Source organism: Saccharopolyspora sp. ASAGF58, from assembly GCF_012277335.1.
GTDB lineage: Bacteria > Actinomycetota > Actinomycetes > Mycobacteriales > Pseudonocardiaceae > Saccharopolyspora > Saccharopolyspora hattusasensis.
Genome location: NZ_CP040605.1, coordinates 3,606,632 through 3,719,770, shown reverse-complemented (window position 1 = coordinate 3,719,770; position 113,139 = coordinate 3,606,632). Strand labels below are relative to the sequence as shown.

Sequence of the window (113,139 nt, the reverse complement as noted above, 5' to 3'; positions counted from 1 at the left end):
CGGGCCGGCCTGGGCCGGATGGGCACCCGCGTCCAGCGGCATCACCTGCAGCGTTACGTGCGGCATTTCCACCAGCTTGAGCACGTGCTCTAGCTGCCGGCGCAGCACCCCGTTGCCCCCGACGCAGCGCCGCAAGGCCGATTCCCCCACGACCGCCCACAACTCTACTAGCGGGTTCGGGCCGACGACCCGCTGCTGGCGCTGAATCCGCAGATCGACCCTCCGGGTAATTTCGGAATCGTCCGCTCGAATGAGCGTCGCTTTGGTCAACGCATGCGCATATTCACGTGTTTGGAGCAATCCCGGGATGGCCTCGGACTCGTACGTATGAATTGAAGACGCTTCGGCTTCCAACCCGACGTAGGTTTCGTACCACTCCGGCAGGACGTCGCTGTAGGAATGCCACCAGCCCCGCTTCCGGGCGTCCCGCACCAGGTTGATCAGCTGGTCCCGCTCGGCACCGTCCACCCCGTAGAAATCCAGCAAAGCGGATACGTCGCCGACCGATGGGGACCGCTTCGCGGTTTCGAACCGTCCGATTTTCGCTTGCGTGCAGCCGAGGTGGGTGGCGGCCTGCTGCTGGGTGACCTCGGCCTGCGCCCGCAGGCGGCGCAACTCGGCGGCAAGGCGACGACGACGCACCGTGGGACTGACTGTCATGATCTACATCCTCCACGGCTCTCCACGTTGCGTCACCACCCCATCACCCGTACAGAAATCGACCACCCGACTATTCCGGTGAATAGGGCGAATGGCTGAATGCACTCCGCAGAACGCGGCTCACCGGCGGAACGGGTCGCCGCGGGCTCGTTCCGCGCCGCATTGGACGGTGCCCGCGTTGTGCTGGCGGGCAAGCGAAACCGACGCGCGACGCCGCCGGTTCATGGGCGGCGACCAGCCGGCGCCCCAGGTTGAGGCGCCGCCCCGGCCGCGAACGCCGGCTTACGGCCGCGAACGTCGGCTTACGGCCGCGGCACGTTGCGCAGGTTGCTGCGCGCGAGCTGCACCATCTTGCCCACGCCGCCGGAGAGGACCGTGCGGCTGACCGCGAGCGCGAAGCCCTTCACCTGGTCACCGGTGATCCGCGGCGGGATCGACAGCGCATTGGGGTCGGTCACCACGTCCACAAGCGCCGGCCCCGGGCTGCGCAACGCGTCGGCCAGGGCATCGCGCACCTCGCCGGGCTTCTCCACCCGCACCGAGTGCATCCCGGCGGCGGCCGCAAGCGCGGCGAAGTCGACGTGGTCGTAGTCGGTGCCGAAGTCGGGCAGCCCGTCGACCAGCATCTCCAGCTTCACCATGCCCAGCGATGAGTTGTTGAACACCACGACCTTCACCGGCAGCCGATGGGTGCGCAGCGTCAGCAGGTCGCCGAGCAGCATCGACAGCCCGCCGTCCCCGGACATCGAGATCACCTGACGTCCCGGCTCGGCGATCTGCGCCCCGATGGCCTGCGGCAACGCGTTGGCCATCGAACCGTGCACGAAGGAGCCGAGCACCCGCCGCCGCCCGTTCGGCGTGATGTAGCGGGCCGCCCACACGTTGCACATCCCGGTGTCCACTGTGAACACCGCGTCGTCTGCGGCGAGGTCGTCGAGCACGTCCGCGACGTACTCCGGATGGATCGGCACCTGCGTCTCGACGTTGCGCGTGTAGGCGTCCACGACGCGCTCCAACTGGCCGGCGTGCTCGCGCAGCATCCGGTCCAGGAAGGACCGGTCCGACTTCTGCGGAACGCGCGGCAGGACGGCGCGGATGGTCTCCCCGACATCACCGTGCACGGCCAGGTCCAGCACCGTGCGCCGCCCGAGGTGGGCGGGCTCGATGTCGACCTGCACGGTGTTGGCCTGCGGCAGGAAGTTGTCGTAGGGGAAGTCGGTGCCCAGCAGCACGACCAGGTCCGCGCGGTGCATCGCGTCGTAGCAGGCGCCGTAGCCGAGCAGGCCGCTCATCCCGACGTCGAAGGGGTTGTCGTACTGGATCCACTCCTTGCCGCGCAGCGCATGCCCGACCGGAGCGTTCAACCGCCCGGCGAGTTCCATGACTTCCCGGTGCGCGCCGCGGGTTCCCGCGCCGCAGAAGAACATCGGCCGCTCCGCCCCGTTCAGCTTGCCGGCGAACGCGGCCACCTGGTCCTCGGACGGCACCACCACCGGTGGTTCGCACTCGACGATCCCGTGGCCGGTGGGACGGACCGCGGACTTCTGCGCGACGTCACCGGGCAGCACCAGCACGGAAACGCCGCGCCGACCGGCAGCGGTCTGGATCGCGGTGCGCAGCAGGCGCGGCATCTGCTCGGGCTGCGACAGCAGCTCGCAGAAGTGGCTGCACTCGTCGAACAGTTCCTCGGGGTGGGTTTCCTGGAAGAACCCGGTCCCGATCTGCTCGGACGGGATGTGCGACGCGAGCGCCAGCACCGGAGCCCCGCTGCGGTGCGCGTCGAACAAGCCGTTGATCAGGTGCAGGTTGCCCGGTCCGCAACTGCCCGCGCACACCGCGAGCCGCCCGGTCAGCTGCGCTTCCGCCCCGGCGGCGAAGGCCGCTGCCTCCTCGTGGCGCACGTGGACCCACTCGATGCCCTCGGTGCGGCGGACCGCATCGACCACCGGGTTGAGGCTGTCCCCGACTATGCCGTAGATCCGCCGGACCCCGGCTTGCACGAGCACTTCGATGAACTGGTCGGCGACGGTGGGCATGGTGATCCTCCGGCAGTCGGTGGGGGGCACGGCCACTCCCGTCTACGCGGGGTGCTCACGGCCCGCAACTCGAAATCCGTGATCACCCTTTCGAGGGACGCCGGTAACGAACCGGGCGAAAAAGTCGATCAGGTCCACGCCGGCTTCGATCGCCGGAATCCCAGCCACCCGAAGGGAATCGCGGTGTCCATCCGCCTATACACCACCTGCGCGCTGGCAGTGACCGCCTCGGCGGTCGCCGGACTGCTCGTCGGCGGATTCATCGCGACAGCGGACCGAGCCCCCGCCCAACCGCGGATCACCCAGGTCTCCCAGCTGATCCCCGCCAGCGGCGAGCTCCGGTCGGAGTGATCGTCGCTTTACCGCCCACGAACGGGTCGGGAGCATCGGCTAGCGTCGGGAGCATGAGCGAACAGAACCGACTCTCGACAGGCGACAAGGCACCCGAGTTCTCCCTGCAGGACGCCGACGGCAACACCGTGTCGCTAAGCGACTACCGGGGCCGGTCCGTGGTGGTCTACTTCTACCCGGCGGCGAGCACGCCCGGCTGCACCAAACAGGCCTGCGACTTCCGCGACAGCCTGGCGGTGCTGGGCGACGCGGGCTTCGACGTCCTCGGCATCTCCCCGGACAAGCCGGCCAAGCTGGCGAGCTTCCGCGACGCCGAGGGCCTGACGTTCCCGCTGCTGGCCGACGAGGACAGGTCCGTCATGACGGCGTGGGGTGCGTTCGGCGAGAAGCAGAACTACGGCAAGACCGTGCAGGGCGTGATCCGGTCGACCTTCGTGGTGGACCCGGAGGGCAAAATCGCCAAGGCGCTGTACAACGTCAAGGCCACCGGCCATGTGGACCGGCTCCGCAAGGATCTCGGAGTCTGACCGAACGGGCACCGACTCGGCCGGTGCCCCTCCCAACCGGACCTCCGCTGCGCTAGTCAAGCGCCATGTAGATCGCCACCCCGGCGGCGATCACGACGACCAGGTAGCGCAGCAGGTTCGACGGCAACTTCTGGGCGAGCTTGCCGCCGACGAAACCACCCAGCACCGTGGTCGGCACCAGCATCAGCACGGCGATCCAGTCGACCGGCGCGATCAGCGCATAGACGATCAGCGTGACCGCGCTGCCGATCATGCCCAGCCAGCTCTTCAGCGCGTTCAACCGGCGCATGCTGTCGGTGGCGGCGAGCACCAGGATCGCGATCAGGATGACGCTGCGCGCGCCGCCGAAGTAGCCGCCGTAGATCGAGGCGAGGAAGATCCCGACGGTCAGCAGCACGGTGCGGTCCGGAGCGTCCTCGCCGGGCGTCCCCAGCCACTTGCGGATGGTGTTCTGGAACGCCATCAGCACGGCGGACAGCCCCACCAGCACGGGCACGACGGCGTCGAAGACCTTGCCCGGCAGGACCATCAGCAGCACGCAGCCCAGCGCCGATCCGACGGCCGCGGCCACCGTGGTCAGCCACACCCGCCGCGGCGTTCCGGTGAGGTCCTTGCGTTGGCTGATCGCGGCCCCGACGAATCCGGGGCCCTGCGCCACCGAGTTGGTCACGTTGGCCACCAGCGGCGACATTCCGGTCGCCAGCAGAGCCGGGAAGACCAGCAGCGAGCCGCCCCCGGCCACGGCGTTGATCGCGCCGGACAGGAAGCCGACGACGACGAGCAGCGCCAGTTCGAGCCAATCTGTTAACACGACCTCTGAAGTTAGCTTCTGGAACTACTCAGGTTCACTCCGGGGCGAGGGGCATCACACCGCGCCGGTGCGGCGACCAGATCCGAGAGGACCATTGCCCCGGTCGGTAACGCCGTTATCGGTTCATAGCGCCGTTATCGAACCTCGCATGCCGACCACCTGGAGGCTCCAGGATTCGCTAGTGGAGGGCGCTACCGGCCTTCCACTTGTCCCAGGACAGCGACCAGTCGCCGTAGGTGTCCCACACCGGCAACGCCGGACCACCGGAGTTGGTGACCTCGACGACGTCGCCGAGCCCGAAGTGGTCGAAGAACCACTGCGCGTTGGCCTGGTCAAGGTTGATGCAACCGTGCGAGACGTTGGAACTGCCCTGCTGGGCAACGCTGGCCGGGTTCTCGTGGACGAACTCGCCGTCGTTGGAGATGCGTTCGGCGAAGAACTCGTCGGACCGGTACGCGTTCGGATCGGGCGGGCACACCCCGTAGGAGCAAGAGTCCATCGTGTACTTCTGCTGCTTGTCCGAGATCACGTGCGCACCGAGGTGCGTCGGGGTGACGTCCTTGCCCATGCTGATGGGCATCGTGTTGACGAGCTGACCGTTGTGGAAGATCTGCATCTGCTCGGTGTTGCCGTCCGCCTTCGCGATCCAGGAGTCGTGCACCGCGAAGTCGATGCTACGGTCGGTCTGCCCGTACACCCCGCCGCCCAGGTCGACGCCGTAGAGGTTGATCTTCAGCGAGACCTTCGTGCCCGGCTGCCAGTAGTTCTGCGGCCGGTAGTGCACTTCCTTGTCGGAAAGCCAGTACCAGCCCCCGGGCTGGTTGGGGGTGCTGCTGATCTGCAGCGCCTTCTCCGCGGCGGCGCGATCCTTGATGGAGTGGTCGAACCGGACGACGATGGGTTGACCGACACCCACGTCGTGGGTCGACGGCGCCGGGACGACGCTCGGGTACGCCTGCGCCGCGGGAGCGAGCGTGTGGATCGCCTTGTGCTGCGTGCTGGTCTTCCCGTCGCCGTCGACGACCGTCGCGGTCACGTCGTAGACCTTGGCGTAGGCGAGCACCTCGGTGGTGCGCCAGCTCGCCTGACCGTCCGCCATCTGCCCGGCGACCTGCTTGCCGTCGGGATTGGTCACGGTGACGGCCGTGAGCTTGCCGTTGTGGACCGACACGTCGATCGGCGTAGTCGGGTTCACCTGGTCGCCCCCGGCGGCCGTGATGTCGACGACCGGCGCGGGCTTGGGAGGCGCCTCGGCGCCCTGCCCGCCGCCTCCGGCCGGAGAGCACGCGGCCACCCCGATCAACGTCCCGAGAACAACACCTGCAACACACACCCGAAAGCGGACGAATTGCCTCATATTGCCTTGTCTCATTTGCTCACCCCACCTACAAGCGTAGTTTCACCTGCCACGAACGGATTACGGGGTGCGACAAGACAAGAGCGGCGGGATATCGCATGGGGGCAATAAATCCGAATTGAATGGAATTGCCCCGTATTGAATTACCGAGAGTTTTTCGATCACGACCTTTCGTCACGCCCCGCGCCCACCGCGACGACTCGCTGGACCGTGGGAGCCGCCCCGCCCGTCTGGGCCGACCGATCTGTCGCCGACCACCCGGGCACTGCTTTCTTGCCGGGACAACTACCCATCGTAGTTGACCAGCACATTTGTCCGGAATCGGCGATCCCGAGAAGATCGGCAGCGGAGTCTACCTGAGGGGGTCTCGTGTCCGGACTCGAAACAGCCTTCCTGCGTGTCGGCGGCGCGGTCGTCAAGCAAGTCGCCACGACCTGGCTGAGCAGGAAGAAGACGGAGAACCGCAGGATGCGGAGCTCACCGACGTGCGCTGCATCGGTTGGCGGCTCACGTGGCGGACGCCCGCCCCGCAGTCCAAAGAGAGCTTTGCTCCGCTTGGGATCTCTTCGACCCCGAAGTGTACGCCCGCACCGTTCTCAAGGACGCTGCCTTGGACAACGGTCACGTCGTGGCACGCAGCGTCGACCAAGTCGCGAACACCGAACACTTGCGATGCTTGCGCAACCTCGAAGTCGATATCACCAAGGACCGAGTAGCAGACCTGAAATTCCTTGAATCCGTCAGGGATCTCACCCGTCTCGCACTCTTCCCCAATGGAACGGTCTCCGCCGCTCCGCTGGCCGAACACCTGCAACTGCAAGAGCTCTACCTCCGTCGCGGCGGCAGGTGGACCGAACTGAAGGTGATTCGACGCCTGAGCAAGCTGCGAATTCTGGGCATTTACCAGCAACCGCACATGCGCAGCTTGACCTTCCTCGCGGACCTTCGATCGCTGGAGGGCATCGGGCTGTTCGGCATGGATCGGATCACTGACTACCAGCCGATCACGACGATGAGTTCACTGCGCTCGTTGACCATTACCGGTTTTCGCCGAGCCGACGCTCTTGCGCCGATCGCCGAACTGAGCGAGCTGCGAGGGCTGGCGCTGCACAACAGTAATGCAGCCGACTTTGAGCACGTACTTCCACGATTCAACAACGTGCAGAGGTGCAGAGGTTGGAAATCCGGAACTGCGCGATTTCGAGTCTGCAGGCTTTGTGCGATTTGTCTGCCCTCCGACATCTGTTGCTGTCGGCTTGCCCAGCGATCGCGGACTTGCGGCCTGTGCGGGAAATGGCGAGCCTGCACACCCTTGCGCTGCGGAACTTCGACAACATCGACCTCACGCCGCTGGCCGACCTGCAGCTGCAACTGTTCCTCAGCCGGGCAAGCACCTTCCGAGGTGTAGATCGCCTCGGCCCAGGCGTGCGGGTCAAGTGGTTCTGAACGCTCAGCCCGCCAGTTCGCGCAGCGCTGGGAGCAGCAGCCGGAGCGCTCGGCCCCGGTGGGAGTCGGCGTCCTTCTCCTCCGGGGAGAGCTCTGCGCTGGTTCGGGTTTCGCCTGCCGGGACGAAGACCGGGTCGTAGCCGAAGCCGTTGGCTCCGCGCTCCTCCCGGATCACCGTTCCTCGCCATTCGCCACGCACCACGGTTTCCGTGCCGTTCGGCAGCACCAGCGCCGACGCCGAGACGAATGCCGCGCCGCGGCGCTCGTCGGGGACGTCCGCGAGCTGGCCCAGCAGGAGGTCCAGGTTCGCCTGGTCATCGCCGTGCTTGCCGGACCAGCGGGCCGACAGGACGCCCGGCATGCCGTTGAGCGCGTCGACCGCGATGCCCGAGTCGTCGGCGACCGCGGGCAGGCCGGTGGCCTTCGCCGCGTCGGCGGCCTTCGCCACCGCGTTCTCCTCGAACGTCGCGCCCGTTTCCGGGGCTTCCGGGAAGTCCGGGACGTCGGCCAGCCCGACGACCTCCACGCCCGTCACGCCCTCGGCTTCCAGGATTCGGCGCAGTTCCACCAGCTTCTTTTGGTTGCGGGTGGCCAGCAGGACGCGGGTCATGCGGCGCTCCCCGGCAGCTCGCCCGGGTAGGGCTCGGCAAGCGCCGCGGCCTGCAGCTGGGCGAGCTTGGCGCAGCCGTCCAGCGCGAAGTCGATCATCTTGTCCATCGTGGACCGCGTGTAGGTGGCGCCCTCGCCGGTGCCCTGCACCTCCACCAGGGTGCCGTGGTCGGTGGCCACCACGTTCATGTCGACCTCGGCGCGGGAGTCTTCCTCGTAGGGCAGGTCCAGCCGCACCCGGCCATCCACCACGCCGACGCTGACCGCGGCGACCGAGCAGGACAGCGGCTTCGGGTCGGACAGCCGACCGGCCGCGCCCAGCCACGTCACCGCGTCCGCCAGCGCCACGTAGGCACCGGTGATCGCGGCGGTGCGGGTGCCGCCGTCGGCCTGGATCACGTCGCAGTCCAGCGTGATGGTGTTCTCGCCCAGCGCCGCCATGTCGATGCAGGCCCGCAGCGAGCGGCCGATCAGCCGGCTGATCTCGTGGGTGCGACCGCCGATGCGGCCCTTCACCGACTCGCGGGCGCTGCGGGTGTTCGTCGAGGACGGCAGCATCGCGTACTCGGCGGTCACCCAACCCAGCCCGGAACCGGTCCGCCAGCGCGGCACGCCATCCTGGACGCTGGCCGCGCACAACACCCGGGTCTTGCCGAATTCCACCAGCACCGACCCGGCCGGCCAGTCCTGGTATCCGCGGGTGATCCGCACCTCTCGGAGCGCGTCGTCGCTCCGCCCATCAGCTCGTGCCACGCCCCAACCCTAAGCCCGCCCTGTCCCCGCCCCGCCGACCACCCCTGGCACCCGGCCGGACGAACCGGGCACGCCGCGTCGGCGCGGGACGCCGCACGCAGGACGCCGCACGCGGGACGCCGCACGCAGGACGCCGCACGCAGGACGCCGCACGCAGGACGCCGCACGCAGGACGCCGCACGCAGGACGCCGCACGCAGGACGCCGCACGCAGGACGCCGCACGCGGGATGGCGATTTCGCGCGAAATCGCCGCCTGGCACGCGTGGCGAGCGGCGATTTCGCGCGAAATCGCCGCTCCCAGGTGGGGGCGCCATTCCGCGCGCCAGCTCTACGGTCGCCAGGCGTACCGGATGTCCGGTTCTCGTTCCTCGTTTCGCCGCCCGTCGGTCCGTTCGACCTCGACGAAGCCATGCCGCTCGTAGAACCGCTGCGCCGGGGCGTTGACCTGGAACGTCCACAGGTCCGGTCCGCCGGGTCGGCGCCGCTTGGCCAGGTCCACGAACCTGCCACCCAGGCCACGGCCGCGCCACAACGGTTCGAGGTAGAGCTGGTCCAGCTCCGCGCCGTCGAGCACCAGGAGCCCAACAACCGAGCCCGCGTCGACGGCCACCCAGCATTCGCGTTGCGGCACGACGACACGCGAGAACCAGCGCCGCACCACGTCATCGCCGTGCGCCCGGCGCACGGCCAGCAGCGCTGCGGCAACGGAACGCGGCCACCCGTCGGCCATGTCGAGCGCATCGGCGTCACCGGCACGCCGGAGCACGAGGTGATCGTCCACGACGGCCGAGTCGTCGCAGCGGAGGCGTCGCGACGCAGCCGAATATCCCTCAGATGTCGTACATTCGGTCGGCGACGACGAGCTCGGCGGGGCCGTCGAAGGCGGCCTTCGCCTCGGCGAGGATCGCGTCGCGATCCGCCCACGGCACGATGTGCGTGAGCAGCAGACGGCGGGCCCGGGCCGTCTTCGCCACCTCCGCCGCTTGGCGCCCGGACAGGTGTACGCCGTCCGGCGCGTCCGGGAAGTCCGCCCAGGACGCCTCCGACAGCAGCACGTCGGCGTCCGCGGCGAGTTGGGTCAGCTGCGGGCACGGCCCGGTATCGCCGGTGTAGGCCAGCACCTTGCCCTCGGCCGCCACGCGGAAACCCCACGCCGGGCACAGGTGCGCCATCGGCACCGCCTGCACCTCGAACGGCCCGATGCGCACCGGCTCCGCGGAAATCGGGACGAACTCGAACACATCCGACAGATCGGTCCGGGCGAGCTCGGCGGCGTTCGGCGCGTAGAGGGCGGCGAGCCGCTCCGGCGCGTTCTCGGGAGCGATCACCGGCAACGGGCGCTCGGTCCCGTCGTACGGGGGCTTCGGGTGGTAGCGGCGCAGCACCGCCAGCGCACCGAAATCCGCGCAGTGGTCGGGGTGCAGGTGGCTGAGGAACACCGCGTCGAGCTGGAACGGGTCGATGAACCGCTGCATCGCGCCGAGCGTGCCGTTGCCGAGGTCGAGCGCGATTCGCGTGCCGCCGGACTCCAGCAGGTACCCGGACGACGGCGAATCAGGGCCGGGAAAGCTGCCGGAACAACCGAGGATCGTCAGCTTCATGCGATCGAGCTTGACACGGTCAGCGGCCGAACGGCATCGGCCACGAGTGCCGGGCCGAGGAACCGGGCCGCCATCCGGGCAAACCGGTCCGGTGCGCCGGTGGCGCGGAACTCGTGCTCGGGCACCGCTTCCGGGGCTGCGAGCAGGTCGTTCTCGGTGAGCACCCGCAGCACGTCCTTGGCCGTCTCCTCCGCGCTGGAGACAAGCGTCACCTGATCACCCATCGCGAGCTGCAGCACCCCGGTGAGCATCGGGTAGTGCGTGCAGCCGAGCACCAGGGTGTCGACGTCGGCCTGCTGCAGCGGGTCCAGGTAGCTCTGCGCCAGGCCCAGGATCTGGCGGCCGCTGGTGATGCCGCGCTCGACGAAGTCCACGAAGCGCGGGCATGCCACCGTGGTGACCGTGATGCCCGGGGCGACGTTGAAAGCGTCGTCGTAGGCGCGGGACGTGATGGTGGCCTTGGTGCCGATCACGCCGATCCGCCCATTGCGGGTGGTCGCCACCGCTCGCCGCGCCGCGGGCAGGACCACTTCGACCACCGGGATCTGGTAGCGCTCCCGGGCGTCGCGCAGGCACGCCGCCGACGCGGAGTTGCAGGCGAGCACCAGCATCTTCACGCCCTCGTCCACCAGCGAGTCGGTGATCGCGAGGGTTCGCGCGCGGATCTCCGCCAGCGGCATCGGACCGTACGGCGCGTTGGCCGTGTCGCCGACGTAATGCAGCCTTTCGGCAGGCAGTTGGTCCATGATCGCGCGGGTCACGGTCAGCCCGCCGACGCCGGAGTCGAAGATCCCGATCGGTGCGTCAGTCACCCGGCCAGTTTGCCAGTCTCGGATCCCGCGGCCTGCCCGCGCGTGCTGCGCGCCACCAGCCAGGCCGCGAGCACCCCGCCCAGCGCGCCGAACAGGTGCCCCTCCCAGGAGATCCCGACCTGGCCGGGCAGCACCCCCCACAACATGCCGCCCCAGTAGAAGAACAGCACGACAGCGACCAGGATCTGCGCGAAGCTGCGCTGGAAGAAGCCGCGCAGCAGCAGGAACACCATCCAGCCGAAGATCACCCCGGACGCGCCTATGTGCACGCCGGGCGCCCCGATCAGCCAGGTGCCGACGCCGCCGACGATCCAGACCGTCGCGGTCACCGCGACGAACTGCCGCAGCCCACCGGCCAGCACCAACCAGCCGAGCACCAGCAGCGGCAGCGTGTTGGCCCATAGGTGCCCCCAGCCGGCGTGCAGCAGCGGCGCCCACAGGATGCCGTCCAGGCCGCTGACGTCGCGCGGCGCGATGCCGTTGGCCTCGAGATCCGCCGCGGGGTCGGCGACGTCGAAGAGCTCGATGCCGTAGAGCACCGCGACGGCGACCAGCATGCCCACCGCGGCGCCTAGCGGATTCTGGGGCATCACTCGCGCCCGGCGGCGTTCAGGCAGTCGGTTCACACCAATGAGGCTACGCGGCGGAGACCCCGCTGGTCTCCGGGATGACCCTGAGTTTCGCCTCCGCCAGCACTTCATTCGGGGCGAACCATGATCAACATCGGCTTCCCCGGTAAGGTTCCCGATCGTTGTGCTTCTTACCCGGAAAGGTGACCTGTGAAGGTCGACATCGCGGTACCGGCGGAGGCTCGGTCCGGACAGGCACCAACCTGGGACGTCGGAACCGACACGCTGCTCTGGACCGATGCGCCCGCCCACACCGCGCACCGCTACGTCCCCGGGCACACCGATCACGTGATGGGGCTGCCGCAGCAGGTCGGCGCCGCGAAACCGCGCAGCCGCGGCGGGCTGCTGCTGCACCTGGCCGAAGGCATCGCCCTGTTCGACGCCGGCGGTGCGCAGCGCACGTGGCTGGTCTACTGGGCCCGCGACGACATCCGGGCCGGAGCGACCATGATCGACCGCAAGGGCCGGTTGTGGGCGACGACGGTGGGCGAAGGCGGCTGGCTGGCCCGCGTGACCGCGGACGGCGCGGCGAACATCGCGGTGCCGGGCCTGGTCGCCGGATACGGCATCGGTTGGAGCCCGGACGACACCCGGATGTACCTGTCGGACGGCGCGGCGCGGCGCATCGACGTGCTGGACTTCGACCTCGTCGCCGGTGCGGCCGGCAACCGCCGGGCGCTCGTCGACGTCGACGGCGAACCGGGCGGGCTGTGCATCGACGACGCGGGCCGGGTCTGGGTCGCGGTGCGCGACCGGGGCGAAATCCGCTGCTACACCCCGGAAGGCGAGCTGGAGCAGACGATCCCGCTGCCGGCCCGATGCCCGACGGACTGCTGCTTCGGCGGCCCGGACCTGACGGACCTGTACGTCACCACGGCCCGCGACGGCCTACTGGACCCGACCGAAGCGGACGGAGCCCTGCTGGTCCTCCCCAACATCGGCACCGGAAACCGCCCTTACTCCTTCACCGGCTGACGCCCCCGCCCGACTTCGTGCACCGCAATTTCCATTGAAATGGAAGGACCGATTTCCATTATTGAAATTGCGGAATTTCCACAGGGTCCGGTGTGTCGTGACCCGACATGCCGGTGGATGTGGACAACTTCTTCAATTTCAATGAGGTGATCTCAGTAAGAAGTCTCTGGAGGGCGGCCTGCCGGAATGGGTGTGTGATCGGGTAGGGCTGGCCCGGGGAGAGTGGGACGTGGGGTCCCTGGTAGAAGAAGTTCGACCAAGAAAGGATCTTCGACCAGGGAGGGCCCCACGTGGTCACGTATTCTGCCAAACTCGATGTTCCCCGTGAACTGGTGGTCTTCCTCAGCCGGCTGTTGGCCGGTGAACGCCGCCGGAAAGGGACCCGCAAGGGGCGCCGGGCGTTGACCACGTTCTGGCAGGCTGTGCTGGTCCTGCGGTGGTTCCGGGACGATACCGACATCACCAAACTGGCTCGCGATCACGGTGTCGCCCGTGCCACCGGCTACCGGTATGTCGACGAGGGCATCAAGGCACTGGCCGCGCAGGCCCCGGATCTGCACGACGCCCTGCAACGGGCCAAAGACAACGGCGACGCCTATCTGATCCTGGACGGCAAAAACTTCTCCTCCGACCGTCTCGGCGAAAAGACCACCAGCGCCAAAGGCGCCGAGATCGACCTGTGGTACTCCGGGAAAACCCGCGAACAAGCCGGCAACATCCAAGCACTGACAGACCCGGACGGGTTCCCGCTGTGGGCCTCCGACGTCGAGCCCGGGTCCATCCACGACATCACCGCCGCTGAAAACCACGTCCTCGGCGCCCTGTACTGGGCTTACTCCCAGCTCAACCTACCCACCCTGGCCGACGGCGGCTACCAGGGTGCCGGAGCCGGGGTCCTCACCCCGATCAAACGCCCCAAAACCAGCAAAGGCCGCCCACTCGACGTCGACAACCAGACCTACAACAAACTGCTGCGCGGCCTGCGCGCCCTCGGCGAACGTGGATTCGCCCTGCTCACCGGCCGTTGGCGCGTCCTACGACACTTCACCACCAGCCCCCGCAAAATCGGCCTCATCGTCAAAGCCGCACTCGTACTCACCCAATTCGAACACGGCCGACTCGCATAACCCCCTACTGAGATCAATTCAATGGAAATCAGAGGTCTGATTTCCATTGAAATTGCGGACCGGGAGGTGCCCTTCAGGCGTCAGCGCTCGGTGTCGCCGGGGCCGGGTCACGCCCAGAGTTGGCCTTCGAGGCGTTGGGCCGCTTCGTCGATGGTGCCGCTGTAGGCACCCGTCGACAGGTACTTCCAGCCCGCGTCCGCCACGATGAACGCGATGTCGGCCGACTCACCGTCCGCCGCCGCCTTCTCCGCGATGGTCAGCGCCGCGTGCAGCACGCCGCCGGTGGAGATGCCTGCGAAGATGCCTTCGCTCTCCAGCAGCTGGCGGGTCCGGCGCAACGCGTCGTAGGAACCGACGGAGAACCGGCGGGTCAGCACGTCCGGGTCGTAAAGCTCCGGCACGAACCCCTCGTCGAGGTTGCGCAGGCCGTAGACCAGCTCGCCGTAGCGCGGTTCGGCCGCCACCACCTGCACGCCCGGCTTCTGCTGGCGCAGGTAGCGGCCCACCCCGACCAGGGTGCCGGTGGTGCCCAGCCCGGCCACGAAGTGCGTGACGGTCGGCAGGTCCCGCAGGATCTCCGGGCCGGTCGTGCGGAAGTGCGCGTCGGCGTTGGCCGGGTTGCCGTACTGGTAGAGCATCACCCAGTCCGGGTTCTGCTGGGCCAGTTCCTTGGCCACCGCGACCGCCTGGTTCGACCCACCAGCCGCGGGCGAGGAGATGATCCGCGCCCCGTAGGCCTGCAGCAGCTGCCGGCGCTCCTCCGAGGTGTTCTCCGGCATCACGCAGACCAGGCCGTAGCCCTTGAGCTTGGCGGCCATGGCCAGCGAGATCCCGGTGTTGCCGGAGGTCGGCTCCAGGATCGTGCAGCCGTGGGTGAGCCGGCCTTCCTTCTCGGCCGCCTCGATCATGGCCAGCGCCGCCCGGTCCTTGATCGAACCGGTCGGGTTGCGGTCCTCCAGCTTGGCCCACAGCCGGACGTCCGGTGCCGGCGACAGGTGCGGCAACCCCACCAGCGGGGTGTCACCGAGCGCGTCCAGCAACGAGTCGTAACGAGCCACGGTGCGCCTCCTCCTTGCCCTCTACCTGCAGAGGATGTCTTCTGTTTTTCAAGCGGCTGTTTCCAAGCGGCGCAGTTTTCCAAGCGGCGCTTGGCCCACCTCGCGATCGGCACCGCCACGTATCCGGCATGCCGCCCGGAATCGAGAAGGCGTCTGAGGTTCCGCCACCGGCCCCGCTTCGCGAAGCGGGGGCGCGGAGGGCGCTTAGCGCATGCCGCCGGCGACGGCGGGCAGGATCGTGACGCTGTCGCCGTCGGCGACCTTGGCTTCCAGACCGCCGGCGAAGCGGACGTCCTCGTCGTTGACGTAGACGTTGACGAAGCGGTGCAGATTGCCTTCCTTGACCAGTCGGTCCTTCAAGCCGTTGAAGTTGGTGTCGAGGTCGTTGATCACCTCGGCCACGGTGTTGCCCGAGGCCTCGACGGACTTCTGGCCACCGGTGTGGGTGCGCAGGATGGTCGGGATCGAAACGTTGATTGCCATGGGGAACCTCCTGTCCACGAAGGACTTTCGTTGGGAACGGGACGCGAACACGGGTGGGCGAGCCGCGGCTCAGTCGAGGTCTGGAACCTCGTCGGCACCGGTGTGGGCGAACATGTACGACTCCACGACCTCCACCGGCTCTTCGGTCACCTGACCGTCGAGGATCCGGTAGGAACGCAGCTCATGGGTCTTCGGGTCCCGGGTAGACACGAGCACGTAGTGCGCGTTGGGCTCCGAGGCGTAGGAGACGTCGGTGCGCGATGGGTAGGCCTCGGTCGAGGTGTGCGAGTGGTAGATGACCACCGGTTCCTCGCCGCCTGCGTCCATCTCGCGCCACACCTTCAGCTGTTCACCGGAGTCGAACCGGTAGAAGGTGGGCGAGCGCTCGGCGTTGATCATCTCGATCAGGCGCGTCGGGCGGTCCGACCCTTCCGGGCCGGCAATCACGCCGCACGCCTCGTCCGGGTGGTCCCGTCGGGCATGCGCGACCATCGCATCGACCAGGTCGCGTCGGATCACCAGCACAGCAACCATCCTAGTAGGTGAGGCACCGGTCTCCCACGATGTGGAAAATTCTTGCACCGGTGCGGCTTCGTCGGCCGAAACGCAGGTACACGATGATTCATTCCCGCGCCGAGGGGTAGAGCCGCGTGTAGGAAGTCACCTCATCGACCGGATCCGCGGCCAGCACGCCGCGCACGATCGCCCGCGCCACGACATCCGCGGCGACCGCGCACACCGCGTCCAGTCGCGCCGCCCAGTCCTGCTCCCCCGGCGCGGGCAGGGCGGCTCCGGTGCCGGTGGCCAGCGCGAACATCGTGTCGCCGTCGACCAGCAGGTGCGCGGGCCGGACCGCGCGGGCCAGCCCGTCCTGCGCGGCGACCGCCAGCCGCCGGCACTCGGCCTTGGACAGCTCCAGGTCGGTGGCGACCACGCCGATCGTGGTGTTGAGCGGCCGGTCGGTCGGGCCGTGCCGGCCCGGGCGCTTGCCGAACAGCCGCCGACCCGCCTCGACCTCGGCGGGGTCGGGCGCGCGGAGCCCGGGCGTCGGGATCCACGGCAGCCCGGTGTCCGGATCGATCGCCGACCCCGCGGCGTTGACCGCCACCAGGGCGCCGACGGTGGTGCCGTCGTCCAGCACGGCGCTGGCCGTGCCGATGCCGCCCTTGACGGTCCCGACCACGGCGCCGGTGCCCGCGCCGACGTTGCCCTCCCGGGTCTCGGTGCGGCTCGCGTTCTCGCAGGCCCGGTGGCCGAAGCCGGCGTCGGGCCGGTTGCCCCAGTCGCCCATCGGGACGTCGAAGATCACCGCGCCCGGCACCACCGGGACCACGTGCTTCGGGTCGGGACCGACCCGCACGCCGTGCCCCCGATCGCCGAGCCAGCGCATCACCCCGTCGGCCGCCGCGAGGCCGTAGGCGCTGCCGCCGCTGAGGACGATGCCGTGCACCTTCTGCACCAGGTGGCTCGGTTCGAGCACGTCCGTTTCCCTGGTTCCCGGGCCGCCGCCGCGGACGTCCACCGCCGCCGTCGCCCCGTCCGGCACCAGGACCACGCTGGTGCCGGTCGCCCAGTGCTCGTCGAGCCGCTGCTCGTGCCCGACCCGCACACCGTCGACGTCGACGATCGCATCGAGCGCTCCCGACCGGGTCATCCGGCAGGCTCCTCTCCTTCGGGGTCGTGGGTGTTTCGGGCAGCCGTGACAGCCCAAAAGTACTCACGAGGCACGTACCAACCGCACATCGTCGTCATTCACGCTGGCATCACGTTAACCAGACGTAAAGGAAGCGCCGCCGTTCTTGTTGTCGCCCCGCCGCGTCCGCACTGTGAGTCCGTTCACTATGAGGAGGATGGATGTCAACTGAGGTGCACAGCCGCGACGATGCGGCTCGCTCCGGCGGCGAGCGCAGGGTGGTCGCCAACGTCATTCGCGGCTCGATCGGCAACTTGATCGAGTGGTACGACTGGTACGCCTACACCGCGTTCAGCGTGTACTTCGCGGCGGCGTTCTTCCCGAAGGGCGACCTGACCGCCCAACTGCTCAACACTGCGGCCGTGTTCGCCGTCGGCTTCCTGATGCGCCCCCTCGGCGGCTGGCTGCTCGGCCGCTACGCGGACCGCTTCGGCCGCCGTGCCGCGCTGACCTTCTCGGTAACGCTGATGGCCTGCGGCTCGCTGCTGATCGCGCTGACCCCGGGCTACAACACCATCGGCCTCGCCGCCCCGCTGATGCTGGTGCTCGCCCGGTTGGTGCAGGGACTCTCCGTCGGCGGCGAGTACGCGACGTCGGCGACGTACCTGTCCGAGGTCGCCTCCGCGGGCAAGCGCGGCTTCTACTCCAGCTTCCAGTATGTGACGCTCGTCGCCGGACAGCTCACCGCGCTGGGCGTGCAGATCGTGCTGCTCCAGGTGCTCAGCAATGACCAGATGGAGTCGTGGGGCTGGCGGATCCCGTTCGTGATCGGCGCGGTCGGCGCGTTGATCGTGATGTGGCTGCGCCGGGGCATGGACGAAACCGATAGCTACAAGGCCGCCGCAGGGGGCACCGAGTCGCGCGGCACCTTGAAGGCGCTGCTGCAGTACCCCAAGGAGTGCCTGCTCGTCGTCGGGCTGACCCTCGGCGGCACCGTGGCGTTCTACACCTACACGACGTACCTGCAGAAGTACATGGTGGCCACCTCGGGCATCGAGAAGGGCACCGTCGCCTGGATCAACTTCCTGGCGCTGCTGGTGTTCCTGTGCCTGCAGCCGCTGGCGGGCGCGCTGTCGGACCGCATCGGCCGCCGCTCGCTGCTGCTGGCCTTCGGGGTCGGTGGCACCGTGCTGACCGTGCCGATCATGACGCTGCTCGGCTCGACCAAGAACCCGGTGGCTGCGTTCGGGCTGATGTTGGCCGGTCTGGTGATCGTCACCGGCTACACCTCGATCAACGCGATCGTGAAGGCAGAACTGTTCCCGGCCAACATCCGCGCGCTCGGCGTCGGCCTGCCGTACGCGCTGACGGTGGCGATCTTCGGCGGCTGGTCGGAGCCCCTCGCGCTGTGGCTGAAGCAGGCTGGCGTGGAGCAGGCGTACTTCTGGTACGTCTCGGGCTGCGTGCTGATCTCGCTTCTGGTGTACCTGCGGATGCGCGAGACCTCGAAGGACTCCCACCTCGACCGGTGACCCGGCGCATGGCCGTACTCTGAGCGGGGTTTCGGAGGTGGCCGGTGCGCGTGCTTCTCGTCGAGGACGACGACGGCGTCGCGAACGCGCTCGTCGAAGTCCTCGCCGCGCACGGCCACCGGCCCACCCGGGTGTCCCGCGGCGCCGACGCGCTGACCCGCCACCGGGAGCACGACCTGGTGCTGCTCGACCTGGGCCTGCCGGACGCCGACGGCCTCGACGTGCTGCGGAAGCTCCGCCGGATCGGGCCGATCCCGGTGGTGGTGCTGACCGCTCGCGGCGAGGAGCGCATGATCGTCCGCGGCCTGCGCTCCGGCGCGGACGACTACCTGGTCAAGCCGGTGCGGATGGCGGAGCTGCTGGCCCGGATCGAGGCGGTGGCCCGGCGCGCTCGCCTGCCGGGCGCGGCCGCCGACGAGGTCCAGGTCGGCGACGTTTACGTCGAACTGCGGACCCGCCGGGTGCGGGTCGACGGCCGCGATGTGGAGCTGACGCCGAAGGAGTTCGACGTGCTCGCGGTGCTGGCGGGCGAGGCGGGCAGCGCGGTCAGCAGGCAACGCCTGATGGACGAGGTCTGGGGCGACGCCTACCTGGCGGTTTCCCGATCCCTGGACGTGCACATCGCGCAGCTGCGCGCCAAACTCGCCCGCCCCGAACTGCTGGTGACGATCCGCGGATTCGGCTACCGCTTCGGGGACTGAAACCGCTGCTCACAAGGGCCGTGAGACTTTTGGGCAGCGATGGCGACCCAACAGACTCACGGCCCGGACCTGCGGAAATCGCGGCTCGGTCCAGTCGGCACGGAAAGTACGGTTGACCAAGTGGAATCTCCTGGACGGCGTGGGGGCTGATGCGCAAGCGACTGTTGTTGGTGCTGCTCACCTTCTCGGTCCTCGCGGTCGCCGGGTTCGCCGCTCCGCTGCTGCGCGCCACCGCCGCGGAGCGGACGCAGCAGCTGGTGCTGGCCCGCACCGCCGACCTGGACCGGTTCGCCGCGCTCGCCGACCACGCCTTCAGCGCCGGCGACACCACCCAGCTGATCGCCGAGGCCGGCCGCTACACCGAGCTCTACGGCGAGCCGCTCGTGGTGGTCGACGCGAACCGCGCGCCGGTGGTGGAAACCGGCGGGATGCGCGCCGCCGAGGTGGCCGATTCGATCGACAAGGCGCTGCGTAACGAGCTGGCGGGGCCGGTGCCGTGGCTCCGGCCGTGGTCCGGGGGGGAGCTGGTGCGGTACCGGCCGGTCGGCGACGGCATGCGAGTGACCGGTGCGATCGTCCTGCGCGCCTCGGTGCAGCACGCGACGCAGGACATCGCCGGGCGGTGGGCGCTGATCGCGGCGGGCGCGCTGAGCGCGCTGGCGGTGTGCGGGGTGCTGGCGCTGGTGCTGGGCCGGTGGATCCTGCGGCCGCTGGCGGAGCTGCGGGCCGGGGTGCGCGCGGTGGGCGCCGGTTCGCGCCGCTCGCGGGTGCCGGAGGACGCCGGCCCGCCGGAGCTGCGGGGACTGGCGGTGTCGTTCAACCGGATGTCGGAGGCGGTCGCGGACGCCGAGGAGCAGCAGCGGCGGCTCGTCGCGGACGCGTCGCACCAGCTGCGCAACCCGATGGCCGCGCTGCGCCTGCGGGTCGACGCGCTGGAACGGCGGATCATGCCGGAAGGTACCCAGACCTACCGGTCGACGCTGGACGAGGTGGACCGCTTGGAGTCGCTGTTGGACCGGCTGCTGGACCTGGCCACCGCCGACCGCGAACCCGCGGAGTCCGCAGTGGAACCCTGCGAGGCGGACATCGTGGTGGCCGACCGGATCGAGGCGTGGCGATCCGCCGCCGAGGCGGCCGGGATCCGGTTAGCAGAGGCCCGGCTGGACCCAACCGAGGCGGACCTCCCGGCGGACGACCTCGCCCAAGTCCTCGACATCCTGCTGGACAACGCCATCAAGTACGCCGGACAGGGGGCGACCGTGTCGGTGACCTGCGAGGCCGGCCCCGGCAGCTGCGCGCTCACCGTCAGCGACACCGGCCCGGGGCTGTCCGGCAAGGAGATATCCCTCGCCGCGCGGCGCTTCTGGCGCGCCGGACGGCATCGCGGCAGTCGCGGTTCCGGGCTCGGGCTGGCGATCGCCGACCGCCTGGTGACGGCTCGCGGTGGCTCGCTGCGCATCGAACCCGCCCAGCCGCACGGCCTGTCGGTTCGACTGGAACTGCCGTCTCGGGAGGACGCGTGATGCGCCGCCGAACCCTGCTCGCGCTCGCCGGCACCGGGCTGCTCAGCGCCTGCACCGGGCAGACGCCCGAGCGAACGCTCCGCATCGCCGCCGGCGAGCCCGGCGGGTTCTACACCGCCTTCGCCAGGCAGCTGGCCGCCGAGGTGCCGGCAACCGTGCCGGGCCTGCGGATGACGGTGTCGAGCAGCCAGGGCAGCGTCGCGAACGTCGAATTGTTGCGCGACGGGCAGGCCGATCTCGGCATGGTGCTCTCCCACACCGCCGCGGCGGCGCAGAACGGAGACCTCGGCCCGCGGATTCCGCTGCGCGCCTTGGGCCGGGTTTACGAGAACTACACGCAGCTGGTCGTGCTGGCCGACAGCCCCGTGCACAGCATCGATGAGCTGGCCGGACGCAGGGTTTCGATCGGTGCCCCGAAGTCCGGTACCGCGATGCTCGGGGCCCACCTGCTCGCGAAGCACCGCGGGGTGCACAGCGAAGCGCTGCCGCTCGAAGACGCGATCGCGGCGTTGGAGCGCAGGCGGATCGACGCGATGCTGTGGTCCGGCGGCCTGCCGACGCCGGTGCTCAAGACGCTCGACGACCGGGTCGGTATCCGCCTGCTGCCGCTGGACACGACGGCGGCCGGCTGCGGTCCGATGTGCGAGCCGGTCGTGGTGCCGCCCCGCGCTTACCGGCACACCGCCGGAGTCCCCACGGTCGGGGTGCCCAACATCCTGGCTTGCACCCCGGAACTTCCCGTGGACCTGGCCGAAGCGGTGGTCCGGATCCTGGTGCTCCGCGCGCCGTTCCTGGTCCCGCAGGAAACGGTGGGCACCCAGTTCCTGGACGTCCGCAACCTGATCGGTACCGGCGCGGTACCGCTGCACCCCGGCGCCGAACGCGCCTACCGCGACCTCCACGGCTGAATGCTGGTGTTCCAAACTCGTTTTCCGTGGCGGCGCGGGTAGCGCCCACGTCGAGCGGAAGGAGCGAACGGACCGTTCGTGCCGTCTCTATCGGCGTGAACAGTCCGTTCGCTCCGCCCCGCAATTTGAGAGCCTGTCGGCGAATGCCGTCCGCGCCTTTGGAAGCGGCGCAGCCGCTTGCATTCACCTTGCCAAGACGACCATCGGCGGGTTCTGAGAGGTTTTCTGGCGATTGGACATACATCAGGAGGGGCACCCGCAGTCCAGGGAACCTCTCAGGTTCCGCTAAGCGACCACCCACCCAGACCATCCACCAACAGGCTCTAAGTCTGGATTACCTTTTCAGGCCACCAAAGCGCCGACGAGGCTGTCTTGGACCCAGGTGAGCCACTGGTACACGCCCAGGTGCTCGCGGCGCATGTCGTCGTCGGGCGGCTCGTCCGGCATGTCCTCCGCCACGTCCAGCGCCGTGCCCAGCGCCAGCCGGACGTCATTGAGCGCCGCCAGCCAGCCATCGGCCTGCTCGCCGGTCAGCTTGATCCGGCCGCCCTGAGGTGGGCAGGTCTCCAGCACCAGCGCGGCCACCCCGGTCTTGGCCTCCAGCAGCCCCGGCTCGTGCAGCGACCGCATCGCCCCGGCCGCGTCCGACTCTTCCTCGTCGGTCTCGCCGGTGATCGGGTCGCGCCGGTAGAAGTCCGGTAGGAGCCGCGCCAGCACGCGGTCCTCGGGCGGCGTCGTCGGCCCGGTGCGGATGCCGGTCAGCTCTGCCAGCTCGTCCTTCGGCGCCTCGTCGGACCGGGCGGCGAGCATGTCCTTGATCTGCCCCACCAGACCCCGGATGACCGCGGCTTCCTGCTGCGACAGCTCGGCCTGCACGTGACCGTTCTTGCGGGTCCAGCCTTCCACTCAGGAATCCTTCTGCATCGTCGCCCACAGGCCGGCGGCGTGCAGCTTCGCCACGTCGCCCTCGACCTTCTCCTTGGAGCCCGAGGACACCACCGCCTTGCCCTTGTGGTGCACGTCCAGCATCAACTTCGTCGCGTGATCCCGGGTGTAGCCGAAGATCTTCTGGAGCACATAGGTCACGTAGGACATCAGGTTGACCGGGTCGTTCCACACCACGGTCACCCACGGCTTGTCCTCGGTACCGAATGCGTCCGGTTCGAGTTGCGCGCGCTCGATTTCAGCGGGCGAGGTCATGCCTCCATCGTCGCACGCTGCCGTCACAGCAGTGTCGACCGCACGGGCAAACCCGACACACGCACTGGATTTGCGCCACTTCCGCCACCCGGCACCCGTGCGTCCGGCGAGCGGCATTCGACCACGCGCGACTCCGGGAACCCCGAATCCGGTGTTCCTCCAGGTGACCACCCAAGCGCACCCCGGCCGGCACTATTTAGTCTCAGCGGCATGAGCTCTCCGACGGGCAGCACCGCGCTGCTGACGGACCAGTACGAGCTGACGATGCTCGCCAGTGCGCTGCGGGACGGCACCGCGCTCCGCCCGTGCACCTTCGAGGTGTTCACCCGGCGCCTGCCGGACGGCCGGCGCTACGGGGTCACCGGCGGCACCGGCCGGATGCTGGACGCGATCGAGAACTTCCGCTTCGGCGAGCCGGAACTCGAACAGCTTGCCGCCACCCGCGTCGTGGACGACGCGACCCTGGAGTGGCTGCGCGGCTACCAGTTCCAGGGGCAGGTCGACGGCTACCCCGAGGGCGAGCTGTTCTTCCCCGGCTCGCCGCTGCTGACCGTGCGCGGCACGTTCGCCGAGGCCGTGGTGCTGGAGACGCTGATCCTGTCGATCCTCAACCACGACAGCGCGATCGCGGCCGCGGCGGCGCGGATGGTGTCGGCGGCCAACGGTCGCCGGATGATCGAGATGGGCTCGCGGCGCACCCACGAGGAGTCGGCCGTGGCGGCGGCGCGGATCGCCTACCTCGCCGGTTTCACCGCCACCTCGAACCTGGAGGCGGGCCGCCGCTTCGGCATCCCGACCGCGGGCACCGTGGCGCACGCGTTCACCCTGCTGCACGACTCCGAGCGGGCCGCCTTCGAATCCCAGATCGCCTCGCTCGGCACCGACACGACGCTGCTGGTCGACACCTACGACATCACCCGCGGCATCGAGCTGGCGGTGGAGGTCGCCGGGACCGGCCTTGGCGCGGTCCGGATCGACTCCGGCGACGTCGGCGTGCTCGCCCGGCAGGCCCGCGACCAGCTCGACCGGCTCGGCGCGACGGGTACCCGGATCGTCGTCTCCGGCGACCTCGACGAGTACGCCATCGCCTCGCTGCGCGCCGAACCGGTCGACGGCTACGGGGTGGGCACCGCGCTGGTCACCGGCTCCGGCGCGCCAACCGCCGAGATGGTCTACAAGCTGGTGGAGGTCGAGGGCCGCCCGGTCGCGAAGCGGAGCTCACACAAGACGTCGCGCGGCGGCCGCAAGGCGGCGGTGCGGCGGCACAAGGAAACCGGTACGGCAGTGGAGGAGGTCATCTTCCAGATCGCACCGGGCGCCGCCGAGCCGGTGCTCGGGCCGCACGACCGCTTCCTGCAGATCCCGCTGATCCGCGACGGGAAGCGGGTCGACGACGTGCCGACGCTGGAGGACGACCGGCAGCGGCTGCGGCACGCGCTGGTGACCCTGCCGTGGGAGGGGCTCAAGCTCTCGCACGGCGAACCGGCCATTCCGACGGTCTTCCACGAGGCCTGAGCCCGGCGCTTCCCGCGGGGCCCGGTGGCGCTTCAGAATTGCGGTAACGGCGGCGAGGGGGTCGTGATGACCAAGGCTTTGATCATCGTGGACGTGCAGAACGACTTCTGCGAGGGCGGATCGCTCGCGGTGGCCGGCGGCGCGGGCGTGGCGACGGAGATCTCGCGGTACCTCGCGGGGTTCGACCACGACCATGTGGTGGCAACCCGCGACTACCACATCGATCCCGGTGCCCACTTCAGCGACGAGCCGGACTTCGTCCGCTCCTGGCCGCGGCACTGCGTGGCGGGCACCCCCGGCGCGGCGTTCCACCCCGAGCTGGACGTGGGCCCGGTGGAGGCGGTGTTCTCGAAGGGCCAGTACAGCGACGGCTATTCCGGTTTCGAGGGCATCGACTTCCGGGACCGGCCGCTGCGCGACTGGCTCGCCGACCACGGCGTCCGCCGGGTCGACGTCGTGGGCATCGCCACCGACCACTGCGTCCGCGCCACGGCGCTCGACGCGGTCCGATCCGGCCTGGAGACCACGGTGCTGCTGGAGCTGACGGCAGGTGTGTCCCGCGAAACGGTCGACGCGGCGCTGTCGGAGCTGGACTCCGAGGGCGTGAACCTCATCGGCGAACCGGTGGTCCGGTAGCCGCGTTTCCGCTGGCCAGGGACCAGGCGTCGCCATCGGGGAGACCGAGCGAGGGCATGGCCTGGCCGAGCACGCGCTACCTCGGCGTGCGGGGTCACCGGCAGTCGAGGTGCTTGAGGACGAGGCGGGGCAGTTGGTACAGGGCCTGCGGCGAAATCCCGAGGGTCTTCGAAAAAGTCGCGCGACGCTACGAACTTCGCGGAATTGCCTCACCACGATGCTGCAGTCTTTCCCAGACCACGACTGCCCGCCGCGCCCAGGGCGAACCGCGCATGCAGCAGCGCGCGGTTCGCCGGGGCATCGGTGCTCGTGGACAGGGGTGCGCGGTAGTTTCTTCTCGTGCCCACCTCTGTCCCGCGATGGTCCGACCCGGTTGCGTTCGAGCCCGACGAAGCCGACGAGCTGCCACCGGAGATCGCCGCCGACCTCGCCAAGGTGGGCAAGCGGGACGCGCCGGAACTCCCGCTGACCGCCAAGCCCAAAGAGGACATCCCGGACCTCGCGACCCTGATGGAGATCGCGATCGGGGCGGTCGGCGGCGTGCCTCGCGAGGGCCAGGCCCGGATGGCCCAAGCCGTCGAGCACTCCATCGGCTCCGGCGAACACCTGGCCGTGCAGGCCGGCACCGGCACCGGGAAATCGCTGGCGTACCTGGTACCGGCGATCCGGCACGCCGTCGCCGAAGGCGCCTCCGTCGTCGTCTCGACCGCGACCATCGCCCTGCAGCGCCAGCTCGTCGACCGGGATCTCCCCCGGCTGTCCGCCGCGCTCGCCGACGCGATCGGCCGGCCGCCGACGTTCGCGATCCTCAAGGGCCGCCGCAACTACCTGTGCCTGAACCGCGTGCACGGCAACGCTCCCGAAGAGCCCGACGACGGCGCGCTGTTCGACGCCTTCGCCGCGTCCGCGCTGGAGCGGCAGGTCAAGCGGATCCGGGAGTGGGCCACCGAAACCGAGACCGGCGACCGCGACGAGCTCGTGCCCGGCGTCACCGACCAGGCGTGGCGGCAGATGTCGGTCACGGCCAAGGAATGCCTCGGCGTGCACCGCTGCCCAGTGGGCATCGACTGCTTCGCCGAACGCGCCAGGGCCGAGGCCGGGCGCGCGGACATCGTCGTGACGAACCACGCGCTGCTGGCCATCGACGCCCTGGACGACCGGCCGGTGCTTCCCGAGCACGACGTCGTCCTGGTCGACGAGGCGCACGACCTGGTGGACCGGGTTACCTCGGCGGCCACCAGCGAGCTGACGGCGGGCGCGGTGCGGATCGCCGCGCGACGCTGCGGGCGGGCCATCGACGAAGAGGTCGCCGACCGGCTCAACGAGGCCGCCGAGGGGCTCGATCTGGTGCTGCAGTCGGCGAATCCCGGTCGGCTGGAAGAACTCCCGCAGGACCTCGGCGGCGCCCTGACGGTGACCCGCGACGCCGCGTGGGCCTGCATCAACGCCCTCGGCCCGGAACGAAAGGAAGACGCCGAGGGCATTACGGCGCGCAAGCTCGCGCACGCGGTCACCGAAGAGGTCCACGACACCGCGGTCCGGCTGCTGGAGTCCTTCGACGACGAGAAGCAGTTCGACGTCGTGTGGGTGTCGGCTGAGCCGAACCGCCCACCGACCGTGCGGGTCGCGCCGCTGGGGGTCGGCGCGCTGCTGCGAGAACGGCTCTTCGGGCAGCGCACCACGGTCCTGACGTCGGCGACGCTCGCGCTCGGCGGCTCGTTCGACACGCTGGCCCGGCAGTGGGGCCTGCCGCCACAGCAGCAGTCCCAGCCTGTCTCCGGGATGGCCACCGCGAAGGAGGTGCCCTCCGACACCAGCGATCCCAAGTGGACCGGGCTGGACGTGGGTTCTCCGTTCGAACACCAGCGCAGCGGCATCCTCTACATCGCCAAGCACCTGCCGCCGCCGGGCCGCGACGGGCTGCCATCGCAGTACCTGGACGAGCTGACCGAGCTGGTGCAGGCAGCCGGCGGGCGCACGCTCGGGCTGTTCTCGTCGATGCGCGCGGCCAAGCAGGCGTCGGAAGAGCTGCGCGAGCGGCTCAGCACTCCGGTGCTGTGCCAGGGGGACGATTCGACCGCGCTCTTGGTCCGCAGGTTCGCCGAAGACCCGGAGACCTCGCTGTTCGGCACCCTGTCGCTGTGGCAGGGCGTGGACGTGCCCGGCGACTCGCTGCAGCTGGTCGTGATGGACCGGATCCCGTTCCCGCGCCCTGACGATCCGCTCGCCTCGGCCCGGCAGAAAGCGGTGTCCGAACGCGGCGGGAACGGGTTCATCACGGTTGCGGGCACGCACGCCGCCCTGCTGCTGGCGCAGGGCGCCGGCCGGCTGCTGCGCGCGCCGAACGATCGCGGCGTGATCGCGGTGCTGGACCCCAGGCTGGCCACCGCCCGCTACGGCGGTTTCCTGCGCGCCTCGCTGCCGCCGTTCTGGACCACCCACGACCCGGAGGTCGTCCGCGGGGCCCTGCGGCGGCTGTCCTCCGACGCCGCGGAGGTCTAGCGGCGGTCTAGCGGCGCCGCAATTTCCATGGAAATCGGAGGTCGGGAATCGCCGGCCGTCGCTGTCGACATGGTGCGCGACGTGCTGCGCTGGCGCCGCGACGAGGTCATCGCATCGGACTGGACGCCGCGGAGCCCAGCAGACCAGCGGACTCCCACCCCGGCGAAACGCCGAGCCGCCCTGGGCAGCCGGGATCGAGGTGGCTGGTTTGTAGGTGATCGACAACTTGGCGCTGGGCTTTATGTTTCGGCGGGGTTGGCGGGTAGGTTGAGCTCGCCGCGCCGATCGGGTCGCGCCGAGGGCGCCCGATTCGACGAGAACCGCTGGTCGCGGAGGCTTTCCGACAGGCCAGAAGCGGTCTCGTCGGGCGCGGCACGGGTCGCCGGTCCGGCAATGCCACCGACCGACCACGTTGTCGATCTACCGCTAGGGAGACGCTGTGTCCGCACCACGCCAAGCTGCGCCGGCCGCGAACCTGGCCAGGACTGTGGTCTTCGCCGCATTCATCGCCGTACTCGGGATCTTCCCCGGCCTCTACCTCGGGGGCGCGGCGGTACCGGTTGTGCTGCAGAACGCCGGACCGCTGCTGGCCGGCAGCATCCTGGGCGCCCGCCGAGGCGGTGCGGCCACGCTCCTGTTCGTCGCCCTGGTCGCGATCGGCCTGCCCCTGCTCTCCGGTGGCCGCGGCGGCATTGCGCCGTTCATCGGGCCCAGCGGTGGGTTCGTGGTGGGTTGGGTGGCGGCGGCTGTCGTCGTCGGCCTGATCGTGCAGCGCAGCCTGCCCAAGCCGGGACTGTTCGTGCTGCTCGCGGCCAACGTCGCCGGTGTCGCCGTGGACTACCTGATCGGCATCCCGTACTGGGGCCTGGTCATCGGTGACCTGCGCGCTGCCGCGGTGCAGTCGCTGGTGTTCCTCCCCGGCGACGCCGTGAAGCTTGTCGCCGTCTCGCTCGTCGCCGTCGCGGTGCACCGCGCCGTCCCGGCAACCCTGACCGGCTCGGCGCGCCGCGCCACCGCCGAGGGCTGAGCGTGCTACCGATCCTCGGCCGCTCCCCCGCTTCGCGCGTCTTGCACGCCGGAACCGCGGTGGATCCCCAGGAGCTGCTCGCGCGGGCCACCCACGCTGCGCAACTCCTACCGCCCGGCTCCCGGGTCGCCTTCGAGGGCGGCAACGCGCTTACGCGCTTGATCCACTTCCTGGGTGCTGATCTCGCGGGCTGCGCGACCCTGCTCCTCGAACCCGCCTGGACCGACGGCGACCGCGCGGCGGTCCTCGCCGACGCCCGCCCAGACCTGGTGCTGAGACTGGACGAGTGGCCCGGACACGCCGCCGACGAGGGCGAACGGACCATTCGCGCCACCTATCGAGACGAACAGGCCGTTCACCCCATCCCCGATCTCCGCACTACGGAACAACGCGATCAGGCCCCTCACCGCAGTGAACGGACCGTTCGCGCCGCATGCTCAATGCCCGTCGGCAGCGAGCTCACGCACTTCTACCTGCCCACCACCTCCGGGACCAGCGGCGCTCCGAAGGTGCTGATCCGGTCGCGACGGTCGTGGCTTCGCAGCTTCGCCGCGCTCGACCTGCCGTTGGCCGCTCGGGATCGCGTGTTGGTGCCCGGGCCGCTGGGTTCGTCGTTGTTCCTCTTCGGCGCGCTGCACGCGCTGCATTCGGGTGCCGAGGTGGAGCTGTTGGACAAGTGGTCTGCGGCCGACGCCGCCGACGCTTCGCGGCGGGCCACCGCCGTCCACCTCGTGCCGGCGATGCTGTCGGCGCTTCTGTCCACTTTGGAACACGATCCGGTCTTGCGGGCCGAATGTGGTTTGCGAACAGTGGTTTGCGGTGGGGCGAAGGTCGACGAAGCGTTGGAGGAACGGCTCGACAAGGTGCTTCCCGGGTGCGAGCTCGTCGAGTACTACGGGTCGGCAGAGCACTCGCTGATCGCGGTTCGGCGGGGTGGTCCGCTACGGCCTGTGGTCGACGTGGAAGTGCGCGATCCCGTTGACGGCGTCGGGGAACTGTGGGTGCGCTCCGAGCTAATCTTCGACGGCTACCTCCGCGGCGGCGAGATCGTGCCAGCGGCGACGGAGGACGGCTGGTCGACGGTCGGCGACCGCGCGGCACTGCACTCCGACGGTTCGCTGGACGTTCTCGGTCGCGCCGGATCGGCGATCAACACCGGTGCCCGGATCGTCGGCGCGGAGGAGGTCGAGTCGGTGCTGCGCGGTGCCGAAGGCGTGTTTGACGTGCTGGTTTGCGCAACCCCGCATCCGAGGTTCGGCGAGCTCGTCACGGCGGTCGTCGAGATCGACCCGGTCGCCCCGCCGTCTCTGCGCGAGCTGCGGGCGAGGGTCCGAGGAGCGCTGGACCCGGCGAAGCGCCCCCGGCGCTGGCTGGCAGTGCGCGACCTGCCCCGAACGGCGTCCGGCAAACCGGCGCGCGCCGTGATCGCGGAGCGCCTGCGCGCGGGAACCCTTCGCACGGAGTCGTTGTGAACCGCACTCCTGTCGTGATCGCGGCGCGTCGCACTCCGATCGGCGAGGCTGGTGGGCTGCTGCGCCACGTGCCCGTCGACCGGCTCGCCGCGCCCGTGTTGCGCGCTGTCCTCGACGATGCCGGTGTGGACACAGTGGACGATGTGCTGCTCGGCAACGTCCTCGGCCCCGGTGGGAATCCTGCTCGGGTGGCGGCGTTGCGCGCCGGGTTGGGCGAGGTCACACCGGGCATGACGATCGATCGGCAGTGCGCGAGCGGGCTGACCGCGATCACCACCGCTGCGGCGATGATCCGCGGCGGAGCCGGGGACTGGTTCATCGCCGGTGGTGTCGAGAGCCCGTCGACCGCGCCGTGGCGGGCATGGCGACCGCGCTCGGCGACCGAACCGCCCCGCTTCTACAGCCGTGCGCCGTTCGCACCGGCCGAGATCGGCGACCCGGACATGGGCTCGGCGGCGGACCTCGTGGCGTCCGAAGCCGGGATTTCGCGGCAACGCCAAGACGTTTTCGCCGCCCGCAGCCACGACCGCGCCATCGCCGCGCAACGGGCGGGGCGCTTCGACGCTGAGCTGGCGCAGATCGGGAGCGCCGCAGCGGATGAGCGGCCGCGCGAGGGTTTCACGGCCGAACGCCTGGCCCGTTTCCGGCCCGCGTTCACCCCGGACGGGACCACGACCGCAGCGAACTCGTGCGGGATCAACGACGCGGCGGCCGCCGTGCTGATCACCACCGAGGAGCAGCGCCGCCGACTCGGCGTTCCGGGGCTGCGGCTGCTGGACTGGCGCACCTCGGGAGTCGATCCGAACCGCCTCGGCCTGGGCGCGGTGCCCGCCATGCAGGAGCTGCTCAAGCGGCACACCCCGGGAGTCGTCGAGTTCAACGAGGCCTTCGCCGGGCAGACCCTTGCCTGCCTGGACGCCGCGGGCATCGACGAGCAGCTGGTCAGCCCCGACGGCGGCGCCATTGCGCTCGGCCACCCCTGGGGTGCCTCCGGCGCGGTGCTGGTGGTGCGGTTGTTCAGCCGGATGGTGCGGGCGGACGGGCCGCGCATCGGCCTGGCGGCGCTGTCCTCGGGCGGCGGGCTGGGCGTGGCCACGATGTGGGAGCGAGTGGGTTGATCGAGTTCGAGGAAGTCGGGCACAGCTACGACGAACGCACCGTGCTGGACGGGGTGGACCTGCGGCTGGTCGAGCGGCGCGTCGCGTTCGTCGGGGCGAACGGCTCGGGCAAGTCCACCCTGGCCCGGATGATCAACGGTCTGGTGCACCCCAGCCGCGGCCGGGTGCTGGTCGACGGGGTGGATCCGGTGCGCGACGGCCGGGCGGTGCGACGACGCGTGGGGTTCATCTTCACCAACCCGGACAGCCAGATCGTGATGCCCACCGCGGGCGAAGACGTCGCGTTTTCGCTGCGCAGGCAAGGTCTTTCCAAGGCGGAGCGGCAGCGCCGGGCCGCGGAGGTGCTGGCGCAGCACGGGCTGGAGGGCTACGCCGACCACCCGGCGCACCAGCTTTCGGGCGGACAGAAGCAACTGCTGGCGCTGTGCTCGATGCTGGTGCTGGAGCCGGACGTGCTGGTCTGCGACGAGCCGACGACGCTGCTCGACCTGCGCAACAAGCGGCACTTCGTCGACGTCCTCGGCGGGCTGCGGCAGCAGGTCGTGCTGGTCACCCACGACCTGGACCTGCTGGACGACTTCGACCGGGTGGTGGTGCTCGACGCGGGCAAGGTCGTCGCCGACGACGAACCGGCCGCGGCCATCCCGTACTACCGGGAGCTGATCAAGTGAGCCCGCTCGGCCTGTACGAACCTGGGAGCAGTCCCCTGCACCGGCTCGGGGCCGGCTGGAAGTTCTTGGCACTGTTGGTTTTCGCAGTGACGACGTTCGTGCTGCACTCGCCGCTCGCGCTGGCCGGGTGCGTGCTCGGCGTAGCGGTCGCGTACCTGGTCGGCCGGATCCCACCGCGCCGCTGCTGGCATGGGGTGCGGTTGCTGGTCCCGCTGCTGCTGGTGGTTTTCCTGCTGCAATGGTGGATGCTCGGCCTCGACAGCGCCGCGGTGGTGTGCCTACGGCTGCTCGGCGCGCTCGCCGCCGCGAACCTCTTCACCCTGACCACCAGGGTCGACGACCTGGTCACGGCCGTCGAGCGCGGGCTGGGCCCGCTGCGGCGCTTCGGCGTCCGGCCGGAACGGATCGGTCTGCTGGTGGGCCTGACGCTCCAAGCGGTGGCGGCGCTCTCGACGATCGCGACGCAGGTGCGCGACGCGCAACGAGCCCGAAACGCGGAGCGCTCCTTCCCGGCCTTCGCGGTGCCGTTCCTGGTCCGCACCCTGCGCCACTCCGACGAACTCGGCGAAGCCCTCGCGGCCCGCGGCGTCGGCGACGACTGACTTCGTTCGGCTACCCGTGACGACACAGGACCCGTGAGTACTTTTGGGCGCTATGGCACCCAGAAACGCTCACGGGTCCTGTGCTGCCCTGCTGGATCCCTGCCCAGCGGACGCCTGCGGGACGCGACGAAACCGGGACTTTAGGCCCTGGTATCGATCCCGCCGCAGTGGCCAAATTGATGGTTACCGGGGAAACCCGGCGACCGGCCCGAGGATGCAGTGGCCTTGACGACCAATCAGGCCGCCAGAGACCTAGCAATCGAAAGATTGCAAAACATTCTCGGGCCCGGCCTATGTCTGGGCCCGTTCTCGGCCCTGCTCCCAGTTCCCGCTGCTCTGCGGTCGTGAGCATTTTGCACGACGAGGTCGGAAACAGCCGCTACAGCGACCCGAAGCAACTCCCGACCAGCTAGCTGCCTGCGGCCACGGTCAGGGTCAGGGTCAGGGTCACGGTCAAGGTCAAGGTCAGGGCCACTGCGCCAGGACCGTGACGGTGCCCGGGTCGACCTCGGTGAAACCGGCGTCGCGGACCATCGCCACCCGTGCCTGCCGCCAAGCCGTTTCCGGGTCGTCGCGCGGGTGCAAGCGCGCCCAGGTCGCCGCGCCTGCCTGCCGCACCGAGCAGCGGAACCCGTCGGCCGCCCAACCCTCCAGTTCGGCGTCCAGGCCCGCCCCGTGCAGCTGCGCCGCCAGGATCATCGTCGCGTGCCCGACCTGCGCCGCGGACTTCCCAGCGCTCATCGGCACATCGGGGTTCAGCCACAGCGTCGGGGCATCCGGTGCCGGCGCGCCCGGCTCGTCGGCGGCCAACTCGCTGCCGGAGATCTGCAACCGGGTGAGCTCCTTGGGCATGTCCGCCACGCGCATCGGCAGGAACGCCCGCACCTCGGCGTTGCCCACCCGAACGGTGTGCCCGGGCAACGACTGGACCGCTTCCCAGTGCGCGCCGCGCGCCCGCCGCGCCACCTTGCGGATGCGCCCGGAGATCCAGTTGTGCATCGCCTCGTGCCACTCACCGCCCGGCTTGCAGCGCTCGTCGAGGCACACCGCGATCGCCGCCGCCGCGGCCGCCTCCAGCAGCGCCGTGCGGTCCGGCGGCTCGCGGCGCTCGATCCTCAGCACCATCGGCATCAGGACCACGTTCTCCGGGTCCTCGTCCGAGGTGTCCGCAGTGGCCTCCCGCGGCAGCGCCAGCCACGAGGCGTACCGGGCGATCAGCGGGTCGAGGACGGAGAGGGCAGCGGAATCAGGCACACCACGATTATCCGATCCCTGGCCACCGATATTCCGCCCCACCGCTATTCCGCCCCACCGCGGACGTCACACGTCCAGCGGCACTCGCCGCAGCACACCGTCCTCGGCGTCCGCCGTCTCGATCTCGGCACGCGTCACGCCGAGCACGAACAGCACGGTGTCCAGGAACGGGTACGACAGCGCGGTGTCGGCGACCTCCCGCAGCGCGGGCTTGGCGTTGAACGCCACCCCGAGCCCGGCGGCCGTGAGCATGTCGATGTCGTTGGCCCCGTCGCCGACCGCGACGCACTGCGCCGCCGGCACCCCGAACAGCTCGGCGAACCGCCGCAGCGCCTTGGCCTTGCCGGGGCGGTCCACGATCTCCCCGACGACCCGGCCGGTCAGCTTGCCGTCCACGATCTCCAGCTCGTTCGCGGCGCTGAAGTCCAGCCCGAGCTCGTCCACCAGCTGGTCGATGATCTGGGTGAACCCGCCGGAGACGACGCCCGTGTGGAAGCCCAGGCGGCGCAGCGTGCGGATGGTGGTCCGGGCGCCGGGGGTGAGTTCGAGCTCCGAGGCGACGTCGTCGAGCACCGAGGCGGGTAGGCCCTCCAGCACGGCGACCCGCCGCCGCAGCGACTCGGCGAAGTCCAGCTCGCCGCGCATGGCCCGCTCGGTGACCTCGCGGACCTCCTGTTCGCAGCCGGCCCGCGCGGCCAGCATCTCGATGACCTCGCCCTGGATGAGCGTGGAGTCCACGTCGAAGACCACCAGCCGCTTGGCGCGGCGGGCCAGCCCGGTGCGCTCGACGGCCAGGTCCACGCCGATGCGCGCGGCCAGGTCGGCCATCGCCGAGGTCAGCGCATCGTCCGAGCCCTCCCCGTCGTCCGGGACGCTGACCTGCAGTTCCAGCCCGGTCACCGGGTAGTCGGCGACGCGGCGGATGGAGTCGATGTTCACGCCGATCTCGGCCAGGCCGCGGGCGACCTCGCTGAAGCTGCGGGCGGTGACCGGCTGCCCGAGCACCACGACGACGTGCGTCGAGCCGAGCTTGGCCGCGCCGCCGTCCTCGGTGCCGATCGCCACGTCGACGGTCATGCCGACGGTGGCCATCGCCTGCTCGACGGCCTCCTGCAGCTGCTCCGGGTCCCGTTCGGTGGACACCAGCACGCCGAGCACCAGCCGACCGCGGATCACCACCTGTTCCACGTCGACGATGTCCACCCCGTGCCGGGTCAGCGCGGCGAACAGCACGGAGGTGACCCCCGGCTTGTCCTTCCCGGTCACGGTGATCAACACGGTAGTCGCGTTCACGACAGCGGTATTCCTCTCTAGACCCCAGACAAACGATGAGCCCCGGCGGGACACAGCCCGCCGGGGCTCATCGTCGAGCTAACTCCACCCTGGCACAGTTCTGCCGTGCGGGGCTAGCGCCCAAATCACTTCTCGGAGCCCTCCGAGACACCGACCGCCGGGTTCGCCTCGTGCTTGTGCGCGAGGGTCTTGCCGGTGAGGCTGAGGTGCCCCTCCAGCCGCATCCGCTCGGAGATGTGCGGGTAGTGCAGCTCGAAGGCCGGCCGCTCGGAACGGATCCGGGGCAGCTCGGTGAAGTTGTGCCGCGGCGGCGGGCAGGAGGTTGCCCACTCCAGGGAGTTGCCGTAGCCCCACGGGTCGTCGACCGTGACGACCTCGCCGTAGCGGTAGCTCTTGAAGATGTTGTAGAGGAACGGCAGCATCGAGGCGCCCAGGATGAACGCGCCGATCGTGGAGACCGTGTTCAGCGCGGTGAACCCGTCGGACTCCAGGTAGTCGGCGTACCGGCGCGGCATGCCCTCGTTGCCCAGCCAGTGCTGCACCAGGAATGTGCCGTGGAAGCCGATGAAGGTCAGCCAGAAGTGCAGCTTGCCCAGCCGCTCGTCGAGCATCCGCCCGGTCATCTTCGGGAACCAGAAGTAGATGCCGGCGAAGGTCGCGAACACGATCGTGCCGTAGAGCACGTAGTGGAAGTGCGCCACCACGAAGTAGGTGTCCGAGACGTGGAAGTCGACCGGCGGCATGGCCAGCAGGACACCGGTGAGACCGCCGAAGAGGAACGTGACCAGGAAGCCGACGCTGAAGATCATCGGTGTCTCGAAGGTCAGCTGCCCCTTCCACATGGTGCCGATCCAGTTGAAGAACTTCACACCGGTCGGGATCGCGATCAGGAACGTGGTGAACGCGAAGAACGGCAGCAGCACGGCGCCGGTGGCGTACATGTGGTGCGCCCACACCACGACCGACAGGGCCGCGATGCCCAGCGTCGCGAGGACCAGACCCGTGTAGCCGAACAGCGGCTTGCGGCTGAAGACCGGGAAGATCTCCGACACGATGCCGAAGAACGGCAGCGCGACGATGTAGACCTCGGGGTGGCCGAAGAACCAGAACAGGTGCTGCCAGAGGATCACGCCGCCGTTGGCCGGGTCGAACACGTGCGCACCGAGGTGACGGTCGGCCATCAGGCCCAGCAGCGCGGCGGTCAGGATCGGGAACGCCATCAGGATCAGCAGGCTCGTGACCATGATGTTCCAGGTGAAGATCGGCAACCGGAACATCGTCATGCCCGGGGCGCGCAGGCAGACCACGGTGGTCAGCATGTTGACCGCACCGAGGATGGTGCCCAGACCGGAGACCGCCAGACCGGCGATCCACATGTCCGCGCCGTGGCCCGGCGAGTGCAGGGCGTCCGACAGCGGGGTGTAGGCGAACCAGCCGAAGTCGGCGGCGCCACCCGGCAGCAGGAAGCCACTGACGACCATCAGGCCGCCGAACAGGTACAGCCAGTAACCCAGGGCGTTCAACCGCGGGAACGCGACGTCCGGGGAACCGATCTGCAGCGGCAGGATGTAGTTCGCGAAGCCGAACAGGATCGGCGTCGCGTACAGCAGCAGCATGACCGTGCCGTGCATGGTGAACAGCTGGTTGTACTGCTCCTGCGACAGGAACTGCAGCCCTGGAACGGCCAGCTCCCCGCGGATCAGCATCGCCATCAGGCCGCCGACCAGGAAGAACGCCATCGACGTGACCAGGTAGAGGATGCCGATTTGCTTGTGGTCCGTGGTGCGGAACATCCGCGCCAGGAATGACCCCTTGACCGTTTTGCGCACCGGATAGGGGCGCGTGGCGATCGGCTGTGGCGCGACGGCCGTCACGGTGCCTCCTGCACTCCCTTTTGAAGCCTTATCGAACCCGACTGGGTCCGCCCCGACCCGGTTGGGCCGGTTGACAGCACGCGACACCCTGCAGGACCCCTGCAGCACAAGCCAGTCGCGATGCCTGCCGACTGCGGATACTAGTCCGGGACTCCGGCCGTACTTCGGCCGGGCCGTAGCCACCCTATTCATTGGGACGGGCACCGTCACCCACAGTGAGATCCACCCGACAGCGCGCGCACGCGGCGACGTCGCCCGCACGCGCCCGCGGGGCGCCGGTTAGCCTACGGGGCAAGAGGTCCGGCAGCCCACCTGCGATCAGCCGCTACCGATCAACGGGCCGCCCTGGGACGACGTCCACCAGATCCTGGAGGGGAAGCACGTGCGGAGGAGCACGATCATCGGCGCCGTGCTGGCCGGCGGTCTCGCACTCGCGGGCTGCACGCCGAGCGAGGCACCCAGCGACCAGCCCCCGGCCCCCGGCACGCCGCCGCCCGCGACAGCGCAGCAGCACGCCGAGCACGGCACCGGGTCGACCGGCGAGCACACCGCGACGGACCGCGAGTTCGCACAGCAACTGCTGGCCAACCGTCAGCAGGTGTCGAAGCTGGCCGACCTGGCCGCCACCAACGCGCAGAGCGCCGAGGTCAAGTCGCTCGCTGCGGAGCTCAAGCAGTCGGTGCAGCCGCAGGTCGAGCAGCTGAACGGGTTCCTGAACTCCGCCGCCGGCCAGCAGTCGGGCAGCGCCCCGGAGGACGAGGCCGAGAACTCCGCCGACGCGGGCCTGCAGACCGACCAGCAGCTGCAGCAGCTCTCGAAGGCCTCGGGCGCGCAGTTCGACCAGCAGTGGAAGCAGGCGATGCTGTCGCTGCAGCAGGGCGCCGGGAAGCTGGCCCGCACCGAGCAGGAGGAAGGCTCGGCGCAGGTGATGCGCAAGCTGGCCGAGGAACTCGTGGCCGGCGAGCAGCAGACGACGACCAAGCTCAACTCGCTCTGAGCTGACACGGTTTCAACAGATGAAGGGCGCCTTCTGCCAACTCGGCAGAAGGTGCCCTTCACCGTTACTGCGGTCGGGGCTCGAGCCGAGATCGAGTTCGCCGAGCGCACGGCCGCGACTACCGCTACGCCGGCTATGTCCTGCGCCCGAGAACGAGGAGAGCACCGAGATGTGGACCACCCGCCCGGAGACCAACGCCGACATCCCAGCGATCCGCGCAGTCAACCTCGACGCCTTCCCGACCGCCCTGGAGGCGGACTTGATCGAGGCACTGCGCGAGAATCCGGCGTGGATCGACGGACTGTCCATTGTGGCCGAGGACGCGAACGGTGAGGTCGTCGGCCACTCGCTGCTCACGCGCAACCACGTCGACGGCTTCCCGGCGCTGACCCTCGGGCCGTGCGCGGTGCTGCGGCGTTACCAGCGCTCCGGAGCAGGTTCGGCGGCGATCCGGGCCGGGCTGGAAGCGGCGCGCGGGATGGGTGAGAAACTGGTCCTGGTGCTCGGGCATCCCGAGTACTACCCGCGCTTCGGGTTCAAGAGGGCGTCGGAGTTCGGGATCGGCTTGACGATCGAGGTCCCGGACGAGGCCATGATGGCTCTCCCCCTCGACCCGGAAGCCGAAATCCCCAGCGGCAAGGTCGAGTACCCGGCCCCGTTCGGCATCTGACCCACCACGGGGTCGTGAGTGCGTAATCGGGCTAGAGCCCTGCTGCGCACTCACGACCGCGCACTACGCGGCGTCGAAGGCCCCGGCCTTGATGCGCCCGACGAACGAACCCCAGCCGGACGCCCCGACCCACAACGCGGGCCCGCCCCGGTCCTTCGAGTCCCGAACGCCCACGGCGCCACGCCCGAGCCGAACCTCGACGCAGTGATCATTGCCGCCACCGCTGTAGCTGCTCTTTAACCACTCGTCACCAGCGACGATCCGAACCTCAACACAGTTGTCACTGTCGTTCGAGCTGTCACTACTCTTAAACCATCCGGTGCCCACCATGCTCAGCTCAGCTTCCCTTCCGCAGTCTCTGCTCAAGGAAGTCAAGCTCACCTGGCGGAGCCGGGCGGGCGGGACTCTCGGGTTGACGTCGTCGCGCTCAGTCCTTCTTGCGGCGGAAGAGGCGGAGGATCGGGTCGTAGCGGCGGTCCGCCACCCGCTCCTTCAGCGGGATCAGCGCGTTGTCGGTGATCTGGATGTTCTCCGGGCAGACATCCGTGCAGCACTTGGTGATGTTGCACAGGCCCAGGCCGTGTTCGCCGCGTGCTTCCTCCGGGCGGTTCTCCGCCGCGTCCAGCGGATGCATTTCAAGTTCCGCCACCCGCATCAGGAAGCGGGGCCCGGAGAACGCCTGCTTGTTGTCGTCGTGGTCGCGGATGACGTGGCAGGTGTTCTGGCACAGGAAGCACTCGATGCACTTGCGGAACTCCTGCGACCGCTGCACGTCCACCTGCTGCATCCGGTACTCGCCCGGCTCCAGCCCCTCCGGAGGCTTGAACGACGGCACCTCGCGGGCCTTCACGTAGTTATAGGAGACGTCCGTGACGAGGTCCTTGACCAGCGGGAACGTCCGCATCGGCGTGACCGTGATCGTCTCGGCCGGCTCGAACGTCGACATCCGGGTCATGCACATCAGCCGGGGGCGGCCGTTGATCTCCGCCGAGCACGAGCCGCACTTGCCCGCCTTGCAGTTCCACCGCACCGCCATGTCCGGGCACTGGGTGGCCTGCAACCGGTGGATGATGTCGAGCACCACCTCGCCCTCGTTGACCTCCACGGTGTAGTCGCGGAGCTCGCCGTCGTCCGAACCGCGCCACACCCGGAAGTGCGCCTGGTATCCCATCAGAGCCCCTTCACCTCGACGTCCGCCAGTTCTTCCTCGGTGTAGTACTTGCGCAGTTCCTCGACCTTGAACAGCTCCAGCAGGTCCCCGCGCATCGGATCCTGCGACTGCTCGAGGACCTCGACCTGCTCGTCGCCGATGCCGCACACGAGCAGCTTGCGCCGCCACTTCGACTCCATCACCGGGTGGTCGTCGCGGGTGTGGCCGCCACGGCTCTCGGTGCGCAGCAGCGCCGCCCGCGCCACGCATTCGCTGACCAGCAGCATGTTGCGCAGGTCCAGGGCCAGGTGCCAGCCCGGGTTGAACTGCCGGTTGCCCTCCACCGCGAGGTGTTCGGCGCGGGCCTTGAGGTCCCGCAGCCTCTCCAGCGCCTGCCGCATCTCCTCGCCCTTGCGGATGATGCCGACCAGGTCGTTCATCACCTGCTGCAGCTCGGCGTGCAGCGCGTAGGGGTTCTCCGCGTTCGGCGCGGCAGCGGACTCGAACGGGTCCTGCGCGCGACGGGCCGCAGCGTCCACATCGGACTGGCCGATGTCCGGCCGCGCCCCGAGCCCCGCGACGTACTCGGCGGCACCGGCGCCCGCGCGGCGGCCGAAGACCAGCAGGTCGGACAGCGAGTTGCCGCCCAGCCGGTTGGACCCGTGCATCCCGCCGGCCACCTCGCCGGCCGCGAACAGCCCAGGCACCCGGGACGCTGCGGTGTCCGGGTCCACCTCAACGCCGCCCATCACGTAGTGGCAGGTCGGGCCGACCTCCATGGACTCCGCGGTGATGTCGACGTCGGCCAGTTCCTTGAACTGGTGGTACATCGACGGCAGCCGCTTGGTGATCTGCTCCGCGGGCAACCGGGTCGCCACGTCGAGGAACACCCCGCCGTGCTGCGAACCCCGGCCTTCCTTCACCTCGTTGTTGATCGCGCGCGCCACCTCGTCGCGCGGCAGCAGCTCCGGCGGGCGGCGGTTGTTGTCCGGGTCGTCGTACCAGCGGTCGGCTTCGTCCTCGTTGTCCGCGTAGTTGTCCTTGAAGACCTCGGGGATGTAGTCGAACATGAACCGGCGGCCCTCGGTGTTGCGCAGCACGCCGCCGTCGCCGCGCACCGACTCGGTGACCAGGATGCCCTTCACGCTCGGCGGCCACACCATGCCGGTCGGGTGGAACTGCACGAACTCCATGTTGATCAGCGACGCCCCGGCTCGCAGCGCCAGCGCGTGTCCGTCGCCGGTGTACTCCCACGAGTTCGAGGTCACCTTGAACGACTTGCCGATCCCGCCGGTGGCGAGGATGACCACCGGCGCCTGGAACAACACGAACCGCCCGGACTCCCGCCAGTACCCGAACGCCCCGGCGATCCGGCCGTCGTCCTTGAGCAACTCGGTGACCGTGCACTCCTGGAAGACCTTGATCCGGGCCTCGTAGTCGCCGTGCTCGGCGTGGTCTTCCTGTTGCAGCGACACGATCTTCTGCTGCAACGTGCGGATCAGCTCCAGCCCGGTGCGGTCGCCGACGTGCGCCAGCCGCGGGTACTCGTGACCACCGAAGTTGCGCTGGCTGATCCGGCCGTCCGGGGTTCGGTCGAACAGCGCGCCGTAGGTCTCCAGCTCCCACACCCGCTGCGGCGCCTCCTTCGCGTGCAGCTCCGCCATCCGCCAGTTGTTCAGGAACTTCCCGCCGCGCATGGTGTCGCGGAAGTGCACCTGCCAGTTGTCGCGGGAGTTGACGTTGCCCATCGACGCGGCGATGCCGCCCTCGGCCATCACCGTGTGGGCCTTGCCGAACAACGACTTGCACACCACTGCCGTGCGCAAGCCCTGGGACCGCGTCTCGATCGCCGCGCGCAGGCCCGCACCACCGGCGCCGATCACGACGACGTCGTACTCGTGCCGTTCGATCTCCACCATCAACGTCCTTCTAGTTGAACAGTCTCGGATCCGGGAACGCGCCGCTGGCCACCAGCAGCACGTAGAGGTCCACCAGCGCCACCGACACCAGCGACGACCAGGCCAGCAGCATGTGCTTGCCGTTGAGCCAGGTCACCTTGGTCCAGAACCAGTAGCGCACCGGGTGCTTCGAGAAGTGGCTGAGCCTGCCGCCGATCAGGTGCCGGCAGGAGTGGCAGGACAGCGTGTACGACCACAGCAGCACGACGTTGACCACCATCAGCAGGGTGCCCAGCCCGATGCCGAAGCCGCCATCGGCGCCCCGGAAGGCGATCACCGTGTCGTAGGTCAGCACCGCCGCCACGATCAGCGCCGCGTAGAAGAAGTAGCGGTGCACGTTCTGCATGATCAGCGGGAACCGGGTCTCGCCGGTGTAGCGGCGGTGCGGTTCGGTGACCGCGCAGGCCGGTGGCGACGCCCAGAACGACCGGTAGTAGGCCTTCCGGTAGTAGTAGCAGGTCAGCCGGAAGCCGAGGACGAACGGCAGCACGAAGATCGGCGGCGGCACGAACGGCCCCAGATCCGGTGCCGGTTGCCCCCAATGGCTGGAGCCCGGCACGCAGGCGGTGGACAGGCACGGCGAGTAGAACGGTGCCAGGTAGTGGTACTCGGGAACCCAGTACCACTGGTTCATGAAGGTGCGGATCAGGCCGTAGACCACGAAGGCCAACAACCCGAGGAAAGTGACCAGCGGCGGCAGCCACCACCGGTCGGTTCGCAGGGTTCGCACGGAGATCCGTGCCCGGCCGGTGGCGGTTGGTGGTGCGGACATTTCGCAGACCTCGTTGTCTTGGTCGTCCGGCAGTGCTCACCTGAGGCCGCTCATTGTGGATCAATGGTCCCGGTGCAGGTAGTCCCCCAACCGGCGCAACAGCCGGGGGCTTACCCCGATCAAGCGAAATGCGGGGGAACGCATCCCCCGCATCCGGACCCGTCCACGGCGGACAGGCGGGCGGCTGCCGGCTGGCGGCGAGCGGTACCTGACGGCGGCCCTACTGCGGGGCCCGCCCGCCCAACCCCTCGTCGTCGGCGTCGCGCCACAGCGACGGGTCGTAGGGGGTGTCGGGCACTATCACCACGTCCTCGGTCGACTCGGTGCTGCGCCGCTGGATGGGGAGGGTGCCGGAGAGTTCTGCGACGTCGATGTCCAGCCGCTCCACGTCGTTGTGGATCCGGCGCACGGCCGGGGCGTCGCCGTAGCGGGATCGCAGCGCGCCGACGCTGCTGCGGAGCTGTGCCAGGACCCGCTGGAGTTCGGCCAGTTCGGTCGTCGTCGAGGCCATTGGCGAACACCTCTTCCGCCTAGTGGTGGGATTACCGCACCGACTCTGCCCCTAACGAAGGAATGTGACAAGTGCCACACTGTAGATCTTGAACGAATTCCCCCACCGGGGTCAGTCGCTGCTGCGCGGTTCCGCGAAGCGCCCCACGAGCTCGGCCCCGAGAGCACGCGCGAGCCGCTCCAGAACGGCGATCGTCGGGACGGTGCCTCCCGCCTCGAACCGAGCGACCGCCGGCTGCGTCATCCCAGCGGCGGCGGCGAGCTGCGCCTGCGTCCAGTTCCGCGCCTCCCGCATCATCTCCCTCGTGGACCTGCCGAATTCCAAGGCGATGGAAGCAGCCTCGTAAGCCTCGGCAGCACCGGGCTCGGCAAGCAGCTCGTGTCCGACGCTGGCGGTCCGCGGGACCGAGCACGAGCGGCTCGTCCGCTCCATTTTGGACAGTTGCGAGCGGAACGGGGCGGTGGCGGGCATCCATTGTGACAGCGTCCAAACCGTGCAACGCTGGCAAGACCTGGGCTTCGGCATGACGACGCCGGCCTCCGACGCGGTCCTGCTCCGCGGGGCGGCCTCCGCCGGAGTGCGCCAGCTGACGGGGCAAGCAGAGGAGGCTGGGGGCGCGAACAACTACGCCTGACCTGTCGCGCGGCGGACGGCCGCGAGGACGACCACCACCAAACACCAGTGAGTCTTGTGGCCCGACATGGCATCGCACCCGACTCACCGGTCGGTTCCCGATTCTGATCGTGCTTACTGCGAGGCATCATTGAGCATTCTCGGCACCCGGGTCGAACGCCGTGAGGACCCGCGCCTCCTCACCGCCGGCGGCACCTACGTGGACGACCTGCGAGACCCAGCGCTGGACGGAGCCCTGCACGTCACCTACGTGCGCAGCCCGCTGGCGCACGCCAAGATCACCGAGATCGACACCTCGGCGGCCCGCGAGCTGCCCGGCGTGGTCGGCGTATTCACCGCCGCCGACGTCGACCTCCCGCCCTTCCCGCCGAACGCCGGCATCAGCGGGCCCCCACCTGCGGCGATGGCGCGTCCGCACCTGGCCAGCGGAACGGTCCGCTACGTCGGTGAACCGGTGGCCGTGGTGCTTACCGAGACCCGGGCCCTGGGCGAGGACGCCGCCGAACTCGTCTCCGTCGACTACGAACCGCTGGACCCGGTGGTCGACGTCGGCGACGCGCTGCGCGACGAGGTCCTGCTGTTCCCGGAAGCGGGCACCAACGTCACCGGCACCAGCGGCGAACTGGACGACTCGTTGTTCGAGGGCTGCGAGGTCGTGGTCACTAAGCAGATCGAGAACCAGCGCGTCGCCGCCGCGCCGCTGGAGGTGCGCACCGCCGCCTGCGCGTGGGACGGCGACAAGGTCACCCTGTGGTTGTCCAACCAGAACGCGCAGAGCTGCCGGGACGAGCTGATGGCGAACCTGGGGCTGCCGCAGGAGCAGATCAGGGTGATCACCCCCGACGTCGGCGGCGGCTTCGGCGCCAAGATCGGCGTCGAGCAGGAGGCCGCGCTGCTGGCTTTCCTGGCCAAGCGGGCCGGCCGCCCGGTGAAGTGGGTGGAGAGCCGCAGCGAGAACCTGGTCGCGATGACGCACGGCCGCGCGCAGCGGCAGGTGGTGACCATCGGCGGGCGCCGCGACGGCACCGTGCTCGCCTACCGGCTGGAGATCGTCCAGGACGTCGGGGCCTACCCGCGAATGGGCGCGTTCCTGCCGCTGCTCACCCGGTTCATGGCCAGCGGCGTCTACGACATCCCGAAGGCGGAGTCGATCGCCCGCGCGGTGGTCACCAACACCACCCCGATCGGCGCCTACCGGGGCGCGGGGCGGCCCGAAGCGACCGCGGCTGTGGAGCGCGCGATCGACCTGTTCGCCGCCGAGACCGGCGTCGACCCGGCCGAGGTGCGCCGCCGCAACCTGGTGCGCCCCGAGCAGTTCCCGTACAGCACGCCGGGCGGCATGACCTACGACACCGGCGAGTACCTCAAGGGCCTGGACGCGGTGCTGGACGCCGCCGACTACCGGGCGCTGCGCGAGGAGCAGGCCAAGCGCCGCGCCGAAGGCGCCACGCACCAGCTGGGCATCGGGCTGGCCAGCTACGTGGAGATCACCGCGCCGAACAACACCGAGGGCGAGACCGGGCGCGTCGAGATCCGCCCGGACGGCAGCGTCCTGGTGCTCACCGGCAGCTCCCCGCACGGGCAGGGCCACTGGACCTCCTACGCGATGCTGGTGTCCGACCAACTGGGCATCGACCTCGACAAGATCGAGGTCGTGCACGGCGACACCGACCTGATCCCCAAGGGGGTGGGCACCATGGGCTCCCGCTCGCTGCAGCTGGGCGGGTCGGCGGTGCACCGGGCCGCGGTGGACGTCAAGGAGAAGGCCCGCAAGCTGGCCGCGGAGCTGATCGAGATCGACGAGGCCGACGTCGAACTCACCGACGGCTCGTGGCAGGTGCGCGGCACGCCGAACGTCTCGCTGTCCTGGGCGGAGCTGGCCCAGCGCGCCGAGGAAGGGCTGGCCGCCGACGTGCACTTCACCGAGGACCGGCCGACGTTCCCGTTCGGCTCGCACCTCGCGGTGGTCGAAGTGGATACCGAAACCGGCAAGGTGAACTATCTTCGGCACGTGACCGTCGACGACGCCGGAGTGATCATCAACCCGGTCCTCACCGAGGGGCAACGGCACGGGGGCATCGCGCAGGGCGCCGCCCAAGCCCTGCTGGAGGAGGTCTCCTACGACGCCGACGGAAACCCGCAGAACGCCAGCCTCGCCGACTACGCCTTCATCACGGCGGCCGAACTGCCCAGCTTCGAGCTGCTCACGATGGAAACGCCGACCACGCTCAACCCGCTGGGCGTCAAGGGGATCGGCGAGGCCGGCACCATCGGCGCCACCCCGGCGGTGCACAACGCCGTGGTCGACGCCGTGTCCCACCTCGGGGTCAGGCACATCGACATGCCCACCACGCCAGAACGGGTGTGGAAAGCGATCCAAGCCCATTCATGAACTCAATTGCCGTAGGTGGTCCGGTAGCGGAACCTCAGACGCCGTGGTCACCCTGCGTGCATGGGCCAAGCGGCTACGCCGACTTCAAGGACAGGACGACAACGCGGCATAGGAAGCCCGCAGAGTTGGTTCAGGTGAGTGGATCACCGCTGACCTGACAAGTGCTTAGGAGTTCTTTTCGTGCAAGTTTCGATCAACGTCAACGGCGAGCAGCGCAGCCACGAGGTCGAGGACCGCACGCTGCTCGTCCAGTACCTGCGGGACGACTGCGGCCTGACCGGCACCAACATCGGCTGCGACACCACGTCGTGCGGGGCGTGCACGGTGCTGCTGGACGGCGAGTCGGTGAAGTCGTGCACCGTGCTGGCGGCCCAGGCCGACGGCCACGAGGTCACCACCATCGAGGGCCTGGCCGACGGCGAGGAGCTGCACCCGATGCAGCGCGCCTTCCAGCAGAAGCACGGGCTGCAGTGCGGGTTCTGCACGCCGGGTATGGTGATGGCTTCGGTGTCCCTCGTCGAGCAGAACCCGAACCTGACCGAGGCCGAGGTACGCGCCGGGCTGGAGGGCAACCTCTGCCGGTGCACCGGCTACCACAACATCGTCGAAGCCGTGCTGACCGCGGCCAAGGAGAAGTCGGGGGCCGCGGAATGATCCCTGCCGCGTTCACCTACAAGAAGGCCAACACCGTCGAGGAGGCGCTGAGCCTGCTCGCCGAGCACGGCGACGACGCGAAGCTGCTCGCCGGAGGGCATTCGCTGCTGCCGCTGATGAAGCTGCGGCTGTCTGTGCCGGAGGTGCTGATCGACCTCGGCGGGCTGCGCGACCTGTCCTACATCCGCGAGGAGGGCTCGGAGATCCGGATCGGGGCGCTGACCCGGCACCACGACCTGGAGCACTCCGAGCTGCTGACCCGCGAGGTCCCGCTGCTGGCGCACGCCGCAGGCACCATCGGCGACCCGCAGGTCCGCCACCGCGGCACCATCGGCGGCTCGCTGGTGCACGGCGACCCGGCCTCCGACCTGCCCGCGGTGGCGCTCGCGCTGGACGCGGTGCTGGTCGCGCAGGGCCCGTCGGGCACCCGCGAGATCCCGGCGACGGAGTTCTTCACCGACTTCTTCGAAACCGCGCTCGGCGAAGACGAGCTGCTGCTGGAGATCCGGGTCGCGAAGAACCCGTCGCAGGGCTGGGACTTCCAGAAGTTCACCAAGCGCGCCATCGACTGGGCGGTGGTCGGCGTAGCCGTCGCCGGTCAGCGCGTAGCGCTGGTGAACATGGGCCCGACGCCGATGCGGGCGCGCGGGGTGGAGGAGACGCTGGCGAGCGGGGCGAGCGCCGCCGAAGCCGCGGAGCGGGCGGCGGAGGACACGTCGCCGCCGGACCAGGCCAGCGCCAGCGCCGACTACCGGAGGCACCTGGCGAAGGTGCTGGTGCGCCGGGCGCTGGAAGCCGCCGCGGCACGCGGCGCGTAGCGGTTCAGTCCAGGTGAGGGGCACTCTTGGGTTTCATAGCCGCTTCTTCAGGTGGCATAGCCGCTCAAGGGTGTCCCTCACCTCGTTTCTCTGATGAGTGAGGAGTCCACTGTGGAGGCACTGGAGCCGAACGTCCTAGCGGCGTTGCGACGCTACGACACCCCGACGATGGCCAACGCGATCGAAACCTTCGACATCCGCCCGCGCGACACCGGCTACGCCGGCCACGAGATCCGCTGCATCTTCCCCGACCTGCCGGTGATGGTCGGCTACGCCGCCACCGGCACCATCCGCGCCCGGGGTGACGAGCCCGGCCACGGCCCGGACCTGGTGTGGAACCACGTGCGCCAGATCCCCGGGCCGCGCGTGGTGGTGCTCCAGGACCTCGACGACCCGCCGGGGCACGGCGCGTTCTGGGGCGAGGTCATGGCCACCACCTTCGACGCGCTGGGCTGCGAGGGCGTGGTGACCAACGGCTGCGTCCGCGACCTCGACGAGGCGCACGCCGTCGGCTTCCGCTTCTTCGCCGGTTCCGTCGGCGTCTCGCACGGTTACGTACGCACCGAGGAGGTCGGCATCCCGGTGTCCGTCGGCGGCCTGCAGGTCTCCCCCGGCGACCTCCTGCACGCCGACAAGCACGGCGTCCTGCTCATCCCGCGTGAAATCGCGGCGGACCTCCCGGCCGCGGCGGATCGGGTCATCGCCCGCGAGCAGAAGTTCCTGGTCTGGGTCAAATCCCCCGAATTCGACCCGGACGACAACATGATCGGCCGCCTCCGCCACTGAGGCGTTCCGCCGGGCAAAGGGCCTGCAGGCAGCCGGCGGCGATGCCCGCCCTCGCGATCACCGCCGCCGTGCCCAGGCCGTACGTGCTGGTTGCGCGCCCCTGATCACTCCGCGCTGCGGGTGGGGCTCAGCCGCGGATGGTGGTGGCGAGTTCTTCAGCCAGTTCCGGGGTTGCCGCTACGACTCCGGACCAGCGGCGGCGGAGGTCCGGGTGACTTCCAATGCGGAACTCCGCTCCCCGACCGCTGACCGCGTGCCAGCACCGGCCGGTGCCCAGCCAGCGGTCAGCGCCTCGGTCGGCACCCCGTCGACCGCGATCGCCCCGGCGAAGGCCGAAAGCGGCACGCCCGCGGCCGCGTTCGCCGTGCCCGTCCACCGTGCCGTCCACCGGGTCGGCCACCGGGTCGGCCACAAGGGTCACCGGGTCGGCCACCAGGGTCACCGGGTCGGCCACCAGGTCACCGCGGAACCGTTCCGCAATTTCCATTGAAATCGAACCTTCGATTTCAATGGAAATTGCGGGGAGAAGCAGGAAGCGGTCCTTCACGACTGGTTCCCGGTCCTGCACCGAATTACGCGGAGCCGAACGCTCGCGAACGTCGCGCCGCATATGCCCTGACAACTCGCGTAGCTTCGACACCGTGATCGAGATCAACTCCGCATTCGTCACCGAACCCCGAGCCACCTACGCCCGGCTCCGCTCGCAGGGCCCCGTGCACCGCGCCACGGCCCCGGACGGCACCTCGATCTGGCTGGTCACCCGCTACGCGGACGTGCGCGCGGCGCTGGCCGATCCGCGGCTGTCGCTGGACAAGAAGAACTCCGGCGGCGGCTACCGAGGCTTCTCGCTGCCGCCCGCGCTGGACGCGAACCTGCTCAACATGGATGCGCCGGAGCACGCGAGGCTGCGCCGCATCATCGGCAAGGCGTTCGCCCCGCGCCGGATCGAGCCGCTGCGGCCCCGGGTCCAGCAGATCGCCGACGAGCTGCTGGACGCCCTGACCGGGCAGGACGAGGCGGACCTGCTGCCGACCTATTGCGCGCCGCTGCCGATCACGGTGATCTGCGAACTGCTCGGCGTGGATGCGGCCGACCGGCCGGACTTCCGGTCCTGGACGGACGGCATGCTCGCGCCCGAAACGCTCGGCCAAGCGCGCGACGCGCTGCGCGCGCTGTACCGCTACCTGCTCGACCTGATCGCGGCGAAACGCGCGAACCCCGGCGCCGATTTCCTCAGCACGCTGATCGAGCTTCGCGACGAGGAAGACCGGCTCAGCGAGGACGAGCTGACCTCGGCAGCGTTCCTGATGCTATTCGCCGGGTACGAGAACACCGTGAACCTGCTGGGCAACGGGCTCGCGGCGCTGCTGACCCGTCCCTCGGCCCTCGCCCGGGCACGCCGGGGGATTTCACCGACCACTGTGGACGAACTGCTGCGGTTCGACCCACCGCCGCAGCTGGCGATCCGCCGGTTCCCAGTGGCCGACGTCGAAATCGGCGGCGTGACCATCCCGGCCGGGGAGACGGTGCTGCTCTCGCTGGTGTCGGCGCACCACGACCCGGACCGCTACGCGGAGCCGGACCACCTCGACCTGGGCCGCGAGGACAACCCGCACCTGGCGTTCGGCCACGGCCCGCACTACTGCCTGGGTGCCTCGCTGGCGCGGATGGAGGGGGAGATCGGCTTCGGTGCCCTGCTGAGCCGGTTCCCGAACCTCACGTTGACCGTGTCCGAGGAGGAGCTCCAATGGCGGAACTCCTTCCGCAACCGCGGCCTGCGCACCCTCCCGGTAGCTCTGGGCTGAGACGGTTCGCAACCACTCGCTTCTGGTGCCGGGGCGAGTACCGTCGATGACGTCATGCGAGCTCGCTCCGCGTCGCGCAAGATCAGGATCGGCACGTCCGGCTGGGTGTACGGGCCCTGGCACGGTCCGTTCTACCCGCGCGATCTGCGCCGCGGCGCGGAGCTGGAGTACCTGTCACGTCGGCTCGGCTCCGCCGAGGTCAACGCGTCGTTCTACTCCCTGCAGCGCCCGGACACGTACCGCCGCTGGGTGGAGCAGACGCCGGACGACTTCCTGTTCGCGGTGAAGGGCAGCCGCTACATCACCCACATGAAGAGGCTTCACGACGTCGAAACGCCGCTGGCGAACTTCTTCGCCTCCGGCGTTCTCGCCCTCGGCTCGAAGCTCGGGCCGCTGCTCTGGCAGCTCCCGCCGTCGCTGGGCTTCGACGTCGAACGCCTGACGGCGTTCTTCCGCCTCCTGCCCCGCAGCACCGCCGCGGCCGCTGCGCTGGCCGCTCGGCACGACGACCGGCTCGCCGGCCGCTCGCTCACCGAGACCGACACGGATCGCCCGCTGCGCCACGCGCTGGAGATCCGCCACCCCGGCTTCGCATGCACCGATGCCGTCGAGCTGCTCCGCAGCCACGACGTCGGCCTGGTGGTGGCGGATGCGGCTGGCGAATGGCCGCACTTGGAGGATGTGACGAGCGATTTCGTGTACCTCCGCTTCCACGGCGCGGAGGAGCTCTACGCCAGCGGTTACACGGCGAAGGACCTGGACCGCTGGGCGAAGCTGATCCGCGCCTGGCACGGGGGCAAGTGCCCCAAGACGAAGTACACGGTCGCCGACCCGGCTCCCACGACCAAGGGCCGCGACGTCTACGCGTACTTCGACAACGACGTGAAGGCGCACGCCCCCAACGACGCGATGTCCCTCGCCGAACGCTGCTCTTAATCGGATACCGTTCGGGACGCTCCAGACCCGACCGGCCCGAAGCGTCCCATCGCCATGCATAGGCCCTGCCCTAGAGCGGCCGTTCCGCGTCCGTGCGGGTGACTCCGTGCTCCTGTGAACCCCCAGTCGACGACGAAGTATCCGAGCTCCCGATTGACTGCCGGAGCGGTTCGCGCTCCTCCTCGCTAATCACGACACCGTCCGAATCCTGCGAATTGGCCGCGTCAAGCGGCTCATCCGGCCGCTTGGTGGCGTCCCTACCCAAGAAACCGGGCATCGCAGCCGGGCCGAAAGCACTGCTCTCCTCGCTGTGCCGATCAGCGTTCTGCTCCGTGTCCGAGACCGGCGGTGCATCAAAGCGGTGTCGCACCTTTTCCGCCGCCTCAGGATGCCCCTGAGCTTCGAGCAGGTCAGCCAGGCGGCGGGCGAACATCGCCCGCTCCGGACCGTCAGGCAGCTCTTCGACAAGCCCAGCCGCGTGATCGTCAAGGCACCTTCGCGAGTTGTCGGGCAGGCCACCGCCGCTATCTTCCGGTTGCGCTGCCAGCACGAAAGGCAGCTGTTGCAGGCCAGCGGGTGAGAAAGGGCGGTCGTCGACCGCACTCAAACCCGCACTCAGCGAGGCACCGAAGCCGAAAAGCTCTGCCGTGTTGGTGGGCAACTCGGTCATGGCCGCAGCGGAGGTGAGCTTCTGCAGATTGGAGAACTTCTGCACGGCGTCGTCCACTCGCTGCTTCTCGTCAGTGCGTGGTCCGGCTAACCACCACACCACCGCACTACCAGGGCTGGTCAGCACATCCTCAGCAAGGTACGTGCGCACGTTTCGCTCGTAGCTGCGCTCATGCTCCCAGACTTCCTCGTCCTTACGTACCTCCGCAAGGCGCGTGAGCCGTTTGGCGTCCTCGTCCGACAGCGAAAGCGCGATACCGTCCGCCCAGACCTCGACCCGGCCCGTCGAATCCACCCTCGCCGATCCGAGTACGTTCATCATCCGGTAACGAGCGCGGCTGTCTTCGTCAGGTGGAATCGAGGCCGCCAGGTTCGCCGCTTCGGCCACGATCAGGTCGGCTGCCAGCGCACCGGGGTTCGGATGCGGAAGTCCTGGCGCGTGGGGCAGTAGACGCCAGAACACCGTGCAAGCAAAGGCAAACCGATAGTCCTGGTGAGCACTGCGCAACAGCACATCCCGCACCTCGTACCGCTGCAGGCTGGGAGGTTCCGGCATCGGTGCCGGTTCCTCCGCCGCCTCTTCGCCCGAGAACTCGCGGGCTCCTACGCTCCGCTTGCGCAGGTTCCACTCCACGATCCCGTAGGCGATCAACGACGGAGCCAACAGCGATACGATCGCCAGCCCGATCCACAACCACAGCGGCCACTGGTAGAGGAGACCAAGCGCCACCCAGATCGCGGCTACGACCACTGAGAGCGCACGAAGCCTGGTTTTCTGTTCACTGCTCAACATATTCATGTCCCCTTGAGGTCGGTAAGCCGCAACCCCTGTGCGGCGTCGATCTTGCGAGCGAGTTCTCGGCAGATCCGTTGCCGCGCGGCACGTTCCTCGGAGTCGGCGCCGGCGGCAGCCCAGTCTCGGCTCGCCACGTGAAGCATCCCGAACTTCGCCAGTTCCCCGTGAGTTGGCTCGACCAGCACGTTCAGTAGATGCCGGCCAGATGCGCCGGAGTTGCTGGCCACGAGCCACTCCTTGAACTTCTCCAACCACCCGTCAACCCCGCGCATGGCCACCACTCGCCAACCCGCTGCCAGTTGGCGCCGGACCCCGCTGTTTGTGATCAACGCTGCGGAGCGCGAGCTCGCATCTTCCAGGTGCGCCTTCAAACTTGCCCGGTCCAGGTCCTGCTCGGCGAATTCGACGTGCTCCACCTTGAGACACTCGGACAGCACTGCCTTCCCGGATGGACGCGTCATCGGCACTTGCAGCCGGCTGAACTCCGGCCACAATAGGTGGTCCGGATCGGGCAGCAGGACCACGACCAGCGCGCCTTCATTCGCCACAACAGCGCCTCGAAGCGCATCCCGACGAGCTCAGCCCGATCAGCGCCCATCGCCTTCTTCCCTGCCCTTGTTGACCTGGTGCCTGATCATGTTCGACCGGGGCGAGAAGTTCGAGCTCATCGGCGTCCGGGAGCCGCACGAGTACGAGATCGTCAAGATCGAGGGCTCCAATCTGATCCCGAAGGACCGCATCCTCTCCGGCGAGGCGCTGGCCGAGTTGCCGCAGGACCGCAAGAACCGCCAACTCCGCAACGAGCTGCACAAATGCTCCGTCGCCACCCGGGTGGGGCGCAATTTCGCGAGAAATTGACGTTCACCCGGGTGACCGCACAATTCTCGCGAAATTGTGCACCCACCGGGTGAGCGGGCCTGGTGGACGGCGACGGTGGATCTGGTACGCAACGGTCTCCGACAACTTCGCCACGAGGTAATCGGCAAACTCTGCATGCACCTCCTGTTCCAGGAGGAACCGGTCGAAATCCGCCTGCGGCAAGAACCGGGTAGTGCAGTGGTCCAACGCCGGAACGGTTGCGGTCCGCCGGCTGTCACGCTTGACCGCCATCTCCCGTCCGCTTCCCGCCAGCACAGCCCAACGCTGTTCGCCCAGCAAACCACGAAAGCCTCGTAGCGAGTTGCCTGCTCGGTAGTGCACGCAATGTCCGTACCGGTTCAGCAGGCCGAACCGCGAGCAGTTCGGCAAATTTCCGCTCAAACAGAGCAGGCACAGCACGGATCGTCACCATCGTCTCACTCGAATGGCGTTGGCGTTGCGGGTAAAGCACCGCGGACTAGGTGCCATGACCGCCACCGAAGATGCGTGGAAGGCACTCCAGCACAGCAATGACTTGATCAAGGTTGCGGACACCAAGGCTGCGACGATGTTCGCCGCAGGCGGTGTACTCGGCGGAATTTTGCTTCGCGCGCTGCCCACACAGCAACTCTGGCTCGCTGACTGGCTGCACGTCGGGCTGCTGCTCATCAGCACCGGATCAGTCAGCGCTAGCATCTTGTTCGCGCTTTGGGTCTTCGTACCCCGGCTTCGCACTGAAGCATCGCGTTCCGTCCTCTTCTTCGACAACGTCGCCAGGCAGTACTCGAAAGCCGTGGACTTTGTGCCGACTTACCGAACGACACTTGGCGACGCAGCAAGGCTGGAAGAATCCCTGGCTGCGCAGTTTTGGGCCACCAGTCGCATCGCACAACGCAAGTTCCGGAACGTGACACCGGCTATCTGGCTGTTTGGGATCGCCTTGATCACCGCCCTGTTGGCGGGCATAGTTATGCGCTGAACCGCAAGAACACCGCTGTGGCGTCGTCCTGGGGTTTTCCCCGGTGGCGGCGGCGTTCGTCCGGGGTTTCGGCGGCTTCCGCCGCTCGCACGCGGCGCAGCAGTTCGGCGGGGCCCGTGTGCTCGACGAGATCCAGCAGATCGGACCAGTCGCCCAGGCCGAACCGCTCCACGTAGCGGGACGCGCCGTCGGTGAGCAGCACCGCCCGGCCGACATCCGCCGCCGGGACCACGCCGTGCACCGCCTCGTGCGCCGCTTCGGGCTTCGTGCTGGCGACCCAGAAGCCGCCCGGCCGGTTCCGCTGGTCGCGGACCGCTTCGACCGTGTAGCTGGGCAGGTGTTCGAGCCGGTCGTCGATGATCGGCCGGGTCTCGCCCGCCACGTCGAGCACGATCGGGCTGTCGGCGAGCACCAGGTACTCCAGGTCGTCGCCGCGCAGCCGCAGCAGCGCCGCGGTCGCCGAGGGGCTCGAAGGGTTCTGCAGGTCGCAGGTGTCCGCATGCGCCGCGCAGGTCGCCTGGATCGCGTCGGCGAGGACGTCCGCAGCGGTTCCGCCCGACACCGCGAGCCGCAGCGCCAGTTCACCGCCGAGGCGACGCACCAACCAGGGCACGTCGTGCGCGCAACCACTGTCCACACCGGACGGTTGGGTCGCGCCGTCGAGGACGAGCGCCCAATCCGGTCCGGTCGCCAGGTAATCCTCGTTCGCCCGCCCCGGCGTGGCGATCGTCGCGTGGTTCACTTGCACGATCGGTCAGCCACCGGGACGCTGCGGGAGGTTGTGCAACGCCGCCACCAGCGGCGTCAGTTCCGGGACCTGCTCGGCTTCGGCCAGCGCCTTCTCCAGCGCTTCGTCGTAGGTTGGCCGGGCCTTCTCCAGCAGGGCGCGGCCGGACCCGGTCAGCTCGGTGTAGATGCCGCGGCGGTCGTCCTTGCAAAGGACGCGGGTCAGCAGCTGGCGGTCGTCCAAGCGGTTGACCAGCCGGGTCGTCGCGCTGCCGCTGAGCTCCGTGGCGCGGGCGAGTTGCTGCGTCCGCATGTGCCGGCCGTCCTGCCTGCCCAGCGCGTCGAGCGTGGTGTATTCGACGACCGACAGCCCGTGCTCGGCCTGCAGCGCCTTCTCCAGCGTGGTTTCGAGCGTGCCGTGCAGTGCGGCGAGCGTGCGCCGTCCGTGGGCCCGAATCTCGACGGCGTCGTCGACGCTCCCCACCACACCTCCCGTGACGTGTATTGCCCCGTTTATAGCAGCTTGCGCAGATATGACGCGCATGCAAGTTTTCAGTCAGCGCATGCAACTACCTACTCGGGACTGCTGGTCAGGCAAACCCCAAAGCGCGCGAACAGCACGAAACGGGTCAGTAATCGTCGTTGCGGAAGAAGACTTCCTCCAGATGGTCCGCTGTTTCGGCGACGAAGTTCAGCGGATCGGTGAACTCGTTGATGTCGAGGTTGAGCAACGGCAGCGAATGCCGGAGCACGACGTGCTCGCCGATGATCACCGCGCCGCACACCACGGAAGTCTGCCCGAGCTCCTCCAGCAGTTTCCGCAGGTCAACACCCTCGGCCCGGCCGATCACCGAAACGACCTGCACCCAGTCCTCGCGGCCGTCGAGCAGCTCGCGGCAGACGATGACGATCTGGCTGCGGTCGTCGTCGTATTCGACGAGGATCCGGACCTCGTCCCCGCTGTCCTCGATGATCTGGTATTCGGGCTCGCCGTCTTCCACCTCGCCGATGACGAGCCGGTATTCGTTCCGGACAAAAGCGATGAGATCTTCCCAAGTCGCCACGATTCCTCCATAACTCCCAGTCATTCGAAGCGCGATCCTGCCACGCGGACTCGTCGCGCCAGGCCGTTTTCCGAAAGGAAGCAACCGAAGGCGTTGTTCAGGCGAGCAGCCTCTCCGAAGGGGTCCGAGTCGGCCGGTCAGCTGCGGAAGACCCAAACCAGCGGCTTCCCGGCGGCGGGGCTTTCCCCATCTACGCCCGCGATCATCCAATATGGACTATCCCGCCACGCGCTTGTCTGGTAGCGAGAATCCCCACTCGTCAGCCAAAAGATGCTCTGGGAACGCAAGCACCAGAGGTCGCCGCGCCGGGCTAATGCCTCAGTCGGCCAGGAGGTGCTCACGGCCGAACATGGTTGCGGCGGCCCGCGCGGTGGGCGTGCCCGCGTCGAGGTCGGCTCCCGCCTTGCGGAGCGCTGCCACGACCTTGTCCGCGCCCTTGAACAACGCACCGGCGATGGGCGCCTGGTCGCGTTCGTTACGCAGGTCGGGATTCGCGCCGCGGTCGAGCAGCGCGCGCACCGTCTCGGCGTGCCCGTGGTAGGCCGCGAGCATGAGCAGGGTGTTCCCGCCCTGATCGGCCACGTCGACCGGGAGTCCGTGATCGACGAACTCCGCCAACTGCACGGTTTCGCCTTCCCGGGCCAGGTCCATGGCAAGCGCCACGACGCGCTCGGTCTGCTCCGGAGTCAGTCCACCGTGGCTCATCAGCAATTCTTCCTGATCGAATCTTGCGAATCGTCTTGCCGGGACGGCGCGGCGGCCACGGGCATTCCCGTGGCCGCCGCGCCTGCGAACAGCGAAGTCCGTGCCCCAGCGGGTCTCAGCCCTTGCTCGCGGCCAGCGCCTCGATCGCCTTGCGGACACCCTCGCCGTAGGCGGGGTCGGCCTTGGTGCAGTTGGCGAGGTGCCGCTCGATGGTCGCCTGGGAGGCGCCGTCGATCGCGCGCGCGGTGTTCTCGAAGAGGACCTGCTGCTGCTCCGGCGACATGTTCCGAAACAGGATCCCGGGCTGCTCGAAGTAGTTGTCGTCGTCCTCGCGGTAGTTGAACCGGTCGGCGACGGCACCCACGGCCTGGGCCGGGTCGCGGTAGGCGGGCTGCTCCTGCCAGCGGCCGTACGAGTTCGGCTCGATGCCCGGGGTGGCTCCCTGGTTGCCGTCGACGCGCATGGCACCGTCGCGGTGGTACGAGTTCACCGGGTTCTTCGGCTTGTTGACCGGGATCTGGTGGTGGTTCACACCCAGGCGGTACCGCTGGGCGTCACCGTAGGAGAACAGCCGGCCCTGCAGCATCTTGTCGGGCGAGAAGCTGATGCCCGGCACCACGTTGGCCGGGGTGAAGGCGGCCTGCTCCACGTCAGCGAAGTAGTTGTCGGGGTTGCGGTTCAGTTCCCACTCGCCGACCTCGATCAGCGGGTAGTCCTTCTTCGACCACACCTTGGTGAGGTCGAACGGGTGGTACTTGTAGGTGTCGGCGTCGGCCTCCGGCATGATCTGGACGTACAGCTTCCACTTCGGGAAGTCGCCGTTCTCGATCGCCTCGAAGAGGTCGCGCTGGTGCGACTCGCGGTCCTTGCCGACCAGGGCCTCGGCCTCGGCATCGGTCAGGTTCTTGATGCCCTGCTGGGTGCGGTGGTGGAACTTGACCCAGAACCGCTCGCCCTCGGCGTTGATGAAGCTGTAGGTGTGCGAGCCGAAGCCGTGCATGTGGCGGTAGGACGCCGGGATGCCGCGGTCGGACATCACGATCGTGACCTGGTGCAGCGCCTCGGGCAGGTTGGTCCAGAAGTCCCAGTTGTTCTCGGGGTTGCGCAGGTTGGTGCGCGGGTCGCGCTTCACCGCGTGGTTGAGGTCCGGGAACTTCAGCGGGTCGCGGAAGAAGAACACCGGGGTGTTGTTACCAACGATGTCCCAGTTGCCTTCGTCGGTGTAGAACTTCAACGCGAAGCCGCGGATGTCGCGCTCGGCGTCGGCCGCGCCACGCTCACCGGCGACGGTCGAAAACCGGACGAAAAGGTCGGTCTTCTTGCCAACCTCGGAGAAGATCTTCGCGCTGGTGTACTGGGTGATGTCGTTGGTGACCGTGAAGGTGCCGAACGCGCCCGAACCCTTCGCGTGCATCCGGCGCTCCGGGATGACCTCGCGGTCGAAGTGCGCCAGCTTCTCCAGGAACCACACGTCCTGCAACAGCATCGGACCGCGAGCGCCGGCGGTCAGGGAGTTCTGGTTGTCAGGGACCGGCGCACCGGCCACCGTGGTCAACGGTTTCTGGTTGTTCTCAGGCAAAACTCGCTCCTCGGTGGAATGTTCTCATGCGTGCTCACTCGGCACCGGAGAGGCAATCCGGGCAGCTGCCCCAGAAAGTCACCTCGGCCTCGTCGAGCACGAATCCGTGCGGGTCCTCGGCGTGGAGGCATGGAGCCTCTCCCACCGCACAGTTGACGTCGGCGATGGCACCGCAGTCGCGGCACACCAGATGGTGGTGGTTGTCGCCCACGCGCGTCTCGAACCGGGCGGGGGAACCAGCCGGTTCGATGCGGCGGACCAAGCCCGCCTCCGTGAGCGCGCGCAGGACGTCATAGACCGCCTGGGTCGACACCGAACCCAGCTCGCGGCGGACGGCCGTCGCAATGGTGTCGGTGTCCGCGTGGGGATTGTCCGAGACCATCGTGAGCACGGCAGCCCGCGGACGGGTCACCCGCAGCGCCGCCCCCCTCAGAATGGCTGCGGCATCGATGGACGGCATGGCTCCATGACTACCAGCGTTTCTGGAATGAGTCAAATAAAGCGAACACCAACAGGTGAACACGAGCGTCCGCATCGCCTGACCGAGCCGCACCACGCGAAGAGTCCCGCCGACGAATTCCGCCGACGGGGCTCTTCCACTCCTGGCCTGAGCACGGCGGGGCTGGACGCGTCCCGCACACCCCGGCTATTCGGCCTCGGGCCGCCAGCGGGCGATGTCGGCTTCGGTGATCTCGGCGGGCTGCGCCGCGAGCTGGGTGATCCTGATGTGGTTGCCGAACGGGTCGCGCAGGGCGCAGTCGATGCCGTAGGGCTGCCGCGTGGGCACCTCGGTGAACTCGACGCCCTTCGCGCTGAGGGTCTCGTAGGTCTGCTGGCAGTCGTCGGTGGTGAGGATCGCCGCGACGCCCATCGCGCCCTTGGTCACCAGGTCGCGGACCTGCGCGGCGACCGCTTCGCTCAGCGACGGCGGTCCCGGCACCTCCAGCAGCAGCTGCCGTTCCGGATCCGACGGCAGCGCAATCGTGAGCCAGCGCATGAATCCCATGTCGACGTCGGAGACCACCTCGAAGCCCAGCTTGCCGACGTAGAAGTCGAGGGCTTCCTGCTGGTCGAGGACTGTGACGGAGTGGATGCTGATGCGAGTGAACATGCCGAGAACGCTACGGGCAGCAGGGGCGTTGTGGCTTATCCGAAACGACTCGGTCTGGCCCACGCCTTGACGAAGCAGACCGGCACGCCGAGCGGCCGCGCGCTGGTCCGGTACTCGGTCGGCGAGACACCGACGATCGCGCGAAACGTGCGGCTGAACGTCCCCAAGCTCCCGAAGCCGACCTGCCCGGCCACCTCGGTCACGGTGACCGAAGGCGAGCGCAACAGCGCCATGGCGCGTTCGATCCGGCGTCGCTGCAGGTAGCGGTGCGGTGTCTCGCCGAACGTCGACCGGAACGAGCGCGTGAAGTGGGTGGGGGACATCAGGGCGATCCCCGCAAGCGCGGCCACGTCGAGGGGACGGGCGAAATCCCGGTCCATCGCGTCCCTGGCACGCAGGAGCCGCCGGTTCTGGTCCTCCTGCGGGCTCATGGAAGCGGCTGCCACACACCGATCGTAGAGCCGAACTTCCTGAAGGAGGGAGAACGCGGTGAACTGGCTGCTCGACCAACTCGCCGAGTCGCCCGAATCCCGGCCTCCGACGAGGACGGCTACCGCGTCCGAGGGCTGTTCCTCGCGAGCCACGAGGTCGACGGCGTGAACGAACGGCAACTCCGCGAAGGCCGAGTCCGCGTCGCACCGGCTGACGCCAGGTACCGGTACCTCGACGCGTAGCCGTCTTGGCTGCCGGGAGTTCTCGTTCATCCGCCCCGAGAAGCGGTGCTCTGGAGCATGATGCGCCCATGACGGAAACCAGCAGCGACGAGATCGCCACTGACAGCGAATCCGGTTCGGAGAAGCTCCAGGACCTGCTCAAGGAAGAGCTGAGCCGAGGAGACGCAGCACTTGGACGAACTGAGACCAAGACAGGCATCCTGCTTGCGGTTTTCAGCCCCATCCTCACCATTGGCGTTGCGGTGCTGCCCCGAGCCGCGACGTCGTTGGCGGCCATCCTCCTGTTCTGGTCCGCGCTGACACTGCTAGCGGTCGCCCTGCTGCTGCTCCTGTGGAACGTACGACCCCGCCTGCGGGGAAGCGGCTTCGTAGCCATCGAATCGATGACCGACGCCGAACTGGCGCAACACCTCGCAAGCGCGGCGAACGATCCGCTGCGCTGGCGTCGCGAACAGCTGCTGGTAATAGCCCGCCTCGGAGCGAAGAAGTTCAGGATCCTGCGAGCAGCAACCACACTCGTAATGACGGCCCTGCTGCTGGCGATAGCCGCAGCGATCGCCTCAACGGTCGCCACCTGATTAGCAATGCTGCCCCCTGCGGCGTTACAACAGCCGGGGAATGCCTGGATGAGGCGGGTACGATGCTATATCCGCTCGCCGAGGAGACCAACGACGCCGAACTGGCGCGGCCTGGCATGGCAGCTGTGCACCCGCATCCGCGATATCTGCCAGCACTATCTCGTCAGCATCGGTGCGGTCGGCGATCCGTCGAAAACGGGGACCACCCGGATGTTTTTGCGGGCGGCCGTGCGTGCTCTCGCACGGACGGGTGTCCGTGGGGTCGTGAGTGACAATGCCGGTTCTTACCGGAACAACCACTCACGACCGATGCCCGTCCGGTCGTGAGTGACAATGCCGGTTCTTACCGGTGTCATGGCTCGGTAGATGTGTCAATCCCCGGACACGCCTAACCCACGGAAGAAGCAGAAGAGCCCAAAAAGGTCACCCGTGCGTTCGCCACCGGCAGCGGTGGAGAAGCGGCGAAGCCGATCGCGGTCGCCGAGGACCGCGACTCACTCGCCGGCGGCTGGCCCTGCTCGAAGCCGATGCCGGCTACAACGTCGCCGACCCGAACGTGTTGCGCGGCGACACCGACTCCCAAATCGGATCGTTCGACGTCGGCGCCGACGTCCGCGTCGTGCTGCCGCCCAGCGAATTCCACCGGCGCGGCATCGACACTCGAATGCGGCAGATCAACCTCGCCCTCGAACCCGGCGAAGACACGGAGAAAACCACCGGCACCCTCGCCGGGTTCCCCGACGTCGCCTAGCGGCCGGTCAGGATTCGCATGCGACCCCGTCGCCGTCTCGGTCCAGCTTCGACGAATAACCGGGATCTCCCCGATACAGCGGTGCCGCACCGGCAGCTTTCGCGGCCTTGCAGGTCGGGTAGTAGGCCACCGGGGACTGCCTACTGTCGCTGTCCGGCGAAGGCTCCGGCTCCGGCTCCGGCTCCGGTTGCGGCTCCGGTTGCGGCTCCGGTTGCGGCTCGGGCGCCGGCGGCGGAGGTGGCGGCGCGAGTCGAGTCGCTCCGAAACACGGGGCTCCCCACAGTCCCACCTGCGCATTCCGCGCGTTAGTTTCCGCTTGGGAGAGCTCGCCGATCAGCGCGGCAGGCGCATCCACGGACAAGCGGGCAAAGCCCTGTTCCAGCGCGAGACGCGAGTAGTTCGCTCCGCCAGAAAGGAAGATTGCCGACGCTTGCTCATCCGGCGTGCCAGGTTGCCACGCCGCGTCAAGCTGGACACGCACGGTCTGCCCCAAGAGCGTCTTCTCAGTAAAGGCTTTCGCTTCCGTGCCCCAGCATTCGGGGTCAGCACCCGCGGCCGGGCTGTCAACTCCGACGATCCGAATTTCCTGAGCGGCTTGTCCCGTGATCTGGACTCTGATTCGGTCGGCATCGAGAACTCCGAGCACGACCGCTTCCGGCGGAAGCTGCGCGCGTGGGGTCTGCGATGTCGCTGGATGCGGTTGCGATGTTGAAGGCGGCACCGTGCTGCGTGCGGGCGTCGCCTGGTTCGTTTGCGCCGGTGCTGGCGGGACGAGTGCGCTGAACACCACGATCGTGATCAGCGACCCGAGAACGCACGCCACGGAGATCAAGGGCCCCCGAGCTCCCCGCCGGACCGGTGGCGCCTGCCCCGGGACGACTTGCGGGTAAGGGCCCGCAGCAGGCAGTACAGGTGTACCCCGCCAGTACCACCACAGCCCGATCGCAACCCACAAAGAGATCGGCCACAGACACATCGTCAACAAGCCGACCACTAACCAGGGCCACATGCTGCGTCCCGGTGCTTTCTGCTGCCACAAGATAATGCTCATGGCGACGGTTGCCGCCATCCCGACCAGCATGATGATGCCCGCGATCACCAAGAGCCCCCTGTTTCGTAATTGCCATCAAGCAACAGATCGCGCCTTCCCGAATTTTGTTACCCAAGGAACACGGTTGATCACCCTATGACGCCATCGCTCGCGGCACGACCGAAACCGGAAGGTAGATCATGTTTTCCCCGCCCGACAACCGTGCTCAAACAGATCACCGCACTGAGGCACGAGATCGCCACCATTCGCAGGCACAACGGCACTGTCGCTGGCGCAATCTCCGAGGGATCGTTGAACGGTGTGTGAACTCGTCGGGGTCGTCGTCGCCGACGGCGACGCCGGCTCGCAGGATGTAGTCCGGCGACCCTGGCGTGACCCGGTAGCCGGCGAGCTCGCCGGGGAGCAGGGCGAGTCCGGTGTCGCGGCGCTCGCGGCCGTAGTTCAGGCAGACCGCCAGAGCGTGGACGTGCTGCGGAGTGAGGCAGCACATATGCCGGGTTCCCGTGGTGGCGCCGGTTGTGTTCCAGTACCGCCGCCGCGATCCCGCGCGCACGCGACTCCGTGAGCACCTTGCCATCGACTGGTTGCGCGGGTGCCGTGAGCGTTTCTGGGCGCTATGGCACCCAAAAACGCTCACGGGTCCTCTCGCAACGTTGTTCACCAGCGGTGCATAGATCACCCCGGCACGTAGTAGCCGGCCGGAGCGAGCACCCGCCCGGGCATCCGGTGCACCTTCTCGTTCTCGTGGCGGCACATCACCGCCGCGAGCATCGCCATTATGCCGCCCTTAGCGCCACCGCAGCACACCAAAACCTCCTGCGGCGAAGCGGGAATACCGGTGCTGCGAAAATGCGCGGCGGCGAAAGACCGGGCCTCGTCATCAAACCCGGACGACCCGCCCCGGTACCGGCCGAGGTCATGCTTCCGCGACACGACCCACCTGTAATATCCCTCGACCGTCTCACCGTCGCGGCGCGAACACTCGGCCAGCAGCCCGAACGCGGCGCGAGAGGCGATGCGGGGGCGGCGCGCCACGTCGTAGGCTGCCAGCGCGTTCAGATTCGCGTTCTGCGCGCCCATCGCATAATGCAGGAACGCGAATATTCCCTTGCTCTCTTGAAAGAAGTACGCCCCCAAGTCCTGCACGACCCGATGCGGATTCGCGGCCCCGTGACTTCCTTTATGCAGCTTGACCAGGCCATGGCGGCGCCTGGCATCGTCGATCAGGTCATAGACGGCCGTGTAGAGATCAGAGAACCCGCTTTGCGCGGCCTGGTCGCTTCGGCAACCATACTGCTCCCTCAGTCTCCCCCCCTGGTGAACATTCCAACGACATGGATCGAGCCTCGCCCGCCCCCTGGTGTGCGGTGCCTTCCCTACCGGGGGCCGGCCGGCACGACGTTGTGCCGGCCGGCCGTCCGCTCGATGCCGAAAGTCGGGGAAGCGACATCGAGCGGAGTCTTCTGGTCACGCAGGGCGCCGCTGCGATTGGGCTCGGGTGTTCAGCCAGCTGCGTGCTTGCGCGGCGACGTCGCTCTCATCCACCCAGTCACGAACAATGTGAACGGTTTCGACAAGTCTCTCGTTGCCGTGAGAGCTGCCGATATCGCCGCGATGCACCGTGAAATACCCGGCGCCCCGGCCCCAGCGGAACGTGTACACCTCGTCAGGCGCCACGCGTTCGACACGCCAGGCCATCGGCAGGAACCGATCACGCTTGCGCTTCTTCGCGGTCATAGCGCGGTACGGGAAAGAACCGGCGGCGCAGGGCGTTCCGGCTTGCGCTGCACTCCGCAGGGGCGCAGCTGTGCACCGGCCTCGCACAACAAGCGACGCACGGCCCCGAACGACCGCCCGGACTGCTCGCGGAGTTGCCGGATGCTGGCTCCTTGCTCGTACCGCGTTTTCAGGGCAAGAGCGAGGTTTTCCCTCGTCAATCCTGCGATTCGTGCCCCTCGCGGGATCTTCTGCATCGCCATAACTCCTTGGGACAGCTTGGAATTGAAGTAAGAACACCTGCGTGCCAGGCGCCAGCACGGGCTGTCGTAGTCGTCCAAGACGTAACGGCCGGTCTGGCTGAACGACCCCGGATCGACAGGGCGCAGGACATCGAGCTCGGCCCGGGTCGGCAGCCACGGGCCAGTCACGACCGTTCCCGTGCGGCAACAAGCTCGCTGAGCCGCTCGTCGAGAAGCGTTTGCAATTCACCGGGGCTACGGCGCTCCAACACGTACTCCAGATGCGTTCGCGACGGAGACCCCAGCTGCGCCCTCTCCACACCCGAGCACGTGCCATAAACCGCCATGACCCCGGCCGACAGATCCGCGCGCACAGCCACGACGCCATGCCGACGGCAATCCCACAACTCCGGCGCCACGCTGTCGACGGCGAACACGACCGCGAACTCGTCACCCCTGGGACAAACGTATCGCTCGACGAAACGCTCAACCGGTTCGTAGTCCTCCGGCCGCTGGTAACTGGTTGGGATACGCGGCACCGAACGCCCCGGAACGTATGCCTCCACGCCTATACCCCCACGATTGCCGCGATCCTCGCCGCAACGTCCTCGCGCAACGCATGCCGACCGGTGCTCTCGGCTCCGCTGGCCTCTCGCTCGACCCGGTCGCGGAGATGCGCGACCGTCAACGCACCCTCGCCCGCGCCGGCATGCTGACCGGCCGGCTCGGCGAGGTGCATCCGCCAACCAACGAGCACCAACAGCACGAGCCCCGGCATGAAGCCTGCGAGGAACATCAGTAAAGAAGACACCCCAGCTCAATCCTTTCCGAAACATCGAGGACACCTCGACAGGCGCCCAACCACAGACGGATGCGGCGGCGTACACACCGCCCCGCACACAGCGAGCCCCAGCCACACCTGGCCGAACGGCACGCGCCTGGCATTCCCGCGCGAGACCCGATGCAGGCGGGCGGTGAACAGCCCCGGCCACCCCTCGTCCGCCCAATCGGTCATGACATTGCATTGCCTGGAACCCACAACAGATCCAGGGAGCGCGCCCGCGCCAGCTTCGGCGCGTTCGGGGCACCGTGCGGGGGAAGGGCGACCAGCTCCATCACTACGTCGGCCACTGCGCCCCGCCTTTCCCACAACGCTGGCGACGGTCCCTCGAAACGCATCTCCTCGACACGAACCCGCGCCGCTACCGCGTCAAAGGCGGAATGGGCGATAAACATGTCGATCGCGCTGTCGCGGATCCGAAAGCCCTGCACTGCGAGAAGGCTGTCGACCTTCCGCGGATGCACGAACCGGAACCCCGCGAGCACGGCCGCCTCCAACGCCGCCAAGTGAGGCCGCAGCCACGGCTCGGCATCTGCGCTGGCACCCTGCACCGCTGCACGAGCGAACATCTCCCCACCGCCTTTGACCGCCGCGGCTGGAGCGGCAGAACGTACTCACGAAGGCAGACGCTCCAGAGGTCACGGCGGTCCTATCCGAGTCCGGTCTTCGACGGATGGTTGGAAGCGCCAAGATCATGCGGTGCCAGCTTGAACACCTTGCGAAGTTGGCCGAGCAGCCGAACATCCACCTGCATGTGGCTCCGTTCCGGTGTCGAGCAGTCGCGGCGTTGGCCTACCCGTTCATCAGATTCCGAGTGCCAGCAGCCAACGCCAACACGCCCGCACTGGAGTTCGTGTTCGTCGAGCAGCTCACGAACGGTGACTACCTCGATAGCCCGAACGAGGTAGAGGAATACAGTGTGCTGTGGAGCGGGCTGTTGGGAGCTGCCCTCGATCCGGTGGAGTCGCGGGAGCTCCTGCTCTTCATAGCAGCCGAGTTCGAATGATCCGCGCCCCAAAGGAGAAAGACCAATGACCCCGACTAGGAGATTCAACGGCTGGCACAAGGCGCAGGCCAGCTCAGGAACCGGCAACGGCTGCGTGGAGGTCGGCTACGCGCCTGGCTATCGTGGCGTGCGCGACTCCAAGCTCGGCGAGGCCAGCCCGGTTATGGCCTTCGACCACCGAAACTGGTCGGCCTTCCTGACAGCGGTCAAGGCCGGCGAGCTTGACGGCTGACGAATGAGCCGAGCGCCAGGTCCGGCAGGTGCCTGACGGGGCGCTCATCATTCCGAGGTATCGCTCCGAGTCTTCTCGCCGAGCTTGGACCTCGCCGGCGTGCCTTGGCGCTCTTGAGCGCCATCGCTGAGAAGTGCGCCTTGCGAGCCGACTCCGCTCGTCGGGCGCGCTCCTCGGGGGCAAGATGCCGTCGGGGTCGACTTCGCGCTCGAACCGGTCGTGAGCCGCTCGACGGGCTGCCGCGGTTCGTGCCGCTCGATCTTCCGTGTGTGCCCAGGATCGGTGTGCGGCAACATTGGCGCTGCTGCAAGCACTTGAATTCACCGCCGAGCTTGCCGACCGTGTCTCGATCATCCACCCGAGGTAAGTCGACCACGTCTCGTTGGCAGGTCGCGGTAGATCCGGTTTAGTCAAACGTTGAGCCGCGCTTGTGCGCTTGCTCCCCATGTCGATCATGCTCCAGTCAAGGTGTCACCGAACTCAGTGCAACACCTGGTGAAGCCGCAACCCGAGCACAAAAAGGGAGAAACACCGTCTTACCCGGTGTTTCTCCCTGCGATGTGGAGCTGACGGGATTCGAACCCGTGACCCCTTGACTGCCAGTTCTTTTCGGTTTCCGCGACCTGGAAGAACAGGCTCGATCGGCCTTCGCGTCCGTTGCGTCGACCTGCACGTTTCGCACCCGTCGCCAGGTTCGCGGTCCCCCGATGGTCCCCAAGTTGCCCCTCGTGAACCACGTCCGTCTTTCGACAACCGAAGGCTGCAACATTGGGGATCGGACAAATCCCCCAATGTTGCAGCCTTCTTTGTCGCCACTCCCCCACTCAAACCCTTGCGCCCCCTGAAAAGCGCTCACAGGCTGTCTCAGCGGCTCATGAGAAGCCCTGAGATGGCACTGATTAGCCGGAGTCCTCGAAGACCGAACGCCGCCCTGCGGAAGGCCACGGTCCTCATCAGGCTCAGAATGACCTGACACATCTTCCAAGCGGCGGGATGGACTGGGCTACCCCCGCTGTGATGGCAACGATGAGCGGCAGCGGTGACACCCTCCGTGGAGGGTGTCACCGCCAAAACCGCAGTTCAACGTACCTTTAGTGACAAAGTGACAACGGTGACACTGCCCGCATACATGGAGCCATCACTTGCACCGAACCAAGCGAGAGGCGGGCTCCCAGATGGCCCCTCAATCACCGTGGATCCGCCGGTTGTAGGCCGAGTGGTTCTCGTCGATGGCGTCTTCATAACGCATCAGAGGTTCGATTCCGAGTCCTCGTAGCAGCATGCATGCGCCCTGCACACGGAGCCCCGGCTCGTCAGGAAGTGTGACGTGCTCGGGCCACAGACCTCTCTCGACTAGAAGTGCCTCGACATCGCGGATTAGCGCGTAAGGGTCGTAGGATTGACGCTTACCTGACATCGCTCAACTCACCTCGCTCGGCGCCCATCGAAGACCAGTAATGCGTTCATACACCTCGGTGTAGCGGCTACGGGTTGCCGCGACAATATCCGCAGGGATTGCCGGGCCCGGCTCGGTCTTGTCCCAACCAGTCGTTAGCGACCAGTCGCGGACGAACTGCTTGTCAAAGGCGTGCTGAGTTTTACCCGGACTCCAGGCGTCGGCTGGCCAAAACCGCGACGAATCCGAGGTAAGAGCTTCGTCGCCAAGGGTCAGTGTTCCGTTCTCATCCCAGCCGAACTCGAACTTGGTGTCAGCGATGATGATGCCTCGCTCGGCCGCGTGCGCAGCGCCTCGTGAATACAACTCGATCGTGAGATCCCTAAGCTGTTCAGCGACCTCGCGCCCCTCCTGGTACACAACATCGTCGAAGTTGATGAACTCGTCGTGCCCGGTGTCGGACTCCTTGGTAGTCGGGGTAAAGATTGGCTCAGGAAGACGGTCCCCTTCGACAAGCCCCGCAGGCAATGGCACCCCGGAAACGGTGCCCTGCTTCTGATACTCACGTAGGCCGAGTCCTGCCAAGTAGCCGCGAGCAATGCATTCAACCTTGACCATCTTAAGCGGCTTACAACGCATGCTTCGACGCTCAAACCCGCTGGGCACATCGGTAGCCGAAATCATGTGGTTCGGCACAACGTCCTTGAGCTGCTCAAACCACCATGCTGACAGCTGATTAAGCAACGCTCCCTTGTCCGGGATGGGAGTAGGAAGCGACACGTCATAGACCGACACACGATCGCTTGCGACAAACAGAATCTCGCCATTGTCTAGTTCGAATAGATCGCGAACTTTGCCCGTGTGGATGTGCTTCATTACCGTTCCTCATTGGTGTATTCGTAGAAGACCCAGTGTCCGGGAAGTGCCGTTGATTCGCCGTACTCGATGACGACACCCTCCGCATCCAGGAAGCGATTGCGGCTCATCAGCACTGCAGAGCTGACATCAATGCCAAGCTCTCCCGCTTCTTCTTCAGAGGCAAGGCCTGCCGCGTGCTGCACGTACGTGGCGGCGACGGCATGGCCCGTCCGCTCCTCCACATACTTGGCAGTGCCCTGCACGATGCGACCAGTCTCAAGCAGGAGGGGCGCCTGCCGAGCGAACTCGCTGGTAAACCACGACACCGAGGTCGAGACCGGTGTGTCTTCGGCCGTAAACGTTGTCCGCTGACGCCGGACCGCGGGCGCGCCGGCCTCGATGCCAAGGGCGTCGGCAACCATCTCGGGGGCAGGCACCAGTTCGGCACTGCGAATCTTTGCGTAGTGCCCTGGCGGGTAAATCTTGCCCGTTCGATGGATCGAAACCACCCGATCACGGGCGGAGTGATGCAGGGAGCCCTTCGACTGCACGACCGACCCAACTCCCGGCTTGGAGCGGATCAGTCCATCAGCCCGCAGCGTGGCAAGCGCCTTGGCCGCAGTCGCCATAGCGACGTTCCACGTGCTCATGATCTTTCGAGCAGAGGGAACGGGGTCCCCGTCCTTCAGGTGGCCCGCGAGGATCTCACCCTGGATGTGCTTAGCAATCTGCACATAGGGCGGATCCGGACGCTCGATCGTTGGCACGGTTCTCTCCTCACAGAGGTTCTGACTGCGTTCTAGCACGCACACACATCAGGTCCAAAACACCAGGTTACAGCCTTGCCAATAGCCGTACTAGAGCACCATGTTGACGGCGCTCTAGAACACCTGCTAGCTTCTCCTCCGTCGCACTTTTCGCAGGAGTCGCAGACAGCAAGAAGCCCCGGTCGGTGCGGCAACACCAACCGGGGCACACATCGAAACCTCTGGAGAAACGATGCAGGTCAACGGTACTGCGGCCCGGATGTTCCGGGTCAAGGCAGTCGCCCAGATGCTCGACGTTCACGTCTCGACGGTCTACCGGCTGGCGGATTCGGGGCGGCTGCACTCGGTCCGGGTGGGTTTCGGCAAGGGAGGGTTGCGCATCCCGGCCGACTCGCTGAACGCCTACCTCAAGAGCTTGGGCATGGCCCCGGTCGAGACGCCCGTGACCGACGGCGACTCGGCCGCCGAGGCCACCAACGACGCGCAGGTTGGGGAGGTGGCCTGAGATGGCTGCCTTGAAGAAGATCTCCGTGGCGAAGGACCTGCTCACAGGGGACCTTGAGCGTGCCTACGCCGAGTTCATGCGGGTGTCGATTTCGGACGCCCCGGCGCGGGCGGTAGCTGCTCGCCGTGACCTGGCGCGGCTCTACAAGAGGCTGATCGGGTCGTTGGCCGGGCAGTCGATGCCGCTGGCTTACGCGGTGCTTGCCGCTGCGGACGAGCTGCTGTGCGAGGCCAAGGAGATCGAGGCTCGTCACGTCGGGGGTGCGGCGTGATGGCCGGGGCGTCGTTGTTCTTCCCGTCCTGGCTGGGTGAAGCGATCCTCGCGGTGCTGGATCGACTGGATGACCAGTTGTCCGAGCTGATGAGGGTGGACCCGCCGCCGTCGGCGGAGCGGCTTGACCGGGTGGCAGCGCTGTATGAACGGCAGGCGCGGTGCTGGAACGTTCTGGCCGCGCACGTCACCGGCGAGCGGGTCGTGTAGGTCGCGATGTTCAGAGCGCGAGCGCGTGCGGAGTCCTACGCCGAGAAGTACCGGGGTTTCGCCGAGTCACGCCGCGAGTTCGAGGCGGCCAAGGCGCAGCGCGGGGCCGGGTGATCAGGGATGGCCGGGGCGACCGTGCGGCTTGTCGATGTGATCTGCAATGACTGCCAGCACGACATCATGAAGCAGGGATGGGGGCAGCGGTTTCTTCCGCTGATCGAGCGGGATTTCAGTCAGTGCGACCGGTGTGCCGAGACCGTCGACGCGACGTGCCAGCGGTTCGGGACGTCTGAGTTGGTGCTGGCCAAGCCGTTGCCGTTCCTGACCGAGGATGAGCGACGCGAATACATCGCGGTGCACGAGGCGGCGCATGCCGTCGTCGGCGAGCACCTCGGGATGGTCGTCGAGTCGGTCGTCGTGGAGAAGCATGAATCCGTAGCCGCAGGCCGCGTCATTCCAGCCGCCGGGGTTACGGAGTGGGCCATCGACAGCCTCCGGGCGTCGACGCTCGGTGACTACGCCGCGATGACGGTGGCGGGCATGCAGGCCAATCAGCGCTGGTTGGCGTCGCGTGGCCAGGACACCCACCCCAATCGTCTTGAGGTCGCCGCCGGCGGCAATGGCGACATCTTGTCCCTGGAACACGCCGTTGACGGACGTTTCCCGATGCGGCAGGTGATGAAAGAAGCCCGCGCCAGCGCCGACACGGTGATCTCCGGCCAGTGGGACCAGATCACCGCGGTGGCCCGCGCGGTGCTCGCCAACGGGCGGATGGACCGCGATCAGGTCCGCGACGTCATGCACACCGCCGGCCACCAAGGCCGCATATCGAAACCGGTGCCGAGGAACGAATCGGCGACCGACAGCACCCGCCACACCCCCAACCCAAGCAAGCACGCCACAACCACGGGAGGAACCAGCATGGCCGGTATCGAGGAAATCATTGCCGCGATCTCCAACACCAGCAGCAAGAGCGAGCAGATCCAGGGCGCGTTGGCGCAGGTCCAGCAGTGGGCGACAGAGATCGCAGGGCACCTGCACATGGCGCTTGGCGAGTCCGGGCAGCACGAAGTTCAGCAGGTCATCGGCCTGTTCCAGGAGCTGGCCGAGCAGCGCATCACCGAGCTGCACCAGCCAGCGGCTCTAAGGGGGCAGGAATGTGGTTCCTGAACAAGCAGCAGCGGGAGTACCTGGTCGGGGACTCGTCCAAGGGGGGTCGGCGGCGCGCGGAGCTGACCTGCCCGGGACATAAACCGCACTACGGCGAGCAGCTCACGGGCATGACGGTGCGCTGGCACTGCGAGTGCGGCGCCTACCGGGACGAGATCGACGCGCCCCCTCCGCAGGGCAATGACCGGCCTTCCGGGGACTACCTGGAAATGAAAGTCAGGGACCTGCAAGGCGACACCGGCCCGTGGCGTTCCCAGGTCACCGGCAAGCCCTTGCCGGTCAAACGTGAGCCGGTCCCGCCGGCCGGTTCCACCCACCACGACACCACTCCGGTGGCCGCGCCCGCGGGCACCACGACTGCAGGAGGTTCTGGCATGGCCGGTATCGAGGAAATCATTGCCGCGATCTCGACGACGAGCAGCAAGAGCGAGCAGATCCAGGGCGCGTTGGCGCAGGTCCAGCAGTGGGCGACCGAGATCGCCGGGCAGCTGTACGACGCGTTGGGCGGTAGCCACCAGGCCGGGGTTCAGCACGCCATCGAGGTGTTCAGCGAGCTGTCCGAGGGCGGGCAGCGGATCACCGAGCTGCAGCAGCTCGTCTCGGGCGCGGTTTCCGAGGTTGAGCAGTACGGCCAGCGGCTCTGAATCTGACCATGATGGAGGACACCACCATGAAGCCCGTTCGCGTCGTGGCCATCAGCTTCGGCTACGGCCACGCCCCGGCCCCGCGCGCTGACATCACGCTTGACGTCCGCAGGCACTTCCGTAACCCGCACCACGACCCCGCGATGCGGTACCTGACCGGGCAGGACCAGGCGGTGCGGGATCACGTGCTCGACACCCCCGGCGTCCTGCGGTTGATCGAGGACACCGCCGATCTGGTGCGCAACCTCCTCAACGCCTCCGCCGCCACCAACCAAGTTCTGGTCGCGGTCGGCTGTGTCGGCGGCCGACACCGCAGCGTGGCCATCGCCGAAGGCATCGCGGCCGCTCTGGTCATCGGAGGGATCAACGCCGCCGTCAGCCACCGCGACATCGACCGCGAGGTCCTGCCCGCAGGAACCCACCAGCGGTTGGACAAGGGCAGCAACTGATTCCGCCCCGGCCCGGCAGCTATTCCGCCAAGAACCGCCTGCCGGGCCGGGCTCCCAACCACCTATTAACCGTTAGGAGAAGTTCGATGCTACGCACTCTGTCGTGCCTGGCCCTGGTGCTGGTCGGCACCGTGGGGTTGGCCGCGTGCGAACCCCGCCACCGCACCGGGACCGGCACGAAGACATCCGGGGATGTCGTGATCGCGACGGGAATGTCGCGTGAGGGCAGCGTGGAGACGCACTTCGTTGAGTGCGCCGCCGACCCGAACGCCGAGCTCGGTGACTACCAGGTCGTGGTCTCAGCGGAGGTCGGTTACGGCATACCGGAGGGCGCGCCATGCCCGGCTGGGCCGCGCGAACCCATGGCACACCAGGAGAACCCCGAGCTGTACGCCGAGCTGTCGCGTGCGGTGTCCGAGCCGCTGCCCTACGGCGGCGGAGACATCCACTCCGACTGCGGCGCATGGGAGACCGACGACAAGGCCAACGCCCGGGAACTGGCCGTGGAGTGCCCACCGCTGAAGTGGGGAGACCTGCGATGAAAACGGTGCTGATCTGGACGGCGTCCCGGCTGGTCGAGCTCATCGCGCTGGTGATCCTGCCGCTGACGCTGCTGGCGTTGCTGGTGCTGGGCCGGTTCACGGTCGCCACGGTGTTGCCCGCGCTGCTGCTGGTGACGCTGGCGGTGGTCTCCGGTGTGGTGCGCACCACCAGCCTGCTGGCCTTCGGCCTGATCGCAGTCCTGCGGGGCGTGATGGTCGGCGTCGATCGGCTCGGCGAGTACGCCCCCGCCCCGCGGTTCCTTCCGGAGGTGAACAGCCGATGACCATGATCTACGACCCGCGTGCGGCGCGGACCATCGCCAAGGCCGAAGCTGCCAAGACGAATGCCCAGACCGAGGCGCTGCGAGAGCAGACCCGCCAGGACCGCGAGGACCGGCAGGCCGAGACCGCCCGCCAGGAGCGGAAGGAAAGGCGGCAGGAGCGCCGGGAGCGGTGGGAGCGGTGGCGCAAGGCCGCCCCGGACACGGCCCTGTCGGGGTTGTGGGCGGCGCTGATCGTCGCTCCGCTGCTGCTGGCCTGGGACGCCCAAGCGGCGTTCGCAGCGAAGGTCCTGCACATCCCGGCAGGAATGTCGTGGTTGTTCCCACTGGCGATCGAGGCCGGGGCGTGGGTGTGCGCGTTCGAAGCGCACCGCCGCGCCAGCCGGGGTGCCCCGGTGGGGTCGCTACCGCGGTGGATGTGGGTTTTGGCCGGCATCGCCGCCACGATCAACGCCGCCCACGGCACCGCCGACTACGGCATCGCCGCCGGGCTCGCGCTGGGAACCCTGTCGCTACTCGGTGTGCTGCTACACCACATCCGGCAGAACCTCAACGCCGCCGAAGCCACCGGCGTCCCGACCGGGTCGCGGCTCGCGCGGTGGCTGCACTTCCCGCTCCTGGCCCTCGCCGCGGCGAGGATCGCGACCCGCGCCAGGGTCGACCAATCGACGGCGTGGGAAGCGGCGTGGATCGACCGGCACGGGGTCGGCCCGGCTGCCAGCAAGCGGGACCGGAAGCTAGCCAAGGTGATCGTCAAGCGGCAGATGACCGCCGATCGTAAGGCCGCCGAAAACGGTGGGTTCGTGATCGTCAACGGCGTCATCCTCCGCACCACCCTGCCCCCGCTGGACGCCCCCACCGAGCAGCCTGCGGCGGAGGTTTCTACCCCGATCGAACAGCAGAAACTCTCCGACCGCGCCGCCTCCCTGCTCGATCAGGCGCTTGCGGCGATCGAGGCCGGGGAGCTTCCCGAAAGGCCGTCGGCGAACGCCCTCCGCAAGCGCTTCGGCGGTGCGATGGAGACCGCCCAAGAGGTCCGCGACGCCCTGTCCGACATGCACCCGGTCGACACCGAAAGCGAGGCCGCGTGATGACCGCCGTCCACGACCACGACGACACCAACCACGAGGCTGAGGTGATCCCGTTGCCGGTGCGGGCCACAGCCGAACGTCTAGGCGACGACCCGGCAAACGACGAGCCCATCGAGGGCGAACTCGTGCCCGACACGACCAGCCGCGCGCTGGCCCGTATCAAGCGCGGGCCGGTGATTCCGCCAGCACTGGCCGGTAAGGCCAAGCGGGCCGCCGAGGTGGCGCTGCCCGCCGGGGCGCAGGCCGTCAAGTTCACCGGCCGCCACCTGTACTACGTGGGTGGCGGGGCGTGGGACACCCTCGCCAGCGGCTACGGCCGCTGGACTGGGCGCGATATCGACGCCCGGATCGCCGCTGCTCAGGCTGCCGGGGATCACGGTGTCGCCGCGCAGCTCTCGGCGCAGCGCAACGAGTCCCGCAGGCTGTTCCTGGAACGCATCAAGGTGTTCGGGCAGCTGATGATGCAGGCCCCGAAGTTCATCGCGGCTACCGGCCTGCTGACCACAGCCATCACGCTGATCGTTTCCATCGCGGCATGGGCAACGCCCGGCGGAATGGGCTTCGCCGACGTGTGGTCGGCCCTGATCAACGCCCTGGTCGGCGGCTTCGACTTCGTCGTGTGGGCCGCCTCGTGGGCGCCCTGGGCCGGGATCGCGCTGCTGGTCGGGCTGCTGATCAAGGGCTACAACCACCGCCGGCGCCGCCAAGACGTCCCCGCGTTCCTGGCCACGCCAGGCACCGGCAGCACCGAGGTGGAGATCACGCCGAGTGTGGTGGTCTCGGCGTTGCAGCGCTCGGGGATTCCCGCGCTGCGGCGCGCGATCGACCGCATGGACGAGCACCAGCGGGCCGCGATGCTCTCACCGATCAAGCTCGCCGGGTGCGGGGTCGAGGTGGACGTCACCCTGCCGTCCAGCGGTGATACCACGGTCACGACCGAGCAGGTGCGGGCCAAGCGGCAGGCCGTCGCCGAGGGGTTGGGCCGTCACGAGCACGAGGTGTTCATCACTAAGGCCCCGGCGGCGCGCACGGTGCGGTTGTGGGTCGCCGACTCCGGGGCGCTCGACGAACCGATCGGCCCTTCTCCGCTGGTCAACGACGGGTTCGACGCCGCCGACATCTTCTCCGGCCGCGCACCGTGGGGCGTGACGCTGCGCGGGGACGCGTTCCTGCTCAAGCTCTGGCAGTGCCACCTGCTGATCACCGGCTTGTCCAACCAGGGCAAAACGGTGGCGTTGCGGTCGCTGCTGCTGTGGCTGCTGCTGGACCCCTCGGTCGAGGTCCACCTGGCCGACCTCAAGGGCGTCGGCGACTACAACATGCTCAAACCGCTGGTCAGCACCTACATCGCCGGGCCGACGGATGAGCACGTGGCCGACGCGACGGACATGGTCGAGTGGGCGGGGGAGGAGATGAACCGCCGGATCACCGAGCTCGAAGGCAACGCCGACCGCTACCCCAACGGCGTCACCTCGGAGCTCTCCCGCGACCCCCACAGCGGGTTCCACCCGATCGTCCTGGTCGTCGATGAAGCGCAGGTCGCCTACGAGTGCACCGCCAAGGACGAGCAGGGCATCCCCTACGGCGGTGCGAAGGCCAACAGCCGGTTCTTCAACGCGGTCCGCAAGATCCAGAACCAGGGGCGGGCGGTGAACGTGACGTTCTGGCAGGGCACCCAGGACCCCACCAACGAGAACCTGCCGATCCGGGCCCGCAACGGCGCACACATCCGCGCCTCGCTGGTGGTGGCCACCGAGTCGCAGTCCCGCATGGGAATGGGTGATGCCGCCGTGGACGCCGGCGGTGCCGCACCGCACGAGCTGCGGCAGGGCCTTGATAAGGGCGTGCTGGTGGTCAAGGACGCCAGCAACACCATCGAGACCGTCCGTACCCACTTCATCGATGGCAACGCCGCCGAGATCATCGCCGAACGCGCCCGCCAGGCCCGCCACCACATTCGCACCCGCGTCAAGGAAACCGAGCAGCGCGATCTGCTCGCCGACGTCGCCGAAGTCCTCGCCGACGATGGCAAGGTCAAGGCCACCGATGTGGTCGCGCGGCTGCGCACCTTCGCCCCGAACTACCGGCCCTACGAGCAGCTCAACGCCGACAAGCTCAAAGCCCAGCTCGACGCCGAAGGCGCGCAGGTGACCAAAGCAGGCGTGCTCATGGTGTATGCGGAGCGTGTTCACCAGGCCCTCGCCGCCCGTGAGGGAGGGAACGACGCCGGGTAGCCGAAAACCCGCCCACAGCCGGGCTTTCACGGCCTCCCGCTCGTCGTTCCCTCATTCCCTCCGCAGAGCCTTTCCGCAGCTCAACCCGAGGGAGCGGGCACAGGGAACGGGATAGGGAATTTTCCCTCGCCCTCCCGGAATTCCCTGTCCCGTTCCCTCACCATTCCCTTCCCAACTTGTGACTCTTCGTGTCCAAAAGAGGTTCCGCTGATGCCGTCGTACACGCTTCTCAACGCTGCTCTGGCCGTCGCACGGCGCGGCTGGCCGGTGTTCCCGCTCAGACCACGAGGCAGCTTTCCCGCCCTGCACGGGCACGCCGAGTGCCCCGGCACCGGGGTGTGTGCCGACGGCCACCTCAAGCCCGAACAGCGCGCCACCATCGACGCCGACCGGATCCGCGACTGCTGGAACCACGACGACTACAACATTGGCATCCCCCCGGGCCGAGCGGGCAACGTCGTCCTGGACTTCGACATGCCCAAGCCCGGCAAGCCCGTCCCACCGAAGTGGGGCGAGCAGGGCGCGGCCAACGGCATGGACGTGTTCCTGCTCCTGTGTGCCGAGGCCGGGCAGCAGCCGCCGCTGGAGACCTTCACCGTGCGCACACCATCCGGTGGAACGCACCTGTACTTCACCGCTCCGGACGGCATTGAGCTGCGCAACACCCAGGGCGAGCGCGGCAACGGCCTGGGGTGGGGCATCGACACCCGCGCCCACGGCGGCTACGTCGTCGGCCCCGGCTCGATCCGCCGCGACGGCCGCTACACCATCACCCACGACCGGCCGCTGCTACCGCTGCCCGCCTGGCTGTGCGAACGCCTCACCCCCGCACCGCTGCCACCGCAGCAGCCGACCCCGATCACCACCGGCCACGGCCGACGGGCCCGCTACCTCGACGCTGCGATCTGCGCCGAAACCGAGCGCGTGCGCACGGCAGGAGGCGGAGAGCGGAACTTCTCCCTGTACTGCGCCGCGAACGCTCTCGGCCAGCTGGTCGCCGGGGGCGAACTCGGCGAGCAGGAAGTCACCGAGCTGCTGTTGCACGCCGCCCACGACCACGTCACCGCCGGTGCCTACAGCTGGAACCAGGCACACAAGACCATCGCCTCCGGCCTGCGCGCCGGGGCCGCCCGTCCCCGAAAGGTCGCCGCGTGAACAATCCGCAACCATCCGGGGCCGACAACGTGCGCCCGCTGCGCCCCGAACTCGCCGACACCTTCGCCACCGCCTGGACCGCCGACAGGCTCATGGCCGCCGAGTTCCCCGAACCCCGGTGGGCCGTGCCCGGAATCTTCTCCGAAGGCGTCAACGTCCTGGCCGGGCCGCCCAAGGTCGGTAAGTCCTGGATGTCTCTCGGCCTGGCGCTGTCCGTCGCGGCCGGAGGCCAGGCGCTGGAGTCGATCGACGTGCAGCCCGGCCCCGTGCTCTACCTCGCGTTGGAAGACACCCCACGCCGGTTGCAGACCCGCATGGGCAAGCTCCTCGGCGGCAAGCCCGCCCCACCGGGTCTCACCCTGGCCACCGAGAGCCCCGCGTTGCCCGCCGGGGGCGATCAGGCCATCGCCGGATGGCTGGAACGCAGCCGGGACGCACGGATGGTCGTGCTCGACGTGTTCGCCAAGATCCGGGGCGTCCCGCCTGCGGGCATGTCCGCCTACGACGCCGACTACGCCGCCGTGTCCCGCGCGAAACGCATCGCCGATCACTACGGCGTCGCGATGGTCCTGGTCCACCACGTCCGCAAGATGGGCTCTGAGGACTTTCTCGCCGAAGTGTCCGGCACCAACGGCATCGCCGGAGCCGCAGACGCCGTCCTGGTCCTCAAGCGCGGCCGGAACCAGGCCGACGGCGTTCTCAACGTCACCGGCCGCGACGTCGACGAAGCCGAATACGCCCTGTCCTTCCAAGCCACGACGGGAAGTTGGCAGCTGCTCGACGGCCCCGCCAGCGACCACACCCTGAACGACACCCGCGCGACCATCCTGCGATTCCTCCGCGACAACCCCGGAAACGGACCAACGGCCATCGCCGCAGGAACCGGAATCAAGCTCGACTCGGTGAAGCAAACCTGCCGACGCATGGTCGAATCCGGCCAACTGCGCGTCGCGACCGGCGGCAAATACAGCCCCGCCAACGACGGCCCCACGTCGCCAGTGTCACCACTGTCACCCAGTCACCAAATCCCCTTTGACCAGCCCGAATAACGGTGACAACCCCGAAGCCCCGGTGTCACCGCACAACAAAAGGAAGTCCACTGTGAACAGCCCCAAGCGACCCCCGATCGGCGTTTCCCTCTCCGCCGACGTCGAACACCGGCCTAACCGCACACTGCCGTTTCGTGCACGTGTCCGTTGGGTTGACCCCGAAACGAAAACGAGGCGCTCGATTTCCGAAAGCTGCCTGGACGAAGAACAAGCAGCAGAGTGGATCGACCGCATGCAACGTGCAGCATCAGCGGGGATCGACCCGCTGACCGTCAATATGAGCCTCGGAGAATACGGCGACGCGAACATGACGCTTGCTCTTCGGGGTATCGAGATGAAAACCACCGATCCGTACTTGGCCGGGTGGCGAAAGCGAGTTGTTCCGACGCTTGGCCACATCCCGGTTCGGATGATTACCAACGGCGCGGTCGATCGGGCCGTTCACGGTTGGATCGCCGACGAGCACAGCCTTTCCACTATCAAAAACACCCTCGCCGTGCTCGTCCGAGTCATGGAACAAGCCGTGCGCGACGGCATCATCGACATCAACCCGGCTCGCGTCACGGGCTGGCAACACGAATTCCGCCAGGCTGAAGACGAACTCGATGACCCGCGTTCCCTCGCGCTTCCGGACTGGAAGTCGCTGAAGCGCCTTGCCGACGCGCTTGTCGCCCGCTCGTCCAATGAGTACGCGGGCTGGGGGGACGTGGTGCTCTTCGCCGCCTGCACGGCCGCCCGCATCGGTGAGGTGTCCGGCTGCCGGGTCAAAGACCTCGACACCACCGAGTGGAAGTGGAAGATCCGGCGGCAGACCACCACAGCGCCCGGCGGGCTCGTCGACAAGGGCACCAAAGGCAAGCGCGCTCGGACAGTGCCACTCATCGAAGAGATTCACGAGCTTGTCAGTAGGCGCATCGCCGCGACGGATGGAAGTCCTGACTCGCGCCTCTTCACCGGACCGCGCGGCGGTCGGATCACCACCGCCGTGCTGCGCGACGCAACGCACTGGGATGAGGTGGTGAACAAGCTCGGGTTCGAGCACCTGCGGCGGCACGACCTACGGCACACGGGGCTGACGTGGCTCGCCGACGCTGGGGTGAAGGTGCACGACCTCCGGAAGATCGCCGGTCACGCCTCACTCACCACCACACAGCGGTACCTGCACAGCAACGAGCAATCGGTCACCGATGCCGGCGCTTTGCTCTCCAAACACCTGCGTCGGTCCCCAAGTGGTCCCCAGCTCCGAGCCGTTTAGTTCAGCGACGCGATCATCGATCGAGCATCAAGAAGGCCGGTTACCTGGGATTTCTCCCTGGTAACCGGCCCTCTGAATTGCGTGGAGCTGACGGGATTCGAACCCGTGACCCCTTGACTGCCAGTCAAGTGCGCTACCAACTGCGCCACAGCCCCTTGTTCTATTTTCCCGAAGTGTTCGGTTCGTTCGGTGTGCTTTCCCGAACCGCTCATCTCGTTGTGTGAATACAGTACAACAGGCATCCGGAGGGGTTTTCAGGGGGGTCCCCCTCTTGGATCTACCCAGGGCTCCTGTCGAGCTGCTACACCCGGGGTCGTGGCGACAGCACAGCGCGTGCGTCCTTCGCTGGTGGCTCCCGAGGCCGAGGGGGCTGATCCCGAGCGACGCCGTGAACTGCAGGAACATTGGTTGCGCAGGTTGGTCGACCGGCTGCTGGCCGCCGGCGGCGTGCAGGCCGGGCGGCTTCGGGACTGCGGCGTCTCGGCGGGTTCCGACGTGCGGCTCGCCGATTTGCACCGGTTGCCGTTCGTCTCCAAGCAGGACTTCTGGGATCACTACCCGTTCGGGCTGCGCACCGCCGCCGACGAGGACGTTGTCTGCGTGCACGGCACGTCCGGCACGTGGGGGCGGGCGACGCTGGTGCCGTACACCGCGCGTGACGTCGCCGTGTGGGCGGAGGTGATGGCGCGGGCATTGGGCGGGGCAGGCGTGACGCGGCGCAGCTTCGTGCACTGCGCCTACGGGTACGGCCTGTTCACCGGTGGGCTCGGCGTGCACCACGGGGCGACGCGGATCGGCGCGACCGTGCTGCCGGTGTCCAGCGGTGCCACCGACCGGCAGCTCCGGTTGTTGCTCGATCTGCGCCCCGATACGTTGTGCTGCACACCGTCGTACGCGATCTACCTCGGCGAGGCGTTCGCGTCGACCGGGATCACCGCCGAGCAGTTGTCACTCCGGGTGGGGCTGTTCGGGGCCGAGCCTTGGACCGAAGAGATGCGGTTGAGCATCGAGGGGCTGCTGGGGTTGCGGGCGCTCAACATCTATGGGCTCACCGAGGTGATCGGCCCGGGTGTGGCGTGCGAGTCGTTGGACTCCGAGGGACTGCTGAACATCGCCGAGGACCACTTCTACCCCGAGGTGGTCGATGCGGACGGCGAGCCGCTGCCGGACGGCGAGGTCGGCGAGTTGGTGTTCACGACGTTGACGAAGACCGGCGCTCCGCTGCTGCGCTACCGGACCGGCGACGTGGCCGCGCTGGCCGGGCCCGTGCCGGGCTCGGCGCGGACGCTGCGCCGGATGAGCCGGGTGCTGGGCCGCACCGACGACATGCTGGTCGTTCGCGGCGTCAACGTGTTCCCGTCGGAGATCGAAGCCGTGCTGCTGGCCGATCGGCGGGTGGCACCGCACTACCTGATCGTCGAGGACCTCCGCGACCGGTCGCGGCCGGAGCTGCGGATTGCCGTCGAGCCGCAGGACCCGCACGACGACACCGACCTCCTGGCGGACCAGCTCACGGGCGCGCTGCAGGCGCGGCTCGGCATCACGTGCATTGTCCGGGTCCTACCGCCTGACCACATCCCACGCGCCGAATCGGGCAAGGCCCGGCGGTTGGTGCGCTGGGAGCACGACGGCGTCGTGCCGCTACCCGGCCTGGAGTGATCGCAAGGCTTGCGCCGCCACCTGCAGGTCCGCGACGAACCCCTGATACACCGCCTCCCGGTCATCGGAGCGGAGGATCGCCGACGGGTGGATCGTCGCCACCACCTGGGCTTCGTGATCCGGCAGGTCCAGCACGGTGCCGCGTTCCTTGGTGATCCGGAACGACGTGCCCAGCATCCCCTGGGCCGCGGTCGCGCCGAGGCAGATCACCAGGTGCGGCTTGACCACGCGCAGTTCGGCGTCCAGCCAGGGGCGGCACGCGTTCACCTCGGTGCGGGACGGTTTCTGGTGGATGCGCCGCTTCCCGCTCACGCGCTCGAACTTGAAGTGCTTGGTGGTGTTGGTGAGGTACACCTCGCTTCGCCGGATGCCGGCCTCCGCCAACGCGCGGTCCAGCATCCGGCCGGCGGGTCCGACGAAGGGCTCGCCCTTCCGGTCCTCCTGGTCGCCCGGCTGTTCGCCGATCATCACGACCCAAGCGGTCTCCGGGCCCGCGCCGAAGACCGCTTGGGTCGCGTCGCGGTAGAGACCGCAGCCCCGGCAGTCCTGCACCGCCTTGCGCAGGCCCGGCAACCGGGCCTGCGGTGGGACGAACTCCTCGGCGCCGGACATGGCTCAACCGGCGGCGCGGCCGTTCGGCCTGGGCAGGCCGCGGGTGTTGGCGGCCTTGACGAACTCGGCTCGGGGGTCGTGCAGTTCGCCGAGCGCGACGACCTGGCGGGGGAACGGCAGTTCCATCAGCCAGTCGCCGAGGATTCGGGCCTTGTGGGATGCGGTCGGCATCCTCATCAGGTGGTAGCCGCGGTGCAGCAGCCACGCCGGGAAGCCCTTGAGCTTGACCCCGTAGACCTCGGCGGCGCCCTGGAACAGGCCGAGCCCCGCCACCGACCCCGCGTACTTGTGCTTGTAGTTCAGAAGTTGTTCGCCGCGCAGCATCGCGAGGATGTTGTCGGCCAGCACCTTGGCCTGCCGGATCGCGTGCTGCGCCGACGGGCTGCACAGGGCGTCCGGGTCGCTGCTGGTCAGGTCCGGGACCGCAGCGCAGTCACCGGCCGAGAACACGTTGTGGGTGCCGCGGACCTGGAGCCTCGCCGTGCATTCGACGCGGCCCTTGGCGTCCCTCGGCAGGTCGCTGTCCTCCAGCATCGGGTGTGGCTTTACCCCGGCCGTCCACACCACGGTGTCGGCGTTGAACTCGTCGCCGTCGGAGAGCACCACATGACCGTCCACAAAGGACTTCGCGGTAGTGGTCAGCTTCACCTCGATGCCGCGTTCCTCCAGCCGCCCCTTGGTGTACTCGCTCATCGGCGGGCTGACCTCGGGCATGATCCGGCCCATGGCCTCGACCAGCACCCAGCGCATTTCCTGGGCCGAGACCTGCGGGTAGCTGCGGATCGCGTAGCGCGCCATGCTCTCCAGCTCGGCCATCGCCTCGATGCCCGCGTAGCCGCCGCCGACGAACACGAACGTCAGCAGCCTGCGGCGGAGCCGTTCGTCGGTGGTGCTGGCGGCGATGTCCAATCTGGACAGAACGTGGTTGCGCAGGTAGATCGCCTCGCCGATGGTCTTGAACCCGACGCCCTGTTCGGCCAGGCCCGGGATGGGCAGCGCCCGCGAGATCGAGCCGGGAACGACCACCAGCATGTCGTAGCCGAAGTGCTCGACCTTACCGTCGCCGAGGGTCGCGGTCAGCCGCTGCTGGGCGTGGTCGATGCCGGAGACCTGCGCGGTCAGTACCTCGCAGTTGCGCAGTGCCTCCCGCAGCGGCACCACCACGTGCCGCGGTTCGAGCGAGCCGGCCGCGGCCTCCGGCAGGAACGGCTGGTAGGTCATGTGCGGTTGGGTGTCGATCACCGTGACCTTGGCTTCGCCGGGCTTCATCTTCCGCTGCAGGCGCAGCGCGAGGGTCAGGCCGACGTGTCCGCCGCCGATGATCACGACGCGAGGCTCAGGCATGTTGCGGCTCTCCTCTCGCACCGGAGCGGGTGCGGCGGGGATCCACCGCACGTTCCGGGTGGCGCCGCAGGTACTCCTGTTCGAGTTCGAACGTGCGCGCCGTGTGCTCCCGCAGCGCATCCGGCGAGCCGTGCAGGAAGGTCTCGTTGCGGGTCTGGTGCAGGTGGCGCAGCTCCCGCAGCAGAAGTTCCTCGGCCAGCTCGTTGCCGGGAATTCCGGTGGTCGTGCTCATGTCGTCCTCCCGCATCGGCAGGCGGGCAGATCACGACGCCGCGGGGTCACGACGTCAGTGCCGGGATACCCGACGATCCGCGACCGGACACCTGCCCCTCGTGCGTCCAGCCTGTGGGGCGGCGGGCCGTTCGGCGACTCGATCGAGTTCGCCTGATCCGGACCGGGACCGGCGCGCGGTCGAGGGTGGCGATTTCGCGCGAAATCGGCGTTCGCCACGCCTGGCAGGTGGCGATTTCGCGCGAAATCGCCACCCCCTCGTCACCTGGGAAGGATCTCGGGGCTCAAGCCGCCCCGGTGGTGGGTTCGGCGCGGGGGCGGGGTGGCCGGGCGGGTCTCCGGGGTGCCGATCCAGGCCAGCAGGCCGAGCACCGCGGTGAAGCCGGTGACGGCGAACGCCGCGCCGTAGGACATCGTGTCGGCGAGCACACCGGCGATCAGCGGGCCGAGGATCGCGCCGAAGTCGGCGGACATCTGGAACGCGGCCAGCACCGGACCGCCCTTGCCCTTCCCGCCGATGATGTCGGCGACCGCGGCGCTCTGGGCGGGGTTGAGAATTCCGGCGCCCATGCCCGCGACCAGCGACGCGGCGAGGAACCACGGGACGGTGTCGGTGACGCCGAGCAACGCGGTGGCCAGACCGGAGACCGCGAGCCCGATGAGCGCCAGCGGCTTGCGGCCGCGCTTGTCCGCGATCCGGCCCGACAGTAGCAACACCGCGGCGTTGCCCAGCGCGAACACTGACAACGCGATGCCGGCCATTGACTGGGTGGAGCGCAGGACTTCGACCACGAACAGCGGGACCAGCGCGATGCGGACGCCAAAAACGGCCCAGCCGTTGCTGAAGTTCGACAGCATCGCCGCCCGGTAGGCGCGGTGGCGCAGCGCTTGGCCGACCGTCATCGTCGGCACGCCGGTGTCGGTCCGCGGCGCGGCCAGCGTGGACTTCCGCAGCATCAGCCAACCGATGAAGGCCGCGACGAACAACGCGATCCCGTAGGTGACGAACGGCAGGCGCAACGAGTAGCCGACCATGATGCCGCCGATGATCGGCCCGGAGACGTTGCCCAGCAGGAAACTCGTCGCCCACACGCCGGACGCGCGACCGCGCAGGTGCGGCGGGGCGAGGCGGACCAGCAGCGCCACGGCCGACACCGTGAACATCGTCGATCCCGTGCCGCCGAGGGCGCGGAAGATCAGCAACTGCCAGTAGGAACCCGCGAACGCGCAGGCGGCGGTGCTGATACCGACGATGCTGATGCCCCACACGTAGATGGAGCGCTCGCCGAAGAACGACACCAGGCGACCGCTGACCGGCGCGAATGCCAGCCGCATCAGGGCGAACGCGCTGATCACGAGGGAGGCCCCGGTGACACCGACGTCGAAGCTGGTGGCGAACGTCGGCAGCGCGGGCGCCACGATGCCCATTCCGACGGCGACGATGAAGCTGCCGACGACGAGGACCCAGATCTCGCGGGGAAGGGAACCGATGCCGGAATCGCCGGCGTTCTCGACGGGTTCGGTGGTCTCGTCCGCCGTTGCCGAACTGCCCGACACCGCTCCTCCAATGTATTTAGGCAAACTAAGCAAAACATGCGGCTGCGGCGCGGTAATCGAGCAACCGCGCCGCAGCGAATGTTTCGCGAGTGTTAACCGCCCTCTTCTCGCCGCTATTCCGGCTGACGTTCTGTTTCTGAAGCGGCGCAGCCGCTCTGCCCACGCTCGCAACGGCACCGGCGCGGATGCTCAACAGTGTCCTGCGGGGACACCCGCACCCCGGGGACCTGCGGGGACACCCCGCACCCCGAGGTCTGCGGCACCCCGCTATCTCGCGCCAACCACGTCGGGGCTGCATGATGTCGGGGATTTAACAGCGAGACGGCCCCTGAAGTTCCGTCACCCGCACCGCCACACAAACCGGGTCGAGAACAAGGTCCAAGCGGTCTTCGTCACAGCAGATCGTCGATCCGGCGCGCATAGGCGGTCACCGCGTAGACCACCTCGAAGCCGCAGGCCTCCGCGAACCGCTCCGCCGTCCCGCCCTCTTCGGTGTGCGCCGCGATCAGCAGCGCTCCGCGCCCGTGCAGTTCGTCAACGACGTCCGCGACCAGTTCCCGCCCGACGCCGCGACGCCGCCGGCCGGGCCGCACGACCACCTGCTCGACCAGGCCGATGCCGCGCTCGATGAAGCCCTGGGCGAATCCGGCGATGCGATCGGCGCCGGGGTCGTCGACGACGCGCAGCACGCAGCGCGGGTCGTCGATCCGGTGTCCGAAGTTGCGCAGCAGCAGCCGCTCGTCCGGGTCGGAGAGCCCGGCGTCGTCGGCGATCAGGTCCACGATCTGTGGCAAATCACGATCCACGGCTGGACGCGCCCCTCCCCTGGTGTCCTGGCGGAACCGGTGCAGCAGCGCCACGAGTTCTTCCACCGCGCGCCAACCGGCGTCGTCGGCGATGCCCTCGATCTCCGCGACCGTGGTCGGCGAGGCGTAGACGACGGCCTCGGCGCGGCCCGCCTCGGCGAAGACCTGCTCCAGTTCCAGCAGGGTTCCGGCGATCCCCGCGAGGGTTCCCCACAGGGCGCACGCGTGGTTCGCGGCGGGCAAGGGGTTGTCCTGGTTGAGCACCACCGTCGCCGCGCCAACCCGGGTGCGCAGCCCGTAGCGCACGACGGCCGATGCCAGTCGCGCGGTCTCGACCAGCCCTGCGAGGTCGCGGGCCTGCCTGGGGTGCAGCAGGGCTTCGTCGTCGGGGTCGTGCAGCGGATCCACCCGTTCATTGTCCCCGCCCCGTGCAACCCAGCGGTCAGCCGGACCGTTGAGGCAGGATGGAACGCTGTGAGCACGCCCGCACAACTCGCCGAGGAACTGCTGGCCGTCCTGTTCGACGCAGACCCGGTCGGCGCGACGCTCTACGGCATCCGGGACCGCGACGACCGGCTGGCGGACATATCCGCTGGGACCGAGCTCGCGCTGCGGGAACGCGCGGAGAACATCCGGGTCCGGGCGATGGCGGTGGACACCGCGCACGCCGATCTGGAGCAGCGGCTGACCATCGCGGTGGTCGTGCAGCAGGCGCAGGCGCTGGTCGACCAGTTCGACGCCCGCTTCCCCGAGTACACCGTGATCGGGAACCTGTTCGCGCCGGTCGCGGGCGTGCTGTTCCAGCTGGGCCAGGTGCCCGTCGCCGACGCGCAGCAGGCCGAGGACTTCTTGCTGCGGCTGCGGCAGATCCCCGAGTTCACCGCTGCGGCCGCGCAGCGGCACCGCGAAGGAGTCGCCGCCGGACGGGTCCCGGTTCGACCGCTCGTCGACAACGCGATCGAGCACCTCGACGGCTACCTCGCCGCGCCCGACGCCGACCCGCTGCTCACCCCGGAACTACCCGGCGCGGCGCTCGAGGAGGAGCGAAAGCGGCTGCTGGTCGACGTGGTGCATCCGGCGCTGCGAGAGTACCGGAACGTGCTCGCCGCCGAGATCGCCCAGCACTCGCGCCCCGCCGAGCAGCCCGGGCTGTGCTGGATCAACGGCGGCCGCGAGATCTACCGGCGACTGGTGCACAGCCAGACCACTACGGAGCACACCCCGGAAGAGTTGCACGAGATCGGGCGGACCCACCTCTCGTCGCTGCGCGGCGAGATCGGCGAACTCGGCGCGAAGATCTGGGGCGAATCCGATCCCGATGCGGTGCTGCGCAGGCTGCGGGCGGACCCGGCGTTGTACTGGCGGGACGGCGAAGAGCTGCTGACCGCCGCGCGCAGCGCGATCACCAGGGCCGAAGCCGTGGCGCCGCGGTGGTTCGGGCGGCTGCCGAGCCGGCCGTGCGAGGTGCGCCCGGTGCCCGGCACCGCGTCGGCCAGCACACCGATCGGCGTCTACCTGGCGCCGGCGCTGGACGGTTCGCGGCCCGGCGTGTACTTCGCCAACACCGAGCAGGCCGAGCAGCGGCCTCGGTTCGCCTCCGAGGTGATCGCCTTCCACGAGGTCGTGCCCGGTCACCACCTGCAGTTCAGCCTGGCCCAGGACCGCACCGACCTGCCGCTGCTGCGCAGGCTGATCAGCATCACCGCCTACACCGAGGGCTGGGGCCTCTACACCGAGCGGCTGGCCGACGAGATGGGGCTGTACTCCGACGACCTGGCGCGGCTGGGTATGGTGGTGCAGGACCTGCTGCGGGCCGCGCGGCTGGTCGTCGACACCGGACTGCACGAGTTCGGTTGGGGCCGGCAGCAGGCGCTGGACTACCTGCTCACGCACACCACGCTGTCCCGGCTGGAGGCCGCGTCCGAGATCGACCGCTACATCAGCATTCCCGGCCAGGCGTTGTCGTACCTGGTGGGACGCTTGGAGATCGAGCGGATCCGGCGCACGGCCCGCGACCGGCTCGGCGCCGCCTTCGACATCCGCCGGTTCCACGACGCGATCCTGGGGCACGGCGCACTGCCACTGTCCACATTGGACGTGCTTGTCCGTGAGGAACTCGCCTGACTCCTGCGACATCCAGGTGATCCGATCCGAGGCCGCCCGAAAACGACACGCAACGCATTAATGTCGATACCGAGCGTGCTCGAACCGTGGTCAACCACGCGGCGGCTGCGGCCGCCGACTTGAGCGGGTTTCCCACCGGATCCCGAGAGGCGTCATGAGCCGCGATTTCGACCCCCTCGCTCAGGTGCGCCGACCGGATGTGGGCGCCCCACGAGATACGGAGGCGCCGTGACCGGGACCTTCCACCGCCGCCAGGAAAGACTGCGCCGCGAAGCCGAGGAGGAGCTGCGCGACCGGCTGCTGCCGACGTGGCAGAACCGCGTGCTGCAGCGATTCGTGGCAGAGCGCGACAGCGGCTGGTACACGCTGCTCAACCAATTCGCGCCGCACACCCCGGGCAACCGCCCCGACGCCGTGCTCGTCGGGCCGCTCGGGGTACTGGTGGTCCTGCTGCGCGAAAGCGAACCCGAGTGGGAGGCCGCGCGGGCGGCGTTCAGGTGGACCGCAGAGCTGTTGGCCGGCGCGTCGATCGGATCGGGCAGGTTGACCGAATCGGTGGCCCGGACCGTGGTCGTGCATCCCGCCGACTTCAAGGGCCGGCGCGGGCACACCGGCGAGCACCTCACCGTTACCGAGGCCGAACTGGACCGGCTCCTGCGGCGCGGCGACCAGGTGCTGACGGGCGAAAAGGCGCTGGCCGTCGCCCGCCACCTGGACACCCTCACCTTCGACCTGACGCCGATCATGTGGAATCCGCAGCGGATCCCGCAGCAGCGCGCCCCCGCCCAGCGGGGGCGCCCAGCCGGGCCGTTCGGCGTCCACGACCTGCGCCGCGAGCAGGTCGAGCACGCCTTGGACCGGCCGTTCCGGGACTGGCGGATCTTCCTGGACGACGCCCAGCTCGCCGCGGTCCGGCGGCACTACTCCGGTCCGGCGCGGATCACCGGCCCGGCGGGCACCGGCAAGTCCGTGCTGGCCCTGCACCGGTTGGCCCACCTGGCACGGCGGTCCACCGGGAAGCTGCTGTTCACCACGCACCTGCGCAATCTGCCGTTGATCGCCGAGGCGCAGTTCCGGTCGCTGGCGCCGCAGCTCGCGGCGCGCATCGAGTTCACCCACCTGCACTCCTGGGCGTGGGACTTCCTGGCCGGGCGCGGGCGGGCCGCCGAGGTCGACGAGCAGCAGGTGGAGCAGGCCTTCGACGCGGTGTGGCAGCGCAGCGAGCTGACCGCGCCGCTGCGGAAATTCCGCGGTGCGCGCGGCTATTGGAAGGACGAGATCAACCGGGTGATCAAGGGGCGCGGGATCCGCTCGCTGGAGATCTACCGGACGGTTCCGCGCAAGGGTCGCGGCGTGAACCTGCCGGCCGAGTTCCGGGCCCACGTCTGGCAGTTCTACTGCGAGTACGAGCGCGCGCTGTCCGAGCGGGGCGTGTTCGACCACAACGACGTGCTGATGCGGGCGCTGGCGGAGCTCGAACGCCATCCGCTGCCCCGGCAGTACACCGCGGTGGTCGTCGACGAGGTCCAGGACCTGACGCTGATCGGGCTGCGGCTGGTGCACGCGATCAGCGGCGACGGGCCGAACCAGCTGCTGCTCGTCGGCGACGGCCAGCAGCAGGTGTACGCCGGTGGCTGGCGGCTGTCCGAAGCGGGGATCTCGTTGCAGGGGCGCGGGGAGATCCTGCGGCGCAACTACCGGAACCGGACCGCGATCGTCGAGCAGGCCGGGGAGCTCGACGCGATCAACCGGTTCGACGACCTCGACGGTGGTCGGGCGGTCCCGCTGCGCTCGGCGCTGCCGGTGCTGCGCGGCGGGCGGGTCGTCGAGTGGCAGGGCGACGACCAGGACGAGGCGCTGGTATCCGCGCTGCGGCGGCTCGACGACGGCAATGCGGCGGCGGTGCTCACCCGCACCAACGGCGCGGCCGAGCACTGGGAGAAGGTGCTTCGCGCAGCGGGTTTCGCGGTTCGGCCGCTAGACCGCTGGGATGGGCGAGATTCCGAGCCGATCCACGTCGGGACCGTGCACCGCGCCAAGGGCACCGAGTTCCGCAGCGTGTTCCTGCCCGACGAACCGCTGTTGTCCGGCGGCCACCGGGAAGAACGCGAAGCGCTGCACCGGCAACGCCTGGTCGCGGTAACCCGAGCCCGCGACTTCCTCTGGATGGGCGCCGTCGTCACTTCGTGAGTGCTGGAGCCGATTCTTACCGGAATGTCCACTCACGAGCTCCACCAGCAGTTCGTGAGTGCTGGATCCGGTTCTTGCCGGACTCAGCACTCACGAGTTTTCTTGCGCCAGGCGCACGAGAGCCGCGGCGTCCTCCGGGGGCAGGGAGCCCCAGCGCTCGGCGACCTGCGCGTTGAAGGCTTCGCGAAGCTTGCCCCCCAGGGCCATGCCCTCGTCGGTCAGGCTGAGCCGGCTGATCCGGCGGTCGTTGCGATCCGTCACGCGGGCCAGCAGGCCGCGTCGTTCCAGGCGGTCGACCATGCCGGTGATGTTGGTCTTGTCGCAGCCAAGCAACGCCGCGAGCTCGCCGGAGGACGGGGCGCGGTCCTTGAGCAGGCACAGCAGCTCGACCTGTTGCGCCGTCAGCCCGAAGTGGCGGGCGATGGCCGCGTAGAGCCCGCGTAGTTCGCGGTGCAACGCCATCAGGGAGCGCGAAAAGTCCGGGTCCATCGCCGCAGGTTACCTCGACGGTTGACATTCTCGACAAATTTAGTCGAGCATTTCGACTGATGATGACATCGACCAGCGGAGGCGGACTTGAGCAAGGTTGCCCTGGTGACGGGAAGCTCGCGCGGCATCGGCCGGGCCATCGCCGAGCGGCTCGGCGCCGACGGCATGAGCGTGGTCGTCAACTACCGAGCCGACCGGGCCGCCGCTGACGAGGTCGTCGCCAAGATCGAGGCCAGTAGCGGGCGAGCGACAGCGGTGCAGGCCGACGTCACCGACCCCGCGCAGCTGCGCGACCTGTTCGACGCTGCACAACGGCATTTCGGCGGCCTCGACGTGCTGGTGAACAACGTCGGCACCGCCCGCTTCTCGCCCGTCGCCGAGGCCTCCGACGAGGACTTCGACGTGCTGTTCGACACCAACGCCCGCGCCACCTTCACGGCCCTGCGAGAGGCGGCGAACCGGCTGCGCGACGGCGGCCGGATCGTGGTCATCTCCAGCGGTGTCACGGCGGCGAACCGGCCCGGCACCGGCCTCTACGGCGCGGCCAAGGCCGCTGGCGACCAGCTGGTGCGAGTGCTGGCGAAGGAACTCGGACCGCGCCGGATCACCGTGAACAGCGTGCGACCCGGCGCAACCCGCACCGATGCCCTGGCCGAACTGCAGCCCGAATCGGTCCTCGAGCAGATGGCCGCGCAGACCCCGCTGGGCCGCATCGCCGAGCCCGCCGACATCGCCGACATCGCGGCGTTCCTGGCCTCCGAAGACAGCCGGTGGGTCACCGGCCAGATGATCCACGCCGGCGGCGGCACCTTCTGAACACCTGGCCTGGACGATTTCTTTGAGCGTTTCCAACCTCTTCTTGCGTTGCGGTGCGGTGCGGTGCCGGTTGCGAGGGTGGGCCAAGGCAGCTACGCCGCTTACGGCAGCCCCTGTATCGCGGGACTTCAGGTGTCGCGGCGGCAGATCGACCAGGATGAAAATGCTCAAAGACAAACCAGGAGCTTGAATGTCAAGCAGCAGCCTTCTCGGTCCGGTGCGACCACGCGGTCGCCTCGTCGTAGAGGGTGCGGGTCCCGACCAGCATGTGGGATCGGCGCCAGAACGGGAATTCTCCTTCGCCGCAAGGCGTCTCCCACGAGTCGATCCCAGAACCCGCGCAGGTTGGGTGTCCTGACTGGCGCTCACCCCGTTCCCGGCGACGTGCGCGACCACTTAGGAGAAACCTTGACCGCTGTCCCGCATGCTCCCCAGGTCAGCGCGCCTGACCAGCCCGGGCGCTTATCGCGCGCCGCCGCGTTCTGGACCCTCGCCGCCACACTGCTGACGTTCATGTGCGCTGCCGCGGCCCCGTCCCCTCTCTACTCCGTCTACCAGGCCGAATGGCGCTTCTCCGCGATCACGCTGACGGTGATCTTCGCGGTCTACGCGATCGCGCTGCTCGCCGCGCTCGTCACCGTCGGCGCTCTCTCCGACCACGTCGGTCGCCGCCCGGCGCTGCTCGCCGCGCTCGCCATCACCGTCGCCATGGTCGCGTTCATCGCCGCCGACGGCAGCGGCTGGCTGCTGGCCGCACGCATCTTGCAAGGAACCGCAACGGGTTTGGCGACGGGCGCGACCAGTGCCTGCCTGGTGGACCTCCGCCCGCAACTCGCCCCGCTGATCAACACCGCCACCCCGGGCATCGGCCTCGGGGCCGGCGCGATCGGCTCGGGCCTGCTCGTCGAGTACGCGCCCGCCCCGACCACCCTGGTCTACGTGCTGCTCCTCGCGGCGTGCGCGGCGGGGGCCGTTGGCGTCGCGCTGATGCCCGAGACGTCGCCGCGGCGGCCCGGCGCCCTGGCCTCGCTACGGCCGGAGTTCGGCGTCCCGGGCAACGCCCACGGCCGATTCCTCGCCGTGGTGCCGATTCTCATCACCACCTGGTCCATGACCGGTTTCTACATGTCGCTCGGCCCGTCCCTGGCCATCGAACTGCTCGGCATCAACAACCACCTGGTGGGCGGGTTCGTGGTCTGCTGCCTGATGGGGACGAGCGCGATCGGCTCGCTGGTGTTCCGCCGGCGGAACCCGCGCGCCGCGATCATCGCGGGCTCGCCGCTCCTGCTGGTCGGGCTGCTCGGCACCCTCGCCGCGCTGGCCGCGACTTCGGCGCCGTTGTTCTTCGCCAGCACGATGATCACCGGGTTCGGCTTTGGCGGCGCGTTCCTGGGCGCCTTCGGCAGCGTGTCCCGGCTCGCCGAACCGAACCGGCGCGCAGCCCTGTTCGCGACGGTCTACACGGTCAACTACTCGGCCTTCAGCCTTCCCACGGTGGCGGCGGGAGTCGCCGTGACGCAGGTCGGTCTGGGCGTGACGGCCAACGCATACGCGATCGCGGTGGCGGTGGTGGCCGCCGTCGGTTTCCTCGCCGCGGTGCGGCTGCTGCCCAAGCACTGACCCCGGGCGCCTGGACCAAATCCACCCGGCTAAGGGGCCGGATCAGGGTGATTCCCGGGGTGCCACCGGATGTCCGCGGGCTAGGCGACCCGCAACCCTGGTGTCCGTGTCGAAAGGAACCTCGCAGCGTTGGCGGCAGGCCGTCGTTTGGCTGCACGTGATCACCTCGGTGGGCTGGATGGCGCAGGCGCTGGCGCTTTTCACCCTGCTGGCAACGAGTTTCACCAGTGACGACCTCGCGGTCCGGATCGGCGCGACCTCGATGGCGCACGTGGTGGACACGCACCTGCTCGCCCCGTTCGCGAACGCCGCGGCGTTCACCGGCTTCATGCTCGCGGCGTCCACGGCCTGGGGCTTCTTCCGGAACTGGTGGGTCCTGGTGAAGTTCGCGATCACCGTCGTCCAGCTCTACGCCGGGATCTTCATCCTCTCCGACGCGTTGGAAGGCTCGGCCGAAGCCGCCCGGGCAGGCCTGGCCACCCCGCCGCCAGCGCTGCTCGTCGGCACCGCGCTGATGGTCTCGGCGATCGCCTTCCAGGCGTGGTTGTCCATCGCCAAGCCCTGGCGCCGCACCTCCTGGGCCCCGAAGGCGAAGCTGCCGACCGCCTCGAACCGGGTCTTCGCGGCGGCGGTGGCGGCGCCGCTGATCGACATCGCCACCGGTCTGGTCCTAGGCTTCCCGTCACCGCTGTGCCAGCTCCTCGTACTGACCGCCCGCCTGATCTCCAGGCACCGGCAGGTCCGGCCTCATCTCGCCGGGAGCCGGTTGGCGTAGATCGCGAGGCTGCCGATCAGCAGCAGCGACCATCGAGAGCAGGCCCACCACCATGCTTCCGTTGGCGTCCTTGACGAAACCGATCGGCGTCGGGCTGAGGAAACCGCCGAGCGGCCGATGCTGTGATCAGCGCGATCCCACCGGCCGCGGCCGTGCCCTTCAGGTACGTCGACGGCATCGCCCAGAACACCGTGTACGACGCCACATGCACGCCGTCGCGACGACGATGGCGATCAGCGAAACCGCGAAGCTGCTGGCCGTGAAGGCCGCAACCGCGAGCGCGACGACGCTGATCAGCGCCGTGATCGAGCTGTGCAGGCGGCGTTCACCGGTGCGGTCGAGCGCCGCCCCAGCACGACCATCAGCACGATCGCGAACGCGTACGGCAGCGCCGAGTACAGGCCGATCCTGACGGTGTCGGTGAGCCCGTTCTCCTTCAGGATCATCGGCAGCCAGAAGCTCACCGCGTACAGGCCGCTGATCAGGCAGAAGTACCCGATCGCCAGGGCGTACACCCGCGGGTCGCGGAGCACCTCCCGGAAGCTGCGCGTCCCCTCGTCCCGGTCCACCGCGAGGTCCCGGCGCAGCAGTTCCTTCTCCTCGGCGCTGAGCCACTTCGCCTGGTCAGGGTGTCGGCCAGCGTCTTCCAGACGACGAACGCGAGCATCACGCACCCGGTTTCCGGGTCGATCACCCGCACGCCCGCCAGGACCAGTTCAAATTGCTGCTCGCCGCCAACCATGCGAAGCAGCGTCGGAGAAACCTCATCACAAGAATCGCATAACGATGGATATCCGTGCCTGTCCCGGTTTGAATGTTGGAAAACGACGCAGCCGTCACACGGCCGTCATGAGCGAGGAGGGTGCCGGGTGCTGGACGAAGTGGATCTCGCGCTGGTAGACGCCCTGCAGATCAACCCGCGAGCGAGCTGGACCGCGCTTGCCGAGGTGCTGGAGCTGGCGCCCATCACGCTGGCCCGCCGCTGGCAGCGGCTGACCGACGCCGGTGCCGCCTGGATCACCGTGGCGCTGGGCAACAGCTCCTCGAAGGGCGCGACCGTCGAGTTCGCCTGCGCACCGGGTAGTGCGGTGCAGGTCGCCGAGCGGCTCGCGGAGTTGCCGCACGTGATCACCGTCGGCGTGACCACCGGCGAGTACCAGGTGTTCGCGCTCGTCATGGCGCCGACGCTGGGTGCGATCTCCAACGTGCTGCTGCGGACCCTGCCGCTGCCGAAGGAGGTCACCAAGGTCCGCAGCCACGTCTTCGGAAGCACCTTCGGCGGCATCATCTGGCGGCTGGGCGTGATGAACCACAGCCAGGCCGAGCAGGTCCGGGAGTCCGTGGGTCCGCCGCCGCGGGACATCCGGCCGTTCGGCGCCGCCGACCGCGCCCTGTTCCTGGCGCTCGGCCACGACGGCCGCCGCAGCTACGCAAGTTTGGCAAGCGAGCTGAACGCCTCGCCACAGGCTGTGAAGCGCCGCCTCGACCGGCTCCGCCGGCACGGCAACATAACATTCCGCTGCGACGTGGCCCGCCCGCTGGCGGGCTGGCACACGATGGCGCTGCTGTGGCTGACGGTTCCCGACACCGAGGTGCAACGCATCGGCAAATCCCTGGGCAGCTGGCCGGAAACCCGGCACTGCGCGGCGGTGACGAGCCCGACGAACCTGGGCCTGATCGTGGGCCTGCGCTCCCTGAACCACCTGGACGAACTGCTGATCCGAATCGCCCACGAACACCCCGACGCCAAGGTGGTGGACCGCAAATTGGTCCTGCGGACGACGAAGGTCCACGGACGCATCCTCGACGACCAGGGCCGAAGCACCCGAGTCGTCCCGGTAGACCCCTGGGCAGCCCTCCTGACCTGACGGGCCCGCGAGCCCTTTGGGCACCTATGGCAACCCAAAGACTTCGGGCCTACCGGCAGCGTCACCCCGTTGCCGAAGGCTCGGCCAAGTGGGGCCCGTGAGTACTTTTAGGCGCTATAGCAACCAAAAACGCTCACGGGCCCTGAAACGCGACCCCCCAGGCCCCCAGGCCCCCAGCCCCCAGGCGCCTCAGGACTCGTCCTCGACGCCGTGACGAGGGCTGGTCGCCAACCAGGCCCGGAACGGCCCCCAACGCAAGAAACCCACGCAACCCCACCACCGCGCCGTGGGGGACGGAGACTCGCCCCCAAAAAGGATGCGGAAGAGAAATAGCCAAGCGCCCCACGCAAGCAGCGCACCTCACTCACGCAGAGGTGCCGGGAATCAAACGGAAGGCTGGTCCGAGAGCAGACCGGGAACGCTCCGCAACGCAAGAAGCCGACGCAACCCCACCACCGCACCGTGGGGGGTCTCGGGGGGCTCGGCCCCCCGGCCAACACAACGAAGAGAGCCCCGTCTGCGCTTTCCGCAGACAGGGCTCTCCTAGCTCTCGAAGTGGAGGTGCCGGGAATCGAACCCGGGTCCTCCGTCGCCTCACCAAGACTTCTCCGTGCGCAGTCCGCTGTGTCTCTGCTCGGCTTCACCGGTCTCGCGAACTAGCCGGTGTGACAAGCCCAGTCGCTGTTAGATGTCCCGCCAGGTCCCGCGACCGGACCTGGCGGTAAGAGCCTCCTAGCTGATGCCGGATCCCGGGTCGGAGGCAATCCCGGTCCGACAGAGTCGCTCCTCGCTCAGGCGGCGAGGGCGAACTCGCGCTGACTCTTGTCGGCGCTTATTCAATTGCGGCGACGCTCACGGTGGTCTTCCGCCTGCACCGGCACGCTTCCCTTGGATCAACGTACGGAGTCGAAACCGTTCACCCCCTTGCCGCCGGCTCGGCCTTCGAACCGGTGTACACCAGCATAACGCTTCGCTTCCCGGCGATCATTCCCATATCCCTCAAACGATCAAGTTCCTAGCCCGAGCAGCCTGGACGGCGTGCCATGCAGCACGGCGCGCAGGAAGTCCGCGCCGAGCCGGTCGTCGGCTTCGGCCCAGCTCGCGATGGCCGCGAGCTGCTCGGCGTACGGATAGGGGATATTCGGGAAGTCGGTGCCCAGCACGATCCGGTCAGCGTGCGCGGCCAGCCTGGCCGACCAGTCCGCGGGCAGCGGAGCGATTCGCTCGGTGAAGGCGACGCCAACCATCGTGGTGTCGAGGTGCACGCCGGGATAGCGGTCCACGAGGTCCAGCGCCGCCGCGTAGTCGGGCATTCCCGCGTGCGCCAGCACCGCGACCAGTCGCGGGTGGCGCCGGAGTACGCCCTCGAACACGTCGAGCCCGGTGTGCTCGCCCTTCCGCGGACCGTCGCCGCAATGCACCACGACCGGCACACCCGCCTCAGCCAGCAACCCCCACGCGGGATCGAGCAATGCGTCGCGCGGGTCGAAAGCACCGACCTGGACGTGCGCCTTCACGCACCGCGCACCGGCATCGACCGCTTTGGCCAGGTAGTCCGCGACCGAGGGTTCCGGGAAGATCGTCGCCGTCGGCACCGCGTCAGGGGTGCGGTCGGCGAAGTCGAGCGCCCAGTCGGTCAGCCAGGCCGCCATGCCCGGCCGGTGCGCGTAGACCAGCGGCGCGAAAGTCGTCACCCCGAGATCGCGGAGCGCCTGGATCCGGGCTTCCTCGGTGTGCCGGTAGTGGATCGGCCACTCGAAGCCGTAATGCGTGGTCCCCTCGTCGAAGTAGGCCCAGACCTTGCGCAGCACCCGCTCCGGCAGGAAGTGCGTGTGGATGTCGACCAGCCCGCGCAGCCCCAACTCGGCCGTCCAGGCCGGCACCTCCGCATCGTTGCGCGGCGGCACTACCGCATGCCCTTGCGCGCGCGCCCGATGGCCTTCTGCATCTCCCTGTCCGCGTCGCGCTTGGCCAGGTCCTGCCGCTTGTCGTGGGCCTTCTTGCCTCGCGCGAGGGCGAGTTCGACCTTCGCCTTGCCGTCGCTGAAGTACAGCGACATCGGGATCAGGCTCAGCCCGCTCTCCTTGATCTTGCCGATCAGCCGGAGGATCTCGTGCTTATGCAGCAGCAGTTTGCGGGACCGGCGCGGCTCGTGGTTGGTCCACGTCCCCTCGGTGTACTCGGGGATGTGCACGTTGCGCAGCCAGACCTCGCCGTCGTCGACGGTGGCGAATCCGTCGACCAGCTGCGCCTTGCCCTGCCGCAGGCTCTTGACCTCGGTGCCGGTCAGCACGATGCCGGTCTCGTAGGTGTCCAGCACCGCCCAGTCGTGCCGCGCCTTGCGGTTCTGCGCGATGACCTTGCGGCCGCGTTCCTTCACCATACGAACAACTCTAGCTTTCGTGTCACGTGACTTTCGGTACCGCCGTTCGCAACTCGAACCGCGGTACCGGTAATCCCGCTACAGCCGCTGATCTTTGTCGGGATCCCGGAGACCAGGCGGCGTCTGAGGTCCCGCTCGCTACCCGCACCGCAACGCAGGACGAGCCTGGAAACAGCCTCTACAGCCGGACGTAGAGGCGGAGGGTGACGTAGCCGGTGACTGCCGAGACGGCCGCCGCGACGAGCAGCAGGATCGGCGAGACCAGGGCGATGTCGCCCCATTCCACGCGGGGGATGATGCCGGTGCCGAACACCGGCGACAGGGCCCGGTCGAGGAATGCCACCTTGATGATGACGAGGCCGATGATCCCCAGGAACGCACCGATCAGACCGGAGACCACCGCCTCCAGCAAGAACGGCAACTGCGTGTACCAGCGAGTGGCACCCACCAAGCGCATGATGCCGGTCTCAGTGCGCCGGGTGAACGCCGAAAGCTGGATCGTGTTGGAAATCAGCAGCAGCGCGGCGAGCGCCTGGACCAGCGCGATGAAGAACGCGCCATTGCGGACGACATTGAGCCCGTCGAACAGCCGGTTGAGATAATCGGCCTGGTTGACGACGCTGTCCACACCGGGACGCCCGCTGAACTGCTGCTGAAGCGCCGGGAAGCGCTCCTGGTCGGACAGCTTGACGCGCAGCGAGGCCGGCATCGCCTCGGCACGGGCGACGTCGCGCAGCTCAGGCTGCGACTCGAAGACCTTGTTGAAGTTCTCGAACGCCTTCTGCCGGTTCTCGAAGGCCACCGACTCCACGCCGGGCACGCGCTTGAGGTCGGCCATGATGTTCGCGCAGGGCTGCTGGGTGCAGTCGTTGTCGTTGGCGCTGACGTCGTCGGTCATGAACACCACGACCTCGACGCGGTCCTGGTAGGTCTCCTGCATCTTGTCGATCATCCGGACCACGAGGAGACCGCCGCCGAGCAGACCGACCGAGATGGCGGTCGTCAGGATCATCGCGATGGTCATCGTCACGTTGCGCCGAAGGCCGTTGACGACCTCGCTGAATACGAAGCTCGCGCGCATCTTGTGTCAGCTTTCCTGCCGGTCGGGGGTTTTGTCCTCGGGTGCGGGTCGGGTGCCGTCGGGGCTAGGTCGTGTCTTATAAGCGGCGGTAGCCGCTTGCGGTGTGGGAATCAACTCGCACCGCCGCGGGTTCTCAGATGTCTCCTCGCGAGGACAGCCCCGACGTGGTGAATGGCATTCATGATGCCGGGGATCCCAAAGCGAGGTGGCCTCTGAGGTTCCGCCACCCGCACCGCTACGCAAACCAATTTCGAAACACTCCCTAGCGGCCGACGCCGTAGACGCCGCGGGCATCGTCGCGGACGACCCGGCCGAGGCTGAGCTCGACGACGCGGCGCCGCATCGAGTCGACGATGGAGTGGTCGTGCGTGGCCATGACCACCGTGGTGCCGGTGCGGTTGATCCGCTCCAGCAGCAACATGATGTCCTGGCTGGTGTCGGGGTCGAGGTTTCCGGTCGGCTCGTCGCAGAGCAGCACCAGCGGCCGGTTGACGAAGGCCCGCGCGATCGCGACGCGCTGCTGCTCACCACCGGAGAGCTCGTGGGGCATCCGGTCGGCCTTGCCCTCCAGGCCGACCAGCTGCAGCACCTGGGGCACCACGCGGCGGATGTCGTTGCGGGGCTTGCCGATCACTTCCAGCGCGAACGCGACGTTCTCCGCGACGGTCTTGTTGTTCAGGAGCCGGAAGTCCTGGAACACGCAGCCGATGCGCTGGCGCAGCCGCGGGACGCGGCGCCGCGGCAGTTTCGCGACGTTCCAGTCGGCGACGAAGACCCGTCCGCGGGTGGGCACGTCCTCGCGCAGCAGCAGCCGCATGAACGTCGACTTGCCGGACCCGGAAGGCCCGATGAGGAACACGAACTCGCCCTTTTCGATGCCCACCGAGACATCGTCGAGAGCGGGCCTGGTCGACGTCTTGTACGTCTTGGACACGTGCTCAAGGCGGATCACGGGGCGTGAGTTTACCTGCGACCGTTAGGGGGACATCACTCACCCAGACCGGCGGCTGTACCGGCGATCACCTGCGGGTTCGTCGCCGGTCAGGGCCCTGCGCGCGGTACTGGTCAGGCCACGCTCTGTTGCTGGCGGCGCCAGCGGATGCCGGCCTCCAGGAATCCGTCGATGTCGCCGTCTAGCACCGCGTCGGGGTTGCCGACCTCGTGCTCGGTGCGCAGGTCCTTGACCATCTGGTACGGGTGCAGCACGTAGGAGCGCATCTGGTTGCCCCAGCTCGACCCGCTGTCCTTGAGGGCGTCCAGCTCGGCGCGCTCCTCCTCCTTCTTGCGGGCCAGCAGCTTGGACTGCAGGACGCGCATCGCGGCGGCCTTGTTCTGCAGCTGCGACTTCTCGTTCTGGCAGGACACCACGATGCCGGTCGGGATGTGCGTGATGCGCACGGCGGAGTCGGTGGTGTTCACACTCTGCCCGCCGGGGCCCGAGGAGCGGAAGACGTCGACCCGGATGTCCTTCTCCGGGATGTCGACGTGGTCGGTCTCCTCCACGGCCGGCAGCACCTCGACGCCGGCGAAGGAGGTCTGCCGCCGGCCCTGGTTGTCGAACGGCGAGATCCGCACCAGCCGGTGGGTGCCCTGCTCGACCGAGAGAGTGCCGTAGGCGTAGGGGGCGTTGACCCGGAACGTGGCCGACTTCAGGCCAGCTTCTTCGGCGTAGGAGGTGTCGTAGACCTCCGCCGGGTAGGAGTGCCGTTCGGCCCAGCGCAGGTACATCCGCATCAGCATCTCGGCGAAGTCGGCCGCGTCGACGCCGCCGGCCTCGGCGCGGATGGTCACCATCGCCTCGCGCTGGTCGTACTCGCCGGAGAGCAGCGTGCGCACCTCGAGGGCTTCGAGGTCCTTCTTGAGGCGGTCCCGCTCCTCGTCGGCCTCGGACAGCCCGGCCGAATCGCCTTCGTCTTCGCTGAGCTCGTAGAGCACTTCGAGGTCTTCGAGGCGCTGCCGCAGCTCGGTGATCTTGCGCAGTTCGGCCTGGCGGTGCACGAGCTGGCTGCTGACCCGCTGCGCGTGCTCGACGTCGTCCCACAGATCCGGCTTGGCGGCCTCGGCCTCGAGCTCACCGATCTTCGCGCGCAGCGCGGCCAGATCCATCACGCTCTCGATGCCTTCGAGGGTGTTGGCCAGTTCTTTGAGCGAGGCAGCGACGTCGGGATTCACAGTGCTCAGCGTACTTCACCGAGCACGGGCCGCCCACGAGGACGGCCCGTTTCCGCCGTGAGTGGTTCTGGCCATCGAGGTGACCCCCGCCACTCACGACGGTTCGGCCCGGGAACTCAGTCCGGAATCGAGTCCAGCAGCTTGATGATCGCCCGGTTGTAGGACACGGTGAAGTCCGCGGCCGCCTTCTCGTACGGGTCGGTCACGGCCTTGGCCGCGTTCTTCGCCTCGTCCATCTTCACCGCGTACTGGGCTCGGGCCGACTCGACCAGCCCGGATCGCTGCTTCGGCGTCAGGGAACCCGAGTAGACGAGCCGGAGGATCAGCGGGCTGCGGACGTTGTCCGGCCCCGGCTCGGTGTTCAGCCACGACTTGAAGGCGCGCTTGCCGGCGGCCGTGATCGCGTACTGCTGGCTGGAGCGCGGCCCCTGCTTGCCGAGGCGCAGCAGGCCGGCGTCGGTCAGCGCGGGCAGCTCGCGGTATACCTGGCTGCGGGTCACGCTGAAGAACCCTCCGAAGCGCTCGGTGGCGGCAGCAACCAGCTGGCCACCGGTCTTCGGACCTTCGTGCAGTAGTCCCAACAGGGCAGCGGATGTCGCATTCAGCTCGGTCACAACTTCCACGGTGCCATGCCTTCGCGTCGCTGTCCACAGTGGTCCCCAGTTCTGTCCACAGTGGTTGCAATGGACTGGTCCAAGTGGACGAACGATTGCGCCATTGGCGCGCGCTCCAGACGACTGGCGGGGCGGCGGCACCGGACACGGGGCGCACACGTTCGCGGTCGCATGTCTGCACGTATTGCGACGAGGATTCGCCCGGTTCGCCTGGATGGGGGGTCTTCGCGGCGCAATGAGGTGCTATCACGTTGCGGAGCCGCACCACTACGGCAAGTCACTAGCAATCTGCATTTGGCCGACAAGTTGGCGGCCGATGAGCGGCCGATTCAGGAGGTGCTGGGCGTGCATCGCAGCTGGTTGCGCACCAAGGTCAACGAGAGCAAGACGAAGATGACCAACAAGGTCACCGAACAAGCCAAACGAGCCAGGTCACTGGTACCCGTGCAGAGAGAAGGCGAAACAGACGCCTGCATGGTGTGCGGACGAGCGATGCGCCCGTCAGGAGTGGTGCGGGGAGAAGGAAGGGTCTGCTCCCCGACCTGCGCCCGCCAATGGGCCGAAGGCCTCAAATAACCGGAAGACCCAAGCAAACGGTAAAGCCCCCGACCTAAGTCGGGGGCTTTACCATTAGTAGCGGGGACAGGATTCGAACCTGCGACCTCTGGGTTATGAGCCCAGCGAGCTACCGAGCTGCTCCACCCCGCGCCGTCTGCGTTTTTCTCTTGTACGGAGTACTCTACACACCCCCAAAACTCCCGGAACAAGGGGGTCCCCCAAACCTCGAAACCTCACCCCACCAGCAAAAATCCAAAAACCAAGCCGACAACGACCACCCAACAGGCCCAAGCGCCGAAAACCACCCAACGCAAAGTCCACCGCAAGCCGCCACCCCAGCCCGAACACACCGAACGAAAAGGCTGGTCCAGAACCCAGGCCGGGAACGCTCCCCAAAGCGGGAAGCCAACGAAGAGCGACCACCGCACCGTGGGGGCCTACGGGGGCTCGGCCCCCGTAAAGAAATAAGGACAACGGGAAAAGCCCCCGACAAAGTCGGGGGCTTGAACACCGGAATGGTAGCGGGGACAGGATTCGAACCTGCGACCTCTGGGTTATGAGCCCAGCGAGCTACCGAGCTGCTCCACCCCGCGTCGTTGTGTACCCAACCTTACGGGGCGATGAAGCGTATTGCAAATCGCCTGGCCACAGAAGTGACGCACGGCATTCGCACTCGATCGGTACCCCGGAAAAGCGACGGGGCGGGGACCGCCTGCACGATCCCCGCCCCGGTCGTCGGCGTCGATCAGCCGCCGCTGCCCTGCGCCTGCTCGAACCGCTTGACCGCGTCGTCGAGCTGCTGGTAAGCCGCGCCGAGGTCGGCGAAGTTGCCGGACTGCTGGGCCGCCCGGACGTGCTCCAGGGCCGCCCGGATGTCCGTCACCGCCTGGGACAGCTGGGGGGTGCTGCCGGGCATCGGCGGCTGCTGGTTCTGCGCCGACGGCGGCTGCTGGCCGTTCTGGCCCGGGTTGGTGGCCTGCCCCGCCCCGGAACCGAACACCTGCTCCAGCGCTCCGGCCAGGGTCTCGGAGAACCCGACCTTGCCGCCGAAGGACACCAGCACCCGCGCCAGCTGAGGGTAGGAGTTCTGCTCGTTGCGCTGGATGTAGATCGGTTCGACGTAGAGCAGACCGCCCGCGACCGGGAGGGTCAGCAGGTTGCCGAAGATCGCGGTCACGTTCGGGTTGTTGAACAGCGTCCGGTTCTCGGTGACCGCGGGCGTCGACTCCATCTGGTTCTGGACCTGGTTCGGGCCCGGTGTCGAGTTGTTGGTCGGCAGCCGCAGCACCGTGAGCTTGCCGTAGCTGTTGGGCTCGGAGGACGCCGAGACCCAGGCCGCCAGGTTTTCGCGGCGCAGCGCGGTGAGCGCGCTGGTCAGCTGGAACTCGGGCCTGTCCTGGCCCTGGACCTGGGCGAGCACGTAGTACGGGGGCTGCTGCCCCGCGGTCGTGGCGGCGTTACCGCGGCCGGTCGGGTCGGACGGCACCTGCCAGAAGGTCTGGCTGGAGAAGAAGTCGCCCGGGTTGTCGACGTGGTACTGGGTGAGCAGCGTCCGCTGCACCTTGAAGATGTCCTCCGGGTACCGGAAGTGGTCGCGCAGCTCGGGGCTGATCGCGCTCTGCGGCTTGACCACACCCGGGAAGACGCCTTCCCAGGCCTTGAGGACCGGGTCCCTGTCGTCGACCGAGTAGAGGTCGACGGTGCCGTCGTAGGCATCGACGGTCGCCTTCACCGAGTTGCGGATGTAGTTGATCTGCTGGTTGGGCTGCCGCTCGACACCGGTGAGGGTGTCGTTGGTGGCCGCACCGAGCTCGGTTAGCTCCGAGTACGGGTAGTTGTTCAGCGTCGTGTAGCCGTCGACGATCCACTTGACCTTGCCGTCGACCACGGCCGGGTACGGGTCGCCGTCGAGCTTGAGCCACGGCGCAACCTTCTGCACCCGGTCCCGCGGGTTCCGCTCGTAGATGATCTTGGAGTTGTCCCCGATCGCACCGCTGAACAGGAAGTTCCGCTCGCCGTAGTTGGCGGCGAACACCATGCGCTGGAACAGGCTGCCGACGGGGACACCGCCCGCGCCCGTGTAGGTGTACTGCTGCTGGTCGGTGTCGTACTCGCGCGGCGCCTCACCGGGGCTGCCGCCGACGATCGCGTAGTCGTTGCGCCCCACCAGCTCGCCGTAGTACACCCGCGGCTGCTTGACCGGGATCGCGCCCTGGCCGTTGTTGGCCACGTCGCTGATCTGGAAGACCGGGTAGCCACCCTGGGTGGCGCCCTCCTTGAACGTCGAGTCCACCCGGTCGGCCGGCGCGGCGACGAAGCCGTTGCCGTGCGTGTAGACAGTGTGCCGGTTGATCCAGTTCTGCTGGTTCACGGCCAGGCCGTCGGTGTTGATCTCGCGCAGCGCGACGAGATAATCCCGCAGGTTGCCGTTGGTGTCCCGGTACCGGTCGACGTCCAGCTTGTCGGTGAACCCGTAGAAGTTGTACTGCTGGGTCAGCTGGGTGAACGTCGGGGCCAGCACGTTCGGGTCGAGCAACCGGATGTTCGGGATCGTGCCCTTGTCCGCGGCCACATCGCTGGGCTGCAGCTGGGTCCGGCCCGGGTAGTCGACGAACTCGACGTTGGGCTCGCCGATGTTGAACGCCGCCTTCGTCGCCGCCAGGTTGCGCTCGATCGACTGCGCCTCCCGCTGGTTCGCGTTGGGGCGCACCGAGAACTGCTCCATCAGCGCCGGCCAGACCGCGCCGACCACCACGCTGGAGAGCACCAGCAGCACCGTTGCCAGCGCCGGGATCTGCAGGTTCTTCAGGAAGATCACGGCGAAGAACGCGATGGCGCAGAACACCGCGATGCACATCAGGATCAGCTTCGCGGGCATCACCGCGTTCAGGTCGGTGTAGCTGGCACCGGTGAACAGCGGGTTGCGCGAGGACAGCAGCAGGTCGTAGCGGTCCAGGAAGTAGTCGACCGCCTTGAACAGCACGAACAGGCCCGCCAGCACGGCCAGCTGGACGCGCGCGGGCATGGACAGCTGCCCGGAGCGGCCCGCCAGCCGAATGCCGCCGAAGATGTAGTGCGTGATCAGCGCGCCGATGAAGGACACGGTGACCGCGATGAATCCCCACGACAGCAGGAACCGCCAGAACGGCAGCTCGAAGGCGTAGAAGCTGATGTCCTTGCCGAACTCGGGATCGACCTGCCCGAACGGAACGCTGTTGAGGAACAGCTGCAAGGTCTGCCAGTCGGCCTGCGCGGCGAGTCCGCCGATTACGCCCACCACGATCGGCACCCCGAGCCCGAAGAGGCGGGAGCGCTCGGTGGCGACGGTGCGGTACCGGGCCAGCGGATCGTCCGGCCCGCTGACCGGCACGAACACCGGCCGGTTGCGGAAGGCCAGCCAGAGGTTCAGGGCCAGCACGCCGCCGAGGAAGACGGCCGCGGCCACCCCCAGTCCGGCCCGGGACGCCAGTTGAGTGGTGAAGACCTGTCGGTAGCCGACCTCACCGAACCACAGCCAGTCCACGTAGGTGCCCAGCAATCGCGATCCGGCGATCAGGGCGACCAGCACGATGCCGCCCAGGATCAGCAGGATCCGGCTACGCCGGGATAGTTTCGGCATTCCTACCGGGGGCCGCATGGCCACAACGCACGCTCCTGGTGACGATCAGCAGGCCTTGGGCGATACCGGCGGACGGCCGCCCTCGTGATGTTCAACTCTACGTCCCCATCGAGAAGTTCCTGGAAGCGGCTTCGCGAACTGGATTAAGCGGACATCTTTCGCAGGTCATCGGTTCGGCCGACGGGAGGCGCCGACCCCGGCGGTGCGACCATGTCGGCATGCCACCGGAGACCCCCGAAGACCTGGCCGCGGCGCTGACGTCGGCCGCCCGCGAGATCGAGGAGTTCGTCGACGCCGCGGGCTGGGACCAGCCCGCCCAGGTGTTCGCCCTCGTGTCCACCGGCCGCCTGCTGGCCGCCGAACCAGGGCTGGCCGACCAGCTCGACCCGAACGCGCCGCTGACCCCGATCGCGCAGGAGGCGCTGCCCGCCGAAGACCTCGCCGAGGCGCTGGGCCGCATCGAGTGGCCGGAGCAGGTGTCCGGCTGCGCGCTCGTGCAGGAGATCGTGGTGCTCCCGCCGGAAGCGGAAGCGGAGCTGCCGGGCGACGCCGAGGAGGCTCGGCAGATCGCCGCGGAGCACCCGGAGCGCCGCGAGGCGCGACTGGTCGCGGCGGTACTGCGAGACGGCGGCGAAGCGTGCGTGATGCGCCTGCGCGCGCCCAGCGCGGAATCCGGCGGCGAGGTCATCCAAGACCCGTCGCTCGCCCCGAACCTGCTCACAGCCCTCCACGCCACATTCGCGGAGTGACCCTTCCGGCTTCAACGGGGGCCAGCGCGCTGATCCCCGTTGAAACCGGTCAGCAGCTGGCCGGGACCTGCCCGTTGCGCACTTCTTCGAGGGCCTTGGTCGCGTCGTCGAGGGTGGCGACCTTGGCGAGCTGCAGCCCCTCCGGGGCCTGCGACTTGGCCTCGGCGCAGTTGTCCGCCGGCACCAGGAAGGTCGTCGCGCCCGCTTCGCGTGCCTTGACCATCTTGAACGGGATGCCGCCGATCGCCCCGACCTGACCGGTCGGGCTGATCTCCCCGGTGCCCGCGACGAACTTGCCGCCGTTGAGCTCGCCCGGGGTCAGCTTGTCGATGATCGCCAGGCTGAACATCAGCCCCGCCGACGGGCCGCCCACGTCGGCCAGGCTGATCTTGATGTCGAAGTTGACATCCGGCCGCTCGATCGCGGCGACCCCCAGGAAGCCCTGCGGGTCGCCGCCCGGGTTCGCGCCCAGCTGCACGTCCGCGACCTGTTCGGGCTGGTCCGCGTGCCGGAACCGGATCTCCGCCCGGTCACCGGGCTTGGTGCCGACGAGCGCCGCCCGCAGCGCCGCCGGGTCGGTCACCGGCTTGCCGTTGGCCGACAGCAGGTGATCGCCGGGTTCCAGCACGCCGTCCGCCGGGCTCCCCTTGACGATCTCGCCGGCCAGCACCTTCGTCGGATAACCGAGGTAGCGCAGGGCTGCGGTCTCGGCCGTGGTCTGCGAGTCGTTGAACGCCTTGGTGTTCTCCTGCTCGATCTGCTGCTCGCTCTTGTCCGGCGGGAAGTACAGCTCGCGCGGCGCCAGCGCGTACCGGCCGCTCACCCACAGCCCCAGCGCGCCGAACAACGACAGCTGATCGGTCACCGACACCGTCGTCATGTTCAGATGGCCACCGGTCGGGAAGGTCTGCTGACCGTCGATGCTGATGACCGGAACGTTCCCGTCGAGCCCGAGGGTGTCGTAGGTCGGCCCCGGCCCGAGCGCCACGTAGGGCACCCGGACGAACGCGCCGAGCAAGCCGAAGACGACTACCAGTACGACGCTTGTCAGCAGCGTCCACGTGCGGCGGTTCACGAGGTGACAGCGTACGTGTTCGCCTCCACGGCGTGTTCAGACCGCACGGCCCGCAGGCCCTGACCAGCGAAAACCGGCCACGGCCTCCGGTGGTCAGAGCCGGCAGTGTTCTTCCCACCCCCGCACGCCGCATCGCGTCGGCATGCCACCCGTGAACCTTTTAGGTGTTCGCGGCGAGCGAGCTTCGGACACCTTCTGTGAGGCGGCGCTTGCCGCGTACGGTGGAACTATGACCAACTTGCCGTTCGGGTTCAGCTCGCAGGACCCCGACGATCCTGACAAGGGCGACTCGTCGCAAGGCCGCTCTGAGGGCGGCGCCGGAAACCCCGGAGACTTCCCCGGTTTCGGTTTCGGCGGCATGCCCGGACCGGGCGGCATGCCGAACTTCGACATCGGCCAGCTCGGCCAGATGCTGACCCAACTCGGCCAGGCGCTCAGCCACTCCGGCAGCGGTGGCTCCGGCCCGGTGAACTACGAGCTCGCCAAGCAACTCGCGGTGCAGCAACTGCACAACAACCAGCGCACCGAGCGCCCCAGCCAGGACCAGGTGAAGGCGATCGAGGACGCGGTCCGGCTAGCCGAGCTGTGGCTGGACGCCACCACCTCGCTGCCCGCCGGAGTCCGCTCGGTGCAGACCTGGTCGTCGGTGGACTGGGTGGAGAAGACCCTGCCCACCTGGCAGCGGCTGTGCGACCCGGTCGCGCAGCGGATGTCCAGCGCCTGGCTGGAGGCGCTGCCCGAGGAGGCGAAGCAGGCCGCCGGCCCGCTGCTGTCGATGCTCGGGCAGATGGGCGGAATGACCTTCGGCTCGCAGCTGGGCAACGGCTTGGCCCAACTCGGCGGCGAGGTGCTGACGTCCACCGACGTCGGCCTGCCGCTGGGCCCCGCCGGTACCGCCGCCCTGCTGCCCGCCAACATCGAGCGCTTCATCGAAGGCCTGGACCGGCCGATCAGCGAGGCGACCGTGTTCCTCGCCGCCCGCGAGGCCGCGCACCACCGCCTGTTCAGCCACGTCCCGTGGCTCGGCCAGCGGCTGCTGGCGACCGTGGAGGAGTACTCCCGCGGCATCCACATCGACACCGCGGCGCTGGAGGACCTGGCCGGGAAGATCGATCCAGCCAACCCGAGCTCGATGGAGGAGCTGATGGGCTCCGGTGTCCTCGAGCCGAAGACCACCCCCGAGCAGCAGGCCGCGTTGAACCGGCTGGAGACGTTGCTGGCGCTGGTCGAGGGCTGGGTCGACGTGGTCGTCGCGTACGCCGTCAGCGAGCGGCTGCCGGGCGCCGGCGCGCTGGGCGAAACCGTCCGGCGGCGGCGGGCCAGCGGCGGACCGGCGGAGCAGACCTTCGCCACGCTCATCGGCCTGGAACTGCGGCCCCGCCGGATGCGGGACGCCGCGAACCTGTGGCGGCTGATGACGGAGCGGCACGGCATCGACAGCCGGGACCGGGTCTGGGACCACCCTGACCTGCTGCCGGACAGCTCGGACCTGGACGAGCCGCTGGACTTCGCCGACCGCTGGGGCGCGGGTTCGGCAGACCTGGACGACCCGATCGCCGCGATCCGCCGCGCCGAGGCGGACGAGGCGGCGAAGTCCGACGACGAGGGCGACGACGGGGGCGACGACTCGTCGAAGCGCGACGGGAGCTGAGCCCCGGCACGCTGCGAGCGGATGGGCACCTCCGGAAGTCCGGAGGTGCCCCTGTCCTGCACAGATCGGCTCGGCTTCAACTCGGCTAGCGGTGCAGGGTGGCAGAACCTCAGGCGCCTCACGGCTGACCCACCCGCGGTGAAGCCGCGTGACGTGCCGAAGCTGCGCGGGCCCTCAGCAGCCCACCGGCGCTTCGGCGTCGTCGTCCGCGTCGTCGTCCAGACCGATGCCGAGCTGGGCGGCCGCCGAGAGGCCTTCGAGGTAGCCGATGGCCCGTTCGGTCTTCGGGTACCGGCGCACCCACTTCCAGAAGTCGGCGCCGTGGCCAGGCACCAGCAGGTGCGCCAGCTCGTGCACAAGCACGTAATCGAGCACCCATCCAGGTACATCTCGGAGGCGCTGACTTACCCGAATGGTGGCATCGGCCGGCGTGCAGGAAGCCCACCTCGTGCGCATCGGTGGCACCCACCGGACACCCTGCGGTTGCGCGCGGCCGTCGAGGTACTTCGCGGACAGCTCGCCGCACCGCTCGAACAGCGCCTCGTCGGATTCCCGCGCGGGCGAGCGCCGACGCGTCTCACTGCGCTGCAGGCGGCTGAGCATGTCCGCCACCCAGCGCTTTTCCTCCGCTCGGCTCATCCGCGCCGGAAGCAGCACCACGATCTTGTCGCCGTCGCGATACGCGCTCACCGTCTGCCGGCGGCGCTTGCTGCGGCGCACCTCGACCTGGGGTTCAGCCACGGGAGTGGACCTTAGCGAGTGGCCCCGACAAACGGTTCCCCCTGTGAGCCGATCCTCAGCGTCTACGCATCGTAAACCCCCCGAGGGATTACTCCGTTAAGTCGAACATGCGATGCTCTTAATGCATGCATGTCGAATGATCCACATGTACCGTTCCCCCAGCCGCCCGGAGGAGGGCCGCAGACGACCCAGCGACGACGCTGGATCACGAGATGAAGGAGGGGAGCCGTGGCCGAGACGTACAACGGCTACTGCGTGAAGTGCCGGGAGAAGCGCGACTTTTCCGGTGAGGTCTCGGAGACCAACGGTCGCCGGATGGCCAAGGGCACCTGCCCGGTCTGCGGTACCAAGATGACCCGCATCCTCGGTAAGGCGTGACCGGGCACGGGTGGGCCGCCGCGAGGCCGCCCACCCGCCCGTACCGCCGACGCGCTTCGCCCCAGCGTTCGACACGCACCGGCCACGCGCCGGGACGTTGCAGGGATACACGCGTGTTCAGCGCGAATCGGCGGTTCCAGGGCTCGAAGTGCTAGCTCGCTCCCTCTTGTTCGGTGGAACGACGACTGCGCCCGGTGGCGCAAACATGGCGTCCAACGCGTCGATCACGGTCCAAGGCGCCGCAGGAAACCTCTAGCATGTGACTGGGCTTCTCGATTTCGAATGAGTCTTCGGACATCGAGAGGGTTTTCCTGCGCGCACCAAAGGAGAATTCGTGGCCGACATCCCCCGCCGGGCAGCACACCGCACCGCGAAACTCGCCAGTCTGCCGCTCGGTGTCGCAGGCCGCCTGGCCGCTGGTTGGGGGAAACGGCTTACCGGGCAGAACCCCGCGGAGATCAGCGCCGACTTGTCGGCGAAGACCGCGGAGCAATTGTTCGCGGTCTTGGGCCAGCTCAAGGGTGGCGCGATGAAGTTCGGCCAGGCCCTGAGCGTGTTCGAGGCGGCCGTGCCGGACGAGATGGCCGGCCCGTACCGCGAGGCGCTGACCAAGCTGCAGTCGGCGGCCCCGCCGATGCCCGCCAGCAGCGTGCACCGGGTGCTTGACGAGCAGCTCGGGCGCGCGTGGCGGAAGCGCTTCGCCGAGTTCGACGACACCCCGGCCGCGGCCGCGAGCATCGGGCAGGTGCACCGCGCAACCTGGCATGACGGACGCGAGGTTGCCGTCAAGGTGCAGTACCCCGGCGCGGACGAGGCGCTGCGCTCCGATCTGCGCCAGCTGATGCGCTTCTCCCGGCTCTTCCAGTCCTTGGCACCAGGCGCCGAGGTCAAGCCGCTGCTGGCGGAGCTGCAGGACCGCATGGTCGAGGAACTCGACTACCGCACCGAGGCCGACAACCAGCGGGCGTTTGCCAAGGTGTTCCACGGCGATGACGACGTCCGGGTGCCGGCCGTGGTCGCCAGCGCCCCGAAGGTGGTCGTCACGGAGTGGGTGACGGGCAAGCCGTACGCGCGGATCATCGCCGACGGCGATCGCGCGGAACGCGATGCGGCGGGTCGGCTGCTCGCCGAGTTCCACTACTCCGCGCCAGCCCGGGTGGGCCTGCTGCACGCCGACCCACATCCCGGCAACTTCATGCTGCTGCCGGACGGCAAGCTCGGCGTGATCGACTTCGGTGCGGTCTCCCGGCTGCCCGACGGCCTGCCCGCGACGTTCGGCCGCATGATCCGGCTCGCGCTGGAGGACAGGCCCGCGGAGCTGCTGGACCTGCTGAGAGCGGAGCGGTTCGTGCAGGGCGACCGGGAGATCCAGGCCGAGGACGTGCTGGCCTACCTGGCGCCGTTCGTGGACCCGGCCCGGACGCCGACGTTCCACTTCACCCGGCGCTGGTTGCAGCGCCAGGCGGAGCGGGTCGGCGACCTGCGCAGCCCGGACTTCCGGACCGGGCGCTCGCTGAACCTGCCGCCGGACTACCTGCTGATCCACCGGGTCACGCTCGGCGCGACCGGAATCCTCTGCCAGCTCGACGCAGAGGTCGGGGCCCGCGACATCATCGCCCGTTGGCAGCCGGGCTTCAGCGACTGACCCCGGCGCTGAATCTTCCGAAGGGAAATTGCGGCCACTGGTCGGCCTCAGTCCTAAGCGCCTGTCGGCGAATGCCGTCCGCGCCTTGGAAGCGGCGTAGCCGCTTGCATTCACTTGCCAAGGCGACCATCGGCGGGTTCTGAGAGGTT

The 113,139-nt window shown here is 68.5% G+C and carries 118 protein-coding genes, 3 tRNA genes, 1 other RNA gene and 1 pseudogene (1 of these 123 running past the window's edge); 58 read left to right on the top strand and 65 right to left on the bottom strand.

Annotated features, from left to right (window positions below; translation table 11 throughout):
• Positions 1-660: the 5' portion of a helix-turn-helix transcriptional regulator gene (locus FDZ84_RS17785; protein WP_168586833.1), read on the bottom strand. It extends 192 nt beyond the left edge of the window; 660 of the gene's 852 nt are visible here — the first part of the coding sequence; it begins with the start codon at positions 658-660; its stop codon lies beyond the left edge, outside the window.
• 302 nt (positions 661-962) lie between these two features.
• The gene (locus tag FDZ84_RS17780; protein WP_168586832.1) at positions 963-2,696 is read right to left on the bottom strand and encodes a pyruvate dehydrogenase; all 1,734 of its coding nucleotides are present in this window, start codon (positions 2,694-2,696) and stop codon (positions 963-965) included.
• Between the two features lie 183 nt (positions 2,697-2,879).
• On the opposite strand from FDZ84_RS17780, the gene FDZ84_RS17775 reads away from it, so the two are divergent.
• The gene (locus tag FDZ84_RS17775) at positions 2,880-3,047 is read left to right on the top strand and encodes a hypothetical protein (RefSeq protein WP_168584104.1); all 168 of its coding nucleotides are present in this window, start codon (positions 2,880-2,882) and stop codon (positions 3,045-3,047) included.
• A 53-nt stretch (positions 3,048-3,100) separates the two neighbouring features.
• Positions 3,101-3,574 carry a thioredoxin-dependent thiol peroxidase gene (gene bcp / locus FDZ84_RS17770; RefSeq protein ID WP_168586831.1) on the top strand — a complete coding sequence of 158 codons (474 nt, stop codon included), beginning with the start codon at positions 3,101-3,103 and terminating at the stop codon, positions 3,572-3,574.
• A 52-nt stretch (positions 3,575-3,626) separates the two neighbouring features.
• Here the strand turns inward: bcp and FDZ84_RS17765 are convergent, their stop codons facing one another.
• Complete coding sequence (locus FDZ84_RS17765; protein ID WP_168586830.1) at positions 3,627-4,385, bottom strand: sulfite exporter TauE/SafE family protein; 759 nt, start codon at positions 4,383-4,385, stop codon at positions 3,627-3,629.
• A 178-nt stretch (positions 4,386-4,563) separates the two neighbouring features.
• Complete coding sequence (locus FDZ84_RS17760; RefSeq protein ID WP_168586829.1) at positions 4,564-5,742, bottom strand: Ig-like domain-containing protein; 1,179 nt, start codon at positions 5,740-5,742, stop codon at positions 4,564-4,566.
• A 511-nt stretch (positions 5,743-6,253) separates the two neighbouring features.
• Between FDZ84_RS17760 and FDZ84_RS17755 the strand changes: the two genes are divergently transcribed.
• Positions 6,254-7,150, top strand: a complete 897-nt coding sequence (locus tag FDZ84_RS17755) for a hypothetical protein (protein WP_168586828.1) — start codon at positions 6,254-6,256, stop codon at positions 7,148-7,150.
• 42 nt (positions 7,151-7,192) lie between these two features.
• On the opposite strand, the gene rdgB is transcribed toward FDZ84_RS17755, so the two are convergent.
• From rdgB to FDZ84_RS17725, 6 genes are all read right to left on the bottom strand, one after another.
• Positions 7,193-7,798 (bottom strand): RdgB/HAM1 family non-canonical purine NTP pyrophosphatase, encoded by a 606-nt coding sequence (gene rdgB, locus FDZ84_RS17750; protein WP_168586827.1) that lies wholly within the window; start codon positions 7,796-7,798, stop codon positions 7,193-7,195.
• Positions 7,795-8,550, bottom strand: coding sequence for a ribonuclease PH (gene rph / locus FDZ84_RS17745; protein ID WP_168586826.1), 756 nt, complete (start codon positions 8,548-8,550; stop codon positions 7,795-7,797). The genes rdgB and rph overlap by 4 nt, the downstream gene beginning before the upstream one ends.
• Before the next feature lie 329 nt (positions 8,551-8,879).
• Positions 8,880-9,332, bottom strand: a complete 453-nt coding sequence (locus FDZ84_RS17740; RefSeq protein ID WP_246869073.1) for a GNAT family N-acetyltransferase — start codon at positions 9,330-9,332, stop codon at positions 8,880-8,882.
• Between the two features lie 49 nt (positions 9,333-9,381).
• Positions 9,382-10,152, bottom strand: coding sequence for an MBL fold metallo-hydrolase (locus FDZ84_RS17735; protein WP_168586825.1), 771 nt, complete (start codon positions 10,150-10,152; stop codon positions 9,382-9,384).
• On the bottom strand, positions 10,149-10,964 hold the full coding sequence (gene murI / locus FDZ84_RS17730) for a glutamate racemase (RefSeq protein ID WP_168586824.1): 816 nt from the start codon (positions 10,962-10,964) through the stop codon (positions 10,149-10,151). The genes FDZ84_RS17735 and murI overlap by 4 nt, the downstream gene beginning before the upstream one ends.
• On the bottom strand, positions 10,961-11,554 hold the full coding sequence (locus FDZ84_RS17725) for a rhomboid family intramembrane serine protease (protein WP_168586823.1): 594 nt from the start codon (positions 11,552-11,554) through the stop codon (positions 10,961-10,963). The genes murI and FDZ84_RS17725 overlap by 4 nt, the downstream gene beginning before the upstream one ends.
• Before the next feature lie 189 nt (positions 11,555-11,743).
• Here FDZ84_RS17725 and FDZ84_RS17720 point away from each other — a divergent pair, with 189 nt between their 5' ends.
• Positions 11,744-12,568, top strand: coding sequence for an SMP-30/gluconolactonase/LRE family protein (locus FDZ84_RS17720; protein WP_168586822.1), 825 nt, complete (start codon positions 11,744-11,746; stop codon positions 12,566-12,568).
• A 290-nt stretch (positions 12,569-12,858) separates the two neighbouring features.
• Positions 12,859-13,695, top strand: coding sequence for a transposase family protein (locus FDZ84_RS17715; RefSeq protein ID WP_168584616.1), 837 nt, complete (start codon positions 12,859-12,861; stop codon positions 13,693-13,695).
• Between the two features lie 107 nt (positions 13,696-13,802).
• Here FDZ84_RS17715 and FDZ84_RS17710 read toward each other — a convergent pair whose 3' ends face one another.
• From FDZ84_RS17710 to FDZ84_RS17695, 4 genes are all read right to left on the bottom strand, one after another.
• A complete protein-coding gene (locus FDZ84_RS17710; RefSeq protein ID WP_168586821.1) occupies positions 13,803-14,753 on the bottom strand; it encodes a PLP-dependent cysteine synthase family protein in 951 nt (316 codons plus the stop codon).
• 204 nt (positions 14,754-14,957) lie between these two features.
• A complete protein-coding gene (locus tag FDZ84_RS17705) occupies positions 14,958-15,236 on the bottom strand; it encodes a MoaD family protein (protein ID WP_168586820.1) in 279 nt (92 codons plus the stop codon).
• A gap of 69 nt (positions 15,237-15,305) precedes the next feature.
• On the bottom strand, positions 15,306-15,761 hold the full coding sequence (locus FDZ84_RS17700; RefSeq protein WP_305852035.1) for a M67 family metallopeptidase: 456 nt from the start codon (positions 15,759-15,761) through the stop codon (positions 15,306-15,308).
• A gap of 97 nt (positions 15,762-15,858) precedes the next feature.
• Entirely contained in the window at positions 15,859-16,890 is a 1,032-nt protein-coding gene (locus FDZ84_RS17695; protein ID WP_168586818.1) for a P1 family peptidase, read from the bottom strand.
• A 200-nt stretch (positions 16,891-17,090) separates the two neighbouring features.
• Here FDZ84_RS17695 and FDZ84_RS17690 point away from each other — a divergent pair, with 200 nt between their 5' ends.
• The 4 genes from FDZ84_RS17690 (at position 17,091) to FDZ84_RS17675 (ending at position 21,533) form a co-directional block, all read left to right on the top strand.
• The gene (locus FDZ84_RS17690) at positions 17,091-18,401 is read left to right on the top strand and encodes an MFS transporter (protein ID WP_168586817.1); all 1,311 of its coding nucleotides are present in this window, start codon (positions 17,091-17,093) and stop codon (positions 18,399-18,401) included.
• Positions 18,402-18,445: 44 nt separating this feature from the next.
• Positions 18,446-19,102 carry a response regulator transcription factor gene (locus FDZ84_RS17685; protein WP_168586816.1) on the top strand — a complete coding sequence of 219 codons (657 nt, stop codon included), beginning with the start codon at positions 18,446-18,448 and terminating at the stop codon, positions 19,100-19,102.
• A 149-nt stretch (positions 19,103-19,251) separates the two neighbouring features.
• A complete protein-coding gene (locus FDZ84_RS17680; RefSeq protein WP_168586815.1) occupies positions 19,252-20,625 on the top strand; it encodes a HAMP domain-containing sensor histidine kinase in 1,374 nt (457 codons plus the stop codon).
• Positions 20,625-21,533 carry a TAXI family TRAP transporter solute-binding subunit gene (locus FDZ84_RS17675; RefSeq protein WP_168586814.1) on the top strand — a complete coding sequence of 303 codons (909 nt, stop codon included), beginning with the start codon at positions 20,625-20,627 and terminating at the stop codon, positions 21,531-21,533. The genes FDZ84_RS17680 and FDZ84_RS17675 overlap by 1 nt, the downstream gene beginning before the upstream one ends.
• A 342-nt stretch (positions 21,534-21,875) precedes the next feature.
• Here the strand turns inward: FDZ84_RS17675 and FDZ84_RS17670 are convergent, their stop codons facing one another.
• Together FDZ84_RS17670 and clpS are read right to left on the bottom strand one after the other, a co-directional pair.
• A complete protein-coding gene (locus FDZ84_RS17670; protein ID WP_168586813.1) occupies positions 21,876-22,439 on the bottom strand; it encodes a DUF2017 domain-containing protein in 564 nt (187 codons plus the stop codon).
• Positions 22,440-22,733 carry an ATP-dependent Clp protease adapter ClpS gene (gene clpS, locus FDZ84_RS17665; protein WP_168586812.1) on the bottom strand — a complete coding sequence of 98 codons (294 nt, stop codon included), beginning with the start codon at positions 22,731-22,733 and terminating at the stop codon, positions 22,440-22,442.
• A 210-nt stretch (positions 22,734-22,943) separates the two neighbouring features.
• On the opposite strand from clpS, the gene FDZ84_RS17660 reads away from it, so the two are divergent.
• The 8 genes from FDZ84_RS17660 (at position 22,944) to FDZ84_RS17625 (ending at position 32,276) form a co-directional block, all read left to right on the top strand.
• On the top strand, positions 22,944-24,248 hold the full coding sequence (locus tag FDZ84_RS17660) for a nicotinate phosphoribosyltransferase (RefSeq protein WP_168586811.1): 1,305 nt from the start codon (positions 22,944-22,946) through the stop codon (positions 24,246-24,248).
• A 66-nt stretch (positions 24,249-24,314) separates the two neighbouring features.
• A complete protein-coding gene (locus FDZ84_RS17655) occupies positions 24,315-24,884 on the top strand; it encodes a nicotinamidase (protein WP_168586810.1) in 570 nt (189 codons plus the stop codon).
• 339 nt (positions 24,885-25,223) lie between these two features.
• On the top strand, positions 25,224-27,386 hold the full coding sequence (locus FDZ84_RS17650) for an ATP-dependent DNA helicase (RefSeq protein ID WP_371812863.1): 2,163 nt from the start codon (positions 25,224-25,226) through the stop codon (positions 27,384-27,386).
• A gap of 439 nt (positions 27,387-27,825) precedes the next feature.
• Entirely contained in the window at positions 27,826-28,413 is a 588-nt protein-coding gene (locus FDZ84_RS17645; RefSeq protein ID WP_168586809.1) for a biotin transporter BioY, read from the top strand.
• 59 nt (positions 28,414-28,472) lie between these two features.
• Entirely contained in the window at positions 28,473-29,885 is a 1,413-nt protein-coding gene (locus FDZ84_RS17640; protein WP_168586808.1) for an AMP-binding protein, read from the top strand.
• Positions 29,882-31,003 (top strand): thiolase family protein, encoded by a 1,122-nt coding sequence (locus FDZ84_RS17635; RefSeq protein ID WP_168586807.1) that lies wholly within the window; start codon positions 29,882-29,884, stop codon positions 31,001-31,003. The genes FDZ84_RS17640 and FDZ84_RS17635 overlap by 4 nt, the downstream gene beginning before the upstream one ends.
• Entirely contained in the window at positions 31,000-31,674 is a 675-nt protein-coding gene (locus FDZ84_RS17630; protein ID WP_168586806.1) for an energy-coupling factor ABC transporter ATP-binding protein, read from the top strand. The genes FDZ84_RS17635 and FDZ84_RS17630 overlap by 4 nt, the downstream gene beginning before the upstream one ends.
• Entirely contained in the window at positions 31,671-32,276 is a 606-nt protein-coding gene (locus FDZ84_RS17625; protein ID WP_168586805.1) for an energy-coupling factor transporter transmembrane protein EcfT, read from the top strand. Before FDZ84_RS17630 ends, FDZ84_RS17625 begins: the two co-directional genes overlap by 4 nt.
• 465 nt (positions 32,277-32,741) lie before the next feature.
• On the opposite strand, the gene FDZ84_RS17620 is transcribed toward FDZ84_RS17625, so the two are convergent.
• The 3 genes from FDZ84_RS17620 to ctaD all read right to left on the bottom strand — a co-directional run bounded on the left by FDZ84_RS17620 (position 32,742) and on the right by ctaD (position 36,697).
• Positions 32,742-33,530 (bottom strand): peptidyl-tRNA hydrolase, encoded by a 789-nt coding sequence (locus FDZ84_RS17620; protein ID WP_168586804.1) that lies wholly within the window; start codon positions 33,528-33,530, stop codon positions 32,742-32,744.
• 66 nt (positions 33,531-33,596) lie between these two features.
• Positions 33,597-34,823, bottom strand: coding sequence for a phosphoserine phosphatase SerB (gene serB, locus FDZ84_RS17615; protein ID WP_168586803.1), 1,227 nt, complete (start codon positions 34,821-34,823; stop codon positions 33,597-33,599).
• A gap of 125 nt (positions 34,824-34,948) precedes the next feature.
• A complete protein-coding gene (gene ctaD / locus FDZ84_RS17610; protein ID WP_168586802.1) occupies positions 34,949-36,697 on the bottom strand; it encodes a cytochrome c oxidase subunit I in 1,749 nt (582 codons plus the stop codon).
• Between the two features lie 382 nt (positions 36,698-37,079).
• On the opposite strand from ctaD, the gene FDZ84_RS17605 reads away from it, so the two are divergent.
• Positions 37,080-37,694 (top strand): DUF305 domain-containing protein, encoded by a 615-nt coding sequence (locus FDZ84_RS17605; protein WP_168586801.1) that lies wholly within the window; start codon positions 37,080-37,082, stop codon positions 37,692-37,694.
• A gap of 169 nt (positions 37,695-37,863) precedes the next feature.
• Positions 37,864-38,364 (top strand): GNAT family N-acetyltransferase, encoded by a 501-nt coding sequence (locus tag FDZ84_RS17600; RefSeq protein ID WP_168586800.1) that lies wholly within the window; start codon positions 37,864-37,866, stop codon positions 38,362-38,364.
• Between the two features lie 63 nt (positions 38,365-38,427).
• Here the strand turns inward: FDZ84_RS17600 and FDZ84_RS17595 are convergent, their stop codons facing one another.
• From FDZ84_RS17595 to FDZ84_RS17570, 6 genes are all read right to left on the bottom strand, one after another.
• Positions 38,428-38,694: a DUF397 domain-containing protein gene (locus tag FDZ84_RS17595; protein ID WP_168586799.1), complete on the bottom strand. Its 267-nt coding sequence runs from the start codon at positions 38,692-38,694 to the stop codon at positions 38,428-38,430.
• A gap of 97 nt (positions 38,695-38,791) precedes the next feature.
• Complete coding sequence (locus FDZ84_RS17590; protein ID WP_168586798.1) at positions 38,792-39,535, bottom strand: succinate dehydrogenase/fumarate reductase iron-sulfur subunit; 744 nt, start codon at positions 39,533-39,535, stop codon at positions 38,792-38,794.
• On the bottom strand, positions 39,535-41,433 hold the full coding sequence (locus FDZ84_RS17585; protein WP_168586797.1) for a fumarate reductase/succinate dehydrogenase flavoprotein subunit: 1,899 nt from the start codon (positions 41,431-41,433) through the stop codon (positions 39,535-39,537). The genes FDZ84_RS17590 and FDZ84_RS17585 overlap by 1 nt, the downstream gene beginning before the upstream one ends.
• 10 nt (positions 41,434-41,443) lie before the next feature.
• Positions 41,444-42,244: a hypothetical protein gene (locus FDZ84_RS17580; RefSeq protein ID WP_168586796.1), complete on the bottom strand. Its 801-nt coding sequence runs from the start codon at positions 42,242-42,244 to the stop codon at positions 41,444-41,446.
• A gap of 220 nt (positions 42,245-42,464) precedes the next feature.
• Positions 42,465-42,755, bottom strand: coding sequence for a hypothetical protein (locus FDZ84_RS17575; RefSeq protein ID WP_168586795.1), 291 nt, complete (start codon positions 42,753-42,755; stop codon positions 42,465-42,467).
• Between the two features lie 111 nt (positions 42,756-42,866).
• Positions 42,867-43,226: a helix-turn-helix domain-containing protein gene (locus tag FDZ84_RS17570; protein ID WP_246869072.1), complete on the bottom strand. Its 360-nt coding sequence runs from the start codon at positions 43,224-43,226 to the stop codon at positions 42,867-42,869.
• A 22-nt stretch (positions 43,227-43,248) separates the two neighbouring features.
• Here FDZ84_RS17570 and FDZ84_RS17565 point away from each other — a divergent pair, with 22 nt between their 5' ends.
• From FDZ84_RS17565 to FDZ84_RS17545, 5 genes are all read left to right on the top strand, one after another.
• On the top strand, positions 43,249-43,389 hold the full coding sequence (locus tag FDZ84_RS17565) for a hypothetical protein (protein ID WP_168586794.1): 141 nt from the start codon (positions 43,249-43,251) through the stop codon (positions 43,387-43,389).
• Positions 43,390-43,518: 129 nt separating this feature from the next.
• Positions 43,519-45,780 carry a xanthine dehydrogenase family protein molybdopterin-binding subunit gene (locus tag FDZ84_RS17560; protein WP_168586793.1) on the top strand — a complete coding sequence of 754 codons (2,262 nt, stop codon included), beginning with the start codon at positions 43,519-43,521 and terminating at the stop codon, positions 45,778-45,780.
• Between the two features lie 180 nt (positions 45,781-45,960).
• On the top strand, positions 45,961-46,434 hold the full coding sequence (locus FDZ84_RS17555; RefSeq protein ID WP_168586792.1) for a (2Fe-2S)-binding protein: 474 nt from the start codon (positions 45,961-45,963) through the stop codon (positions 46,432-46,434).
• Positions 46,431-47,252 carry a xanthine dehydrogenase family protein subunit M gene (locus FDZ84_RS17550; protein ID WP_168586791.1) on the top strand — a complete coding sequence of 274 codons (822 nt, stop codon included), beginning with the start codon at positions 46,431-46,433 and terminating at the stop codon, positions 47,250-47,252. The genes FDZ84_RS17555 and FDZ84_RS17550 overlap by 4 nt, the downstream gene beginning before the upstream one ends.
• A gap of 93 nt (positions 47,253-47,345) precedes the next feature.
• A complete protein-coding gene (locus FDZ84_RS17545) occupies positions 47,346-48,038 on the top strand; it encodes an RraA family protein (RefSeq protein ID WP_168586790.1) in 693 nt (230 codons plus the stop codon).
• Between the two features lie 127 nt (positions 48,039-48,165).
• Here FDZ84_RS17545 and FDZ84_RS17540 read toward each other — a convergent pair whose 3' ends face one another.
• Positions 48,166-48,525: a hypothetical protein gene (locus FDZ84_RS17540; RefSeq protein WP_210435600.1), complete on the bottom strand. Its 360-nt coding sequence runs from the start codon at positions 48,523-48,525 to the stop codon at positions 48,166-48,168.
• A 154-nt stretch (positions 48,526-48,679) separates the two neighbouring features.
• On the opposite strand from FDZ84_RS17540, the gene FDZ84_RS17535 reads away from it, so the two are divergent.
• Both FDZ84_RS17535 and FDZ84_RS17530 read left to right on the top strand, forming a co-directional pair.
• On the top strand, positions 48,680-49,843 hold the full coding sequence (locus FDZ84_RS17535) for a cytochrome P450 (protein ID WP_168586789.1): 1,164 nt from the start codon (positions 48,680-48,682) through the stop codon (positions 49,841-49,843).
• 54 nt (positions 49,844-49,897) lie between these two features.
• Entirely contained in the window at positions 49,898-50,779 is an 882-nt protein-coding gene (locus tag FDZ84_RS17530) for a DUF72 domain-containing protein (protein WP_168586788.1), read from the top strand.
• 70 nt (positions 50,780-50,849) lie between these two features.
• Here the strand turns inward: FDZ84_RS17530 and FDZ84_RS17525 are convergent, their stop codons facing one another.
• Together FDZ84_RS17525 and FDZ84_RS17520 are read right to left on the bottom strand one after the other, a co-directional pair.
• Entirely contained in the window at positions 50,850-52,241 is a 1,392-nt protein-coding gene (locus FDZ84_RS17525) for a hypothetical protein (RefSeq protein ID WP_168586787.1), read from the bottom strand.
• Positions 52,242-52,243: 2 nt separating this feature from the next.
• Positions 52,244-52,792 carry a hypothetical protein gene (locus FDZ84_RS17520; RefSeq protein ID WP_168586786.1) on the bottom strand — a complete coding sequence of 183 codons (549 nt, stop codon included), beginning with the start codon at positions 52,790-52,792 and terminating at the stop codon, positions 52,244-52,246.
• Positions 52,793-52,883: 91 nt separating this feature from the next.
• Between FDZ84_RS17520 and FDZ84_RS17515 the strand changes: the two are divergent.
• Both FDZ84_RS17515 and FDZ84_RS17510 read left to right on the top strand, forming a co-directional pair.
• Positions 52,884-53,024: pseudogene (locus FDZ84_RS17515) on the top strand (adenylyltransferase/sulfurtransferase MoeZ); the annotation flags it as partial.
• 565 nt (positions 53,025-53,589) lie between these two features.
• Complete coding sequence (locus FDZ84_RS17510; protein ID WP_168586785.1) at positions 53,590-54,081, top strand: Pycsar system effector family protein; 492 nt, start codon at positions 53,590-53,592, stop codon at positions 54,079-54,081.
• Here the strand turns inward: FDZ84_RS17510 and FDZ84_RS17505 are convergent.
• The 8 genes from FDZ84_RS17505 to FDZ84_RS17470 all read right to left on the bottom strand — a co-directional run bounded on the left by FDZ84_RS17505 (position 54,071) and on the right by FDZ84_RS17470 (position 59,697).
• Positions 54,071-54,823, bottom strand: coding sequence for a protein phosphatase 2C domain-containing protein (locus FDZ84_RS17505; RefSeq protein WP_246869071.1), 753 nt, complete (start codon positions 54,821-54,823; stop codon positions 54,071-54,073). The two genes, FDZ84_RS17510 and FDZ84_RS17505, sit on opposite strands and share 11 nt — an antisense overlap.
• 12 nt (positions 54,824-54,835) lie before the next feature.
• Positions 54,836-55,291, bottom strand: coding sequence for a MarR family winged helix-turn-helix transcriptional regulator (locus tag FDZ84_RS17500; RefSeq protein ID WP_168586783.1), 456 nt, complete (start codon positions 55,289-55,291; stop codon positions 54,836-54,838).
• A 145-nt stretch (positions 55,292-55,436) separates the two neighbouring features.
• A complete protein-coding gene (locus FDZ84_RS17495) occupies positions 55,437-55,871 on the bottom strand; it encodes a YbjN domain-containing protein (protein WP_168586782.1) in 435 nt (144 codons plus the stop codon).
• Between the two features lie 318 nt (positions 55,872-56,189).
• A complete protein-coding gene (locus FDZ84_RS17490; RefSeq protein WP_168586781.1) occupies positions 56,190-56,576 on the bottom strand; it encodes an ankyrin repeat domain-containing protein in 387 nt (128 codons plus the stop codon).
• Positions 56,577-56,691: 115 nt separating this feature from the next.
• Positions 56,692-58,155, bottom strand: coding sequence for a catalase (locus FDZ84_RS17485; protein WP_168586780.1), 1,464 nt, complete (start codon positions 58,153-58,155; stop codon positions 56,692-56,694).
• 34 nt (positions 58,156-58,189) lie between these two features.
• Entirely contained in the window at positions 58,190-58,615 is a 426-nt protein-coding gene (locus tag FDZ84_RS17480) for a Fur family transcriptional regulator (RefSeq protein ID WP_168586779.1), read from the bottom strand.
• 186 nt (positions 58,616-58,801) lie between these two features.
• Complete coding sequence (locus FDZ84_RS17475; protein ID WP_168586778.1) at positions 58,802-59,266, bottom strand: VOC family protein; 465 nt, start codon at positions 59,264-59,266, stop codon at positions 58,802-58,804.
• Between the two features lie 35 nt (positions 59,267-59,301).
• Positions 59,302-59,697, bottom strand: coding sequence for a helix-turn-helix domain-containing protein (locus tag FDZ84_RS17470; RefSeq protein WP_168590144.1), 396 nt, complete (start codon positions 59,695-59,697; stop codon positions 59,302-59,304).
• A 311-nt stretch (positions 59,698-60,008) separates the two neighbouring features.
• On the opposite strand from FDZ84_RS17470, the gene FDZ84_RS17465 reads away from it, so the two are divergent.
• Both FDZ84_RS17465 and FDZ84_RS17460 read left to right on the top strand, forming a co-directional pair.
• Entirely contained in the window at positions 60,009-60,518 is a 510-nt protein-coding gene (locus FDZ84_RS17465; RefSeq protein ID WP_168586777.1) for a Pycsar system effector family protein, read from the top strand.
• Between the two features lie 556 nt (positions 60,519-61,074).
• Positions 61,075-61,269 carry a hypothetical protein gene (locus tag FDZ84_RS17460; protein ID WP_168586776.1) on the top strand — a complete coding sequence of 65 codons (195 nt, stop codon included), beginning with the start codon at positions 61,075-61,077 and terminating at the stop codon, positions 61,267-61,269.
• A gap of 7 nt (positions 61,270-61,276) precedes the next feature.
• On the opposite strand, the gene FDZ84_RS17455 is transcribed toward FDZ84_RS17460, so the two are convergent.
• Positions 61,277-62,368, bottom strand: coding sequence for an excalibur calcium-binding domain-containing protein (locus FDZ84_RS17455; protein WP_168586775.1), 1,092 nt, complete (start codon positions 62,366-62,368; stop codon positions 61,277-61,279).
• 250 nt (positions 62,369-62,618) lie between these two features.
• Here FDZ84_RS17455 and FDZ84_RS17450 point away from each other — a divergent pair, with 250 nt between their 5' ends.
• Positions 62,619-62,885: a hypothetical protein gene (locus FDZ84_RS17450; RefSeq protein ID WP_168586774.1), complete on the top strand. Its 267-nt coding sequence runs from the start codon at positions 62,619-62,621 to the stop codon at positions 62,883-62,885.
• Positions 62,886-62,995: 110 nt separating this feature from the next.
• Here the strand turns inward: FDZ84_RS17450 and FDZ84_RS17445 are convergent, their stop codons facing one another.
• From FDZ84_RS17445 to FDZ84_RS17420, 6 genes are all read right to left on the bottom strand, one after another.
• A complete protein-coding gene (locus FDZ84_RS17445; protein WP_168586773.1) occupies positions 62,996-63,466 on the bottom strand; it encodes a hypothetical protein in 471 nt (156 codons plus the stop codon).
• 321 nt (positions 63,467-63,787) lie between these two features.
• Entirely contained in the window at positions 63,788-64,057 is a 270-nt protein-coding gene (locus tag FDZ84_RS17440) for a hypothetical protein (RefSeq protein ID WP_168586772.1), read from the bottom strand.
• Complete coding sequence (locus FDZ84_RS38950) at positions 64,054-64,293, bottom strand: helix-turn-helix domain-containing protein (RefSeq protein WP_246869186.1); 240 nt, start codon at positions 64,291-64,293, stop codon at positions 64,054-64,056. Before FDZ84_RS38950 ends, FDZ84_RS17440 begins: the two co-directional genes overlap by 4 nt.
• Positions 64,294-64,463: 170 nt before the next feature.
• Positions 64,464-64,817: an RNA polymerase-binding protein RbpA gene (locus FDZ84_RS17430; protein ID WP_246869185.1), complete on the bottom strand. Its 354-nt coding sequence runs from the start codon at positions 64,815-64,817 to the stop codon at positions 64,464-64,466.
• Between the two features lie 29 nt (positions 64,818-64,846).
• Positions 64,847-65,089, bottom strand: a complete 243-nt coding sequence (locus FDZ84_RS17425; protein WP_168584103.1) for a hypothetical protein — start codon at positions 65,087-65,089, stop codon at positions 64,847-64,849.
• Positions 65,090-65,289: 200 nt separating this feature from the next.
• Entirely contained in the window at positions 65,290-65,604 is a 315-nt protein-coding gene (locus tag FDZ84_RS17420; RefSeq protein WP_168586770.1) for a hypothetical protein, read from the bottom strand.
• A gap of 110 nt (positions 65,605-65,714) precedes the next feature.
• On the opposite strand from FDZ84_RS17420, the gene FDZ84_RS17415 reads away from it, so the two are divergent.
• Entirely contained in the window at positions 65,715-66,125 is a 411-nt protein-coding gene (locus FDZ84_RS17415; protein ID WP_246869184.1) for a DUF5753 domain-containing protein, read from the top strand.
• 25 nt (positions 66,126-66,150) lie between these two features.
• Complete coding sequence (locus FDZ84_RS17410; RefSeq protein WP_168586768.1) at positions 66,151-66,357, top strand: DUF397 domain-containing protein; 207 nt, start codon at positions 66,151-66,153, stop codon at positions 66,355-66,357.
• A gap of 1,420 nt (positions 66,358-67,777) precedes the next feature.
• Here FDZ84_RS17410 and FDZ84_RS17405 read toward each other — a convergent pair.
• Both FDZ84_RS17405 and FDZ84_RS17400 read right to left on the bottom strand, forming a co-directional pair.
• Complete coding sequence (locus FDZ84_RS17405; RefSeq protein ID WP_168586767.1) at positions 67,778-68,629, bottom strand: phosphoribosylaminoimidazolesuccinocarboxamide synthase; 852 nt, start codon at positions 68,627-68,629, stop codon at positions 67,778-67,780.
• The gene (locus tag FDZ84_RS17400; RefSeq protein ID WP_168586766.1) at positions 68,629-69,378 is read right to left on the bottom strand and encodes a GntR family transcriptional regulator; all 750 of its coding nucleotides are present in this window, start codon (positions 69,376-69,378) and stop codon (positions 68,629-68,631) included. Before FDZ84_RS17400 ends, FDZ84_RS17405 begins: the two co-directional genes overlap by 1 nt.
• A gap of 232 nt (positions 69,379-69,610) precedes the next feature.
• Here FDZ84_RS17400 and FDZ84_RS17395 point away from each other — a divergent pair, with 232 nt between their 5' ends.
• The 13 genes from FDZ84_RS17395 to FDZ84_RS17335 all read left to right on the top strand — a co-directional run bounded on the left by FDZ84_RS17395 (position 69,611) and on the right by FDZ84_RS17335 (position 80,233).
• The gene (locus tag FDZ84_RS17395) at positions 69,611-69,883 is read left to right on the top strand and encodes a helix-turn-helix domain-containing protein (protein ID WP_246869070.1); all 273 of its coding nucleotides are present in this window, start codon (positions 69,611-69,613) and stop codon (positions 69,881-69,883) included.
• Position 69,884: 1 nt separating this feature from the next.
• Positions 69,885-70,154 (top strand): hypothetical protein, encoded by a 270-nt coding sequence (locus FDZ84_RS17390; protein ID WP_168586765.1) that lies wholly within the window; start codon positions 69,885-69,887, stop codon positions 70,152-70,154.
• The gene (locus FDZ84_RS17385) at positions 70,154-70,363 is read left to right on the top strand and encodes a hypothetical protein (RefSeq protein ID WP_168586764.1); all 210 of its coding nucleotides are present in this window, start codon (positions 70,154-70,156) and stop codon (positions 70,361-70,363) included. Before FDZ84_RS17390 ends, FDZ84_RS17385 begins: the two co-directional genes overlap by 1 nt.
• Positions 70,364-70,483: 120 nt before the next feature.
• Entirely contained in the window at positions 70,484-71,533 is a 1,050-nt protein-coding gene (locus FDZ84_RS17380; protein WP_168586763.1) for a hypothetical protein, read from the top strand.
• Positions 71,521-72,177 carry a hypothetical protein gene (locus tag FDZ84_RS17375; RefSeq protein ID WP_168586762.1) on the top strand — a complete coding sequence of 219 codons (657 nt, stop codon included), beginning with the start codon at positions 71,521-71,523 and terminating at the stop codon, positions 72,175-72,177. Before FDZ84_RS17380 ends, FDZ84_RS17375 begins: the two co-directional genes overlap by 13 nt.
• Positions 72,178-72,203: 26 nt before the next feature.
• Complete coding sequence (locus tag FDZ84_RS17370) at positions 72,204-72,626, top strand: RNase adapter RapZ (protein WP_168586761.1); 423 nt, start codon at positions 72,204-72,206, stop codon at positions 72,624-72,626.
• A gap of 86 nt (positions 72,627-72,712) precedes the next feature.
• Positions 72,713-73,168, top strand: coding sequence for a hypothetical protein (locus FDZ84_RS17365; RefSeq protein ID WP_168586760.1), 456 nt, complete (start codon positions 72,713-72,715; stop codon positions 73,166-73,168).
• Positions 73,165-73,452, top strand: a complete 288-nt coding sequence (locus FDZ84_RS17360; RefSeq protein WP_246869069.1) for a hypothetical protein — start codon at positions 73,165-73,167, stop codon at positions 73,450-73,452. Before FDZ84_RS17365 ends, FDZ84_RS17360 begins: the two co-directional genes overlap by 4 nt.
• Positions 73,449-74,540 carry a hypothetical protein gene (locus tag FDZ84_RS17355; RefSeq protein WP_168586759.1) on the top strand — a complete coding sequence of 364 codons (1,092 nt, stop codon included), beginning with the start codon at positions 73,449-73,451 and terminating at the stop codon, positions 74,538-74,540. Before FDZ84_RS17360 ends, FDZ84_RS17355 begins: the two co-directional genes overlap by 4 nt.
• Entirely contained in the window at positions 74,540-76,774 is a 2,235-nt protein-coding gene (locus tag FDZ84_RS37825; RefSeq protein WP_210435599.1) for an FtsK/SpoIIIE domain-containing protein, read from the top strand. The genes FDZ84_RS17355 and FDZ84_RS37825 overlap by 1 nt, the downstream gene beginning before the upstream one ends.
• A gap of 210 nt (positions 76,775-76,984) precedes the next feature.
• Positions 76,985-77,929, top strand: a complete 945-nt coding sequence (locus FDZ84_RS17345) for a bifunctional DNA primase/polymerase (RefSeq protein WP_168586758.1) — start codon at positions 76,985-76,987, stop codon at positions 77,927-77,929.
• Positions 77,926-78,978: an AAA family ATPase gene (locus tag FDZ84_RS17340; protein WP_168586757.1), complete on the top strand. Its 1,053-nt coding sequence runs from the start codon at positions 77,926-77,928 to the stop codon at positions 78,976-78,978. Before FDZ84_RS17345 ends, FDZ84_RS17340 begins: the two co-directional genes overlap by 4 nt.
• A gap of 232 nt (positions 78,979-79,210) precedes the next feature.
• The gene (locus FDZ84_RS17335) at positions 79,211-80,233 is read left to right on the top strand and encodes a site-specific integrase (RefSeq protein WP_246869068.1); all 1,023 of its coding nucleotides are present in this window, start codon (positions 79,211-79,213) and stop codon (positions 80,231-80,233) included.
• 82 nt (positions 80,234-80,315) lie between these two features.
• On the opposite strand, the gene FDZ84_RS17330 is transcribed toward FDZ84_RS17335, so the two are convergent.
• A tRNA-Ala gene (locus tag FDZ84_RS17330) sits at positions 80,316-80,388 on the bottom strand.
• Positions 80,389-80,641: 253 nt separating this feature from the next.
• Between FDZ84_RS17330 and FDZ84_RS17325 the strand changes: the two genes are divergently transcribed.
• On the top strand, positions 80,642-81,892 hold the full coding sequence (locus tag FDZ84_RS17325) for a phenylacetate--CoA ligase family protein (RefSeq protein WP_246869067.1): 1,251 nt from the start codon (positions 80,642-80,644) through the stop codon (positions 81,890-81,892).
• Here the strand turns inward: FDZ84_RS17325 and FDZ84_RS17320 are convergent.
• The 5 genes from FDZ84_RS17320 to FDZ84_RS17300 form a co-directional block, all read right to left on the bottom strand.
• Positions 81,875-82,504: a UdgX family uracil-DNA binding protein gene (locus FDZ84_RS17320; protein ID WP_168586754.1), complete on the bottom strand. Its 630-nt coding sequence runs from the start codon at positions 82,502-82,504 to the stop codon at positions 81,875-81,877. The genes FDZ84_RS17325 and FDZ84_RS17320 overlap by 18 nt on opposite strands.
• A 3-nt stretch (positions 82,505-82,507) precedes the next feature.
• Positions 82,508-83,848: an NAD(P)/FAD-dependent oxidoreductase gene (locus tag FDZ84_RS17315; RefSeq protein ID WP_168586753.1), complete on the bottom strand. Its 1,341-nt coding sequence runs from the start codon at positions 83,846-83,848 to the stop codon at positions 82,508-82,510.
• Entirely contained in the window at positions 83,841-84,080 is a 240-nt protein-coding gene (locus FDZ84_RS17310) for a DUF6158 family protein (RefSeq protein ID WP_168586752.1), read from the bottom strand. Before FDZ84_RS17310 ends, FDZ84_RS17315 begins: the two co-directional genes overlap by 8 nt.
• Positions 84,081-84,340: 260 nt before the next feature.
• A complete protein-coding gene (locus FDZ84_RS17305; protein WP_246869066.1) occupies positions 84,341-85,636 on the bottom strand; it encodes an MFS transporter in 1,296 nt (431 codons plus the stop codon).
• Positions 85,637-86,028: 392 nt separating this feature from the next.
• Positions 86,029-86,850, bottom strand: a complete 822-nt coding sequence (locus tag FDZ84_RS17300; protein WP_168586751.1) for a GNAT family N-acetyltransferase — start codon at positions 86,848-86,850, stop codon at positions 86,029-86,031.
• 66 nt (positions 86,851-86,916) lie between these two features.
• Between FDZ84_RS17300 and FDZ84_RS17295 the strand changes: the two genes are divergently transcribed.
• Complete coding sequence (locus FDZ84_RS17295) at positions 86,917-88,566, top strand: DUF885 family protein (protein ID WP_168586750.1); 1,650 nt, start codon at positions 86,917-86,919, stop codon at positions 88,564-88,566.
• Between the two features lie 228 nt (positions 88,567-88,794).
• Positions 88,795-90,756 carry a UvrD-helicase domain-containing protein gene (locus tag FDZ84_RS17290; protein ID WP_168586749.1) on the top strand — a complete coding sequence of 654 codons (1,962 nt, stop codon included), beginning with the start codon at positions 88,795-88,797 and terminating at the stop codon, positions 90,754-90,756.
• A gap of 90 nt (positions 90,757-90,846) precedes the next feature.
• On the opposite strand, the gene FDZ84_RS17285 is transcribed toward FDZ84_RS17290, so the two are convergent.
• Positions 90,847-91,245 carry a MarR family winged helix-turn-helix transcriptional regulator gene (locus FDZ84_RS17285; RefSeq protein ID WP_168586748.1) on the bottom strand — a complete coding sequence of 133 codons (399 nt, stop codon included), beginning with the start codon at positions 91,243-91,245 and terminating at the stop codon, positions 90,847-90,849.
• Positions 91,246-91,332: 87 nt separating this feature from the next.
• Here FDZ84_RS17285 and FDZ84_RS17280 point away from each other — a divergent pair, with 87 nt between their 5' ends.
• From FDZ84_RS17280 to FDZ84_RS17270, 3 genes are all read left to right on the top strand, one after another.
• Positions 91,333-92,061 (top strand): SDR family oxidoreductase, encoded by a 729-nt coding sequence (locus FDZ84_RS17280; protein ID WP_168586747.1) that lies wholly within the window; start codon positions 91,333-91,335, stop codon positions 92,059-92,061.
• A 408-nt stretch (positions 92,062-92,469) separates the two neighbouring features.
• The gene (locus FDZ84_RS17275; RefSeq protein ID WP_246869065.1) at positions 92,470-93,681 is read left to right on the top strand and encodes an MFS transporter; all 1,212 of its coding nucleotides are present in this window, start codon (positions 92,470-92,472) and stop codon (positions 93,679-93,681) included.
• A gap of 100 nt (positions 93,682-93,781) precedes the next feature.
• Positions 93,782-94,456, top strand: a complete 675-nt coding sequence (locus tag FDZ84_RS17270) for a hypothetical protein (protein ID WP_168586746.1) — start codon at positions 93,782-93,784, stop codon at positions 94,454-94,456.
• Between the two features lie 293 nt (positions 94,457-94,749).
• Here FDZ84_RS17270 and FDZ84_RS17265 read toward each other — a convergent pair whose 3' ends face one another.
• Complete coding sequence (locus FDZ84_RS17265) at positions 94,750-95,130, bottom strand: hypothetical protein (RefSeq protein WP_168586745.1); 381 nt, start codon at positions 95,128-95,130, stop codon at positions 94,750-94,752.
• A gap of 195 nt (positions 95,131-95,325) precedes the next feature.
• On the opposite strand from FDZ84_RS17265, the gene FDZ84_RS17260 reads away from it, so the two are divergent.
• The gene (locus FDZ84_RS17260; RefSeq protein WP_168586744.1) at positions 95,326-96,324 is read left to right on the top strand and encodes an Lrp/AsnC family transcriptional regulator; all 999 of its coding nucleotides are present in this window, start codon (positions 95,326-95,328) and stop codon (positions 96,322-96,324) included.
• 553 nt (positions 96,325-96,877) lie between these two features.
• Here the strand turns inward: FDZ84_RS17260 and ssrA are convergent.
• The 7 genes from ssrA to FDZ84_RS17225 all read right to left on the bottom strand — a co-directional run bounded on the left by ssrA (position 96,878) and on the right by FDZ84_RS17225 (position 102,574).
• Positions 96,878-97,248: a transfer-messenger RNA gene (gene ssrA / locus FDZ84_RS17255) on the bottom strand.
• A gap of 83 nt (positions 97,249-97,331) precedes the next feature.
• Entirely contained in the window at positions 97,332-98,231 is a 900-nt protein-coding gene (locus FDZ84_RS17250; RefSeq protein ID WP_168586743.1) for an amidohydrolase family protein, read from the bottom strand.
• Entirely contained in the window at positions 98,231-98,707 is a 477-nt protein-coding gene (smpB, locus tag FDZ84_RS17245; RefSeq protein ID WP_010693918.1) for an SsrA-binding protein SmpB, read from the bottom strand. Before smpB ends, FDZ84_RS17250 begins: the two co-directional genes overlap by 1 nt.
• 178 nt (positions 98,708-98,885) lie before the next feature.
• On the bottom strand, positions 98,886-99,788 hold the full coding sequence (ftsX, locus tag FDZ84_RS17240) for a permease-like cell division protein FtsX (protein ID WP_168586742.1): 903 nt from the start codon (positions 99,786-99,788) through the stop codon (positions 98,886-98,888).
• 262 nt (positions 99,789-100,050) lie between these two features.
• On the bottom strand, positions 100,051-100,740 hold the full coding sequence (ftsE, locus tag FDZ84_RS17235; protein WP_168586741.1) for a cell division ATP-binding protein FtsE: 690 nt from the start codon (positions 100,738-100,740) through the stop codon (positions 100,051-100,053).
• Positions 100,741-100,853: 113 nt separating this feature from the next.
• The gene (prfB, locus tag FDZ84_RS17230; protein WP_168586740.1) at positions 100,854-101,960 is read right to left on the bottom strand and encodes a peptide chain release factor 2; all 1,107 of its coding nucleotides are present in this window, start codon (positions 101,958-101,960) and stop codon (positions 100,854-100,856) included.
• A 116-nt stretch (positions 101,961-102,076) separates the two neighbouring features.
• Positions 102,077-102,574 carry a PadR family transcriptional regulator gene (locus FDZ84_RS17225; RefSeq protein ID WP_168586739.1) on the bottom strand — a complete coding sequence of 166 codons (498 nt, stop codon included), beginning with the start codon at positions 102,572-102,574 and terminating at the stop codon, positions 102,077-102,079.
• A 294-nt stretch (positions 102,575-102,868) separates the two neighbouring features.
• Here FDZ84_RS17225 and FDZ84_RS17220 point away from each other — a divergent pair, with 294 nt between their 5' ends.
• A complete protein-coding gene (locus tag FDZ84_RS17220) occupies positions 102,869-103,150 on the top strand; it encodes a hypothetical protein (protein WP_246869064.1) in 282 nt (93 codons plus the stop codon).
• 58 nt (positions 103,151-103,208) lie between these two features.
• Here FDZ84_RS17220 and FDZ84_RS17215 read toward each other — a convergent pair.
• The 3 genes from FDZ84_RS17215 to FDZ84_RS17205 form a co-directional block, all read right to left on the bottom strand.
• Positions 103,209-103,282, bottom strand: a tRNA-Met gene (locus tag FDZ84_RS17215).
• A 366-nt stretch (positions 103,283-103,648) separates the two neighbouring features.
• A tRNA-Met gene (locus tag FDZ84_RS17210) sits at positions 103,649-103,725 on the bottom strand.
• A 152-nt stretch (positions 103,726-103,877) separates the two neighbouring features.
• On the bottom strand, positions 103,878-106,769 hold the full coding sequence (locus FDZ84_RS17205) for a UPF0182 family protein (protein WP_168590138.1): 2,892 nt from the start codon (positions 106,767-106,769) through the stop codon (positions 103,878-103,880).
• 200 nt (positions 106,770-106,969) lie between these two features.
• Between FDZ84_RS17205 and FDZ84_RS17200 the strand changes: the two genes are divergently transcribed.
• A complete protein-coding gene (locus tag FDZ84_RS17200; RefSeq protein WP_168586738.1) occupies positions 106,970-107,500 on the top strand; it encodes a PPA1309 family protein in 531 nt (176 codons plus the stop codon).
• A gap of 49 nt (positions 107,501-107,549) precedes the next feature.
• Here the strand turns inward: FDZ84_RS17200 and FDZ84_RS17195 are convergent, their stop codons facing one another.
• Positions 107,550-108,575 (bottom strand): PDZ domain-containing protein, encoded by a 1,026-nt coding sequence (locus FDZ84_RS17195; protein WP_168586737.1) that lies wholly within the window; start codon positions 108,573-108,575, stop codon positions 107,550-107,552.
• Positions 108,576-108,804: 229 nt separating this feature from the next.
• On the opposite strand from FDZ84_RS17195, the gene FDZ84_RS17190 reads away from it, so the two are divergent.
• A complete protein-coding gene (locus FDZ84_RS17190; RefSeq protein WP_168586736.1) occupies positions 108,805-110,226 on the top strand; it encodes a zinc-dependent metalloprotease in 1,422 nt (473 codons plus the stop codon).
• Between the two features lie 174 nt (positions 110,227-110,400).
• On the opposite strand, the gene FDZ84_RS17185 is transcribed toward FDZ84_RS17190, so the two are convergent.
• The gene (locus tag FDZ84_RS17185; protein ID WP_168586735.1) at positions 110,401-110,967 is read right to left on the bottom strand and encodes a M48 family metallopeptidase; all 567 of its coding nucleotides are present in this window, start codon (positions 110,965-110,967) and stop codon (positions 110,401-110,403) included.
• A gap of 228 nt (positions 110,968-111,195) precedes the next feature.
• On the opposite strand from FDZ84_RS17185, the gene FDZ84_RS17180 reads away from it, so the two are divergent.
• Both FDZ84_RS17180 and FDZ84_RS17175 read left to right on the top strand, forming a co-directional pair.
• Complete coding sequence (locus FDZ84_RS17180) at positions 111,196-111,345, top strand: DUF5679 domain-containing protein (RefSeq protein ID WP_010693945.1); 150 nt, start codon at positions 111,196-111,198, stop codon at positions 111,343-111,345.
• A gap of 334 nt (positions 111,346-111,679) precedes the next feature.
• On the top strand, positions 111,680-112,990 hold the full coding sequence (locus tag FDZ84_RS17175) for an AarF/ABC1/UbiB kinase family protein (protein WP_168586734.1): 1,311 nt from the start codon (positions 111,680-111,682) through the stop codon (positions 112,988-112,990).
• Positions 112,991-113,139: the final 149 nt, after the last annotated feature.

Coding starts and splice junctions, on each gene's coding strand:
- FDZ84_RS17780 (WP_168586832.1), bottom strand. CDS start 2,696: ATGCCCACCGTCGCCGACCAGTTCATCGAAGTGCTCGTGCAAGCCGGG.
- bcp (WP_168586831.1), top strand. CDS start 3,101: ATGAGCGAACAGAACCGACTCTCGACAGGCGACAAGGCACCCGAGTTC.
- FDZ84_RS17760 (WP_168586829.1), bottom strand. CDS start 5,742: ATGAGGCAATTCGTCCGCTTTCGGGTGTGTGTTGCAGGTGTTGTTCTC.
- rdgB (WP_168586827.1), bottom strand. CDS start 7,798: ATGACCCGCGTCCTGCTGGCCACCCGCAACCAAAAGAAGCTGGTGGAA.
- FDZ84_RS17735 (WP_168586825.1), bottom strand. CDS start 10,152: ATGAAGCTGACGATCCTCGGTTGTTCCGGCAGCTTTCCCGGCCCTGAT.
- FDZ84_RS17725 (WP_168586823.1), bottom strand. CDS start 11,554: ATGCCCCAGAATCCGCTAGGCGCCGCGGTGGGCATGCTGGTCGCCGTC.
- FDZ84_RS17705 (WP_168586820.1), bottom strand. CDS start 15,236: ATGGCAATCAACGTTTCGATCCCGACCATCCTGCGCACCCACACCGGT.
- FDZ84_RS17695 (WP_168586818.1), bottom strand. CDS start 16,890: ATGACCCGGTCGGGAGCGCTCGATGCGATCGTCGACGTCGACGGTGTG.
- FDZ84_RS17690 (WP_168586817.1), top strand. CDS start 17,091: ATGTCAACTGAGGTGCACAGCCGCGACGATGCGGCTCGCTCCGGCGGC.
- FDZ84_RS17680 (WP_168586815.1), top strand. CDS start 19,252: ATGCGCAAGCGACTGTTGTTGGTGCTGCTCACCTTCTCGGTCCTCGCG.
- FDZ84_RS17675 (WP_168586814.1), top strand. CDS start 20,625: ATGCGCCGCCGAACCCTGCTCGCGCTCGCCGGCACCGGGCTGCTCAGC.
- clpS (WP_168586812.1), bottom strand. CDS start 22,733: ATGACCTCGCCCGCTGAAATCGAGCGCGCGCAACTCGAACCGGACGCA.
- FDZ84_RS17660 (WP_168586811.1), top strand. CDS start 22,944: ATGAGCTCTCCGACGGGCAGCACCGCGCTGCTGACGGACCAGTACGAG.
- FDZ84_RS17655 (WP_168586810.1), top strand. CDS start 24,315: ATGACCAAGGCTTTGATCATCGTGGACGTGCAGAACGACTTCTGCGAG.
- FDZ84_RS17600 (WP_168586800.1), top strand. CDS start 37,864: ATGTGGACCACCCGCCCGGAGACCAACGCCGACATCCCAGCGATCCGC.
- FDZ84_RS17595 (WP_168586799.1), bottom strand. CDS start 38,694: ATGGTGGGCACCGGATGGTTTAAGAGTAGTGACAGCTCGAACGACAGT.
- FDZ84_RS17590 (WP_168586798.1), bottom strand. CDS start 39,535: ATGGGATACCAGGCGCACTTCCGGGTGTGGCGCGGTTCGGACGACGGC.
- FDZ84_RS17585 (WP_168586797.1), bottom strand. CDS start 41,433: ATGGTGGAGATCGAACGGCACGAGTACGACGTCGTCGTGATCGGCGCC.
- FDZ84_RS17580 (WP_168586796.1), bottom strand. CDS start 42,244: ATGTCCGCACCACCAACCGCCACCGGCCGGGCACGGATCTCCGTGCGA.
- FDZ84_RS17575 (WP_168586795.1), bottom strand. CDS start 42,755: ATGGCCTCGACGACGACCGAACTGGCCGAACTCCAGCGGGTCCTGGCA.
- FDZ84_RS17570 (WP_246869072.1), bottom strand. CDS start 43,226: ATGCCCGCCACCGCCCCGTTCCGCTCGCAACTGTCCAAAATGGAGCGG.
- FDZ84_RS17550 (WP_168586791.1), top strand. CDS start 46,431: ATGATCCCTGCCGCGTTCACCTACAAGAAGGCCAACACCGTCGAGGAG.
- FDZ84_RS17545 (WP_168586790.1), top strand. CDS start 47,346: ATGAGTGAGGAGTCCACTGTGGAGGCACTGGAGCCGAACGTCCTAGCG.
- FDZ84_RS17540 (WP_210435600.1), bottom strand. CDS start 48,525: ATGGAAATTGCGGAACGGTTCCGCGGTGACCTGGTGGCCGACCCGGTG.
- FDZ84_RS17530 (WP_168586788.1), top strand. CDS start 49,898: ATGCGAGCTCGCTCCGCGTCGCGCAAGATCAGGATCGGCACGTCCGGC.
- FDZ84_RS17525 (WP_168586787.1), bottom strand. CDS start 52,241: ATGTTGAGCAGTGAACAGAAAACCAGGCTTCGTGCGCTCTCAGTGGTC.
- FDZ84_RS17510 (WP_168586785.1), top strand. CDS start 53,590: ATGACCGCCACCGAAGATGCGTGGAAGGCACTCCAGCACAGCAATGAC.
- FDZ84_RS17490 (WP_168586781.1), bottom strand. CDS start 56,576: ATGAGCCACGGTGGACTGACTCCGGAGCAGACCGAGCGCGTCGTGGCG.
- FDZ84_RS17480 (WP_168586779.1), bottom strand. CDS start 58,615: ATGCCGTCCATCGATGCCGCAGCCATTCTGAGGGGGGCGGCGCTGCGG.
- FDZ84_RS17475 (WP_168586778.1), bottom strand. CDS start 59,266: ATGTTCACTCGCATCAGCATCCACTCCGTCACAGTCCTCGACCAGCAG.
- FDZ84_RS17470 (WP_168590144.1), bottom strand. CDS start 59,697: ATGAGCCCGCAGGAGGACCAGAACCGGCGGCTCCTGCGTGCCAGGGAC.
- FDZ84_RS17465 (WP_168586777.1), top strand. CDS start 60,009: ATGACGGAAACCAGCAGCGACGAGATCGCCACTGACAGCGAATCCGGT.
- FDZ84_RS17440 (WP_168586772.1), bottom strand. CDS start 64,057: ATGACCGCGAAGAAGCGCAAGCGTGATCGGTTCCTGCCGATGGCCTGG.
- FDZ84_RS38950 (WP_246869186.1), bottom strand. CDS start 64,293: ATGCAGAAGATCCCGCGAGGGGCACGAATCGCAGGATTGACGAGGGAA.
- FDZ84_RS17410 (WP_168586768.1), top strand. CDS start 66,151: ATGACCCCGACTAGGAGATTCAACGGCTGGCACAAGGCGCAGGCCAGC.
- FDZ84_RS17405 (WP_168586767.1), bottom strand. CDS start 68,629: ATGAAGCACATCCACACGGGCAAAGTTCGCGATCTATTCGAACTAGAC.
- FDZ84_RS17395 (WP_246869070.1), top strand. CDS start 69,611: ATGCAGGTCAACGGTACTGCGGCCCGGATGTTCCGGGTCAAGGCAGTC.
- FDZ84_RS17390 (WP_168586765.1), top strand. CDS start 69,885: ATGGCTGCCTTGAAGAAGATCTCCGTGGCGAAGGACCTGCTCACAGGG.
- FDZ84_RS17385 (WP_168586764.1), top strand. CDS start 70,154: ATGGCCGGGGCGTCGTTGTTCTTCCCGTCCTGGCTGGGTGAAGCGATC.
- FDZ84_RS17380 (WP_168586763.1), top strand. CDS start 70,484: ATGGCCGGGGCGACCGTGCGGCTTGTCGATGTGATCTGCAATGACTGC.
- FDZ84_RS17375 (WP_168586762.1), top strand. CDS start 71,521: ATGTGGTTCCTGAACAAGCAGCAGCGGGAGTACCTGGTCGGGGACTCG.
- FDZ84_RS17370 (WP_168586761.1), top strand. CDS start 72,204: ATGAAGCCCGTTCGCGTCGTGGCCATCAGCTTCGGCTACGGCCACGCC.
- FDZ84_RS17365 (WP_168586760.1), top strand. CDS start 72,713: ATGCTACGCACTCTGTCGTGCCTGGCCCTGGTGCTGGTCGGCACCGTG.
- FDZ84_RS17360 (WP_246869069.1), top strand. CDS start 73,165: ATGAAAACGGTGCTGATCTGGACGGCGTCCCGGCTGGTCGAGCTCATC.
- FDZ84_RS17355 (WP_168586759.1), top strand. CDS start 73,449: ATGACCATGATCTACGACCCGCGTGCGGCGCGGACCATCGCCAAGGCC.
- FDZ84_RS37825 (WP_210435599.1), top strand. CDS start 74,540: ATGACCGCCGTCCACGACCACGACGACACCAACCACGAGGCTGAGGTG.
- FDZ84_RS17345 (WP_168586758.1), top strand. CDS start 76,985: ATGCCGTCGTACACGCTTCTCAACGCTGCTCTGGCCGTCGCACGGCGC.
- FDZ84_RS17335 (WP_246869068.1), top strand. CDS start 79,211: ATGCAACGTGCAGCATCAGCGGGGATCGACCCGCTGACCGTCAATATG.
- FDZ84_RS17320 (WP_168586754.1), bottom strand. CDS start 82,504: ATGTCCGGCGCCGAGGAGTTCGTCCCACCGCAGGCCCGGTTGCCGGGC.
- FDZ84_RS17315 (WP_168586753.1), bottom strand. CDS start 83,848: ATGCCTGAGCCTCGCGTCGTGATCATCGGCGGCGGACACGTCGGCCTG.
- FDZ84_RS17310 (WP_168586752.1), bottom strand. CDS start 84,080: ATGAGCACGACCACCGGAATTCCCGGCAACGAGCTGGCCGAGGAACTT.
- FDZ84_RS17285 (WP_168586748.1), bottom strand. CDS start 91,245: ATGGACCCGGACTTTTCGCGCTCCCTGATGGCGTTGCACCGCGAACTA.
- smpB (WP_010693918.1), bottom strand. CDS start 98,707: ATGGTGAAGGAACGCGGCCGCAAGGTCATCGCGCAGAACCGCAAGGCG.
- ftsX (WP_168586742.1), bottom strand. CDS start 99,788: ATGCGCGCGAGCTTCGTATTCAGCGAGGTCGTCAACGGCCTTCGGCGC.
- FDZ84_RS17205 (WP_168590138.1), bottom strand. CDS start 106,769: ATGCGGCCCCCGGTAGGAATGCCGAAACTATCCCGGCGTAGCCGGATC.
- FDZ84_RS17200 (WP_168586738.1), top strand. CDS start 106,970: ATGCCACCGGAGACCCCCGAAGACCTGGCCGCGGCGCTGACGTCGGCC.
- FDZ84_RS17190 (WP_168586736.1), top strand. CDS start 108,805: ATGACCAACTTGCCGTTCGGGTTCAGCTCGCAGGACCCCGACGATCCT.